Origin of the sequence: Pseudomonas sp. UBA6562, from assembly GCF_002434265.1 — a bacterium.
Classification (GTDB): Bacteria; Pseudomonadota; Gammaproteobacteria; order Pseudomonadales; family Pseudomonadaceae; genus Aquipseudomonas.
This window is the reverse complement of the sequence record NZ_DJJS01000006.1, coordinates 173,015-288,357: the sequence shown is the minus strand read 5'-3', so window position 1 is coordinate 288,357 and position 115,343 is coordinate 173,015. Positions and strand designations below refer to the sequence as shown.

The following is a 115,343-nucleotide window of genomic DNA, read 5'->3' as shown; positions in this document are numbered from 1 at the left end:
GGCCAGCGGGTCGGCCGTGTCGGGTAGGGCGAAGCACTGCCGTAGCCGATGCAGCCGCTGCCGGCTCTGGTCGTACACTTCGTCGTCGACCAGCGCGATGCCCAGGCGATGGTAATGGTCGTCCCAGCGGGCCAGGGTCTGGGCCAGGTCGGCGACTTCGCGGGTGGCCTGGGCGATGGGCCAGGTGGGGCAGTCCTGCGCGCGCACCGGCAGGCTACAAGCGCAGAGCAGCAGCGCGATCAGCATTCTCGACAGCATGGCCAGCGTCCTTGCGGCAATGGAGACGCGAACCAGCCTAGTCAGTTGCAAGCGCTGACATGGGAAGGGGATTGTCAGCGCGTATGTCACGAAAAAGCCCCTGCCGATCGCTCGGCAGGGGCTTTCTGGTCAGCCTGTAGGAAATTACAGGCCAGCGGCCGTGCGCAGTTGCTCGGCGCGGTCGGTGCGTTCCCAGGTGAAGGTGGTGAAGGTGTCGTCACCCACGGTCTTCTGCTGCGGCGTGCGGCCGAAGTGGCCGTAGGCGGCGGTCTCCTGGTACATCGGGTGGAGCAGGTCGAGCATGGTGGTGATGGCGTAGGGGCGCAGGTCGAAGCACTCGCGCACCAATTGCACGATGCGCGCGTCCGAGACCTTGCCGGTGCCGAAGGTGTTGATCGAGATCGACGTCGGCTGGGCGACGCCGATGGCGTAGGACACCTGGATCTCGCAACGCTCGGCCAGGCCTGCGGCGACGATGTTCTTGGCCACGTAGCGACCGGCGTAGGCGGCGGAACGGTCGACCTTGGACGGGTCCTTGCCGGAGAACGCGCCGCCGCCGTGGCGGGCCATGCCGCCGTAGGAGTCGACGATGATCTTGCGCCCGGTCAGGCCGCAGTCACCCACCGGGCCACCGATGATGAAGTTGCCGGTGGGGTTGATGTGGAACTGGGTGTCCTTGTGCAGCAGCTCGGCCGGCAAGGTGTGCTTGACGATCAGCTCCATGACGCCATCGCGCAGATCGTTGTAGGACACGTCCGGATTGTGCTGGGTCGACAGCACCACCGCGTCGATGCCGACCACTTTGCCGCCTTCGTAGCGGCAGGTGACCTGCGACTTGGCGTCCGGCCGCAGCCAAGGCAGCAGGCCCGACTTGCGCGCTTCGGCCTGGCGCTCGACCAGACGGTGCGAGAAGCAGATCGGCGCCGGCATCAGCACGTCGGTCTCGTTGCTGGCGTAGCCGAACATCAGGCCCTGGTCGCCCGCGCCCTGGTCTTCCGGCTTGGAGCGGTCGACGCCCTGGGCGATGTCCACCGACTGCTTGCCGATGATGTTCATCACCGCGCACGTGGCACCGTCGAAGCCGACGTCGGAGCTGTCGTAGCCGATGTCGATGATGACCTTGCGCACCAGGTCTTCCAGGTCGACCCAGGCCGAGGTGCTGACTTCACCGGCGATGATCGCCACACCGGTCTTGACCAGGGTTTCGCAGGCTACGCGAGCGTATTTGTCCTGGGTGATGATGGCATCGAGGATCGCGTCGGAAATCTGGTCGGCGATCTTGTCCGGATGCCCTTCGGACACGGACTCGGACGTGAAAAGGGAGTATTCGCTCATCTCGAAGGGTTCCTAGCGGTATCGATGAAGGGGTGGGTAGCGGCCCGCTGGAAATGGCGCACCTGGATCTGGAAGCCATTGCGCAGGCCGATATAGAGACTTTCGCCGGGGGTGAGCCCGGCGGCGCTGGCCCAAAGGGCCAGATCGTGTTGTTCGAAGCCCAGCCACAGGTCGCCGCAAGCGTCCTTGGCCCAGCGCTGGTCGTGGCTGCACAGTTCGGTGATCAGCAGGCTGCCGCCCGGGCTCACCCGCAAGGCCAACTGGCGCAGGGCCTGGGCGGGGTCGTCGAAGTGGTGCAGGACCATGTTCAGCACCACGCAGTCGGCCTCGGCCTGGGGCGCGTCGAGGGCGTCGGCCAGTTGCAGGGTGACGTTGTCCAGCCGTTCGCGCAGGCACACCTGGCGCGCCAGTTCGAGCATGGTCGGGCTGTTGTCCAAGGCAGTGACCTGGGCGAAGCGCCGTGCCAGGTCGGGCAGGAAGCCGCCGTCGCCGGGGCCGACTTCCAGGGCGGTGGCCTGCGGGCCGAAGCTGAGCTGGTCGAGCAGCGCCAAGAGGCTTTCGCGGTATTGCGGCAGGCCGGCGATAAGGTCTTGCTGGGCCCGAAACTTCTCTTCCACACGCAGGAAGAAGTCTTGGCTGGTCGCCGCGCGGCGTCGTTGCACCTGCACGATGCGCGCCTGCACCTCGGCGGCCAAGGGCAACTGATCGACTTCTTCGAGCAGCGCGGCATGAACGCGCCCGCCCAAGCGCAGCGCGTCGGGCAAGGCGCGGCGGTAGAAGATGGCGTTGCCTTCGCGGCGCGTGGCCACCAGCCCGGCCTGGGCCAGCACCTTGAGGTGGTGGCTCATGCCCGATTGGCCGATGTCGAAGATCTGCGCCAGTTCCAGCACGCCGAAGGAGTCGCTGGCCAATGCCCGCAGCACGTTCAGGCGCAGGCCGTCGCCACTGGCCTTGCACAGGGCGGCCAGGTCATCGCTGCGATACGTGGGGAAGGATTGCGCGGGTAGGTTCATGGAGCGGGAGTCTAGTCAGGGTGGACGAGGCTCGCAACTGCAATATCAAAAAGTTTTGATATTGCACCTGGCGAAGGCTTCGAGCAGCCAATGTCAGGCGTCTCGTGGGGCTCGCCTGGTGCGTGGAGGGGCCTATACGCCCGCAGGACAAGGAAATTTTCCCCTCCTGACCATCCGTCATTGCCGTGAGCACTGCCTGTGGGCGAAAATGCCCGACTCTTTTCCGTGTTACCTCTTTCGAAGCCCTTAGGAGACCATCGATGACCAGCCGTCGTTATCGTGCCAATGCCATCCGCGCCCTCAGCATGGATGCCGTGCAAAAGGCCAACAGCGGCCACCCCGGTGCCCCCATGGGGATGGCGGATATCGCCGAAGTGCTGTGGCGTGACTACCTCAAGCACAACCCGAGCAACCCCAAGTTCGCCGATCGTGACCGCTTCGTGCTGTCCAACGGCCACGGCTCGATGCTCATCTACTCCCTGCTGCACCTGACCGGTTACGACCTGTCCATCGACGACCTGAAGAACTTCCGCCAACTGCACAGCCGCACCCCGGGCCACCCCGAGTTCGGCTACACCCCAGGCGTGGAAACCACCACCGGCCCTCTGGGCCAAGGGTTCGCCAACGCCGTGGGCTTCGCTCTGGCCGAGAAGATCATGGCCGCGCAGTTCAACCAGGACGGCCACGCCATCGTCGACCACAACACCTACGTGTTCATGGGCGACGGCTGCATGATGGAAGGCATTTCCCACGAAGTCGCCTCGCTCGCCGGCACCCTGGGCCTGAACAAGCTGATCGCCTTCTACGACGACAACGGCATCTCCATCGACGGTGAGGTGCACGGCTGGTTCACCGACGACACCCCTGCGCGTTTCGAAGCCTACGGCTGGCAGGTGATCCGCAAGGTCGACGGCCACGACGCCGACGAAATCAAGATGGCGATCGAAACCGCGCGCAAGAGCGACAAGCCGACCCTGATCTGCTGCAAGACCATCATCGGCTTCGGTTCGCCAGGCAAGGCAGGCAAGGAATCGTCCCACGGCGCGCCGCTGGGCGACGACGAGATCATCCTGTCGCGCAAGGGCCTGAACTGGGACTACGGCGACTTCGAGGTCCCGCAGTACATCTACGACGAATGGAGCGCCAAGGAAGCCGGGGCCCAGGCCGAAGCCGAGTGGAACCAGCGTTTCGATGCCTATGCCCAGGCCTTCCCTGAGCTGGCGGCCGAATTCAAGCGCCGCACCAGTGGCGAGCTGCCGGCAGATTTCGCCGCCAAGGCCCAGGCCTATGTGGAAGAAGTCGCCGCCAAGGGCGAAACCATCGCCAGCCGCAAGGCCAGCCAGAACACCCTCAACGCCTTCGGCCCGCTGTTGCCGGAACTGCTGGGCGGCTCGGCCGACCTCGCCGGCTCCAACCTGACCCTGTGGAAAGGTTGCAAGGGCGTGGAAGCCGGCGATGCCAGCGGCAACTACGTGTACTACGGCGTGCGCGAGTTCGGCATGACCGCGATCATGAACGGTCTGGCCCTGCACGGCGGCCTGGTGCCGTACGGCGCGACCTTCCTGATGTTCATGGAATACGCACGCAACGCGGTGCGCATGTCGGCGCTGATGAAGCAGCGCGCCATCCACGTCTACACCCACGACTCCATCGGTTTGGGCGAAGACGGCCCGACCCACCAGCCGATCGAGCAGTTGGCCAGCCTGCGCACCACTCCCAACCTGAACACCTGGCGCCCGGCAGACGCCGTGGAATCGGCGGTGTGCTGGAAGGAAGCCCTGCTGCGCAACGACGGCCCGTCGGCGCTGATCTTCTCGCGGCAGAACCTGCAGCATCAGGATCGCAGCCCCGAGCAGATCGCCCAGATCAGCCGCGGCGGCTACATCCTGCGCGACTGCCAAGGCGAGCCCGAGCTGATCCTCATCGCCACAGGTTCCGAAGTGGGCCTGGCGACGGACGCCGCCGCCAAGCTGACCGAGCAAGGCCGCAAGGTCCGTGTGGTGTCGATGCCGAGCACCAGCGTGTTCGACGCCCAGGACGCTGCCTACCGTCAGTCGGTGTTGCCGGTGGAAGTCAGCGCACGGATCGCCATCGAAGCGGCGCATGCGGACTTCTGGTACAAGTACGTCGGCCTGGAAGGGCGCATCATCGGCATGACCACCTACGGTGAGTCGGCGCCGGCGGGCGAGCTGTTCAAGGAGTTTGGCTTCACCGTGGAGAACGTGGTCGAGACGGCGCAGGAGCTGTTGGAGGACTGAGGTCGGTGTTGGCGATCGGTTGCCTTGGCCATCAGCCGAGGCGGCCTTCTGGAAGATCGCTGGGGCTGACACAGGGCCGCTCCGCGGCCCATCGCCGCTAAAGCCGCTCCTACATGGAACGCGTGCATTTCCGGATGACACAACGCGCGCTGTAGGAGCGGCCGGTTCGGCGCTCCGATCAGCCGCGATGGCCGGCATAGCCGGCCCAAGCCAAGCGACGCGGAGCACCTGTGAGACGGCACTGGCGACAGTCTCCAGGCCGTGCCAGACGACCCCAACCACGTTCCATGCTTGCGATACCGCTTCACCCACACTCTGCCCCACGAGCCCCGAATGCCCCACTCGCGTCCCTACAAAGTTGCACTCAACGGTTACGGCCGCATCGGCCGCTGCGTCCTGCGCGCCTTGGTCGAGCGCGGTGCGCGGGCGGGCTTCGAGATCGTGGCGCTCAACGACCTGGCCGATCAGGCCAGCATCGAATACCTCACGCGCTTCGATTCCACCCACGGGCGATTTCCCGGTGAGGTCAGGGTCGAAGGCGACTGTCTGCACATCAATGGCGACTGCGTAAAAGTCCTGCGCAGCGCCACTCCCGAAGGCGTCGATTGGGCGGCCCTGGGCATCGATCTGGTGTTGGAGTGCTCCGGCGTCTACACCTCGCGCGCCGACGGCCAACGCTTTCTCGACGCCGGCGCGCCACGGGTGCTGTTCTCCCAGCCCATGGCCAGCGAGGCCGACGTCGACGCCACGGTGGTCTACGGCATCAACCAGCAGTGCCTGACGGGCGCCGAGCGGCTGGTGTCCAACGCGTCGTGCACCACCAACTGCGGCGTGCCGCTGCTGCGTGTGCTCGACCGGGCCTTCGGCATCGAGTACGTGCAGATCACCAACATCCACTCGGCGATGAACGACCAGCCGGTGATCGACGCCTACCACCACGAAGACCTGCGCCGCACCCGTTCGGCCTTCCAGTCGGTCATTCCGGTGTCCACGGGCTTGGCCCGCGGCATCGAACGGCTGCTTCCGGAACTTGCCGGACGAATCCAGGCCAAAGCGGTACGCGTGCCCACGGTCAACGTGTCGTGCCTGGACATCACCCTGCACACCGCGCGCGACACCAACGCCGCCGAGGTCAACCGGGTGTTGCGCGAGGCCGCGCTGAGCGGCCCGTTGCACGGCCTGCTGGCCTACACCGAGTTGCCGCACGCCAGTTGCGATTTCAACCATGACCCGCATTCGGCCATCGTCGATGCCAGCCAGACCCGCGTCTCAGGCACCCGCCTGGTGAACCTGCTGGCCTGGTTCGACAACGAATGGGGGTTCGCCAACCGTATGCTCGACGTCGCCGACCACTATCTGCGCGTCGTCCACCCATCTGCACCCCACAGCCCTGAAGGACCGCATTGATGACCGTGTTGAAGATGACCGACCTCGACCTGCAAGGTAAGCGCGTACTGATCCGCGAAGACCTCAACGTCCCGGTGAAGGATGGCGTGGTGGCCAGCGATGCGCGCATCCAGGCTGCGCTGCCGACCATCAAGCTGGCGCTGGAAAAAGGCGCGGCGGTAATGGTCTGCTCGCACCTGGGGCGCCCGAACGAAGGCGAGTTCTCGGCTGAGAACAGCCTGCAGCCGGTGGCCGACTACCTGAGCAAGGCCCTGGGCCGCGACGTACCGCTGGTCAAGGACTACCTCGACGGCGTCGAGGTCGCGCCCGGCGAGCTGGTGCTGTTCGAGAACGTGCGCTTCAACAAGGGCGAGAAGAAGAACGCCGACGAGCTGGCGCAGCGCTACGCCGCGCTGTGCGACGTGTTCGTCATGGACGCCTTCGGTACGGCCCACCGCGCCGAAGGCTCGACCCATGGGGTAGCGAAGTTCGCCAAGGTCGCCGCAGCGGGTCCGCTGCTGGCTGCCGAGCTGGACGCCCTGGGCAAGGCCCTCAAGGCCCCGGCCCAGCCGATGGCCGCCATCGTCGCCGGCTCCAAGGTATCGACCAAGCTCGACGTGCTCAATAGCCTGAGCGCCGTGTGCGAGCTGCTGATCGTCGGTGGCGGCATCGCCAACACCTTCCTCGCCGCCGCCGGCCATCCGGTGGGCAAGTCGCTGTACGAGCCCGACCTGGTCGACACCGCCAAGGCCATCGCAGCCAAGGTCAACGTGCCGCTGCCGGTCGATGTGGTGGTGGCCAAGGCGTTCGCCGAAAGCGCCGAAGCCACGGTCAAGGCCATCGCCGACGTCAGCGCCGACGACATGATTCTGGACATCGGACCAAAGACCGCCGCCCACTTCGCCGACCTGCTCAAGTCGTCCAAGACCATCCTGTGGAACGGTCCGGTCGGCGTGTTCGAGTTCGACCAGTTCGGCAACGGCACCCAGGTGCTGGCCAAGGCCATCGCGGCCAGCGACGCCTTCTCCATCGCCGGCGGCGGCGACACCCTGGCGGCGATCGACAAGTACGAGGTCGGCGGCGATATCTCCTACATTTCCACCGGTGGCGGTGCCTTCCTCGAATTCGTCGAGGGCAAGGTGTTGCCGGCGGTGGCCATTCTGGAAGAGCGGGCCAAGGCCTGATAGCGCCGGCGCCTGGCAAAGGGAGCGACCCGATGGTCAAGCAATTGCCTGTGATGCTCATGGCCGTTCTGCTCGGTGCGTGCGCCAGCGGTCCGGCACCCGAGGCCGATTCGCCGCAGGCGCCCAAAGGCGGCTGCTATCAGTCGCAATGGCAGGCCGAGACGGTACCGGTGATCAGCAAGCGCCTGGGGCAGGAAGGGCTGGAAAAATACGACGACGAGCACCAACGCCAGGCGCCGGGGTGCCCATGAGGCACTCGGGCGGCACGGGGCGAAGGGGCCGGGAGAGAACGATGAAAGCGCTGATGGCCGTGTTGGCCTTGTCGGCACTGGGCGGTTGCTCGATGCTCAAGACCTCGCCCCCTGCGGTGGCGGACGTTTGGACGCGCTGGGTCTGCGACAGCCAGACCGAAGTGCTCTGGCGCTACACCGACGCCTCGCGCGAGGCCGTCGATGTGCGCCTGGGCAGCCGCGGCTACCACCTGCTGGCCGAGCCGAGCGGTTCCGGCGCGCTGTACAGCGACGGTGTGCTGGCCTTCCATACCCAGGGCGAAGAAGGCTTGGTGTACTGGGTGGCGACCGACGATTTGATAGGGCGGGGCTGCAAGGCACCGTGAATGGCCGGGCTGGCTCACTGCGCGCGGCCCATACAACATGAACAGCAACCGCCCTAGGCACTAGCGGCAGGCTTGCACGACACAACGACGCTTTTCTGGAGAGAAATACAAAATGGCACTAATCAGCATGCGCCAGATGTTGGACCACGCCGCCGAATTCGGCTACGGCGTTCCAGCGTTCAACGTCAACAACCTCGAGCAGATGCGCGCGATCATGGAAGCGGCCGACAAGACCGATTCCCCGGTCATCGTCCAGGCCTCGGCCGGCGCCCGCAAGTACGCCGGCGCTCCGTTCCTGCGCCACCTGATCCTGGCCGCCATCGAAGAATTCCCGCACATCCCGGTGTGCATGCACCAGGACCACGGCACCAGCCCCGACGTCTGCCAGCGTTCGATCCAACTGGGCTTCAGCTCGGTGATGATGGACGGCTCGCTCAAGGAAGACGGCAAGACCCCGTCGGACTACGACTACAACGTGCGCGTCACCCAGCAGACCGTGGCGTTCGCCCACGCCTGCGGCGTCTCGGTGGAAGGCGAGCTGGGCTGCCTGGGCAGCCTGGAAACCGGCCAGGCCGGTGAAGAGGACGGCATCGGCGCCGAAGGCACCCTGGACCACAGCCAGATGCTGACCGACCCGGAAGAAGCCGCCGACTTCGTCAGCAAGACCCAGGTCGACGCCCTGGCTATCGCCATCGGCACCAGCCACGGCGCCTACAAGTTCACCAAGCCGCCAACCGGCGACATTCTGGCCATCGACCGCATCAAGGAAATCCACAAGCGCATTCCCAACACCCACCTGGTGATGCACGGCTCGTCCTCGGTGCCGCAAGAGTGGCTGAAGATCATCAACCAGTACGGCGGCGACATCAAAGAGACCTACGGCGTACCGGTCGAAGAAATCGTCGAAGGCATCAAGTACGGCGTGCGCAAGGTCAACATCGACACCGACCTGCGCCTGGCCTCCACCGGCGCCATCCGTCGCCACATGGCCGAGCACCCGAGCGAATTCGACCCACGCAAGTTCTTCGCCGAGACCGTCAAAGCCATGCGCGACGTGTGCATCGCCCGCTACGAAGCCTTCGGCACTGCCGGCCAGGCCTCGAAGATCAAGCCGATCACCTTGGAAGGCATGTTCCAGCGCTACGCCAAAGGCGAGTTGGCCGCTAAGGTCAACTGATCTGCCCAGGCGTCAGAAAAAACCCGCAGCGATGCGGGTTTTTTCATGCGTGGGAAAATCGATACCTTGCCTGGACTGGCCGTTAGTCGGCTACCCCCAGCCAACCATGGCTTAATGCTATTTCCTACATTGCGTACTGCCCCGCGCTGGCTAGAGTTGTAAGCGCAGACCCGTCGCACCGCAAGACAGGGCATAACAAGAGAAGCAGGATGGATGGCGCTCAAGCACAGTTGTCGGACGGCCGGCCCGTCCTCCTGGTGGTGGACGATTACCCGGAAAACCTCATCAGCATGCAGGCCTTGCTGGCGCGCGAGAACTGGCACGTCCTGACCGCCGATTCGGGCTTGCAAGCCTTGGAAACCTTGCTCGCCGAAGAGGTCGACCTGGTCATCCTCGACGTGCAGATGCCCGACATGGACGGTTACGAGGTGGCGCGCCTGATGCGCGGCAGCCAGCGCACACGGCAGACGCCGATCATTTTCCTCACGGCCAACGAACAGTCCGATGCCGCCGTGCTCAAGGGTTACCAGAGCGGGGCGCTCGACTACCTGTTCAAACCCTTCGACCCGCAGGTGCTCAAGCCCAAGGTCAAGGCGCTGCTCGAACAGCAGTGCAGCCGGCGCCTGCTTCAGCAGCTGAGTCGGGAACTGGAAGAAGCCAGGGCCTTCAACGCCTCGATCCTGCGCCATGCCGCCGAGGGCATTCTGGTGGTGGAGCACAGCGGCGCCATCAGCTTCGCCAATCCGGCCATCGCCGCCTTGTTGGAACAGCCCGTGGACAGGCTGCAAGGCACGCACCTGCTCGACCTGCTGCAACTGCCCTGCAACTGCGCCTGGCACGATTGCGACCTGTACGGTGCCTACGCCAACCGGCAAATATTGCGCGTCCCGGAGGCCTACCTGCGCACCGTCTCCGGGCAACTGCTGCCGGTGGCGCTGTCCTGCGCGCCGTTGCCGGTCGAGCAGGGCGCCATGGTGGTGACGGTGCTGGACATGTCGTTGGTGCGGCACTTGCACCAGCAGTTGGAGCACCAGGCGGTGACCGACCCGCTGACCGGGCTGCTCAACCGCCGCGGCTTCTATCAATGCGTCGAGACCGCCTTGCTGCGCCTGGAACGCCCGGACACCACGCAGGCGCTGCTGTACATGGACCTGGACGGTTTCAAGGGCATCAACGACGCCGTAGGCCATGAAGGCGGCGACAAGGTGCTGCACTGGGTGGCGCAGCAATTGCGCGACTGCCTGGGCAGCTCTGCCTTGCTGGCGCGCATGGGCGGCGACGAGTTCACCGCGCTGCTCGATGGCCTGCCGTATCCGGAAAAGGCGGCGCGCTTCGCCGAGCTGTTGATCGAACGGGTCTCGAGCTTCCAACAGATCGAGGGCGTAGAGGTCAAGCTGGGCATCAGCATCGGCATCGCCACCTACCCCGAGTGCGCGGCCCAGGTCGATGGCCTGGTGCAGGCCGCCGACCAGGCGATGTATGCCGCCAAGCGCGCGGGCCGGCAGCAGTACCGTTTCTACGACAGCGAACTCAATGGCCGTGCCCGCTCGCGCATGCTGCTCGAAGACAGCGTGCGCACCGCCATCGACCAGCAGGACTTCACCCTGGTCTACCAGCCTCAGGTGGCCTTCGCCGACGGTCGCCTGCGCGGCTTCGAAGCGCTGCTGCGCTGGCAGCATCCCAGCGTCGGCGACGTGCCGCCGGGGCTGTTCATTCCACTGCTCGAAGAGGTGCGGCTGATCAGCCGCCTGTCGAGCTGGATCTACCGCAAGGGCGCGGCGCAGCGTCGCGCGTGGCAGGGCCGTTTCGACCCTTCGCTGGTGCTGGGCATCAGCCTGAGCCGCACGCAGTTCTTCATGCCGGGGCTGGCCGACGAGCTGCAACGGGTGGTGGCGGACCATGGTCTGTCGGCCTCGCAGTTGGAAGTGGAGGTGGCCGAGAAGTCGCTGACGTACAACATCGACGAGGCCGCCAAGCAGGTGCAGCGCTTGCGCGAGCGCGGCGTGCGGGTGGCCCTGGACGACTTCGGCGCCGGCGACTGTTCGCTGCGCATGCTGCGCGAACTGCCGGTCGACACGCTCAAGCTCGACCGCCAGGTGGTGGCGCGCTTGCCCGAATCGGCGGTCGATGGCATCTGGGTGCGCGGTGTCATCGAACTGTGCGCACAGCTCGGCATCACCGTGATCGCCGAAGGCGTCGAGACCCTGGCGCAGGCCCGCTGGCTGCGCGACAACGGCTGTGCCTACGTGCAAGGCTTTCTGGTGGCGCGCCCCCTGACGGTGGACGACGCTGGCGGTTTTGCGCAGTTCGCGCCCTGCCCCTGGCAATGATTGGCTAGAATCGCCCATCCCTGTCGCCGAACCGCCGCCATGACCGTACTGCGCTACCTGCAAGCCTACCCACCACACCTGCAAGAGCAGGTGCGTCAGCTGATCGCCAGCGACCGCCTGGGTGCCTATCTCGAGCAGCGCTACGCCGAGCGCCATGCGGTGAACAGCGACAAGGCGCTGTACGCCTATGCGCAAGACCTCAAACAGCGCTACCTGCGCAACGCGCCGGCACCGGACAAGGTGCTGTTCGACAACCGCCTGGACCTCACCCACCGCGCCCTGGGTCTTAACACTGCGGTGTCGCGGGTGCAGGGCGGCAAACTCAAGGCCAAGAAGGAAATCCGCATCGCTTCGCTGTTCAAGGAGGCGGCGCCGCAATTCCTGCGCATGATCGTGGTCCACGAGCTGGCGCACTTGAAGGAGCGCGACCACAGCAAGGCCTTCTACCAGCTCTGCGAGCACATGGAGCCGGCCTACCATCAACTGGAATTCGACCTGCGCGTGTACCTGACCTATCGGGAACTGCCGGGGCCTCTGTAAAGGATCTAGCCGCATGCCGGTAAGCAAGACCAAGAGCAGTTTCTATCGACGGTTGTACGTGGCCTGGTTGATCGACAGCCAGACCGCCGCCAGCGTACCCGCGCTGGTCGAAGCCACGGGCATGCCGCGGCGCACCGCACAGGACACCATCGCCGCCTTGGCGGACCTGGACATCGTTTGCGAATTCGAGCAGGCCGAAGGCGAGCGCAACCATGCCGGGCAGTACCGCATCCGCGACTGGGGCGCGATCGACCGCAACTGGATCGCCGCGCACCTTCCCACCCTGCGCAGGGTGCTCGACTACCCCTGAGCGGCCTCGGCAGGTCCCACCTGCTTGATCAGGTGGCCGGCCAGGGTGCGCAACGGGCCCAGCTGGCGGCAGATCAGTGCCAGTTGGGTCTGCACCAAGCGCTGGTGTTCGTCGAGTTCTTCGGGCATCTGCTCCAGGGCGCTGGCCAGGGCGTCCTCGGCATCGCTGTGGATGGCCACCGGGGTGCGCGCCTCCAGGCCGCTGGCGATTTCTTCCAGGCTATTAGCCAGGGCCAGGCCGGCGCCGTCGATCAACTGTTCGTGCACTTCGGCGGGCAGCGCCGTTTCGCGGTGCGCACCCAGGCCCGAGAGGTAGCTGAGCAAGGTGTGCGACAGCACCAGGAAGCGGAAGCCGACATCGGCCTCCTTACGGAAATGCCCCGGCTCCATGAGCATGTTGGCCAGGGTGGTCGACAGCGCCGCGTCGGCATTGTGGGCATTGCGCCGGGCCAGGCGGTAAGCCAGGTCGTCGCGCTTGCCGTGGGCGTACTGCTGCATGATCTGGCGCAGGTAGGCGCTGGCGCAAGTCAAGGTGTTGGCCAGGACCTTGTTCAGGCGCCGGCCCTGCCAGTCGGGCAGGAACAGGAACACCGCGAGGATGGCGATCAGGCTGCCTACCAGGGTGTCGAACAGGCGCGGCAGGAACAGCCCGTAACCGTCGCCGATCTGGTTGAAGCAGAACAGCACCATCAGCGTGATGGCGGCCGTGGCCAGGGTGTAGCGGGTGGTGCGGTTGACGAAGAACACCACGCCTGCGACTACGGCGAACATCGACTGCACGAGGGGGCTGGGGAACAGATCGAACAGCGCCCAGCCCACGGTCAGGCCGATGGCCGTACCGAAGATGCGCTGCACCAGCTTGCGCCGCGTGGCGCCGTAGTTGGGTTGGCAGACGAACAGTGTGGTCAGCAGGATCCAGTAGCCCTGGCTGGGGTGGATCAGGTGCACCATGCCGTAGCCGATCGACAGTGCCAGGGGCAGGCGCAGGGCATGGCGGAACAGCAGGGAGGTCGGCGTGAGTTGGGTGCGCAAGCGCTTCCACACGTCCTTGAAGGTGCGTGGCGAACGGTCGAGCAGGCTGCTGTCGGTGGCATCGGCCAAAGCTTCGGGGTTGCTCGCTGCCGCCAGCAGGCGCTCCAGGGTGGCGAGGTTGGCGGCCAGGGCGCGCAGCGAACGCAGCAGGCCGCGCCAGGCCGGGTTGTTCTGTGCGCGCAGGAAGTCGAGCGAGGCGTGCAGGTCTTCCAGGGTTTCGGCGAAGTGGGTTTCGTATTCGAACGGCTGGCGCAGGCGGATCGAGTGGGCCAGGCGCTGGCAGGCCGAGCCTTGCTGGCGCAGCAGGCGCTGGCAGCGGAACATCACGTCGCTGTGGAAGAAGGTCTCGGCCAGGGCGTTGTAGGGGTAGTGCGAGGCGCTGACCCGCTCGTGGATGTCCTGGGCCAGGAAATACAGCTTCAGGTAGCGGCTGACCTTGGAGTTGGGCTGGGTGTTGCCGACCCGGTGCAGGATGATCTCCTTGGCTACGTTGAGCGCCGCCACCACCTTGCCGTTCTGCTGCGCCAGTTCCAGGCGCCGCGCCTCCAGGTCGAGGTGGCGCACCGGCTCGAACAGGTTGGCCTTGAGCTTCAGGTACTTGCCCAGTTCGAAGAACAGCCTGGCCAGGCTCTGCTGCACCGGCTGGTTGGAGAACAGCGCCTGCCACAGCACCGACAGCAGCCCATACCAGGTGGCGCCGGCCACCAGCAGCAGCGGCTCGTGCCAGAAGTCGGTGAGCTGGCCGCCGCGCTGGTCGACCGCGATCATGGTGTACACCGCCAGGATCAAAGTCGCCGAGGCGATGGCGCCGTAGCGCTCACCCAAGGCGCCGAGCATGGTCAGCGAGAAGGCCGACAGCGCCAGGGCCACAGCGAACAGCCAAGGGTACGGGAACAGCAGCTCCACTGAAAGCGCGGCGATGGCGAAACACACCAGGGTGACCAGCAGGGCCGTCAGGCGCCCGCGCCAGCCGTCGTCGGTCTCGGCCAAGGCGCTGGCGATGATGCCCAGGAACAGCGGGATCAGCAGGCTCATCTCGTTCTGGTACCAGCACCAGGCCATGCTGCCGGTCAGGGCGATGGTGACCCGCACGCTGTAGCTGAACTTGTCTTGGCCCCACAGGCGACGCAAGGATTGGCGCAATGAACTTGAAGGCATGATGGACCTGGGCCGGTGATCGGAAACGTGTCGTTCAGCAAGAACCGTTCCCGGCTGCCGAAGGCGGTTACTTTACCTCAAGTGAACCCCTCGCATGGCGCGCCCCGTATGGGCTGTGGCGTTGCCTGGGCCGGGCCGGCACGCCTGCGAATCGAAGCCATCGGACGATGGCTGCTGGCACATGGACAGCCCGCCGACACAATCGTGCGGCCCCTCGGCCCTGTGCGCGTTCGATCGAACAGGGGGCCTGGCCCCCAGGGCCGACGCCTAGACGAACTGCGCCGCCGCGTAGGCCGAAGCCCAAGCCCATTGGAAGTTGAAGCCGCCCAGGTGGCCGCTGACGTCCAGCACCTCGCCGATGAAATACAGCCCCGGGCTCTTGAGCGATTCCATGGTCTTGGACGACACCTCGCGGGTGTCCACGCCGCCCAGGGTGACCTCGGCCGTGCGGTAGCCCTCGGTGCCGGCCGGCACCAGCTGCCAGGCGCCCAACCGCTCGGCGATCTGCGCGAGCTCTGCCGGGGTGTACTGCTTGAGCGGACGCGATTCGAACCACTGCTCGGCCAGCAGCGTAGCCATCTTGCGGGTGAACACTTCGCCGAGCACGGTCTTCAGTTCGCTGTTGCCGCGCTCGCGCTGCACCTGTTGTAGCCAGTCCAGGGCATCGCGGTCGGGCAGCAGGTCGATCTCCAGCGTGTCGCCGGCCTGCCAGAACGACGACACCTGCAGCATCGCCGGGCCGCTCAGGCCGCGGTGGGTGAACAGCAGGTTCTCGCGGAACGACACGCCGTTGCAGCTGGCCGTGCAGTCCAGGGAGGTGCCCGACAATTCCGTGCACAGTGCCTTGAGTTGGGGCTCGGTGATGGTGAACGGCACCAGCCCGGCGCGGGTGGGCAGCAGTGCGTGGCCGAACTGCTTGGCCACCTGGTAGCCGAAGCCGGTGGCGCCCAGAGTGGGAATCGACAGCCCACCGGTGGCGATCACCAGCGACTGGCAGGCGAAGGGGCCGGCGCTGGTCTGCAGGCGGTAGCCGTTGTCGGTCTTGTCGATGCGTTCGATCTGCGTATGCATGCGCAGCTCGGCGCCGGCCTGGGCGCATTCGGCCAGCAGCAGGTCGAGGATGTCGCTGGCCTTGTGGTCGCAGAACAGTTGGCCGAGCTTCTTCTCGTGATAGGGCACGCCGTGCTTGCTCACCAGTTCGATGAAATCCCACTGGGTGTAGCGGGCCAGGGCCGACTTGCAGAAGTGCGCGTTGTGCGAGAGGAAGTTGCCCGGCTCGGTGTACAGGTTGGTGAAGTTGCAGCGCCCACCGCCGGACATGAGGATCTTCTTGCCCGGCTTGTTGGCGTGGTCGAGCACCAGCACCTGGCGCCCGCGGTGGGCGGCAAGCTGGGCGCACATGAGGCCGGCGGCGCCGGCACCGAGGACGATCACATCGGTGGTAGTCACGTTGGAAACCCTTTGGCCGCGCTTACAGAATGCGCACTTTCAGGGCACGGCCCTTGATCTTGCCGCTGTTGAGACGCTGCATCGCCGGCTTGGCCACGGCACGTTCCACGGCCACGTAGGCCTGGAAGTCGAAGATGGCGATCTTGCCGACCTGGGTGCCGGGAATGCCGGCATCGCCGGTCAGTGCGCCGAGGATGTCGCCTGGGCGCAGCTTGTCCTTGCGCCCGGCCGCGATGCACAGCGTGCTCATCACCGGCAGCAGCGGTTCGCCGCCCTTGTGCTTGAGGTTGTCGAGCTGTTCCCAGCGCAGCGGATGGCCTTGCAGCGCTTCGATGGCTTGCGCGCGATGGCCTTCGGCGGGCGCCACCAGGCTGATCGCCAGGCCTTTCTCACCGGCGCGCCCGGTACGGCCGACGCGGTGCACGTGGATCTCGGCGTCGCGCGCCAACTCCACGTTGACGACCATGTCCAGGCCGTCGATGTCCAGACCGCGGGCGGCCACGTCGGTCGCGACCAGCACCGAAATGCTGCGGTTGGCGAACATCGCCAGCACCTGGTCGCGGTCGCGCTGCTCCAGGTCGCCGTGCAGCGCCTGGGCGACGATGCCCTTGGCGGTGAGGTGGGCGACCACGTCTTCGCACTGCTGCTTGGTGAAGCAGAAGGCCACGCACGACTGCGGACGATAGTGGCCGAGCACGCGGGTCAGCGCCTCCAGGCGCTGCTCCGGGGCGATCTCGACGAAGCGCTGCTCGATCTGGCTGTCGCTGTGCTGGCTCTGCACCTTGACCTGCTGCGGCTGGCGCATGAAGTTGGCGGCCAGTTGCTCGATGCCGGCCGGGTAGGTGGCCGAGAACAGCAGGGTTTGGCGGCGCGATGGGGTCTTGCCGATGATCGCCGCGATGGCGTCGAAGAAGCCCATGTCGAGCATGCGGTCGGCTTCGTCGAGCACCAGGGTGTTGAGCCCGTTCAGTACCAGGGTGCCTTTGTCCAAGTGCTGCTGGATGCGCCCAGGCGTGCCGACGATGATATGCGCGCCGTGCTCCAGCGAGGCGATCTGCGGGCCGAGCGAGACGCCGCCGCACAGGGTCAGGATCTTGATGTTGTCTTCGGCGCGCGCCAGGCGGCGCAGCTCTTTGGCCACCTGGTCGGCCAGCTCGCGGGTCGGGCACAGCACCAGGGCCTGGCAGCCGAAGAAGCGCGGGTTGATCGGGTTGAGCAGGCCGATGCCGAAGGCGGCGGTCTTGCCGCTACCGGTCTTGGCCTGGGCGATCAGGTCGAGCCCGCGCAGGATCACCGGCAGGCTCTGCGCCTGGATCGGCGTCATGGCGGTGTAGCCCAGCGCCTCCAGGTTGGCCAGCATGGCGGTGGACAGCGGCAGTGTGGCGAAAGCGGTGGAGTCGGTGGTCACGGGGCGGGCCTGCGGTGCGAAGCGAAAAAAGTCGCACAGTCTACCAGCCCCGGTGCCTGGCGCCTAAGCCTCGATGTCCTGTTCCGGACGCCGTGCACGCCGTCCGTCCGTAGGCGACAACTGCAGGAAGATCGCCGCGGCCAGCATGGCCATCACGCCGATGGTCACGAAGGTCAGTTGGAAGGCCTCCAGCGTGGTTTCCACCGCATCGCCGCTGCCGGCTGCCGTGAAGCCGCCGAGCAGCGCGCCGGCACAGGCCACGCCCAGGCTCAGCGACAGTTGCGCCACCACCGACAACAGGCTGTTGCCGCTGCTGGCGCTGGCGTCGTCCAGGTCGATCAGCGTCACCGTGTTCATGGCCGTGAACTGCAACGAGTTGATCGCGCCCAGCACCCCCAGGTGCGCCAGCAGCAGCGGGTAGGGGGTTTCGGCATCGACCAGCGCCAGGCTGGCCAGGCCGATGCCGAGCAGCAGGGTGTTGCCGGTCAGGACCACGCGGTAGCCCAGGCGCTCGATCAGCGGACGTGCCACGCCCTTGGCGATCATGGCGGCTGCGGCCAGCGGAATCATGCTCATGCCGGCCTCCAACGGCGAGTAACCCAGCGCCACTTGCAGCAGCAAGGGCACCAGGAACGGCAGGGCGCCACTGCCCAGGCGCGCGAACAGGTTGCCGAGGATGCCGATGGCGAAGGTGCGCACACGGAACAGGCTGGGTGAGAACAGCGGTTCCGGGTCGCGCCCGGCGCGCAGCCAGTAGGCGGCCAGGCACGCCAGGCCGGCGAACAGCAGCAGCATCACCCGCAGGTGCGGCAGGTGCAGTTCGCCCAGGCCTTCCATGGCGATGGTGATCAGCACCATCGCCGCGCCGAACAGCAGAAAGCCTGGCCCGTCGAAGGTGGTGCGTTCGCTGCCGCGCAGGTCGGGGATCAGCTTCCACACCGCCCAGCACCCTAGCGCGCCGACCGGCAGGTTGAGCAGGAAGATCCAGTGCCAGCTGAGGATTTCCACCAGCCAGCCGCCCACCGTCGGCCCCAGCAGCGGGCCGAGCAGGGCAGGAATGGTGATGAAGCCCATGATCCGCACCAGTTCCGAGCGCGGATAGGCACGCAGCACCACCAGCCGCCCTACCGGCAGCATCAGCGCACCGCCCAAGCCCTGCACCACCCGTGCGCCGACCAGCATCGGCAAGGTGTTGGCGATGGCGCACAGCAAGGAGCCGACACTGAACAACAGGATGGCGCTGAAGAAGATGCGCTTGGTGCCGAAGCGGTCGGCGATCCAGCCCGAGGCCGGAATCAGCAGGGCCACGGTGAGCATGTAGGCGATGATCACGCCCTGCATGCGCAGCGGGTCTTCGTCCAGCGAGCGCGCCATGGACGGCAGCGCGGTGTTGAGGATGGTGCCGTCGAGCGACTGCATGAAGAAGGCGATGGCGATCACCCAGGGGCTCCAGCGGGCGGTGGTGGGGTCGAGCTGGATGCGGTCTGGCATGGCGTCCTCTATGGGTTGTGGGGGTTTCCATAAGTGAAGCGTGGCATCGTTCTGACGACGTCTGTTAGGCGATCTTGGCGGTTGAAGAGGTGAAAGCCGTCGCAGCCGTGGTTGCACCGCATTGCGTTGGACGACGCAGCTACTACCGTCTGCCCGCTAGGGGAAGGGTCGCCACCTCAAAGTCGATCAAGACGTGTCCCTATAGGAGCAGTGATGGCAGGCGCTGGTTCAGCCCCGATCCTACATCGGTAACCATCCATGCGTTTGTGAGGCAGATAGCAAAACGCCCGCTGCAGGGCAGCGGGCGTTCTTCATAGCGCAAGTGAGCGGGCGGTCGACGCTTTCGGTGTCGGCCGCCCTGTCATGACTCAACCAATCGTCATCAAGCTCGCATTGCCTCCAGCTGCGGCGGTATTGACGCTCACCGCGCGCTCGATCACCAAGCGCTCCAGCGCGATCTGCGTCTCACCCGACGACAACCCGTGCACGCCGACGATGGCGCCGCCGCGCTTGGCCACCTGTTCGCAGACTGCGCGCAGTTGGTCGCTGTCGCCGTGGTGCAGGACGGCGTCGAAGGCGACTTCGTCCTTGTGCCAGTCGGCTACCAGCTTGACCTTGGCTTGCACGTCCTTCGGTAGGCGGGCACGCAGGGCCTTGCCCGGCTCGCCGTCAAGCCATACGGCCGAGCTGCCGACCGCCAGGACTGCCGCCAGTTGGCTGAGCAGGTCCTGTTCGTTGTCGGCCAGGCACAGCACATGTTCGCGCGGCAGGATGGTGTAGCTGTTGCGCTCGCCGGTCGGGCCGGGGAGCAGGCGGGTCACGCCGCTCTGCGACTGCTGGGCGAACTGCTCGCAGACCTCCACCAATTCCGGCTGGTTGCCGCTGGCCCACGCCTTGAGGGCGTGCAGCGGCTTGAGCAGTTGCTGGCGCAGGGCGTCGTCGGCCTGGCCGGTGGCGTCGGTGCGCTCGAAGTGGCGGGCGACGGCGTCGGCCGGGCGGGTGGAGAGCAGGCGGTACAGGTACAGCGGGCCGCCGGCCTTGGGTCCGGTGCCCGACAGGCCTTCGCCGCCGAAGGGCTGCACACCGACCACGGCGCCGACGATGTTGCGGTTGACGTACAGGTTGCCGGCATTGACGTTGTCCACCACCTTGGCGATGGTTTCGTCGATACGGGTGTGCACGCCCAGGGTCAGGCCGTAGCCGGAGGCGTTGATCTGCTCGATCAGTGCATCGAGGTTGCGTCGGTTGTAGCGCACCACGTGCAGCACCGGGCCGAAGATTTCCCGTTGCAGTTCGTCGAGGCTGTCCAGCTCGATCAGCGTCGGCATCACGAAGGTGCCGCGCTTGCACTCGACGGCATCGGCGATGGCCACTTGGTACACCGAACGGCCTTTTTCGCGCATGCCTTGGATGTGCTTCTCGATGCCGGCCTTGGCTTCGGCGTCGATCACCGGGCCAATGTCCACCGACAGGCGCTCCGGGTTGCCTAGGCGGCTCTGCGCCATGGCGCCTTTGAGCATGTCGATCACACGGTCCGCGCAGTCCTCCTGCAGACACAGTACGCGCAGGGCCGAGCAGCGCTGGCCGGCGCTGTCAAAGGCCGAAGAGACCACATCGACCACCACCTGCTCGGTGAGCGCGGAGGAGTCGACGATCATCGCGTTCTGCCCGCCGGTTTCGGCGATCAGCGGAATCGGCCGGCCCTGGGCATCCAGGCGCCCGGCGATGTTGCGTTGCAGCAGGCGGGCGACTTCCGTGGAGCCGGTGAACATCACACCCTTGACCCGTTCATCGCCTACCAGGCGGGCGCCGACGGTTTCGCCACGGCCCGGCAGCAGTTGCAGCACGCCTTCGGGAATGCCGGCCTCAAGCAGCAAGCGCACGGCTTGCGCAGCAACCAGCGGGGTCTGTTCGGCAGGCTTGGCCAGCACCGGATTGCCGGCGGCGAGGGCTGCGGCGACCTGGCCGGAGAAGATCGCCAGCGGGAAGTTCCAGGGGCTGATGCAGACCACCGGGCCCAGCGGGCGGGTGTCGGCGTTGCTCAGGTCGGTACGCGCCTGCAGCGCGTAGTAGCGCAGGAAGTCCACGGCTTCGCGCACTTCGGCGATGGCGTTGGCGAAGGTCTTGCCGGCTTCGCGGGCGAGCAGGCCCATCAGCGGCTGGATGTCGGCTTCCATGGCGTCGGCGGCGCGTTCCAGGATCGCGGCGCGCTCGGCCGGTGGCGTGGCCTGCCAGATCGGTGCGGCGTTGATCGCGCACTGGATGGCATTGTCCACGTCGGCCACCGTGGCTTCCTGGACCTTGCCGACCACATCGCGGTGGTCGGACGGGTTGAGCACGTCGGCCGGTGCTTCCTGGCTGGCCTCGCAGCCCAGCATGGGCGCGGCTTGCCAGTCGTGGTGGGCGGTCGACAGCAGCGCACAGGAGAGCGACGCCAGACGGTGTTCGTTGGCCAAGTCGATGCCGGCCGAGTTGGCCCGTTCGCTGCCGTACAGGTCGCGCGGCTGCGGGATGCGCGGGTGCGGCAGGCCGATGCTGCCTTCCTGGGTGGCCATGCGCTCGATGCTGGCGACCGGATCGGCGACCAGTTCCTGGATCGAGATCGAGTGGTCGGCGATGCGGTTGACGAACGAGGTGTTGGCACCGTTTTCCAGCAGGCGGCGGACCAAGTAGGCCAGCAGCGTTTCGTGGGTGCCGACCGGGGCGTAGACGCGGCAAGGGCGGTTGAGCTTGCCGTCGGCGATCTTGCCCACCACTTGCTCGTACAACGGTTCGCCCATGCCGTGCAGGCATTGGAACTCGTACTGGCCAGGGTAGTAATTCTGACCGGCGATCTGATAGATGGCCGACAGGGTGTGGGCGTTGTGGGTGGCGAACTGCGGGTAGATCGCTTCCGGCACCGCCAGCAGTTTGCGGGCGCAGGCGACGAAGGACACGTCGGTGTAGACCTTGCGGGTATAGACCGGGTAGCCCTCCAGGCCCTCGACCTGGGCGCGCTTGACTTCGCTGTCCCAGTAGGCGCCCTTGACCAGGCGGATCATCAGGCGGTGGCGGCTGCGCTTGGCCAGGTCGATGACGTAGTCGATCACGTACGGGCAGCGCTTCTGATAGGCCTGGATGACGAAGCCGATGCCGTTCCAGCCTGCCAGTTGCGGTTCGAAGCACAGGCGCTCGAGCAGGTCGAGGGACAGCTCCAGACGGTCGGCTTCCTCGGCGTCGATGTTCAGGCCGATGTCGTATTGCTTGGCCAGCGCGGTCAGACCCAGCAGGCGCGGGTACAGCTCTTCCATGACGCGCTCGTACTGCGCGCGGCTGTAGCGCGGGTGCAGCGCCGAGAGCTTGATGGAGATGCCTGGGCCTTCATAGATGCCACGGCCATTGGACGCTTTGCCGATGGAGTGGATGGCCTGCTCGTAGGAGGCCAAGTATTTCTGCGCGTCGTGCTCGGTCAGTGCGGCTTCGCCGAGCATGTCGTAGGAATAGCGGAAGCCCTTGGACTCGAAGCGCGTGGCGTTGGCCAGGGCCTCGCCGATGGTTTCGCCGGTGACGAACTGCTCGCCCATCAGGCGCATGGCCATGTCGACGCCCTTGCGGATCATCGGCTCGCCGCTCTTGCCGATGATGCGGGTCAGCGAGGAGGTCAGGCCCGATTCGTTGTGGGTCGAGACCAGCTTGCCGGTCAACAGTAGGCCCCAGGTGGCGGCGTTGACGAACAGCGACGGGCTGTTGCCCAGGTGCGGCTGCCAGTTGCCGGTGCTGATCTTGTCGCGGATCAGGGCGTCGCGGGTGCCCTTGTCGGGGATGCGCAGCAGCGCTTCGGCCAGGCACATCAATGCCACGCCTTCCTGCGACGACAGCGAGAACTCCTGCAGCAGGCCCTGCACCACGCCGGCGCGACCGCTGGCGCTCTTCTGGTTGCGCAGCTTCTCGGCGATGCCGGCGGCCATTTTATTGGTCGCTTCGGCCTGGGTGCTGGTCAGGCGAGCCTGCTCCAGCAGCATGGGCACCATTTCCTGCTCGGGGCGGCGGTAGGCGGCGGTGATGGCCGAACGCAGCACCGATTGCGGCAGGATGCTTTCCGCGAACTCCAGGAAACACTGATGGCTATGCTCGGCCGGTGGCTCGCCGATGTCTTCGGCCAGTGCCGCGACATGGCCGTTGAGGTCTTGCAGGGTGGCGCCACCCTCGAGCTTTTCCAGGTAGTTGAAGATGGCCTGTTTGATCAACCAGTGCGGTGTGCGGTCGATGGACTGCGCAGCGCTCTTGAGTCGCTCACGGGTAGGGTCGTCGAGTTTGACCCCGAGGGTGGTGGTCGCCATTTCTTGTCCTCATTATTGCCACGGCGTGGCTTGTGCAGGCGGCAAGATTAGCGCCAAGGCCAAGCGAGGTGCAACCGGGTGCAACCCGAAATTTCAAGGGAAGAGGGTGCTATTCGTCCGACAGGTCGGCGGCATGCCTAAAAACGGCGGAAACATGTCGGTTTGCGGCCTATCTTCTGAAATTGTGCACGGATATGGGGCAGATCTCTTGAGTGATTTTCAGAAAAATCTGAAGGTGCAACTGTCAAGTGAAAAACGGTTGCGCCCGCTTCGAGTTGTCACCTAGGATTCGCGGCCTGGGTGCAACCGTGCCATTACGGTTCGCTGTTTCCATAACAACAAACACCAGGACACCACATGAGCAATCCACTCACTATCACGTTCGTGATCTACATCGCGGCGATGGTACTCATCGGCCTCGCGGCCTATCGCGCCACCAACAACCTTTCCGACTACATCCTCGGCGGTCGCAGCCTGGGCAGTGTGGTCACCGCCCTGTCGGCAGGCGCGTCGGACATGAGCGGCTGGCTGCTGATGGGCTTGCCGGGCGCGATCTACATGTCGGGCCTGTCGGAAATCTGGATCGCCATCGGCCTGACCGTCGGCGCCTACCTGAACTGGCTGTTCGTCGCCGGCCGTCTGCGCGTGCAGACCGAGTACAACGGCGATGCCCTGACCCTTCCGGACTATTTCTCCAGCCGTTTCGAAGACCGTAGCGGCGTGCTGCGGATCATTTCGGCGGTGGTGATCCTGGTGTTCTTCACCATCTATTGCGCCTCGGGCATCGTCGCCGGCGCGCGGCTGTTCGAAAGCACCTTCGGCATGCCGTACGAAACGGCGCTGTGGGCCGGCGCGGCAGCGACCATCGCCTACACCTTCCTGGGCGGCTTCCTGGCGGTCAGCTGGACCGACACCGTGCAGGCCTCGCTGATGATCTTCGCGCTGATCCTCACGCCGATCATCGTGCTGCTCTCCACCGGCGGCATCGACACCACCTTCCTGGCCATCGAAGCGCAGAACCCGGCCAACTTCGACCTGCTCAAGGGCGCTACCTTCGTCGGCATCGTCTCGCTGATGGGCTGGGGCCTGGGCTATTTCGGCCAGCCGCACATCCTGGCGCGCTTCATGGCGGCCGACTCGGTGAAATCCATCGCCAAGGCCCGCCGCATCTCCATGACCTGGATGATCCTGTGCCTGGCCGGCACCTGTGCCGTGGGCTTCTTCGGCATCGCCTACTTCTCGGCCCACCCCGAGGTGGCAGGCCCGGTCACGGAAAACCCGGAGCGGGTGTTCATCGAGCTGGCGAAGATCCTCTTCAACCCCTGGATCGCAGGCGTGTTGCTGTCGGCGATCCTGGCCGCGGTGATGAGCACCCTGAGCTGCCAGTTGCTGGTGTGCTCCAGTGCGCTGACTGAAGACTTCTACAAAGCCTTCCTGCGCAAGGGCGCTTCGCAACGTGAGCTGGTCTGGGTCGGTCGTGCGATGGTGCTGGCCGTGGCGCTGATTGCTATCGCCATGGCCGCGAATCCGGAAAACCGCGTGCTGGGTCTGGTGGCCTATGCCTGGGCAGGTTTCGGTGCCGCCTTCGGTCCGGTGGTGCTGATCTCGGTGCTGTGGAAGGGCATGACCCGCAACGGCGCTCTGGCCGGTATCGTACTCGGTGCGGTCACGGTCATCGTCTGGAAACAGATCGATCCGTGGGGTCTGTACGAAATTATCCCAGGCTTCCTGCTGGCCAGCATCGCCATCGTTCTGGTGAGCAAGATGGGTCGTCCGTCGAGCGGCATGCTGTCGCGCTTCGAAGCGGCCGATGCGGCGTACCACAACGGTAAGTGATGTGATGCAGGTGCCCGGCAGCACGCCGGGCATCGCTTGCGCGCAACGCCGGCTCGAGGGGAGCTGGCGTTGCGCGCAGTCGTTTTACAGGGTGAACGGCCGGCGGCTGGCTTCGAACTTGCCTTCTTCCCGGGATCGGATGACGGCAGAGTAAGAGCCGGGCGCGTAGCCGGTGGGGGTGACTGCCCATGCATCGCTGTCGGTGGATGGCACCACGATGGTTTCGGTGGTGCCGTCCGGACGTTCGAGCTCCAACTGGGCCGTGTATGGTGCGTTCGGGATGCCCAAGGCGCCGTGCAGGGTCGGTACGTTGGCGAGAACGTCGAAGTTGATCGTAGCTTTCATGGTCGTGCTCCGGGTAAGTGGAGCCATGACTATGCTCGACCTCGGCGTTCATTGAGATTCGGAACGTCTACCCTGGCACAAGGCCGTCGCCAACCCATCGATTCAATGGTCGCCAGGCCTGACGCCACCTGCGCGAAGCGGTAGACTTGCCGCCTTCGCAGGAGCCGCCATGAACTATCGTCACGCCTTCCACGCCGGCAACCACGCCGACGTCTTCAAACACATCGTGCTCACCCGCCTCATCGCCCTGATGTCGCGCAAGGAGCAGCCGTTCGCCTACCTCGACACCCATGCCGGCCTCGGCCTGTACGACCTGCATGGCGACCAGGCCAGCCGCACCGGCGAATACCTCGAAGGGGTCGCACGGCTGTGGGGTCGCGACGACCTGCCTGAAGTGGCGGCTGACTACCTGCGTGTGATCAAGCGTCTGAACCCCGAGGGCGAGCTGCGCTACTACCCAGGCTCCCCCGAGTTGGCCCGCCGGCTGATGCGTCAGCAGGACCGCGCCCTGCTCAACGAGAAGCACCCCGAAGACGGGCCGTTGCTCAAGGACAACATGAAGAAGGACCCGCGCGTGGTCGTGCACCTGGGCGAAGGCTGGCACGTACCGCGGGCCTTGCTGCCCGTGCAGGAAAAGCGCGCCATCATGCTCATCGACCCGCCCTTCGAACAGGCCGACGAGCTCAAGCGCTGCACCCTGGCCGTGAAAGAAGCCATCGCGCGCATGCGACAGACCGTGGCGGCCATCTGGTACCCGATCAAGGACCAGCGCGCGCTCACCCGTTTCTACCAGGACCTCACCAGCACCGGCGCGCCCAAGCTGCTGCGCGTCGAACTGTACGTGCACCATCAGGACAGCCCGCAGGGCCTGAACGGCTCGGGTTTGGCCATCGCCAACCCGCCTTGGGGTCTGGAGGAAGAGTTGCGCGAGCTGCTGCCCTGGCTGGCGCAAGAGCTCAAGCAGAGCGCCGGCAGCTGGCGCATGGACTGGCTGATCGCCGAATGATCCGCGGCCCGCGTGGCGCGTCTTCGTGCCTTTGCGACGAGGCGCTACATAGATACCGCCGCTAGGGCCAGCCTTCATTGTTTGCGTTATAATCCCGCGCTTTAGCCGCCGCCGGCCGTTGCCGCCCGTGGCGCACTTTTTACCGATTGAAGAGGCGAGTCCCTTGGCATTGACGATTCTTGGCCTGTCCGGCGCCCTTAGCCATGACCCTTCCGCGGCGTTGTACATCGACGGCAAGCTGGTCGCCGCCGCCGAAGAAGAGCGCTTCGTGCGTGACAAGCATGCGAAGAACCGCATGCCCTACGAGTCGGCGAAGTTCTGCCTGGAGCAAGCCGGCATCAAGCCGTCCGACGTCGATGTGGTGGCCATTCCCTTCGCCCCCATCAGCCTGTTCGGCAAAGCCCGCTGGCACTACGCCAAGCGCTATTGGTACGCCCCGGATCGCGCCCTGGATGCCATCCTCATGGGCAACCGGCGCTACAAGCGCTACCGCAAGAAGATCGTCTGGTGCCTGGAGCAACTGGGCTTCGATCCGAAGAAGATCAAGATCGAGCCAGTCGAGCACCACCTGGCGCACGCGTCCAGCGCCTACCACTGCTCGGGCTTCAAGGAAAAGACCGCGATCCTCGGCATCGACGGCAAGGGCGAATACGCCACCACCTTCTTCGGCTACGGCGAAAACGGCAAGATCCACAAGATCAAGGAGTTCTTCGACCCCGACTCGCTGGGCGGCCTGTATGGCGCGATCACCGAATTCCTGGGCTTCGAAATGCTCGACGGCGAGTTCAAGGTCATGGGCATGGCGCCCTATGGGGACGCCAGCAAATACGACTTCTCGCGCCTGGCCAGCTTCGAAAACGGCGAACTGGTGATCAATACCGAGTACGCCAACGTCATCGGCCTGCGCCGCCATAAAGAGAAGGGCAAGGGCTTCTACTTCTCGCCCAAGCTGATCGAATGGCTGGGCCCTAAGCGCGAAGGCGACATCGCCGACGAGCCGTACATCCACTATGCCGCCAGCATGCAGGCGTTGTTCGAGAAGCTGGCGTTGCAAATGATCGACCACTACCTGGGCGACACCCTGCGCGAAACCGGCAAGCTGGCCTTCGCCGGCGGCTGCGCGCTGAACGTCAAGCTGAACCAGAAGATCATCGCCCGGCCGGACGTCAAGGAGCTGTTCGTCCAGCCCGCGTCCGGCGATGCCGGCACCGCAGTGGGCGCCGCCGCCTACATATCACATGCCCGCGGCGTGCCGGTGGAGAAGATGGAGCACGTCTACCTCGGCCCTGCGTACTCCAACGAAGACGTCATCGCCGCCTGCGCGCGCCACCCGAGCGCGCCGAAGTGGCGCAAGATCGACGACATGCCTCAGCGCATCGCCAAGATCATGGTCGACGGCAACCCGGTGGCCTGGTTCCAGGGGCGCATGGAGTTCGGCCCACGGGCCTTGGGCGGCCGCTCCATCGTCGGTTGCCCGAGCGTGCCCGACGTGGCCAACCGCATCAACGAGCAGATCAAGTTCCGCGAACGCTGGAGACCCTTCTGCCCGTCGATGCTCGACACCGTCGCCCCACAAATGATCAAGATCGACCATCCGGCGCCGTTCATGACCTTCACCTTCGAAGTCGCCGAAGAATGGAAGACCCGCGTCCCGGAAGTGGTGCACGAAGACGGCACTTCGCGGGCCCAGGTGCTCAAGCGCGAATACAACCCGCGCTACTACGACATGATGAAGGCCCTCGAAGACCTGACCGGCAACGGCGTGTCGCTGAACACTTCGCTCAACCGCCGTGGCGAGCCGATGATCTGCTCGCCCACCGACGCGCTGAATATGTTCTATGGCTCTGATCTGCAGTACCTGATCATGGAGGACATCCTCGTGGTCAAAGAGGGCGCGAATGGATATGCAGAAGACTAACGTGCTGATCAGCGTCGTTATTCCTGCGTACAACTACGCCAAGGTCTTGCCCAGGGCGGTCACCTCCGTTCTGGCGCAACTGAACGTCGACTGTGACCTGATGGTCATCGACGACGGTTCTACGGACGACACGCCCGAGGTGCTGCACCAGCTGTCTGTGCAGCACCCCGGGCGTTTTCGCGTCGTGCGCAAGACCAATGGCGGCTTGTCCTCGGTGCGCAACCTGGGCATTGCCCAGACGCGCGGGCAGTACCTGATCTTTCTCGATGCCGACGACGAGCTGGCGCCCGGTGCGCTGGACGCATTGGGTCTGCACATCAAGGCCCACCCGTCCACGCGCATGGTCATCGGCGGGCACTGGTCGGTTTTTGAAAGTGGGGCGCGCACGCTACACACGGTCCGGCCCTTGCCGGTCTCGCCCTATGCTCGCGTTCGCGGCTACCTGATAGACAAGAGCATCTCGTTGTCCAACGGGGCCTGTGCCATGCACCGCGACGTCTTCGCGCCGGGCACCTATCCGGAACACCTGCGCAACGTCGAGGACATCCCGGTCTTCGCTCAGGTGTTGGCACGTTTCGAGTGCACGATCATCGATCATCCCCTGGCCTTGATCTACAAGCACCACGACAGCATGCGGCATGACCTCAAGCAAAGTCTGGCAGCTGGCATCGAGATGGTCGACGAGGTGTTCTCTCCCGCACGCCTGCCTGCATCGTTGCACAGCCTGCGCCGGGCATTCCTGACCCAGCGTTGCCTCTCGCTGTTTCGCGATTGCTACGGCGCCGGCGACTACGCGCGGGCCAGGCGCCTCTACTTGCAGGCCCTGCGTTACGACCTCTCGGCGCTCAGGCGCTGGTCATACACACGCAAAGCCCTCCGGTGCCTGTTCAAGTGACGATCGGCAAACGTGACGCGAGCGTGCAGGCTTTTTCAACGTTGCTGGGCACTTACCGTCGACTGTAGTGCCCAACCCCGCGGCATTCATATTCCAAGGCTCGACCATGCGCTCCGAACGCTCCTCCGTCCGTCCCGAATCTTCCGCGCTGCGCATGCTCGAGCGTTTCGACCCCGTATGGCTGGCTGGCTTGGGCAGCCTGGTGCTGTCGATCATCGCCATCCTCGGTGTGGTGACGGTCGGACGCGACGGAGCATTTTACTTGGACCTGGCGCGACAGGCCGGCGAGCATGACCTGGCTGGGGTGCAGTCGCGCTTCGACTGGCCCTGGTATCCACTGCTGCTGGCGGGGACCCATGCGCTGCTGCGCCTACCGCTGGAATACTGCGCCTACCTGTGGTCGATCCTGTTCGCAGCGGGCACGTGCGCGCTGATGGTCGATCTGGTTCGTCAACGTGCTCCTCAAGCCGCCTATTGGGCCTGCTGGATCGTGCTGGCGATGCCGGCGGTGAACCAGTTCCGCGGCGATATCATTCGTGAGTCCGGTTTCTGGTTCTTCTGCACCCTGGCGCTGTGGCTGGCCATGCGTTGGCAGGCGCGGGGCGGTTGGGGACTGGCGGCGTCCGTGTGGGTAGCGATCGGCCTGGGCAGCCTGTTTCGCCTGGAGGCGGTCCTGGTCGGCGGTTGCGTGCTGCTCTGGCAGTTGCCGGCACTATGGACGGCCGGGCAGCGACGCCGGTTCGCCCAGATCGCCTGGCTGCCGGCCCTGACAGTTATCGTGGGTGTCGCAGTATTGGCCGGGTGGGGCGCCCTCGACGCGCGTCGGTTGGACTACTACCTGGAGCTGGTCCGGCCTGCCGGCCTGTTCGGAGCCTTCACCCAGCTGAGCCATCAGTTCGCCGATTCGCTGACCAACAAGTATTCGGCCAACGAAGCGGGGCGGATCATCTTCATCGGCTTGAGCGGCGCGCTGCTGATCAAGTGCGTCAGCCTCATGGGGCCGGGCGCGTTGGCGTTTCTCGACCGACGCACTTGGGCCGCCTGCTCGCGCTACTGGCGCGAGTACCGGGTCCTGGCGCTCACGGCATCGCTGTATCTGGTGGTGCTCATGGTGTTCTTCATCCGTGCGCAGTTCATGAACAGCCGCTACTTGAGCCTGCTGGTGCTGTTGCTGGTGCCGTTGCTGGCGATGGCGCTGCATGCGTTCCACCGGGCGCACCCGCGTCTGGGCAAGCTGTTGGCGCTGGTCGGCGTGCTGGTCATGCTGGCGAACGTGATCTCGCTGGGCGCCCGCAAGACCCACTATGTCGAGGCAGGCCACTGGATCTCTGCGCATACGCCAGCGCAGGCGCCGATTTTCTACGAAGACGGCCGCATCGGCTATTACGCGGGGCGTGGTTACGAACTGAGCGACCTGACCCGTGAAGCCGCCATGGGGCCGGCGCTGGCAGGCAGCTACCGCTACTTCGTGATCGAGGCCGAGCGCGACGAGCCCTGGCTCGAAGCGTGGCTGCACGAGCACAGGCTGCAGGTGCTGGCCAGTTTCGCCAACCGCAAGGGCGACACCGTGCTGGTGCTAGGTCCTTAAGCGACGTGCGGCGTGTCGGCGAGCAGCGCCGCGATCCGCGTCAGCAAACGCTCGTAACCGGGGCTTTGCGGCAACGCCGCTGCGTAGCCGCGCAGAAACGCCTGTCCCTCATCGTGGCCGCGCAGCCAGGCACGGTCTTCGCGATAGCGCAGCATGTGCTGGAAGTTGCGCAGCCGCTTGCTTGGCCCGAGCGCCAGCCTGCGCTGGTTCAGGTCGGCGATGTCGATCAGGCCCAGCACATGGGCCGGGGTCAGGACCACGTTGCCCAAATGCAGCGAGCGAAAATACACGCCTTGGTCGTGCAACTGCGCAACGAAGGCGCCATAACGCTCACGCAAGGTGTCGTCGGCCACTCCCTGTTGGACCAACTGACGCAGGGTGGAACCTTGCAGCGGTGCGTAGTAGACGCCGTCGCGCTCGATGCTCTTGATCCGGTACACCGCCAGCACTTCGGGCGTCTCTATGCCCAGCGCGCTTAGCCGACGCGCATTGTCGGCGAAGCGCTGGGCATAGGGAAAAAGAGCGGCCGAGGTCAGCCAGCGCTTGCGCCGGAACAGCTTGAGAAAGCGTCCGTCCGGCATCTGCAGCACCTTGTCGCCGGAGCCATCGGCCTCGATCACGCGTGCGCCTTCACGCAGGGTCAGGTAGGCGGTGTGGTCCAGTGGCTGCATGACGTTTCCTCGACAAATTAGCCCGCCATGGTATCGCAGTTGCAAGGGCAGGGGAGGCCGACGACCTTCATTCGGACCCCGTTTTGGCTGTGATACCATTGCCGTTTTACGCCGTCATGTAATGGAAACCCATGAGTCGACCCGACCCTCAAGCGCAATCGACGCTCACGATCTACCTGCGCCTCCTGAGCTATGTCCGGCCCTATATTGGCCTGTTCCTCCTAAGCATCCTGGGCTTTCTGATCTTCGCTTCGACCCAGCCGATGCTGGCCTATATCCTCAAGTACTTCGTCGATGGCCTGGGCAACCCCGAAGCCCGGCTGTTCGCCGGTCATCCTTGGCTCCCCGAGCTACAGCTGCTGCAGGCCGTGCCGCTGATGATCGTGCTGATCGCCTTGATGCAGGGCGTCGGCTCCTACCTGGGCAACTTCTTCCTGGCGCGTGTTTCGCTCGGGCTGATCCACGACCTGCGCATGCTGCTGTTCAACAAGCTGCTCAAGCTGCCCACGTCCTACCTGGACAACAACAATTCGGGCCACCTGATCTCGCGCATCACCTTCAACGTCACCATGGTGACGGGGGCGGCCACCGATGCCATCAAGGTGGTGATCCGCGAAGGCATGACGGTCATTTTCCTGTTCGTTTCGCTGTTGTGGATGAACTGGAAACTGACGCTGGTGATGCTGGCCATCCTCCCGCTGATCGGGGTGATGGTGAACAGCACCAGCCGCAAGTTCCGCAAACAGAGCAAGAAGATCCAGGTGGCCATGGGCGACGTGACCCATGTGGCTTCCGAGACCATCCACGGTTTCCGCGTGGTGCGCAGCTTCGGCGGCGAGCAGTACGAAGAGCAGCGTTTCGCCAAGGCCAGCCAGAACAACACCGACAAGCAACTGAAGATGACCAAGACCGGCGCGGTCTACACGCCGACGCTGCAACTGGTCACCTACTCGGCCATGGCCGTGGTCATGTTCCTGGTGCTGTACCTGCGCGGCGACGCCTCGCCGGGCGATCTGGTCGCCTACATCACCATGGCCGGCCTGCTGCCCAAGCCCATCCGCCAGCTGTCGGAAGTCAGCTCGACCATTCAAAAAGGTGTGGCCGGCGCGGAAAGCATCTTCGAGCAGGTCGACGAACCGGCCGAGCGCGACGAAGGCCAGTTGGCGCCTGAGCAGGTGAGCGGCCGTCTGGAAGTGCGCGGCCTGAGCTTCACCTACCCCGGCACCGACAAGCAGGTGCTCGACGACATCAGCTTCGTGGCCGAGGCTGGCCAGATGGTCGCCCTGGTCGGTCGTTCGGGCAGCGGCAAGTCCACCCTGGCCAATCTGGTGCCGCGTTTCTACCAGCACAGCCAGGGGCAGATCCTGCTCGACGGCGAAGAGATCCAGCATTACCGGCTGCACAACCTGCGCCGGCACACGGCCCTGGTCACCCAGGCCGTGACGCTGTTCAACGACACGGTGGCCAACAACATCGCCTATGGCGACCTGGCCGGCACGCCGCTCGAACAGGTCAAGCGGGCCGCCGCCGCCGCTTACGCCGACGAGTTCATCGAGCGCATGCCCGAGGGCTACCAGACCCTGGTCGGCGAAAACGGGGTGTTGCTCTCCGGGGGCCAACGCCAGCGCCTGGCGATCGCCCGGGCACTGCTCAAGGATGCACCGCTGTTGATCCTCGACGAGGCGACCTCGGCCTTGGATACGGAGTCGGAGCGCCATATCCAGAGCGCCCTGGACGAGGTCATGAACAACCGTACCACCCTGGTGATCGCGCACCGCCTGAGCACCATCGAGAAGGCCGACCTGATCCTGGTCATGGACGAGGGACGTATCGTCGAACGCGGCACCCACACCGAACTGCTGGCGCGCAACGGCCATTACGCACGCCTGCACGCCAAACAGTTCGAGGATGGTCCGGACGCTGCACCTGCGCCGAGCGTCGAGCCGTGCTGAATCGGGTGCGCGCCTGGCGCGAGCGCGGTTGGTCGAACATCGATGCCCAGGCCTATGCCCAGGCATGGAGCCGCTGGGGCGGCAGCGTCGCGACCCACCCCCAGGTGGTGGAGCGTCTGGCCGACCTGGCCGGCATTCCGGTGCGCTACCTGGGCTGGGAAGTCGCCGGCGAGATCGTCGCCGCCGTGCCCTGCTGGGGGCGGCATCTGGCATTGTCAAAGGATGTCCTCAAGCGCCGTGGCCTGAAGGGGCTGTTCGACCTTGGCAACGCCGAGGTCATACTGCCCGCCAGCCCCGACGTACACGTGCCGTTGCGCCAACAGGCGCGCTACGTGTCGGCGCTCAACCAGGCGAGCTTTCCAACGCTCAGGCTGCAGCGCGAAGCGCTGGCCCTGGCCCGCGCTCCGGAGGACTACTCCAAGAAGTTTCGCTACAACCAACGTCGTGAACAACGCCTGCTGGAGGAGGCCGGCGGCATGCTGAAGCCGGTCCAGGCGTTCTCGCCGGCCGAACTGGCGGGCCACTATGCCGACCTGTTCCAGCGCCGCTGGAACTTCCCGGCGCCGGGGCTGGCGCACCTGGAAGAGGTGTTCACGCGGCTGCGCGAGTTCATGACCGGCGCGGTGGTTGAACTCGACGGCGCCCCGGTAGCCATCCAGGTGCTCTACAAGGTAGAGGCGCCCGCGTGGGTGTCGGTGGAGTACGTCAACGGCGGGGTAGACCCCCAGAGTCGGGATTTCAGCCCTGGCAGCGTGCTCAGCTATGTGAACACCCAGGCCGAATGGGACGCCGCTCGCGCGCTGGGCAAGTCGCTGCGCTATTCGTTCGGCCGTGCCGATCGTGAGTACAAGGAGCGGTGGTGCCATACCGCTCAGGTCTACCAGAGGACGTGACGGGTGAGTAACCGAAAGCAGGCCTTGCTCAAGGCGCACCGACGGGCCAAGCGGCTGACGCTGCTGGTCGCCGCCGCGCTGCTCGCCGTGGCCGGCGCCCTGCTGGGGCTCTGGGCCGTGCCCGTGCTCGCGGTGCTGGTCTGGGTCGCCCACGAAGCCTGGTTCGCCGACCACATGTTCTACCGCCCCAGCGATGACTACCACTATGCCTTCGACGCAGCGGACGGCGCGCGCCAGCCGGTGCGCACTACACCCCAAGTGCGGCTCGCTCAACCCTTGGCCGAGGGCGAGACGCTGGTGCTGGAGGTCACGCTAAAAGCCGGCTGGCTGGGCCGCCTGATCGACCCTAGCGTGCTGATCGGCGACGACCGCCAGACCTTCGAGCGGGGCGTGGCGGGCCGGCGCTACCTGAACCTGTCCGGCCAGCGTGCGGCGCTCGAAGCCGGGACCTTGACCCTACGCTCACGGTTCTGCCGCATCTCGGCCGACGGCGTGCTGCATGTGCAGCACAACCCCGACTATGCGCAACGCCGGGTGATGGTGCTCGCCCCCCATGCCGACGACGCCGAGCTGGCCAGCTTCGGGCTGTACAGCCGGGCGCGCGAAGCCTGCATCGTGACCCTCACCCAGGGCGAGATCGAAGCCCAGGCGTATCGCGCCCTGGGTCTTGACGCGGCAGGCGCCGCACGGCTCAAGGGCCGGCTGCGCACCTGGGACAGCCTGGCGATTCCGCTCTGGGGCGGCGTGCCGGCCGAGCGCTGTGTGCAACTGGGCTACTATTGCCTGCGCCTGTCGGCGATGGCCGAGGCGCCGAACAGCCCATTCGGTTCCCTGGAGTCCGGCGAATCCGACATTCGCTCGGCGCGTCTGGCCAACCCGCTGGCGCTACCAGGCGACGCCGATGGCCTGCCCACCTGGCACAACCTGGTCGCCGACCTGAAAGCGCTGCTGCAGCATTTTCAGCCTGAGGTCGTGGTGATGCCGCACCCCGAACTCGACCCGCACGCCGACCACCAGGCCACTACCCGTGCCCTCCGGCAGGCCATCGCCGAAGGCGACTGGAAACCCGAGGTCGCCTTGCTCTATGCCAACCACCTGCACGACAACGACCGCTGGCCCATGGGCGATGCCGGCACCGGGGTCGCGTTGCCGCCAGTGATCGAGGCGCCGGTGCGCGACGCGCCCTGGAGTCCCGTGCTGGATGCCCAGGCCCAGCTCGACAAGGCCATGGCCCTGCGCATGCAGCACGACCTGCAGGGGCGCCCGCCGTTGAAGAAGCGCCTGCGTCGTGCGATCCAGTGGCTGTTGGCCGGTCGCCGTTGGCCGGTGACCGGCGAGGACGAGTTCTTCCGCAAGGCCGTGCGCCGCCATGAACTGCTCTGGGTGCGGCGCCTGGACGAGTGAATCGGTCTGCTGCCCCGAGCGGCCTGCGTGGCCGTCCGGCAGCGCCTTCGTCGGTGCGCCATTGAGGCCGTAAAGCCAGCCTGTGCTACTATCGCCGCCCTGTTCCTTTCTGTCTGTGGGTTGTCCATGAAGTTAACCATGCCGCGTTTCGAATCGGCTCCCGTACTCGTGGTCGGCGATGTGATGCTCGACCGTTACTGGCATGGCGGTACTTCGCGCATCTCTCCAGAGGCACCCGTACCGGTGGTCAAGGTCGACCAGATCGAGGACCGTCCGGGCGGTGCGGCCAACGTCGCCCTGAACATCGCGGCACTCGGCGCACCGGCCCTGCTGGTCGGCGTCACCGGTCAGGACGAGGCGGCCGAGAGCCTGGCCAACAGCCTCGAAGCCGCCGGCGTCAAGGCCGCGCTGCAGCGCATCGAACACCAGCCGACCATCCTCAAGCTGCGGGTCATGAGTCGTCACCAGCAACTGCTGCGCATCGATTTCGAAGAAGCCTTCGACACCGACACCCAGGCCCTGCAACAGAGCGTCGAAGCGCTGCTCGACCAGGTCAAGGTGCTGGTGATCTCCGATTATGGCAAAGGCGCGCTGAAGAACCACCAGGCGCTGATCCAGGCTGCCGTGGCGCGGCGCATTCCGGTGCTGGCCGACCCAAAGGGCAAGGACTTTTCGATCTACCGCGGCGCCAGCCTGATCACCCCCAACCTGGCCGAGTTCGAAGCCATCGTCGGCCATTGCGTGGACGAAGCCGACTTGGTGGCCAAGGGCGCCAAGCTGATGAGCGAGCTTGAATTGGGTGCGCTGCTGGTCACCCGTGGCGAGCATGGCATGACCTTGTTGCGCCCCGAGCAAGCACCCCTGCACCTGCCGGCCCGCGCGCGCGAAGTGTTCGACGTGACCGGCGCGGGCGACACCGTGATCTCGACCCTGGCCGCCGCCATCGCCGCCGCCGAGGACCTGCCCTGCGCCGTCGGCCTGGCCAACCTGGCCGCCGGCATCGTGGTCGGCAAGCTCGGCACCGCCGCCATCAGTGCTCCGGAACTGCGCCGCGCCATTCAGCGCGAGGAGGGGTCGGAGCGTGGCGTGCTGAGCCTGGAACAACTGCTGCAGGCTATCGACGACGCACGCGCCCACAACGAACGCATCGTGTTCACCAATGGCTGCTTCGACATTCTGCACGCCGGGCACGTGACCTACCTCGAGCAGGCGCGGGCGCTGGGCGACCGCCTGATCGTCGCGGTCAACGACGACGCCTCGGTCAGCCGGCTCAAGGGCCCTGGTCGGCCGATCAACAGCGTCGATCGACGCATGGCGGTCCTGGCGGGACTGGGGGCGGTCGACTGGGTCATCAGCTTCTCCGAGTCGACACCCGAAAACCTGTTGGCCGAGGTACGTCCGGACGTGCTGGTCAAAGGCGGCGATTACGGCGTCGAGCAAGTGGTCGGTGCCGAAATCGTGCATGCCTACGGCGGGGCGGTGAAGGTGCTCGGCCTGGTGGAGAACAGCTCGACCACCTCCATCGTGGAAAAGATTCGCAGCCGGTGATTGCACCAACCGCAAGCCCACGGGCGTTTCACGAACAGCGATAGATGAACGTATGAAAGTCATGTTACTGGTCATGGATGAGCAGCGCGTCATCCTCGATCGCCTTTACGAGATCGTCCAACAGGCCTGCGAAGACTGCGTCATTCATCGGCTGAGCAAGCAGCAGCAGATGAACCTGGGGCCGTTTCTCGCATCGGTGCAATACCAGCGCTTCGACCGCATCGTGATCTTTTCGCGGGTCAAGCGCCTGGCCCCGCAGTGGGCGGTGTTGCGTTGCATTCCGGGGCTGGTGTTCCTGGAGCACGACGCCTACCAGAACTACATGCCCTCCAGTAAGTACCGCCACGTCTATTCGCGCTTGTATCGGCGCTTGCCATGGTCACGCGCGTTGGTCTCGGGCGCGGTGGTGGCCAGGCGTATGCAGGCCGAAGGTCTGGACGCCGTGTTCGTCTCCAAGGGTTACGACGATCGAATGCTCGATAACCTGGGCCTGCCGCGTGACATCCCGGCCGGTTTTCTAGGTAGCCTGAAAAGCCGCGAGTACGGTCAGCGCAAGGCCATGCTCGAAACCCTGGCCGAGCGAACCGGCCTGCTGGTGACGCGTACCGGTTCGGGCGAGGAATACCTGCAGATGCTCAACCGCATCCAGGTCTTCGTCAGTGCCGACATCGGCATGGGCGAGTTCATGATCAAGAACTTCGAAGCCATGGCCTGTGGTTGCGTGCTGTTGGCCTGGAGCCAGGGCGAAGAAGATCGGCTGCTGGGCTTCGAGGATGGCCAAAACGTGGTGTTCTACCGCTCGTTGGAAGAGGCGATCGAAAAGCTGCAGTGGCTCCAGCAGCATCCGGCGCAGGCTGCCCGTATCGCTGCCAACGGCCAAGCGTTCGTCCGTCAGCACTATGGTTTCAGCCGCGTCGGGCAGGACTTGGCCGAGCAGATCGAAAAACCCATGCGGCCTTGGTCGCGGCCTTCGCTGTTGATCCGGGCCTGGGTGAAATGGCGCTTCGGCATGGACGTGGCGGAGTGAACGGATGACGCTCGAACGGACGGACATGCAGTTGGATGCACGGCCCGGCGGCGACCAGGATGTGTTCGCCTGCCTGTCCGACGAGCTCAAGGCTTGTCTGTCCCAGGCCGAGCGGGTGCTGTTGCTGGCCAACAACCCCGCCATCACCGCTGCCGACCTGCAGGCGTTGCAGCTTGGTGCGCGCGATGTGGTGGTCAGCTTCAATACCTGCCTCAAGGGCGATCTGCTGGACGCGCGCACTCATCAGGTGCTGGTGCATGGCTACAATGCGCCGGATCGTTACTTCTTCGGCCTGCCGATGCGCGCCGACCTGCCGAACTGGCTACGTGCCGACCGTGCGTGCCACTTCACCATACTGGTCGGCTGCACGACGCCGCTGTGCCCTTTGCCCGGCGTCAGCCTGTTCTACGAACGCATTCCCCTGCCACCGCTGTGGAACTACCCAACGACGCGGCCCGATGGCAAGCGCTTCGTCGGGCCGTCCACCGGCTTCAACGCACTGGTCGTACTGGACACGCTGCGTCGGCAGCCAGGGTTCGACTACGCGATGCTCACGCTGGGGTTCTCCAACGAAGCCGGCAAGCTCTGGAGCGGACATGCCTGGGCTTACGAACGCGCTTGGCTGCTCCAGGCCGACATCGCCGTGGTGGAGTTGAAGGCGCGGCGCAAGTGGTGGCAGCTATGGCGTCGTCGCTGAACCTCGACCGCCGCGTGCGCCCCCTTCGCCTTTCACCTGTCATAGAGGTAACCGTGTGTTGAAAGTCGCCGTCGCGTTCTTTGGTATTCCTCGCAACTCGGCCATCTGCTTCCCGTCCATCGAACAGAACGTGCTGGCGCAGATCCCGGCAGGTTGCACCGTCAAGACGTTCTATCACCTGTACCAGCTCGACGCGGTGCACAACGCCCGTTCCGGCGAGAGCGGCGCGCTGCTGCAGGACAACTATGCGCCCTTCGCGAGCATGACCGGGCGGCTGGACTCGACCGAGGGCGTACTGGAACAGTGGGATTTCGAGCGCATCAAGGCCCAGGGCGACACCTGGGGCGACAACCATGCCTCGCTGCGCAATCTGGTGTTCCAACTGCACTCGCTGCGCTGCGTGACGCAGATGGCGGGCGAGTTCGAGCCGGACTTCGTGGTGTTCGTGCGTCCGGACAATTTCTATCATTCGCCTCTGCCCAGCTATATCTTCGACCGGCCCGAAGCCAGGCGGCTGAACGCCTACATTCCGGACTGGCAATGGTGGGGCGGTCTCAACGACCGCTTCGCGGTCTGTGGGCGGGACATCTACCCGGCCTATGGCAACCGGGTCGAGGCGATCTTTCGCTTCTGCCAAGCCACAGGGCGCAAGCTGCATTCGGAACGGCTACTGAAGTTCGCGTTGCAGGAGGCCGGCGCACGCGTCTGCACGCTGCCCACCACGGCCTCGCGCGTGCGCATCCATGGCGAATTCGTGGACGAGTCGTTTTCGCCCAAGCGTGGCATGGGCAAGCGTGAAAATCGCTACTTCCATCTCTATGCGCGCTGGCGCACCTGGTGGGACAAGCGCCGGCGCTGAGCCTCGTTCAAGGCCGCAAAACGCTGCGCACCCGCCCCACCAATCTACGTGCCTTGCGTGCGAGTGTGCCCAGGCGGGTCGAGTCGCGAGACGGCTCCAGGCCCTGCTGGCGCAACCAGTCCTTCCAGCGGATGCGCTCTTCCCTCACGACCCAGCCCTGCTGCGCGGCGAAGCTTTCTGCCAGGTGCAGGCCACGGGTGCTGGCGCGCACCAGCTCGCCGCGGCGCAAGGTGTACAGCTCGGCCAGCGGCTGGCCGTCTTCGAGCGGGATGAGGTACAGGTCGGGTCGCTTGCGGTTGAGCCTGGCCACCAGCTGATCGCCGACCAGCCGTTCGTCGACATGGAACAGGCTCAGCGGTTTGGCCTCCCGGGGCACGTCCAGGCGCAGGTCGTAGACCAACTGCAACGAGGCGGTAGGCAGGTGCACATAGGCGCGTGGGCGCTCTTGCAGGGTCAGGTGGGCGCATTGCACCGGCAGGGCGGCGCCTGAAGCCGGGGTGAGCAGGAAGGACGGCGATTCGCGATAGTGCAAGGCCGCGGCATAGGGCGTCGGCAGCCAGGTGTCGTTGAAACGCCCACCCAACCAGCCTTCGGGCGTTTCCAGCAGGCACTCTTCGGCCACTTCCTGGATGGCGGTGTGCAGCGGCAGGTTCAGTTCGTGGGCCGGCACGTAACCGGAGATCAGCTTGAGCACCACATCGCCGCGGTCCTGGCGGCGCTGGCGGACCAGCACCCAGTAGTCGCGGTTCTGCCAGTTGAGGGTCAGGCGCACCGACACGCCGAGGTTGGCCAGGTCCACGCTGAAGCGCTCGGGGTCGGCCACCTCGACGGCCTTGCGCCGTTGCAGGAGCTGGCTGAAGTTGATCGGCATGCCCACGGCTTTGTAGCTCAGCCCCTCGGGGCTTGCCTCGACATGCAGGGGCAAGGTCTTGAAGTTGCTGGGGTTCTTGCGGATCAACGTTCTTGCCACGGGCCTCTCCTTACCTTCGCCCGTCTGGGCACGTCAGCGTGGGCCCAGGATGCGAGCCACGGTGGCCACGTTGTGGGCCAGGTGCAGCGGGTCGATGGTGCCGACGATCGCGCTGCCGACGCCTGGGTGGGCGAACAACAGTTCGAAACTGGCACGTACCGGATCGACACCTGGCGACAGGCAAACGTGCCCGCTGGCCAAGGCTTTTTTCACCAGAATCGCCTTGCCGTGTGCGGCAGCGTAGTCCAGCACCGGGCGTTCGCCCTGCTCGGCCAGGTTGTAGGTGACCATTGCGCAGTCGCCTTGCTCCAAGGCTTTCAGGCCACCGGCCACAGTTTTGCCGGACAGTCCGTAGCCGAGAATCTTGCCTTCCTGCTTGAGCGCCGCGAGGGTGGCGTACACCGCTTCGTGCTCCAGAATCGCCAGGTCGTTGCCGTCCGAGTGCACCAGCACCAACTCCAGGCGATCGGTTTCCAGGCGCTTGAGGCTGCGCTCGACCGAGCGGCGGGTGTGCGCGGCGCTGAAGTCGAAGTGCGACTGGCCGGCGTCGAATTCCTCGCCGACCTTGCTGACGATGACCCAATCGTCGCGCTGGCCGCGCAGCAGCGGGCCGAGGCGTTCCTCGCTGCGGCCGTAGGCCGGGGCGGTGTCGATCAGGTTGATGCCCAGCTCGCGGGCCTGGGCCAGCAGCCGGCGCGCCGCGTCGTCGTCGGGGATGGTGAAGCCGGTGGGGTACTTGACGCCCTGGTCGCGGCCCAGTTTGACCGTGCCCAGGCCCAGGGGCGAGACGCGCAGGCCGGTGCTGCCCAAGGGGCGGTGGTGGTCGTGCAGGGTCGGCAGGCTCATGGCAGCAGTTGCTCCCAGGCCGGCACGCCCGCTGCGGGGCGTGGCAGATCGGCAGGCACCTCATGCGCGCTCGGCGCGATGCCGTCGCGGCGCAGGCTGGCCAGCACGCGGTCGCTGAAGTCCGGCGCCAGGGCCAGCTTGGTCGGCCAGCCCACCAGCAGGCGCTGCTGCTCGGCGAGGAAGGCGTTGTCGGGGCGCACCAGGCCCGACTGGGCGGGCTCGGCGCGGTCCACGCGCAGGGTGGCCCAGCGCAGCGGCGCCTGGTCGACCCACGGCAGCAGGTGGGCGATTTCCTTCTGCGCCGCGGCGATCTGCGCCGCCGGCTCGCGGGCCACGCCTTCGGCTTCGGCCAGGTCGCCGCCCAGGTACCAGACCCACTGGCCGTCGGCGGCCGGGTGGCTGGTGACGGTGATGCGCGGTTTCGGACCGCCGCCCAGGCAGTGGGCGTAGAGCGGTTTGAGGTTGGGGCCTTTGACCATGACCATGTGCAGGGGGCGACGCTGCATGCTCGGCTGCTGCAGGCCCAGCTCGCGCAGCAGTTGCTCGCTGCCGGCACCGGCGCTGAGCACGATGCGCTGCGCCTTGATCGCGCGGTCGTCGACCTGCAGGCCGACCAGTTCGTCGCCTTCACGCAGCGGGCTGATCCGCTCGCCCGCCAGCAGGCTGTCGCCGGCCAGGTGCGCCAGGTTGCTCAGCAGGCTGGGCACGTCCACCACCAGCTCGGCCAGGCGGTACACCTTGCCTTTGAAGGCGCGGTCTTGCAGGGCGGGAGGCAGTTGCTCGCCCTTGACCTGATCGACCCGGCCGCGCACGGCCTTGCTGGCGAAGAAGCTGGTGAGGTTGCCGGCCAGGGTGCCGGGTGACCACAGGTAATGGGCTTCGGAGAGCAGGCGGGTGGCGCTCAGGTCCAGCTCGCCGGTGCCGGCCAGCGCCTCGCGCCAGCGCCGCGGCATGTCCGAGATGGCCTCGGACGCGCCGCTCAGCGCGCCGTGCAGGGCGTACTTGGTCCCGCCATGGATGATGCCCTGGGACTTGATGGTCTGCTCGCCGCCCAGCGTGGCGCGTTCCACCAACAGGGTCGAGTAGCCCAGCTGCCGCAGGCGGGCGTTGAGCCACAGGCCTGCGACTCCGGCGCCGACGATGAGGATGTCGGTGGACAAGGCGGTTGGCATGGAAGGCCCTCACAGTTAAGACAAGGCGCGCAGTATACAGCCCCGCTTGCGCCCGCGACCTTTTCCCGCCGGCTCAGTGCCCGGTGGTCTTGGAGAACACCTGGATCACCACCACGCCACCGACGATCATCGCCATGCCGAGCATGGCCGGCAGGTCGAGCTTCTGCCCGTAGATCACCAGCGCCGCGATGCTGATCAGCACGATGCCCAGCCCCGACCACACGGCATAGGCGATGCCCACCGGCACGGTGCGCACCACCAGGGTCAGCATCCAGAAGGCGATGCCGTAGCCGACCACCATCAGCAGCAGCGGCAAGGGGGTGCTCAGGCCTTTGACGGCTTTCATCGAAGCGGTGGCGATGACTTCGGCGCAAATGGCGATGGCGAGGCAGGTGTAGGCGTTCATGGGCGTTTCTCCGTGGGAAGCCGCCCATTCTAGAGTCAGGCCAGGTGCGGTAAAGTCATTACCTATCCGTTGAGGAGATAGGTCGATGAGTGAGCGCTGGAGCCTGGAACAGATGCGCACGTTTCTGCGGGTCGCACAGTTGCGCTCGTTTTCCGCCGTGGCGCGGGAGCAGGGCAGGGCGCAGTCGGCAGTGAGCAACGCCATCGCGCTGCTCGAAGCGGACCTGGGGGTGACCTTGTTCGAGCGCAGCAGCGGTCGACAACCCACGCTCACGGAAAACGGCCGCGCCCTGGTCGAGGACGCCCGCGAACTGCTGCGCCAGTGCGAGCACCTGCAAGGCCATGCCCTGGCCCTGATGCGTGGCCAGGAAGCGCTGTTGCGCGTGGCCCAGGACGAGGCCATGCCGTACCAGCCGGTGATCGACAGCCTGGACGAGCTGGCCACCCGCTTTCCCACCCTGGAAGTGCAATTGGCCAGCGGTGCCCAGGGCGATGTGGCGCGCAAGTTGGCCGAGCGCCAGGCGGACCTCGGGCTGTTCTTCCACCACGAACACATTCCCGCCTCGCTCGAACGGCGTGCCCTGGGCAGTGTGGAAATGGTCACGGTGTGCGCCGTCGGACACCCCTTGGCCGGGCAGAAGCGCGTCACCCGCCAACAGTTGGCCCGCCATCGGCAGTTGCTGGTCACGCCGCAGCGAAGTGGCTACCCCGGCGGAGAAGCGATCAGCCCGCAGGTGTGGCGCGCCGACAGCTTCTACGCCATGGCCGAGCTGCTGATGCGTGGCCTGGGCTGGGCCTGGTTGCCGCGCCATGTGGTGCAGTACCCCACGTACCAGGCGCAGATGGTCGAACTCGACAGCGAATGGTGGCCCCCGGCGCTGGTGGTGGAACTGGCCTGGCGCCGCGACCAGCCGCTGGGCCCGGCGGCGCAGTGGCTGGCCGAACGCTTCGCCAGGCATTTGCGTGCCATCGGCTAGACGATGCCGAAGGTAGGGTCGGGCTTCGACCCTATGGCGCCGGACGCTGCTCGACGATGGGCGGCTGCCGGCGCTGGGGGTGGAACTGGCCTAACGCCACGGCCCGCCGCTTCGCCAGGCGTTCGTGTGCCAGCGGCCGGGCGACGCCGAAGACAAGGGCCGAGCTTGGAGCGCATGGCGCTTGACGCTGCTCGACTCGGCACCGTCCTGCCTGCGCACGCGATCGGGTAGACTTCCCCACCATGAACAGAACCCTCTACACCCTGCTGTTTCACCTGGGCCTGCCGCTGCTCGCGCTGCGCCTGTACCTGCGCGCGCGCAAGGCTCCGGCGTATGCCGAGCGCGTCGGCGAGCGCTTCGCCCGTAACCTGCCGGCCATGGCGTCCGGCGGCATATGGGTGCATGCGGTGTCGGTCGGCGAGAGCATCGCCGCCGCGCCCATGGTCCGCGCGCTGCTGGAGGCCTACCCGGCTCTGCCGGTCACCCTGACCTGCATGACCCCGACCGGCTCCGAGCGCATCCGCGCGATGTTCGCCGACGAACCCCGCGTGCAGCACTGCTACCTGCCCTACGACTTGCCGTGGGCCGTGCGCGGCTTCCTCGACCGGGTGCGGCCGCGCCTGGGCATCGTCATGGAAACCGAGCTGTGGCCCAACCTCATCCACCAATGCGCCAAGCGCGGCATTCCCGTGGCGCTGGCCAATGCGCGGTTGTCCGAGCGCTCGGCCCGTGGCTATGCGCGTTTCGCCAAGCTGACCCGGCCCATGCTCGGCGAAATGAGCCTGATCGCCGTGCAGACCGAAACCGAGGCGCAGCGTTTCCGCGATCTGGGCGCGCGGCCCGAATGCGTGCGGGTCACCGGTTCGATCAAGTTCGACCTGAAGATCGACGAACAGCTCTTGCCGCGCGCCCAGGCGCTGCGCGCGCAATGGGGCGCCAGCCAGCGCCCGGTGTGGATCGCCGCCAGCACCCACGAGGGCGAGGATGCGTCGATCCTGGAGGCCCACCGGCGCGTGTTGCAGGCCCATGGCGACGCGCTGCTGATCCTGGTGCCGCGCCATCCCGAGCGCTTCGATGCAGTAGCGGCGCAGTGCCGCGAAGGTTTCACCAGCGTGCGCCGCTCCAGCGGCGAACCGGTGCTTGCGCAGACGCAGGTGCTGGTCGGCGACAGCATGGGCGAGTTGCTGTTTCTCTATGCGCTGGCCGACATCGCCTTCGTTGGTGGCAGCCTGGTCGAGCGCGGCGGGCACAACCCATTGGAGCCGGCGGCATTGCGCCTGCCGGTGCTGATGGGGCCGCACGTGTTCAACTTCCTGGAGATCGGCGCGATGTTGCGCGAAGCCGGGGCGCTGCAACAGGTCGAGGACGCCCAGGAACTGGCACAGGCGGTGCTGCGCCTGATCGAGTCGCCCCAAGAGGCTCGGCACATGGGCGAGGCGGGCAGGGCGGTGATGCAGGCCAATCAGGGGGCGTTGCGGCGGTTGCTGGAGGGGATTGCGGGGCTGATGCGTTAGGTTCGCAGGCAGGGGGCAGCGCCGGTACTGACTGTAGAGGCGCGCCTTGTTCCGCGCCTTGTGCGCATCAGCCGAAGCCTTGGCTGTGGAACGACCGCTGCGCTTGGGAAAGCCGCCCCTGCAGGCGGCGACCGCTCAAGACTTGCGTTCGAAGTTCTTCGCCGCTTCCCGCGCCAGGTCCGGCGGCAGGAAATCCCTGTCGGGGTTGTAGTCGGGCTTGAGGAAGCGCCCCAGGTCTTGCAAGTCTTGCGGGCTCAAGGTGCCGGCCGCCTGCTTGAGGCGCAGGTTGTCGAGGATGTAGTCGTAGCGGCTGTTGTTGTAGTCGCGCACCGAGTTGTACAGCTGACGCTGGGCGTCGAGCACATCGACGATGTTGCGCGTGCCCACCTCGAAGCCGATCTCGGTGGCCTGCACCGCGCTCTGGCTGGAGATGATCGACTGCTTGCGCGCCTGCACCTGCTCAACGTCGGTATTGACCGCGCGGTGCAGGTTGCGGGTGTTTTCCACCACCTGGCGGCGCAGGCTTTCGCGCTGCTGTTCGCTTTGGGTGAGGCGCTGGTAGGCCTCGCGCACCTGCGAGCTGACCAGCCCGCCGCTGTAGATCGGAATGTTCAGTTGCAGGCCGACCGTGGTCTGCTCGACGTCGCCCGCGTAACGCACGCCCGGTAGCGGCGAAGGGTTGCTGAAGCCCAGGCTGTCGTTGTCGCCCTTCTGGTAGCGCGCCACGGCGTCGACCGTCGGCGCATGCCCGGCCTTGCGCTGGCGCAGGGTTTCTTCGGCGGCTTCCACGGCATGGTTGGTGGCCAGCAGGTTGAGGTTCTGCCGGCCGGCGGTTTCGACCCAGGCCTTGGCGTCGTTGGGCACCGGCACCTGCACCGGCAGGGTGTGCACCACGCCCTGCAGCGCGCCGTATTCGCGGTTGGTCAGGGTCACCAGGGCCTGGAACGCGTCTTCGACCTGGCGCTGGGCGACGATGCGGTTGGCGCGGGCGGTGTCGTGGCTGGCCTGGGCCTGGAGCACGTCGGTCTTGTCCGACAGGCCCACCTCGAAGCGGCCGTTGGCCTGGTCGAGCTGGCGCTTGAACGCGGCTTCCTCGGCCTTGGTGGCGGCCAAGTTGTCCTGGGCGCGCAGCACGCTGAAGTAATTCTCCGCACTTTGCAGGATCAGGTTCTGTTCGTTGGCCGACAGCTCCAGCGCGGCCTGTTCGCTCACCGCGTGCGCGGCCTGCAACTGGAACCAGCGATCCGCACGGAAGATCGGCTGCGAGAGCGTGGCCGACCAGAGGTTGCCGCTGCGGTTGGTGGTGAGCGCCGGTTCGTCCAGCTGGGTGCGGGTGTTCATGGTTTCCGCACCGGCCGACAGGTTCGGCAGCAGACCGGCGCGCGCCTGGGGCACGATCTCGCGGCGGGCGCCGTAATCGGCGCGGGCGGCGGCGAGGTCGGCGTTGTTGCCGGCGGCCTGCTGGTAGACGCTGATCAGATCGGTCTTCACCGTCATCGGCACGTCCACTGCCCCGGCCGCAGCGTGGGAGGCACAAGACACGGCAAGCGCCAGTGAAAGTTTGCGCAGCATGGGGCGTTCCTTGAGTTTCTGAACCGTTGAAAAGTGAAAAATGCGCAGTGTAGTGCCGTGCGCCGGTCGCAACAATCGCCAGCATGCCTTCGGTCAGCGCGGTGCCGGCCCGCTTGGCTTTGGCGGCCGCTTGAGTCTAGACTGCACGCGTTCTTGTCGGGGTGCCTTGAATCGAAGGCTGAGATCGGATAGTTCCGGATCCCGTTGAACCTGATCAGGTTAGCGCCTGCGTAGGGAACAAGATTGCTCGCTTTCCCGGCGAGATCTTGTGTCGGATCCGGGATCGTCGCAGCTCAGACTCATTGCGCCCCCCATCCGACACTGCACTTGCCCACAAGTGCGTCCGCTTCTTTCAGGTTCTTCCCCGACATTCCGCCCGCAGGAAACCGTCTGGAGAAGCCGTGATGAGCAAACAACAAAATACCCTCCACCTCAGCGAATCAGCCCAGGTCGACCGGCAATCGGTGCAACCCTTCACCCGTTCGCGCAAGGTCTATGTCGAGGGTTCGCGCCCGGACATCCGCGTGCCGATGCGCGAGATCAGCCTGGACGACACCCCCACCGACTTCGGCGGCGAGCCCAACGCGCCGGTACTGGTCTACGACACCTCCGGCCCCTACACCGACCCCAACGTCACCATCGACGTGCGCAAGGGCCTGGGCGACGTGCGCTCGGCCTGGATCGACGACCGCGGCGACACCGAGCGCCTCGGCGGGCTGAGCTCGCACTTCGGCCGGCAGCGCCTGAACGACCCCGAACTGACCCGCCTGCGCTTCAACCACGTGCGCAACCCGCGCCGGGCCAAGGCCGGCGCCAACGTGTCGCAGATGCACTATGCGCGCAAAGGCATCGTCACCGCCGAGATGGAATACATCGCCATCCGCGAGAACATGAAGCTGCAAGAGGCGCGCGCCGCCGGCCTGCTCGACCAGCAGCACGCCGGGCACAGCTTCGGCGCCAGCATCCCCAAGGAGATCACCGCCGAGTTCGTGCGTGAGGAAGTGGCCCGCGGCCGCGCGATCATTCCCGCCAACATCAACCACACCGAACTCGAACCGATGATCATCGGCCGCAACTTCCTGGTGAAGATCAACGGCAATATCGGCAACAGCGCGCTGGGTTCGTCCATCGAAGAGGAAGTGGCCAAGCTGACCTGGGGCATCCGCTGGGGCTCGGACACGGTCATGGACCTGTCCACCGGCAAGCACATCCATGAAACCCGTGAGTGGATCATCCGCAACTCGCCGGTACCGATCGGCACGGTGCCGATCTACCAGGCGCTGGAAAAGGTCGGCGGTGTGGCCGAAGACCTGACCTGGGAGCTGTTCCGCGACACGCTGATCGAGCAGGCCGAGCAGGGCGTGGACTACTTCACCATCCATGCCGGCGTGCTGCTGCGCTACGTGCCGCTGACCGCCAAGCGCGTCACCGGCATCGTCAGCCGTGGCGGTTCGATCATGGCCAAGTGGTGCCTGGCCCATCACAAGGAGAACTTCCTCTACACCCATTTCGAAGACATCTGCGAAATCATGAAGGCCTACGACGTCAGCTTCTCGCTCGGCGACGGCCTGCGCCCTGGCTCGATCGCCGACGCCAACGACGCCGCGCAGTTCGGCGAGCTGGAAACCCTCGGCGAGCTGACCAAGATCGCCTGGAAGCACGACGTGCAGTGCATGATCGAAGGCCCGGGCCATGTGCCCATGCAGCTGATCAAGGAGAACATGGACAAGCAGCTCGAGTGCTGCGACGAGGCGCCGTTCTACACCCTCGGCCCGCTGACCACCGACATCGCGCCGGGCTACGACCACATCACCTCCGGCATCGGTGCGGCGATGATCGGCTGGTTCGGCTGCGCCATGCTCTGCTACGTCACGCCCAAGGAGCACCTGGGCCTGCCGAACAAGGACGACGTCAAGACCGGCATCATCACCTACAAGATCGCCGCCCACGCCGCTGACCTGGCCAAGGGGCATCCGGGTGCGCAGATCCGCGACAACGCGCTGTCCAAGGCACGCTTCGAATTCCGCTGGGAAGACCAGTTCAACCTCGGCCTGGACCCGGACACCGCACGGGCGTTCCACGACGAGACCTTGCCCAAGGAGTCGGCCAAGGTGGCGCACTTCTGCTCGATGTGCGGGCCGAAGTTCTGTTCGATGAAGATCACCCAGGAGGTGCGCGAGTACGCGGCCAACCTGCGCATCGACGCGGTGGACGTGTCGGTGGAAGAGGGCATGCGCGAGCAGGCCGAACGCTTCCGCCAGGAGGGTAGCCAGTTGTACCAGAAGGTCTGATCCAGTCCTCGGCATGCGCGGGGGGGCGAATCCCCCGCTTCGTGCGAAGGCGGCTGCCTCCTTCCTTACTTCACTCCTGCGCGAGCGCATCCATGACTCAGATCAGCGCGTTTTCCCCCGATCACCCCGTTCCCCTCAGCCAGCGCGTCCTCGGCGGCCGGGACCTGTTTTCGCTGTGGTTTTCCTTGGGCGTAGGCCTGATGGTGTTGCAGGTGGGCGCGCTGTTGGCGCCGGGCCTGGGGCTGGCTGGCGCCCTATTGGCGATCCTGGCCGGCAGCGCCGTGGGCGTGCTGTTGCTGGCGGCGGTGGCGGTGATCGGCTGCGACACCGGCCTGTCGGCCATGGCCACCTTGCGCCTGACCCTGGGACGCCACGGCGCACGCCTGCCGGCTGCGCTCAACCTGCTGCAACTGGTGGGCTGGGGCGCTTTCGAGATCATCGTCATGCGCGATGCCGCGAGCCTCTTGGCCACCCGCGCCTTCGGCGGCGCCAGCGGCTGGAGCAACCCCTTGCTGTGGACCCTGTGCTTCGGCGCCCTGGCCACCCTGCTCGCAGTCGGCGGGCCGCTGACTTTCGTGCGCAAGGTGCTGCGCCGCTGGGGCATCTGGCTGCTGCTTGGCGCCTGCCTGTGGCTGACCTGGAACCTGCTGGCCAAGGCGGATCTCGCGGCCTTGTGGGCGCGCCCTGGCGACGGCTCGCTGTCGCTGGCGGTGGGCCTGGACATCGTCGTTGCCATGCCGTTGTCGTGGTTGCCGCTGATCGCCGACTATTCGCGGTTCGGCCAGCATGCCGGCCGTGTGTTCGGCGGGACGGCGCTGGGCTTTTTCCTCGGCAATGCCTGGCTGATGAGCCTGGGCGTGGCCTACACCCTGGCGTTCGCGCCCAGTGGCGAGGTCGACGCGCTATTGCTGGCGCTCGCCGGCGCCGGGCTGGGCCTGCCGCTGCTGCTGATTCTGCTCGACGAGTCGGAGAACGCCTTCGCCGACATCCACTCGGCGGCCGTGTCCAGCGGCACGCTGGTGCGGGTGAAGGTCGAGCACCTGGCCTTGGCCATCGGCGTACTGTGCACGCTGATCGCCCTGCTGGCGCCCCTGGCGCAGTACCAGAACTTCCTACTGCTGATCGGTTCGGTGTTCGCGCCGCTGTTCGGCGTGGTGCTGGTGGACCATTTCGTCGTGCGCCGGCGCCTGGCGGCGCAGGTCGAGGCGATGAGCGTGAGGGCCCTGGTGGCCTGGGCGGCGGGTGTGGCGACCTACCACGGCATCGCCCACTGGGCACCGGAGGTGGGCGCCACGCTGCCAGCCTTGCTGCTGGCAGGTGGGCTGTATGCGCTGCTGGGCCTCAGCCGCGGCCGGGGAACAGCTCGGGTTTGAGCACGCCGTTCAGGCGCGGGTAGGGGATCTTCAGCTCGACGTGGCCCATGGAGTACGGGGCGATGGCATAGACCTCGTACTTCACGATCAAGGCGCCGTAGGTCAAGGCGATGTGCGGCGACTTGCGGAACGGCCAGGTCTTGATGAACTCCGGGTCCTTGTCCATCTCGACGCTCATCAGCCAGGCCTTGTGCGACTCGGCCACGGTTTTCCAGAACGTCTCTTCCTGGCCGGGCAGGAGCATGTCCTGCAAGGTCAGCACCTTGTCCTGCTGGCGCGAGTAGTTGATGAACGCGCGGCCCGGCATGCCGTGGGCACCGCCGCTGTCGAGGTAGCTGGACAGCTCGACGATCACCAACCCGTCATGCTGCTCGCGTACCTTGGCTTGCAGGTAGCTGCTGTTGCGCTGCTTGGCGGTGGCCAGGTACTGCTGCTCGTAGGCTTTGAGCGACGGCGCGGCCGTGCTGCGTTCGTTGTCTTCGGTCAGTTGCAGCAGGCGGCTTTCGACGATGCCATCGAGCTTGGGCAGTGCCGGGAACGACACGGTGTCGATGTTCACCAGCGGGCAGTCGCGCTCGCTGCAGCCGGGTTTGACGTGTTCCCAGGCCTCGCGCTTGACTTCGAGCGGCGCACGGTAGTTCGGCGCGAACACACTCTGGCAGGCGCCCAGCGCCAGGGCCAGCGCGGCCACGGCAGTCAGTTTGGCAAGCGTCATTTAGGTTCCTTGCAAGACGAGATGATCGGTCTTCGACCGTCGGCACGGCCTTCGGTTCGCCGCTACGCTAACAGAGTGGCGGGGGGCTTTGGCAACTGCGTCGAGCGCACGATAAGTGAGTGAAACACAGCGATGCGCAGAGTAGGATGGCGCGATGACGCCGTACGTTGTAAGAGGAAACACCATGTCCAACCCTTTGCATTCCGAACCCAAAGCCGTCGAGATCGTCCAGCGCGAACAGTGCTTCAAGGGCTTCTACCGCCTCGACAAGCTGCGCCTGCGCCATGAGCTGTTCGATGGCGGCATGAGCCGGGAGATCACCCGCGAGCTGTTCGTGCGCCACGATGCGGTGTGCGTACTGCCCTACGACCCGCAACGCGACGAAGTGGTGCTGATCGAGCAGTTCCGCGTCGGCGCCCTCGGCAAGTCGAGCAACCCCTGGCTGATCGAACTGGTCGCCGGCCTGATCGACAAGGACGAAGAGCCCGAGCAGGTCGCCCATCGCGAAGCCGAGGAAGAGGCCGGCCTGACCTTTTCCGCCCTGTGGCCGATGACCCGCTATTTCCCGTCCCCCGGTGGCAGCGACGAGTTCGTGCACCTGTTCCTCGGCCGCTGCAGCACCGAGCAGGCGGGTGGGGTGCATGGCTTGGAGGAAGAGGGCGAAGACATCCGCGTGCAGGTGTGGTCGTTCGAAGACGCGTTGCAAGCGGTGCGCGACGGTCGCATCGGCAATGCCGCGAGCATCATCGCCCTGCAATGGCTGGCGTTGAATCGCGCGGAAGTCCGGGGGATGTGGTCGTGAGCCCATCGCGTGAGCGCTACCGCGTCGACCTCGCCGGCTTGCAAGCCGCCTGCGAGGCCAACTACGCACGGCTCATGCGCCTGCTTCCGGAAATGCGCAGCACCCAGAGCGAGCGCCGCATCGGCATGACCCAGGGCGACCAGATGCTCGGCGTGCTGGCGTTGGAGGTGGTGCTGGCCTGCCCGTACACCACCACTCTGCGCGTGCGCCAGGAGCACAGCCTGCCCTGGCTGCCGGTGCCGCAGATGGACGTGCAGGTCTACCACGACGCGCGCATGGCCGAAGTGGTCAGCGCCGAGCATGCCCGGCGCCTGCGCAGCATCTATCCCTACCCCAACGACGCCATGCACCAGCCCGACGAGAAGGCCCAGCTCAACCTGTTCCTGGGTGAATGGCTCACCCACTGCCTGGCCTGGGGGCACGAGCTGGCAGTGGTTCGCTGAAATGTGAAGCCGGTCGGCTTTTGAGCGTTGCATACCCTGGCAGGGCGACGATAATTACGCTTCATCCGCACAAGGAGACGGTCGTTGCCCCCGTCCAGCCCCGCCGCCCCGTCACCCCTTCATGTGGTGCAACTGACCGACCCGCACCTGTTCGCCGATCCGGCCCGTGGCCTGCTGGGCGTCAACACCCGCGACAGCTTGCGCCATGTGGTGGCGCAGGTGCGCCGCGAACAACCGCGCATCGACCTGCTGCTGTGCACCGGCGACCTCACTCAAGACGCCAGCCCCACCGCCTACGAAGCCTTTGGCGCGCTGACCGATGGCCTGGCCGACAGCGTCCGCTGGCTGCCCGGCAACCATGACGCGCCACAGGTCATGGCACAGGTGGCGCCGCCCGGAGCGACCCAAGCGGTGACCGACCTCGGCGCCTGGCGCGTGATCATCCTCGATTCGGTGGTGGCCGGGTCGAACCATGGCTGGCTCGAAGACGAGCAGTTCGACGTGTTGCAACGGGCGCTGGACGGGGCAGATTCCCAGCATTGTCTGGTGTGCCTGCACCACCAGCCGGTGGACGTCGGCTGCGCCTGGATCGCCCCCATCGGCCTGCGCAACGGCGAGCGCCTGCTGGCGCTGCTGCAAGGCCATGCGCAGGTGCGCGGGCTGCTCTGGGGGCACATCCATCAACCTTGGGACGAACAGCGCGGCAGTCTGCGCCTGTTGGCCACGCCGTCCACCTGTATCCAGTTCGCCGCCGGCAGCGCGGATTTCGAGGTCAGCCGGGAAGCGCCGGGTTACCGCTGGCTGCGTCTGCACGCCGATGGGCGGATTGAAACCGGTGTGCAGCGTGCCGAGGATTTCATCGTCACCCTGGATTTCGATAGCCCCGGCTACTGACGCGCCAGCAGGCCTGCGGCGTAGGCCCGCACGCGTCGGCATCTGCGCCAAACGCCCGCAAACACGGTACAATGGGCGTTTCCCAGCGCCTGCCGAGCGGGCGCTGCATTGCAGATGCCGAGGGCACGATGTCGGGTTCGATCCTTTACATACACGGTCTCAACAGCTCGCCCCTGTCGCGCAAGGCCAGCCAGCTGACGGCGGCCATGGGCCACCTCGGGCTGCTCGACCGCTTGCGCGTCCCGGCCCTGCACCACCACCCGCGCCAGGCCCTGGTGCAACTCGAAGCCGACCTGGCCGAACTGGGCGGTGCGCCGCTGCTGGTCGGCAGCTCGCTCGGCGGCTACTACGCCACGTACCTGGCCGAGCGCCATGGCCTCAAGGCCCTGTTGATCAACCCGGCCGTCGCGCCGCACCGGCTGTTCGACGGCTATCTGGGCACCCAGCGCAACCTGTACAGCGACGAAACCTGGGAGCTGACCCTCGACCACGTGCAGGCGCTGGCCGAACTGGAAGTGCCGCCGCCGCAAGCGGCCGAGCGCATCCAGGTGTGGCTGCAGACCGGCGACGAAACCCTCGACTACCGCCATGCCGAGCGCTACTACCAGCATTGCGACCTGCGCATCGAAACCGGTGGCGACCACAGCTTCCAAGGCTTCGCCGCGCACCTGCCGGCGCTGCTGCGCCTGGCCGGCCTCGACGCCGAGCGCCTCGACGCGTTCGACGCCGCCGCCTTTTGATCTTTCCCGCATTCACCAGACTGACGACGAGAACCCATGGCCAATCCCAGCGCTAGCGCCTATAACGCAGACGCCATCGAAGTCCTCTCCGGCCTCGACCCGGTCCGCAAGCGGCCGGGCATGTACACCGACACCAGCCGGCCCAACCACCTGGCACAGGAAGTCATCGACAACAGCGTCGACGAAGCCCTGGCCGGCCATGCGCGCTCCATTCAAGTGGTGCTGCATGCCGACCATTCCCTGGAAGTCAGCGACGACGGCCGCGGCATGCCGGTGGACATCCACCCCGAAGAAGGCGTGTCCGGCGTCGAGCTGATCCTCACCAAGCTGCACGCCGGCGGCAAGTTCTCCAACAAGAACTACCAGTTCTCCGGGGGCCTGCACGGGGTCGGCATTTCGGTGGTCAACGCCCTGTCGAACCAGGTGCGCGTGCGCGTCAAACGCGACGGCAACGAATACCAGATGACCTTCGCCGACGGCTTCAAGGCCACGGAGCTTGCCGTCATCGGCACGGTCGGCAAGCGCAACACCGGCACCAGCGTGTACTTCAGCCCCGATCCGAAGTACTTCGATTCGGCGAAGTTCTCCATCAGCCGCCTCAAGCACGTGCTCAAGGCCAAGGCCGTGCTCTGCCCAGGGCTGTCGATCAGCTTCGAAGACAAAGGCACCGGCGAGAAGGTCGAGTGGCATTACCAGGACGGCCTGCGTTCCTACCTGGTCGATGCGGTCAGCGAATTCCAGCGCCTGCCCGACGAGCCGTTCTGCGGCGCGCTGGCCGGCAACAAGGAAGCGGTCGACTGGGCGCTGCTGTGGCTGCCCGAGGGCGGCGACAGCTTGCAGGAAAGCTACGTCAACCTGATCCCCACAGCGCAGGGCGGCACCCACGTCAACGGCCTGCGCCAGGGCCTGCTCGACGCCATGCGCGAGTTCTGCGAGTTCCGCAACCTGCTGCCGCGCGGCGTCAAGCTGGCTCCGGAAGACGTCTGGGAACGCATCGCCTTCGTCCTGTCGATGAAAATGCAGGACGCGCAGTTCTCCGGGCAGACCAAAGAGCGGCTGTCTTCCCGCGAGGCCGCGGCTTTCGTCTCCGGCGTGGTCAAGGATGCCTTCAGCCTGTGGCTCAACGCCCATCCCGAGTTGGGCCTGCAATTGGCGGAGCTGGCCATCAGCAACGCCGGCCGGCGCCTGAAGGCGAGCAAGAAGGTCGAGCGCAAGCGCGTGACCCAAGGCCCGGCCTTGCCCGGAAAGCTGGCCGACTGCGCCGGCCAGGACCCGATGCGCGCCGAGCTGTTCCTGGTCGAGGGCGACTCGGCCGGCGGTTCGGCCAAGCAGGCGCGGGACAAGGAATTCCAGGCCATCCTGCCGCTGCGCGGCAAGATTCTGAACACCTGGGAAGTCGACGGCGGCGAAGTCCTGGCCAGCCAGGAAGTGCACAACATCGCCGTGGCCATCGGTGTCGATCCCGGCGCCAGTGACCTGGCGCAACTGCGTTACGGCAAGATCTGCATCCTCGCCGACGCCGACTCCGACGGCCTGCACATCGCCACCTTGCTCTGCGCGCTGTTCGTCCAGCACTTCCGCCCGCTGGTGGATGCCGGGCACGTGTACGTGGCCATGCCGCCGCTGTACCGCATCGACCTGGGCAAGGAAATCTACTACGCCCTGGACGACGCCGAGCGCGACGGCATCCTCGACCGCCTGGTGGCCGAGAAGAAACGCGGCAAGCCGCAGGTCACCCGCTTCAAGGGCCTGGGCGAAATGAACCCGCCGCAGTTGCGCGAAACCACCATGGACCCCAACACCCGGCGCCTGGTGCAACTGACCCTGGACGACGTGGCGGCCACCTGCGAACTGATGGACAAGCTGCTGGCCAAGAAGCGTGCAGGCGACCGCAAGAGCTGGCTGGAAACCAAGGGCAACCTGGTCGAGGTCATGGTGTGATCCGTGGCTGGCTCGCCGTACTGCTGACGCTGTCGACGCCCGCCGTGCTGGCCGGCGACTGGCCCGAACTGAAGCTGGTCAGCGAACACCCCATCGAAGGCATGCGCGGCGGCAACCTGTCGGGGTTGGCGGCGTGCCGCGGAGCCTTGTGGGGAGTGTCCGACCGCGACGACGACCGCCTCTACCGTTTCGACACCATGCCTGCGGTGTGGGCTGCCGAAACGGTCGAGTTCGTCCCGCCACCCGTGCCGGAAAGCGGCCTGCCCTGGGGCCTGCAAGCGCGTAACCAGGCGGCGGCGCTGGTGCGTGGCGGTGCGCTGGACTACGAAGGCGTCACTTGCGACCAGGCCGGCAATCTGTACCTGGTCAGCGAGGCCCACGCCGCCGTGCTGCAATTGCCGCTGGAGGGCGAGCCGAACTGGCTGAAGATCGACCCGGCCATGGTGCGCCAGGCCCGCGCCAGTGGCATGCTGCTGCACTTCAATGCGCTGTTCGAAGGCGTGGCGATCAACCCCGCCGGCGATCGCCTGTGGCTGGCCGCCGAGCGCGAGCGCCGCGGCCTGGTGGCCATCGAACGTCGGCAATCGGTGTGGAATTGCGGCCACAGTTGCGTGCTGCTCAGCGAGGCCGGGATCGAACGGCAACCGGCGCAGATGCCGCACCCGCGCAAGCGTCCGCGCGATTTCTCGGACCTGGTCCACTATCAGGGCAAGCTGTTCACCCTGGAGCGCAACGCCTACCGCATCTGCCGCCGCGACACGGACAGCGGTGCGGTCGAGCGTTGCTGGTCGTTCGCCGCCGAGGCGTTGACCGACGCACGGCGCTACGACCAGCCCTTCGGCCTGGCCGAAGCCCTGGTGATCGACGACAAGGGTGCCTGGATCGGTCTGGACAACAACAACGCCCACCGCGCCGACGGCGAGCTCAGGCCCATCGTCTGGCGCTTCGAAGCGCCCGACGGTGGCTGGAGCGCCAAGCCATGAGCCAGCCGGCCGGCAAACGCGCGGGCAAGATCCTGATGCTGCTGGCCTGGGCGGCGGGGCTGTTCCTGGCCACGCGGTTCTTCGGGCAGTGGGAAGAGCGCCAGTACAACCCCAACACACAAGTGCAGTCCGAGCACGGCGCCGACTTCATCGAAGTACGGCTGCTGGGCAACGGCCAGGGCCATTTCGTCGCCGACGGCGCGATCAACGGCCAGGCCGTGCACTTCATGCTCGACACCGGCGCCACCGACGTCGCCATCCCCGAGGGGCTGGCGCGTCAGCTGGGCCTGGAGCGTGGCGCGCCGGTGACCCTGAGCACCGCCAACGGCCGCACCGAAGGCTACCGCACCCGGCTCGCCGAACTGGCGTTGGGCGACATCCGCCTGCGCGACCTGCGCGCCCTGGTGGTGCCGGGCCTGGACGGCGACCAGGTGCTGCTGGGCATGAGCGCTTTGCAACGACTTGAATTCACCCAGCGCGGCGGCACCATGCTGCTGCGCCAGAACTTGAAATGACGAGGCTCGCATGAGCGACTTACAAGACAGTCTCGACGGCGTCGAGCGCCGCTCGCTGGCCGACTTCACCGAACAGGCCTACCTCAACTACTCCATGTACGTGATCATGGACCGGGCCTTGCCGCACATCGGCGACGGCCTCAAGCCCGTGCAACGGCGCATCGTCTATGCCATGAGCGAGCTGGGCCTGGATGCCGACGCCAAGCACAAGAAATCGGCGCGTACCGTGGGCGACGTGCTCGGCAAGTTCCACCCCCATGGCGACTCGGCCTGCTACGAAGCCATGGTGCTGATGGCCCAGCCGTTCAGCTACCGCTACACCCTGGTCGACGGCCAGGGCAACTGGGGGGCGCCGGACGATCCGAAATCCTTCGCCGCCATGCGCTACACCGAAGCGCGCCTGTCGCGCTATTCCGAAGTGCTGCTCGACGAAGTCGGCCAGGGCACCGTGGACTGGGTGCCGAACTTCGACGGCACCTTGCAGGAACCGGCGGTGCTGCCGGCACGCCTGCCGAACATCCTGCTCAACGGCACCACCGGCATCGCCGTGGGCATGGCCACCGACGTGCCGCCGCACAACCTGCGTGAAGTCGCCACGGCCTGCGTGCGCCTGCTCGACGAGCCCAAGGCCACGGTCGAGCAGCTGTGCGAGCACATCCAGGGGCCGGACTACCCGACCGAAGCCGAAATCATCACGCCGCGCGCCGACCTGCTCAAACTCTACGAGAGCGGGCGCGGCTCGATCCGCATGCGCGCGGTGTACCGCGTCGAGGACGGCGACATCGTGGTCACCGCATTGCCGCACCAGGTCTCCGGGGCCAAGGTGATGGAGCAGATCGCGGCGCAGATGCAGGCCAAGAAGCTGCCGATGGTGGCCGACCTGCGCGACGAGTCGGACCACGAAAACCCCTGCCGACTGGTGATCATCCCGCGCTCGAACCGCGTGGACGCCGCCGAGCTGATGCAGCACCTGTTCGCCACCACCGACCTGGAAAGCAGCTACCGGGTCAACGTCAACATCATCGGCCTGGACGGGCGCCCGCAACTGAAGAACCTGCGCACGCTGTTGCAGGAGTGGCTGCAGTACCGCATCGGCACCGTGCGCCGGCGCTTGCAGTTCCGTCTGGACAAGGTCGAGCGGCGCCTGCACCTGCTCGACGGCTTGCTCACCGCCTTCCTCAACCTCGACGAAGTGATCCACATCATTCGTACCGAGGACCAGCCCAAGCAGGCGCTGATCGCCCGTTTCGGGCTGAGCGAAACCCAGGCCGACTACATCCTCGAGACGCGCCTGCGGCAGTTGGCGCGCCTGGAGGAAATGAAGATCCGTGGCGAGCAGGACGAACTGCTCAAGGAACAGGCCAAACTCAGCGGCCTGCTGGGCAGCGAGGCCAAGCTGCGCAAGCTGGTGCGCAGCGAACTGCTCAAGGATGCCGAGACCTACGGCGACGCGCGCCGCTCGCCCATCGTCGAGCGTGCCGAGGCCAAGGCCCTGTCGGAAAACGAGCTGATGCCGGCCGAGCCGGTCACCGTGGTGCTGTCTGAAAAAGGCTGGATCCGCTGCGCCAAGGGCCACGACATCGACGCCACGGGCTTGGCCTACAAGGCCGGCGACGGCTTCAAAGCCTCAGCGGCCGGGCGTTCCAATCAATTCGCCGTGCTCATCGATTCCACTGGGCGCAGTTATTCGCTGGCCGCCCATAGCCTGCCGTCGGCACGGGGCCAGGGCGAACCCCTGACCGGCCGCCTGACGCCGCCGCCGGGCGCGACCTTCGATTGCGTGCTGGTTCCCGACGACAGTGCGCTGTACGTGGTGGCCTCCGATGCCGGCTATGGCTTCGTGGTCAAAGGCGAAGACCTGCAAGCCAAGAACAAGGCGGGCAAAGGGCTGTTGAGCCTGCCCAACGGGTCCAAGGTCATGGCACCGCGCCCGGTGCTCGACCGTGCCAACGACTGGCTGGCCGCCGTGACCACCGAAGGCCGCCTGCTGGTGTTCAAGATCAGCGACCTGCCGCAATTGGGCAAGGGCAAGGGCAACAAGATCATCGGCGTGCCGGGCGAACGGGTGGCCAGCCGCGAAGAGTACGTCAGCGACCTGGCGGTGTTGGGCGAGGGTTCGACCCTGGTCCTGCAGGCCGGCAAACGCACCTTGTCGCTCAAGCCCGACGACCTCGAACACTACAAGGGCGAACGCGGCCGGCGCGGCAGCAAACTGCCGCGTGGCTTCCAGCGCGTCGATGGCCTGACGGTGGAACGGCCCGCCTGAGTGTGCGAGGCGCCGCGACTTTTAAGTGCTGGAGTCGCGGCGCCATTTCACGGATGATAGCGCCCCGCGGCGCCAGGGCCCCTGATGCGCCCAGAGGTTTACTCAAGTATCACTGCGGCCAGCTCAGTGCGGCCGCCTGGATGGGACGAATGAGATTTCCACGCCTTCCATTGACCTTGTTGATGACTGGCCTGCTGACCCTGGCCGGATGCAGCGTGCATCAGCCTATGGCGTTGTACCAGCTGGACAGCGGCCAGCCCGGGCAGCCGACCCAGGCTTCCGGCATGGCCGTGGTGGTGGGCCCGGTGTCGGTGGCCGACTACCTGCAACGTGAAACCTTCCTGCAACGCCAGGCCGATGGCAGCCTGAGCGCTGCGGTCGATGGGCGTTGGGCGGGCAGCCTGTCGTCGGACATCGACCAATTGCTGGTGCGCCAGCTGGCCTGGCGCCTGGACAGTCAGCGCGTGGTGCTGGCGCCCGCCGGCACCGGCTTTACGCCCGATGCGCAGGTGCTGCTGTCGATCACGCGGTTGGATTCGGGCAGCAAACAACCGGCCGTGCTCGACGCGCAGTGGCGCGTGCTGGATCGCCGTGGCCAGGTGCGCGACAACCGCATCGTGCATTTGGAACAGCCGCATGCAGGTAGCGAAAGCGCCCAAGTGCAGGCTCAGGGGCAGTTGCTGCAAAAACTGGCCGAGCAGCTGAGCACCGCCCTCAAGCCTCTGGCCAACCAGCCGGCGCTGGTCGAGGCGCCAGTGAAGAAGCCTGCCGCGCAAGTCAAGCGCGGGCCGGAAAAGTCGCGCATTCCCATGGTGTCGCCGGTGCGTACCCACATGGAAGTCTATCGCTTCTAAGCCGCGCTACCGCTTGATCGCATCCATAAAAAAGCCCGCATCGCTGCGGGCTTTTTCATGGATGGCCGACCGAGATCAGCTGCGGTGCTCATGCATGCGCGCCAGTTGACGTTCGAGCATCGACGGGTAGGGCTCGAGCAAGCGCTCCACGCAGCAGGCGCCTTCGGGGCTGGCGATGGGGCGGATGCGCGCACGTTGGCGGATCAGCGAATCGTCGCCGATCTGACGCTCGACCAGCAGCAGGTTGCGGCTGTGTTGCGACAGCGCCAGGGCATCCTGGGCCTTCTCGGCCATGAGCAGGTCGACCTGGTCTAGCCCGTAGAGATCGTCGTCCACCGTCAGACCCAGTTGCAGTTGCAGGGTGATGCCGCTGTCGGCCACCTCGATCTGCAAGGCGTGGCCCAGGGCACGTAGCAACTCGCCACAGCAGATGGCGTTGGTCAGGTAGTCGTCGCCGCACTGGCGGCTGTGGAACAGCAGCAGGGCGCTGCCGTCGTTGAGCGAGTGCAGCTCGCCTTCGTACAGCGAAACGGCCTGGTTCAGACACTCGCGGTAGCGCTCAAGCAGTTCGCCGAGACGGGTGCGCGGCAAGCGGCGCAGCTGCTCCTGCGAGCCCAGTTGCACGGCCAGCACGGCAGTGAACTGCGGCTCGCCGGGAGCCTCATGGAACGGCTGGACCACGGGCACGGGTTGTTCGTCGTCAAGCAGGCCGGCGAAGGCTTCGTCGTCGTCATCGTCGGCATGCACTTGGGTGCGCGCGCTCGGTTTGGGGATGGCGGCACGTTCGCGCAGGCTCAGCGGAGCGTCTTCGGCGGTCAGCGCGTCATCGTCTTCGTCGTCGTATTCGAACTCGGGTTCCAGCTCGGGCTCGGGCTCGGGCGGTGCCGGTGGCGCCAGGCGGGCATGCAACTGGCGGGCGAGGTCGCCGATTTCGTCGTGGCGCTCGGTGCCGGGGGTGAGGTGGTGCGGGTCGCGCAGCCAGACCCGCAACTGCAGCAGCGGGGTGCTGATGTAGCGGCCCAGGCGCAGGCTCAAGGTCAGCGCCAGGCACAGCAGGATGGCGGCCATGATGCCCATGCTCTGCAAGCTGATGAGCATCGGCTGCTGGAACTCGTTCATGTCCAGGCTGATGCGCAGCTGCCCGGCGGTGACGTCCTGGAAGGTGATCTTGCTCTGGTACAACCCTTCGGCTTCGCCCAGCAGGCCGTTGCGCGGACGCTCGCCGGCTTCGGCGAGGATGCGGTTGTCCACGCTGTAGATCGCGGCGTGGGCCACCAGCGGGTTCTTCACCAGGTTGCCCAGTAGCACGTTGAGGCTGAGGATGTCGTTGGCCACCAGCAGCTCGGTGGCCGAGGAGGCGGTCTGCAACGTCAGGCTCTGGCCGAGGGCGTCGGCCTGGTCGTGCATGGCCTGCTTGAATTGCAGGCCCATGACGCAGGCATAGATCACCAGCGCCAGCGCCACCATGAAAATGGTGTGGCTGGCGATGCGCAGAACCAAGGGAATGCGACGTTGGCGCAGGGCGCGAAAGAGCATCACGAAGAAGTTGTCGGGTTTGACGGGCGTGGGCCGGATCACAGCGCGGCTCTTTATGGCAAAAAGTGTGGGGCGGAGTATAGCGACACGTCATATGGCGGCAAAGTAGGCGATGTGCCCAGCGGTCACGGAAAATCGGTAGAATGCGCATTTTTCATCCTTTCGGAGCCAGGTCTTGCGCGAAATCGTCCTGATCAACATCACCGGTGAAGACCGACCCGGTCTCACTGCCGCCCTCACCGGCGTCCTGCTCCAGGGCGGTGTGAACATCCTCGACATCGGTCTTGCCGTCATGCACGGCACTTTGTCGTTCGGCATTCTGGTCGACCTGCCCGACAACGAAGTGGCCACCCACCTGTTGCAGAGCGTGCAGGCCAAGGCCCACGAACTGAACCTGCAGGCCCGCTACACGCCCATCTCCGAAGCCGATTACCAGCACTGGGCCGAAGGCCATGGCGATGCGCGGCACGTGGTCACGCTGCTCAGCCGGCAGATCACCCCCGCGCAGTTGCAGCGCGCCAGTGCGGTGATCTCCAAATATGGCATGACCATCGAGCGCATCGAGCGCCTGTCCGCGCGCATCGCCCTGGATGCGCCGGTCGACGGGAGCCGCTCGGCAGTGGAGATTTCCGTGCGCGGCGAGCCTTCCGACGTGCAGGCCCTGCGCGCCGAGTTCTTTGCCTTGTCGAGCGAGCTGGACGTCGACATCGCCTTCCAGAAGGACGACCTCTACCGGCGCAACCGTCGCCTGGCCGTGTTCGACATGGACTCGACGCTGATCGAGGCCGAAGTCATCGACGAATTGGCCAAGGCCGCCGGGGTCGGCGAGCAGGTCGCCGCCATCACCGAGCGGGCCATGCGTGGCGAGCTGGATTTCCGCGCCAGCTTCAAGGAGCGCATGGCGCTGCTCAAGGGCCTGGACGTGAGCGTGCTGGACCAGATCGGCGCCTCGCTGCGCCTGACCGAGGGTGCCGAAAACCTGTTCGCCGAACTCAAGCGCCTGGGCTACAAGACCGCCATCCTTTCCGGCGGCTTCAGCTACTTCGCCAAGCAGGTGCAGGCGCGCCTGGGCATCGACTATGTGTTCGCCAACGAACTGGACGTGGTCGATGGCAAACTGACCGGCGAAACCATCGAACCGATCGTCGATGCCCAGCGCAAGGCCGATCTGTTGCAGGAGCTGACCATCAAGGAGGGGCTGCAACTGGAGCAGACCATCGCCGTGGGCGACGGCGCCAACGACCTGCCGATGCTGGCGCTGGCCGGTTTGGGCGTGGCCTTCCGCGCCAAGCCGCTGGTGCGCCAGTCGGCCAAGCAGGCCATCTCCACCCTGGGGCTCGATGGCGTGTTGTATCTGCTCGGCTTGCGCGATCGCCAGACCCGCGTCTGACCCGCGCCACCCTCGAACGAAAACGCCCGGTACTGGATACCGGGCGTTTTCGTTGCTACGCAAAAAAGGAAGCGCAGCCCCGTAGGGCCACGCAGCGCATCAAGCCTGTTTCGGCATGGCCAGCAACTGGCCCATGCGTACGGCCGAACCCGCGCCGACATCGCCCCATTGCATCTGCTCGGGACCGAACAGCACCACCACCGTCGAACCCAGCTTGAAGCGACCCATTTCGGCGCCTTTCTCCAGGTGGATCGGCGCGCGGCTGGCTTCGTCGTAGCGCACGGTCTTCAGTTCGCGCTTGGGCGGCGTCACCAAACCGGCCCAGACCGTTTCCACAGACGCCACGATCATCGCGCCGACCAGCACCATGGCCATCGGCCCGCGCTCGGTGTCGAACAGGCACACCACGCGCTCGTTGCGGGCGAACAGCTCGGGGACGTTTTCCGCGGTGGTCTGGTTGACCGAGAACAGTTGGCCCGGCACGTAGACCATTTCGCGCAGGGTGCCGGCCAGCGGCATGTGCACGCGGTGGTAGTCCTTGGGCGAGAGGTACACCGTAGCGAACTCGCCGCCCATGAACGGCGCGGCCAGGGCCGGGTCGCCGCCGAGCAGTTCCTGGGCGCTGAAGCTGTGGCCCTTGGCCTGGAAGATGCGGCCGTGCTCGATCTGGCCCACCTGGCTGACGGCACCGTCGGCCGGGCAGAGGATGGCGCCGGGCGTGGGGTCGAGCGGGCGTGCTTCAGGCTTCAGGGCGCGGGTGAAGAAGGCGTTGAAGTGCTCGTAGGCGGTCAGGTCTTCGACCAGCGCCTGGGACATGTCGACCTGGTAGCGCTTGGCGAACCAGGCGGTGAAGGCGTTCTTGAACCAGCGCACGCGGCATTCGGCGACGCAGCCGGCCAGACGCGACAGCAGGTGGTGGGGCAGCAGGTACTGGCTGAGGATGAACAAGCGGGATTTCATTGGGTTTTCCTTAAACGTCTACAGGCGTGTCCGGGTGGTTGCCCCATTCGCTCCAGGAGCCGGCGTAGGCCTTGACCCTTGGATAGCCGAGGGCCTTGGCCACCAGATAAGTGAAGCCGGAACGGCGATGGCTCTGGCAGTGGGTGACCACTTCCTTGTCCGGGGTGATGCCGTGGGCGCGCAGCAGCTCGGCGACGTCGCGGCGGATGCGCAGGTGGTCGGCAGGGTCCATGGCTACGGTCCATTCCAGGTTGGTCGCCCCGGGAATGTGGCCGCCGCGGGCGGCGAGCACTTTGCGGCCGTCGAATTCCTCGGGCGCGCGCGCGTCCCAGATGGCGAGGTCCGCTGCGCCCAGGCGGCTTTGCAGGTATTCGCGGGTGGCGGTGGGTTCGGCGCGCAGCTGCAACGCCACGTCGCTGACGGCGTTGGCCGGCACTTCGGTCGACAGGGCGTCGGTGGGCCAGGCATGGATGCCGCCGTTGAGATAGTGGTAGCGGGTGTGGCCGATGACGTCGAGCAACCAGATGAAGCGGCCGGCCCAACTGCCGCCTTCTTCGTCGTACACCACGTACACCGCGTCTTCGCGGTGCCCGAGGTCGGCGAACAGCTTTTCCAGGGTGGCCTGACTCGGCAGCAAGCCCGGCGCCGGCGGTTGGCCAAGCTGCGTGCGCTTGCTGTCGACCCAGTGCGCACCAGGCACGTGCCCGGCGGCATAGCGGCTGGCGCTGGTCAGGTCGACCAGGATCAGCTCGGGTGCGTCCAGGCGCGGCAGCAGGTCGGCAACCTCGATCACCAGGGGCAAGCCGGAAAAGTCAGTCATCCAGGGTCTCCGAAAAATCAGGGGGCGATTGTAGCCCAGGTACAGGCGCGATACTCGATCGCGCGATGTGGGGCAGGGCCGGGAAGGTGTGCAGGCGCTGCGCGTGACGCCTCAGGCGCCGCGGTTGCCGAAGCTCGCCAGCGCGCGCTCGATGCAGGGCATGGTCTTGGCGAAGGCCTGCACGCCGACCTCGGACAAGGGGCGGGCGCCCTGGTCGGCCAGCACCAGCGCCACTACGTTGCCGTCGACCGCCAGCGAGCGCAACAGCAGGTGTTCGCTACGCAGCAACGGACGCAGCGGGGCAGGGAACAAGGGGGCGTACTGGCGATGGTTTTCCGGGGTCAGGCGCAGTTGCGCAGCCTGGCGCACCAGCCGTTCCAGCAGTTTGTTGCCGGTGGTGGGCAGGTTCACCGCCAGCATCTCCTTGGGCAGGCCGGCGATCTGCTGCACGCGCAGGCAATCGTTGGCGCGGTCGAACGCCAGCAGCATGACGCGGTTGAAGCCGCAGGCGACCAACGCATCGCGGGCCTGGGTGGCCAGGTGCACGGCATTGGTGAAGCGCGTGTTCTGCGCCAGCAGTTCGTTGCACAGGCTGCGCCAGTGCGCCAGTTCTTCGGCCGTAGGCGGCGGTGGCGTCAGCATGTCGGGGTGCGGGCGGCGTTGCTGCCAGGGCCAGAGCAGCGCCTCGGCCGGGTGGAACAGGCCCGGGCGCGCGTGCCGGCGGGCGCTGACCGCGGCCTGTTGGTGCACCTGGTTCTGCACGTCGTCCAGGCTGGTTTGCAGGTACAGCGCGGTGAGCAGTTGCCAGCGCAGCAGGTGCGGGTTGTCCCAGCCCACTTGCGCGGCCAGGGCCAGGTTGTTGGCCAGCAGCACTGTGTTGGCCGGCTGGTTGAACCAGCGGCGCAGACCGGGCTCTTCGTCCAGCCGGTGTTGCTGGACGAGGCTGTCCTGCTCGCGGGAGATGTTGATCGCCTGGGCCAGTTGCTCGCGTTCTTCGAGCAACAGGCGGTAGCCCTGGGTCACCCATTCGGGCAGCCGCCAATGCTCGGCCACCGCACGGCACAGGGCCATGATGCGTACGCCGAACAGTTCCTGCTCCACCTCGGCAGCGTCCTCGCCCTTGTGGATCACCCGTAGTTCCCAGTCGTCGAGCAGGGCGGGGAAGGTCAGGGCCAAGGGCCACAGGGGCGAGAGGAACAGCAGGCTGCCCCAGTGGATCTCCTGCCACAGTCGCGCCAGCCGGCTGGCGAACAGGCCGCTGGCCTGTTGGCTGGCATGCTGGCTGATCTGCACGAACTGGTTGAGCACCGGCGGCAGGTCGTCGCTTGGCACGGCGGGCAGCCGCGCCAGCAACTGCGCGCAGCGCGCCAGACCCAGGCGGTTGAGCGCCACTTCCAGGCTTTCGGCCGGTTCGGCCTGGCTGGCGTTGGCCGAATGGTTGGCCTCGCGCATCACCGACAGCACCAGTGCGGGGCTGCCCTGCAACAGTTCGGCGATGTCGCGCAGCGAGCGGCGGCTGTCGTTGATCGCCGACAGCACGCGGTCGTGGCTGTCTTTGGCCACCGGCAGGCGGACGCCGTCGAGCAGCTTGACCCACGCCTCTAACGTCGCTGGAACCTGACTCGGTACCCTGGTTTCACTTGGCATTTTGACATCAGTCCAAACTGGCTTTTCGCTAGGAGTGGCTATAGTCTGGCGCAGTTCTGCCGATAAGTAGAAGAAGAGTTTCAGAGCACCCCTCGCGGTCCTAGATCACCCACGTCAATACGTTGAATTTTATGGCAAAAATTATCGGCATCATCATCGTATTCGCCAGCGTGCTGGGCGGTTACGTGCTTTCCCACGGCAAGATCGCGGCGCTGATCCAGCCCTTCGAAGTGCTGATCATCGGCGGTGCCGCGTTGGGTGCGTTCATCCAGGCCAACCCCGGCCACATGACCATGCACGTCTTCAAGAAGTCGTTGAAGATGTTCAAGTCGCGCTTCAACCACGCTTTCTACCTGGAAATCCTCGGGCTGATCTACGAGATCCTCAACAAGAGCCGCCGCGAAGGCATGATGGCCATCGAGGCCGACATCGAAGACCCGGCCGCCAGCCCCATCTTCAGCAAATACCCGTCCATCGTCGGCGACGCGTCGATGATCGCCTTCATCTGCGACTACCTGCGCATCATGTCCACCGGCAACATGGCGCCGCACGAGCTCGAAGGCTTGTTCGACATGGAACTGTTGAACATGAAGGAAGAACTCGAACACCCCTCGCACGCAGTCACCGGCATCGCCGACGGCATGCCCGGTTTCGGCATCGTGGCCGCGGTACTGGGCATCGTGGTGACCATGGCCTCGCTGGGCGAAGGCGACCAGGCGGCCATCGGCATGCACGTGGGCGCGGCGCTGGTGGGGACCTTCTTCGGTATCCTCGCCGCCTACGGCTTCTTCGGTCCGCTGGCCAACTGCCTCAAGCACGACGCCAAGGAAGAGATCAACGTCTACGAGGCGATCAAGGCCTCGCTGGTGGCCTCGGCCTCGGGCATGCCGCCGACCCTGGCCGTGGAGTTCGGCCGCAAGGTGCTTTACCCGGGCCATCGCCCGAGCTTCTCGGAGCTGGAACAGTCGGTACGCGGTCGCTGAGTCATGGAGAACAACCAGCCCATCATCGTCAAGCGCGTCAAGCGCTTCGGCGACGGCCACCACGGCGGTGCCTGGAAGATCGCCTTCGCCGACTTCGCCACCGCCATGATGGCGTTCTTCCTGGTGCTGTGGCTGATGTCCACGGCCACCCCGGAGCAGAAGATCGCCATCGCCGGCTACTTCCAGGACCCGATCGGTTTCGCCGAAAGCGGCACGCCCTACGTCATCGACCTGGGCGGTTCGCCGGAAATGGCGCCGGACAAGACCATCAACCCCGAGCCGAAGATGGAGTCCACGCCGCCGCTCAACCCGCAGGTGAACAAGGACCAGATCGAGAGCATGGCCGAGCAGGTCGAGCGCGAGCGCCTCGAACTGCTGTTGCAGGAGTTGCAGAACAAGGTCAACGAGAACCCGGAGCTGCAGAAGTTCAAGGACCAGATCCTGTTCGAGATCACCCAGGACGGCCTGCGCATCCAGATCATGGACGCCGAGAACCGACCCATGTTCGACCTGGGCAGCGCGCGCTTGCAGCCGTATTTCGAAGACATCCTGCTGGCCATGGCCGACACCATCAAGGCGGTGCCGAACAAGATCAGCGTCAGCGGCCATACCGACGCCAAACCGTTCGTGGGCGGCGGCGGCTTCGGCAACTGGGAGCTGTCGGCCAACCGCGCCAACGCCGCGCGCCGCGCGCTGGTCGCCGGTGGTTACTCGGAGGATCAGGTGGCGCGGGTGGTGGGCTACGGTTCGTCGTCGTTGTTCGACCGCAAGGACCCGCTCAACCCGGTCAACCGGCGGATCGACATCGTGGTGCTGACCAAGAAGGCCCAGCGCGACATCGAGGGCGAGCAGGGCAGCCAGGCACCCGGCGACACCCCGCAAGGCACGCCGGCGCCCGGTGCCGCGGCCCCTGGCGCAGCACCGGCCGGCACCACGCCGGCGGGCGCTACGGCACCGCCCAGCGCCAGCCTCGATGGTGCGCAGCAGGCGCCCTTGCAACCGCGCGAGCTGCGCCAGAAGCTGAACATCTTCGAAGACGGCACGCTGCGCATGGAAGACAGCCAGGAGTAACCTGGCCGCCATCGACAGAGCGCTTGTCGTTTGTCGCGCCCAAAAGCACAACGCCCATGAACCGTGCCACGGTCATGGGCGTTGCGCGTTCAGCGGGCAGCGGTTGCCGAACTCAGTAGGTTTCCTGCGGCAAACTGGCGATGATCGAGCGGTAGCTGTTCATCCGTTGCTGCGAGATGCGCCCTTCCTCCAGCGCCTTGAGCAGTGCGCAGCCGGGCTCGCGGTCGTGCTTGCAGTCGCGGAAGCGGCAGGTGCCGAACAGGTCGCGGAACTCGATGAAGCCTTCCTCCACATCGACGTGGCTGACATGGCCCAGGCCGAATTCGCGGATGCCGGGGGAGTCGATCAGGTCGCCGCCATTGGGGAAGTGGTACAGGCGCGCGGTGGTAGTGGTGTGCGTGCCCTGGCCCGACCACTCCGACAAGTCGCCGACCCGGGTCTGCGCCAAGGGCAGCAGGCTGTTGACCAACGACGATTTGCCTACACCCGATTGGCCGACGAACACGCTGATATGCCCGTCGAGCAGGGCTTGCAGGCGCTGCATGCCGTCGCCCTGGTGCGCCGAGACTTCCAGCAGCGGGTAACCGAGGTCGCGGTACACCTGCAGCAAGGCGTTGAGCGCCGGGGCGTTGTGCTCGTCGATGAGGTCGGCCTTGTTCAACAGCAGCAGCGGGCGGATGCCGGCATGCTCAGCGGCCACCAGGTAGCGGTCGATGAGGTTGGGGTGCGGCTCGGGGGCCGGGGCGAAGACGATGACGATCAGATCGACGTTGGCCGCCACCGGCTTGAGCTGGCCGTGGTTGTTCGGCCGGCGCAGCTCGGTGGTGCGCGGCATCTGCGCGACGATCACGCCGATGCCCTGGTTGCCCGAGCGCCACACCACCCGGTCGCCGGTCACCAGCGCCGGCAGGTTGGCGCGCAGGTGGCAGCGGAACACTTCGCCGGCGTTGTCGCCCTCTTGCGCTTCGACCTCCACCTGCACACCGAAATGCGCGATGACCAGGCCCAACTGCTCGGGGCCCAGGTCGCCGCCTTCGAGTTCCTGCAATGCATGTTGCTCGCGTTTGGCGGCGCGCGCGGCGCGCTCGCCCTGGATCTTTTCGATGCGCCAGCTTTGCCGGCGATTGAGTTGGCGTTTGGCCATGAGGGTTCCGTTGTGGCGGCTTGGAGAAAACAGCGCGCAGTCTAGCACGGCGTGCCCTGCGCCGATTCGCTCGCTTCAGGCCGCACGCCGGCTAGGCTACTATGACTGGCTACCCGAGGAGCCTCTATGCCAAACCCACAGAACCTGATCTGGATCGACCTGGAAATGACCGGCCTGGATCCAGACAACGACGTCATCATCGAGATGGCCACCATCGTCACCGACAGCGATCTGAACACCCTGGCCGAAGGCCCGGTGATCGCCATCCACCACAGCGACGACGTGCTGGCGCGCATGGACGAATGGAACACCCGTACCCACGGCAATTCCGGTCTGACCCAGCGCGTGCGCGACAGCCGCATCAGCATGGCCGAGGCCGAAGCGCAGACCATCGCGTTCCTCGAACAGTGGGTGCCCAAGGGCAAGTCACCGATCTGCGGCAACAGCATCGGCCAGGACCGCCGCTTCCTCTATCGCCACATGCCGACGCTGGAAAGCTACTTCCATTACCGCAACCTCGACGTCTCCACCCTCAAGGAACTGGCGGCGCGCTGGGCGCCCCACGTGCGCGACAGCTTCCAGAAGGGCGGCACCCACCTGGCGCTGGACGACATCCGCGAATCGATCGCCGAGCTGCAGCACTACCGCGAGCATTTCATCAAGGTCTGAGCGGCGCGGGCAGCGATTGTCCCGCTGCCCCCTTCTGGTGCGCGGGCAGACTGGTTAGACTGCGCGCCTTTTGCCCACGGACCTGCGCCATGCTGCTGATGCTCTACCTCATCGCCATCACCGCCGAGGCCATGACCGGCGCGCTGTCGGCCGGTCGGCGCGGCATGGACTGGTTCGGCGTGGTGCTGATCGCCTGCGTCACCGCGCTCGGCGGCGGCTCGGTGCGCGACGTGCTGCTCGGGCACTACCCACTGACCTGGGTCAAGCACCCCGAATACCTGGTGCTGACCAGCCTGGCGGCGATCCTCACCATGTTCATCGCCCCGCTGATGCGCCGCCTGCGCACCCTGTTCCTGGTGCTCGATGCCTTGGGCCTGGTGGCCTTCACCCTGATCGGCTGCATGACCGCCCTGGAAATGGGCCAGGGCATGCTGGTGGCTTCGATCAGCGGGGTGATCACGGGCGTGTTCGGCGGCATCCTGCGCGACATCTTCTGCAACGACATCCCCCTGGTGTTTCGTCGGGAGCTGTACGCCAGCGTGTCGTTCGCCGCAGCCTGGTTCTACCTGGCGTGCGTGCACTTCCAGGTGCCGGCCGAGCAGTCCATGCTGCTGACCTTGTTCGGCGGCTTCCTGCTACGCCTGCTGGCGATCCGTTTCCATTGGGAAATGCCCAAATTCCACTACGACGATCAGCAGTAGACGCGGCGTTCACGCCTCGCTGCGCCGCCGGTGTTCGGCCAGCGCCCACTCGACGTGCTCCCTGACCAATGCCGAGGGGTACTCGCGGCGCGCGTTCAGCGCTTCGAGCACGGGGATGGTCGAAGGCGCGTTGCCCAGGCCCACCGCCAGGTTGCGCAACCAGCGCTCGTAGCCGGCGCGGCGTAGGGGCGAGCCTTCGGTGAGGCTGAGAAAGCGCGTTTCGTCCCACAGGAACAGCTCGGCCAGGTCGGCGTTGTCCAAGCCGTGGCGGGGCATGAAGTCGTTTTCCTGAGTGGTTTTGGCGAAGCGGTTCCACGGGCAGACGATCTGGCAGTCGTCGCAACCGAACACGCGATTGCCGATCAAGGGGCGCAGTTCCGCTGGAATGGCGCCTTTGAGTTCGATGGTCAGGTAGGAGATGCAGCGCCGCGCGTCGAGCACGTACGGGCCGACGAAGGCCTGGGTGGGGCACACTTCCAAACACGCGCTGCACCGTCCGCAGTGCTCGCTGGCCTGGGCGGCATCGACCGGCAACGGCAGGTCGACGAACAGCTCGGCGAGAAAGAAGTAGCTGCCGGCCTTGCGGTTGAGCAGCAGGGTGTTCTTGCCGATCCAGCCGAGCCCGGCTTCTTGGGCGAGGGCCTTTTCCAGCACCGGCGCGCTGTCGACGAAGGCGCGGTAGCCGAACGGGCCGATGGCCTGCTGGATGCGCTCGGCCAGGTGCTGCACGCGCTTGCGCACCAGCTTGTGGTAGTCGCGACCCAAGGCGTAGCGCGAGACGTAGGCTTTGTCGGGTTGGGCCAGCAATTGGGCCATGCGCGTGTCGCCGGGCAGGTAGTCCATGCGCAGCGAAACCACACGCAAGGTGCCGGGAATCAGTTCGGCAGGGTGCGAGCGCTTGCTGCCGTGGGCGGCCATGTAGTCCATTTCGCCGTGGTAGCCGGCGTCGAGCCAGCGCTCCAGGTGCTGTTCGTGCTCGCCAAGGTCTATGCCGGCGATGCCGACGTGGGCAAAACCGAGTTCGCGGCCCCAGTCTTTGATCGACTGGGTCAGTGTGGTGAGGTCGGGCAGGGAAGCGGACATGGATGGGTAAGGCAATACGGGCTCAGGTGCGTATAATTCTGCCAGACATCGGAGCCCTTGACCCTATGCCCCAGACCAAACACAGCCCCAACGCACCCCGCGTGCTGATCGGCGACGACCTTGCAGGCCCGGCGCCACGCCCGGCCGATGCCCACAAAGGCGATTTCGGCCACGTGCTGGTGGTCGGTGGCGACCTCGGCACCGGCGGCTCTGTGCTGCTCAGCGCCGAGGCCGCGCTGCGCTGTGGCGCCGGCCTGGTCAGCGTGGCCACGCGCCCGGAACATGTGCCGGCGAGCCTGGCGCGGCTGCCGGAAGCCATGTGCCTGGGCGTGCACTCGGCCAATCAACTGGTGGACGTGCTCGAGCGCGCCACAGTACTGGTGGTCGGTCCGGGCTTGGGCCAGGCCGCCTGGGGCCGCAGCCTGCTCTCGGTGGTGGCGCGCAGCGAGCAGATGCAGGTGTGGGATGCCGATGCGCTGAACCTGTTGGCGAGCCACCCGCTGGCCCTGCGGGCTGGCAGCATCCTCACGCCACACCCGGGCGAAGCCGCGCGGCTGTTAGGCATTTCCACTGAGGCCGTGCAGGCCGACCGGCCCTGGGCCGCCCGCACCTTGGCGCGCCGCCATTCCAGCATTTGCGTGCTCAAGGGCGCCGGCACCCTGATCGCCGCGCCAGGCGGGGAACTGGGGGTATGCGAACGTGGTCACTCTGCGATGGCCGGCGCCGGCTTCGGCGACGTGCTGACCGGCGTGCTGGCCGCGTTGCTGGCCCAGGGCCTGGACGCCTGGCAGGCGGCGTCGCTGGGTGTCTGGCTGCATGCCTGCGCGGGCGAACGGCTCGGCGGGCAGGGCAGGGGGCTGGCGGCCAGCGATGTGATACCGGTCATTCGAGAGTTGCTAGAGGAACATTCAACGTGTCAGGCATAACCCTTTTTCTTGCCGACGAGCCGGCCACTGTCGCCTTTGGCGCGCGCCTGGCCGCGGTCACGGGCGGCCACGGCAGCGTCTTTCTGGAGGGCGACCTGGGCGCCGGCAAAACCACCCTGTCCCGTGGGCTGATCCGCGGCCTGGGGCATACGGGGGCGGTGAAAAGCCCGACCTTCACCGTGGTCGAGCCGTACGAGATCGGCGCGCAGCGCGTCTACCATTTCGACCTGTACCGCCTGGCCGATCCCGAAGAGCTGGAGTTCATGGGCATCCGCGACTATTTCGCGGAAGAAGCCCTATGTCTGTTCGAATGGCCCGAAAAGGGTGCAGGCGTTTTGCCAAAGCCCGACCTGACCATTACCATGAGCGCCCAGGCGGGCGGACGCTCGCTGGTTCTGGCGCCACACAGCCCTCGTGGCCAAGCATGGTGTGCCGCTCTGGCCGCCGATAATCACAAGTGAGTGGGGTAGGTATGCGCATACGCGCACTGGCCGCCGTGGTTGGGCTGTTGCTCAGCACAGTGGCTTTGCAAGCGTTGGCCGTCACGCAGGTCAAGAGCATGCGCCTGTGGCGCGCGCCGGATAACACGCGGCTGGTCTTCGACCTGTCGGGCCCGGTGCAGCACAGCGTGTTCACCCTGAGCGCCCCGAACCGGCTGGTCATCGACATCAATGGCGCGACCCTCGGTGGCTCGCTGAACGCCGCCACCTCCAACACCCCGATCACCAGCGTGCGCTCGGCGCAGCGCACCCCGACCGACCTGCGCGTGGTCATCGACCTGAAAAAGGCCGTCACGCCCAAGAGCTTCACCTTGGCGCCCAACGCGCAGTACGGCAACCGTTTGGTGGTCGACCTGTACGACCAGGAAGCCGACGCCATCGCCGCCAGCACGCCGGCGCCTGCGCCGGTGACGAGCGTGATCCCGCCGGACAACACCCCAGCCGTGCCGGTCACCCCGGCGCGGCCGCAAATCAAGCTGCAGCCGGTGCCCAACGGCAAGCGCGACATCGTCGTGGCCATCGACGCCGGCCACGGCGGCGAAGACCCGGGCGCTTCCGGCTCGCGTGGCCAGCACGAGAAAGACATCGTGTTGCAGATCGCCAAGGAGTTGCAGCGCCAGATCAACAGCGAAAAAGGCTTCCGCGCCGAGCTGACCCGTACCGGCGACTACTTCATCCCGCTGCGCAAGCGCACCGAGATCGCCCGCAAGAAAGGCGCCGACCTGTTCGTCTCCATCCACGCCGACGCCGCGCCGTCCAAGGCCGCGTTCGGCGCCTCGGTGTTCGCCCTGTCCGACCGTGGCGCCACGTCCGAAACCGCACGCTGGCTGGCCGACACGGAAAACCGTTCCGACCTGATCGGCGGCGCGGGCAACGTCAGCCTGGACGACAAGGACCGCATGCTCGCAGGCGTGCTGCTCGACCTGTCGATGACCGCCACCCTCAGCTCCAGCCTCAACGTCGGGCAGAAGGTGCTGGGCAACATGGGCCGCATCACCTCGCTGCACAAGCAGCGCGTCGAGCAGGCCGGCTTCATGGTGCTCAAATCGCCAGACATCCCTTCGATCCTGGTGGAAACCGGCTTCATCTCCAATGCCAACGAAGCCAACAAGCTGGCCACGCCCAGCCATCAGCAGGCCCTGGCCCGCTCGATCCATACGGGGCTTCGGCAGTTCTTCCAGCAGAATCCGCCGCCAGGCACCTACATCGCCTGGCTGCGCGACAGCGGCAAGATCGCCCAGGGCCCGCGTGACCACACGGTGCGCCCTGGCGAGACCATGGCCATGATCGCCGTGCGCTATCAGGTCAGCGTGGCCAGCCTGCGCTCGACCAACGGCTTGCAGAGCGATGAGCTGAAAGTCGGCCAGCACCTGAACATTCCCGCCACTACGCTGGCGTCGCAATGATGGGCGGTGGAGCGCGCATCGAACTGCTCAGCCCGCGGCTGGCCAACCAGATCGCTGCGGGCGAGGTGGTCGAACGGCCCGCCTCGGTGGCCAAGGAGCTGTTGGAGAACAGCCTGGACTCCGGCGCGCGGCGCATCGACATCGAAGTGGAGCAGGGTGGCGTCAAACTGCTGCGCGTGCGCGACGATGGCGTCGGCATTTCCGCCGACGACTTGCCGCTAGCGCTGGCGCGCCATGCCACCAGCAAGATCCGCGAACTCGAAGACCTCGAAGGCGTGCTCAGCTTAGGCTTTCGCGGCGAAGCGCTGGCCTCGATCAGTTCCGTGTCGCGCCTGACCCTGACCTCGCGCACCGTCGACGCCAGCGAAGCCTGGCAGGTGGAAACCGAAGGCCGCGACATGGCGCCTCGGGTGCAACCGGCGGCGCATCCGGTCGGCACGTCGGTGGAAGTGCGCGACCTGTTCTTCAACACCCCGGCGCGGCGCAAGTTTCTCAAGACCGAGAAAACCGAGTTCGATCACTTGCAGGAAGTCATCCGGCGCCTGGCCCTGGCCCGTTTCGACGTGGGTTTCCATGTGCGCCACAACGGCAAGAGCGTGCTCAGCCTGCACGAGGCGTCGGACGAAGTCAGCCGCGCGCGGCGCGTGGGCGCCATTTGCGGGCCGGGTTTTCTGGAGCAGGCCCTGCCGGTGGACGTCGAGCGCAATGGCGTGCGCCTCTGGGGTTGGGTAGGGCTGCCGACCTTTTCCCGCAGCCAGGCCGACTTGCAGTACTTCTTCGTCAACGGCCGTGCCGTGCGCGACAAGCTGGTCGCCCATGCGGTACGCCAGGCCTATCGCGACGTGCTGTTCAACGGCCGGCATCCGACTTTCGTGCTGTTCCTCGAGCTCGAGCCGAGCGGCGTCGACGTCAACGTGCACCCGACCAAGCACGAAGTGCGTTTCCGCGAGGGGCGCATGGTGCACGATTTTCTCTACAGCACCCTCTATCGGGCGATTGCCGAGGTGCGTCCGGAAGACCAGCTGGCGGCGCCTGCTGCTGCCAGCGAAGGGGTACAGCCTACCGGGGTGCGCCCGACCGGATTGCAAGCCGGCGAGTTCGGCGGCCAGGGCGAGATGCGCCTGTCCGCCGCAACCCTGGAACAGCCCCAGGGGCAACCTTACGCCGCGCCCGCAGCGAACGGCGGTAGCGCAGGTGCGGGTTATGGCTACCAGTACACCCCGCGTGCGCCGCAGTCGATGCCGCTGGCCGAAGCCAAGGCGGTCTACCGCGAGTACTTCGCGCCCTTGACCAACGGCGCGCCCGCTACGGCGGCGCTGCCCGAACAGCAAGGCGACATTCCCCCGCTGGGCTTTGCCCTGGCGCAGCTCAAGGGCATCTACATCCTCGCCGAGAACGCCGTTGGCCTGGTGCTGGTGGACATGCACGCCGCCCATGAGCGGATCATGTACGAGCGCTTGAAGGTGGCCATGGCCAGCGAAGGGCTCAGCGGCCAGCCGCTGCTGGTGCCCGAATCCCTGGCCATGAGCCAGCGCGAGGCCGATTGCGCCGAAGAGCATGCGCAGTGGTTCCAGCGCCTGGGCTTCGAGCTGCAGCGCCTGGGCCCGGAAACCCTGGCCATCCGCCAGATTCCCGCGCTGCTCAAGCAGGCCGAGGCCAACCGGCTGGTGCAGGACGTGCTCGCCGACCTGATGGAATACGGCACCAGCGACCGCATCCAGGCGCACCTCAACGAGTTGCTCGGCACCATGGCCTGCCACGGCGCCATCCGCGCCAACCGCCGCCTGGCCCTGCCCGAAATGAACGCCCTGCTGCGCGACATGGAGACCACCGAGCGCAGCGGCCAATGCAACCACGGCCGGCCGACCTGGACCCAGATGGGTGTGGACGATCTGGATAAACTGTTCCTTCGCGGTCGATGACATGAGCGGCAACCCCCCTGCAATCTTCCTGATGGGCCCGACGGCGGCCGGCAAGACCGACCTGGCCATCGAACTCACCCGCCATCTGCCCTGCGAGCTGATCAGCGTCGATTCGGCGCTGGTCTATCGCGGCATGGACATCGGCACCGCCAAGCCCGACAAGGCGACTTTGGCCGCACATCCGCACCGGCTGATCGACATCCTCGACCCGGCGCAGAGCTATTCGGCGGCCGAGTTCCGGCGCGACGCCTTGCAGGCCATGGCCGAGATCAGCGCACGCGGCAACATCCCGCTGCTGGTCGGCGGCACCATGCTGTATTACAAGGCATTGCTCGACGGACTGGCGGACATGCCGGCCGCCGATGCCCAGGTGCGCGCCGAGCTCGAACACCTGGCACAGACCCAGGGCCTGGAGGCGCTGCACCGGCAGTTGGCCGAGGTCGATCCGGTGTCGGCCGCGCGCATCCACCCCAACGACCCGCAGCGCTTGATCCGGGCGCTGGAGGTGTACCGCGTCAGTGGCCTGAGCATGACCGCCCACCGCGCCCGTCAATTGGCTGAAAGTCGCGACGCAGACGCAGGCGCAGCCGGGCATTTACCCTATACTGTCGCCAGCTTGGCCATCGCGCCTACAGATCGTCACATTCTGCATCAGCGAATTGCGCTACGATTTTCTCAAATGCTGGAACAGGGCCTCGTCGGCGAGGTCCGAAAGCTGCGAGATCGAGCGGATCTGCACGCTGGTCTGCCGTCCATTCGGGCGGTGGGCTACCGTCAGGTCTGGGACCATCTCGATGGCAAACTGGATGAGAATGAGATGCAGGAACGCGGTATCATCGCCACGCGTCAATTGGCCAAGCGGCAGTTCACCTGGTTGCGCGGCTGGTCCGACGTACATTGGCTGGACAGTCTGGCCTGCGACAATCTGTCCCGCACCTTGAAATACCTGGGAAGCGTCTCCATATTGAGCTGAGTCCCCGCCTATTGCCGGCTATCCTTGCGAAGGTCGGCAGAATTCGTAGTTTTTCCAGAATTTCTATTATTGATCCTTACAGGAGTGCGGCATATGTCAAAAGGGCATTCGCTACAAGACCCTTACTTGAACACCTTGAGAAAAGAAAAGGTCCCGGTATCCATCTACCTCGTCAACGGGATCAAGCTGCAAGGCTCCATCGAATCCTTCGACCAGTTCGTGGTACTGCTGAAGAACACCGTCAGCCAGATGGTCTACAAGCACGCCATTTCCACTGTCGTCCCGGCCCGTCCGGTACGTCTGCCCAGCCCGTCCGATTCCGAGTCAGGTGACAGCGAACCAGGCAACGCCTGATAGGAGCCCGCATTGTTCTTTGAGCGCCACGGTGGTGGTGAACGGGCGTTGCTCGTTCACTTGGAAGGTCAGAACCCTGAGGCGCGCGAAGACCCGCAGGAGTTCCAGGAATTGGCGCTGTCGGCAGGCGCCGACATCGTCCAGCTGTCGACGGTGACGCGCCATCAGCCCACAGCCAAGTTCCTCATCGGCAGCGGCAAGGTCGAAGAGCTGCGCGACCTGGTCAAGGCCGAGCATGTCGACCTGGTCATCTTCAACCACACCCTCACCCCCAGTCAGGAGCGCAACCTCGAACGTGTGTTCGAGTGCCGCGTGCTCGACCGGACGGGGCTGATCCTCGACATCTTCGCCCAACGCGCCCGTACCCATGAAGGCAAGCTGCAGGTCGAACTGGCCCAGCTCGAGCACATGAGCACGCGCCTGGTGCGCGGCTGGACCCACCTCGAGCGGCAGAAGGGCGGCATCGGCATGCGCGGCCCGGGCGAGACCCAGCTGGAAACCGACCGTCGTCTGCTGCGCGTGCGTCTGCGCCAGATCAAATCGCGGTTGGAGAAGGTGCGCAGCCAGCGTGAGCAGGCCCGCCGCGGTCGGCGCCGCGCCGACATCCCTTCGGTGTCCCTGGTGGGCTACACCAACGCCGGCAAGTCGACGCTGTTCAACGCCCTGACTTCCTCGGACGTGTACGCCGCCGACCAGCTGTTCGCCACCCTCGACCCGACCCTGCGGCGCCTGGAGCTCAAGGACCTCGGTCCGATCGTGCTGGCCGACACCGTAGGCTTCATTCGGCACCTGCCGCACAAGCTGGTCGAAGCGTTCCGCGCAACGCTCGAGGAATCGAGCAACTCCGACCTGCTGCTGCACGTGATCGACGCCCATGAGCCCGAGCGCATGGAACAGATCGAACAGGTGCTGGAAGTGCTGGGCGAGATCGGGGCCGAAGGCTTGCCGATCCTCGAGGTGTATAACAAACTCGACCTGCTCGAAGAGGTCGAGCCGCAGATCCAGCGCAATGCCGACGGCAAGCCGGAGCGGGTCTGGGTATCGGCGCGCGATGGACGTGGCCTGGAACTGGTGGGCCAGGCGATCGCCGAGTTGCTGGGCGACGACCTGTTCGTCGGTACCTTGCGCCTTGGGCAGCAATTCGCCCGTTTGCGTGCGCAGTTCTTCTCAATGGGCGCCGTGCAGAGCGAGGCTCACGACGAAGACGGCAGCAGCCTCTTGAGCGTGCGTCTGCCCTGGGTGGAGCTCAATCGTTTGGTCACCCGAGACGGGCACGAGCCACAAGCGTTCGTTGCGCAACACACTTTGCAATAAATGCCCGAGGCAGTGTTCGGGCAGTGATATCAGGCATTCTGTAGCATTGGCCGGCGCGCCGTGGGCGCGTCTTTGCTTTATCAGATGGAGAGCGCTATGGCTTGGAATGAGCCGGGTGGCAACTCGAACAATCAAGATCCCTGGGGCGGTCGACGCGGTGGCGGCGGCGGCGGTGGCGACAAAAAGGGACCACCGGATCTCGACGAGGCCTTCCGCAAGCTGCAAGACAGCCTCAATGGCATGTTTGGCGGCAAGAAACGCAGTGGCGGTGGCGGTGGCGACCGCAACGCCGGCAAGGGTGGCGGCCTGGGCCTGTTGGGCATCGGCCTGGCCGTGCTGGCGGCCATCTGGCTGTACAGCGCGGTGTACGTGGTCGACGAGCAGGAGCAGGCCGTCGTGCTGCGCTTCGGCAAGTACCACGAAACCGTGGGGCCTGGCCTGAACATCTACTTCCCGCCGATCGATCGCAAGTACATGGAGAACGTCACGCGCGAGCGGGCCTACACCAAGCAGGGGCAGATGCTCACCGAAGACGAGAACATCGTCGAGGTGCCGCTGACCGTGCAGTACAAGATCTCCAACCTGCAGGACTTCGTGCTCAACGTCGACCAACCCGAGATCAGCCTTCAACATGCCACCGACAGCGCCTTGCGCCACGTGGTGGGCTCGACCTCCATGGACCAGGTGCTGACCGAAGGCCGTGAACAGATGGCCGTGGACATCCGCGAACGTTTGCAGCGTTTCCTCGACACCTACCGCACCGGCATCACCGTCACCCAGGTCAACGTACAGAGCGCGGCAGCCCCGCGCGAAGTGCAGGAAGCCTTCGACGACGTGATCCGCGCCCGCGAAGACGAGCAACGCGCCCGCAACCAGGCCGAATCCTACGCCAACGGCGTGGTGCCGGAGGCCCGTGGTCAGGCGCAGCGCATCATCGAGGACGCCAACGGCTACCGCGACGAAGTCATCGCCCGCGCCAAGGGTGAGGCTGACCGCTTCACCAAGCTGGTCGCCGAGTACAACAAGGCCCCCGACGTCACCCGTCAGCGCCTGTACCTGGAAACCATGCAAGAGGTCTACAGCAACACCAGCAAGGTCTTGATCTCGACCAAGGACGGGCAGAACAACCTGCTCTACCTGCCGCTGGACAAGATGGTCGAAGGCAGCCGCAACGCGCCTAGCACCTCGGCCAGTGCGTCGTCGTCGAACGACGCCGCTGCGGCCCGTGCCGCGCAGGACTCGCAATCGCAACAACAGGCGCCACGCACCAGGGAGAGCCGCTGATGAGCAATAAATCGCTGTTCGCCCTGATCGCCCTCGTGGTGGTCGTCATCGTCGGTTGGAACTGCTTCTACATCGTCGCGCAAACCGAGCGTGCGGTGATGCTGCAGTTCGGTCGCGTAGTCCAGGCCGATGTCCAGCCTGGCCTGCATGTGAAGGTGCCGTACGTCAACCAGGTGCGCAAGTTCGACGCCCGCCTGATGACTCTCGACGCCCCCACCCAGCGCTTCCTGACCCTCGAGAAGAAGGCCGTGATGGTCGACGCCTACGCCAAATGGCGGGTCAAGGATGCCGAGCGTTACTACACCGCCACCTCCGGTATGAAGCAGATCGCCGACGAGCGTCTTTCGCGTCGTCTGGAAAGTGGCCTGCGTGACCAGTTCGGTAAACGTACGCTGCATGAAGTGGTGTCCGGTGAACGTGACGCGCTGATGGCCGACATCACCGCCTCGCTGAACCGGATGGCCAACAAGGAGCTGGGTATCGAAGTCATCGACGTGCGCGTCAAGGCCATCGACCTGCCCAAGGAAGTCAACCGCAGCGTGTTCGACCGCATGAGCACCGAGCGTGAGCGTGAAGCCCGCGAGCACCGCGCCAAGGGTAACGAGCTGGCCGAAGGCATCCGTGCCGACGCCGATCGCCAACGCCGCGTGCTGCTGGCCGAAGCCTACCGCGAAGCGGAAGAAACCCGTGGTGATGGCGACGCCCAGTCGGCCGCCATCTACGCCAAGGCCTATGGCCAGAACGCCGATTTCTATGCGTTCTACCGTAGCCTGCAGGCTTACCGCGAAAGCTTCTCCAGCAAGAGCGACGTGCTGGTCCTGGACCCGAAGAACGAGTTCTTCCGCTACCTGGACAAGAGCAAGCCGTAAGCGATCCACCTCCGCCGGGCAGCTAAAACGCCCGGCGGGGTGCATCCCGAATGAAAAGGGGTGTATGATCGGGCAGCCGGGAAATTCCCGGCTTTTTTGCGTCTGCAAGGTCCATTCGCGTTACGCGCCGGGCCTGTTTCGTCAAGGCGCAACGTATTCACAGGGTCGTTGGTACGGTGGCAGCGCTGGGCTCAGTGCTGCCCGCTGTTGTGCGCCAACGCCTGCTTCAATCAAGGCTGCCCACGGGCAGACCGCCCGGACCAGAGGGGAAATGGCGTCATGGCAACGGTAGACCGCTGGCTTCTGCCAGATGGCATCGAGGAAGTCCTGCCACCTGAAGCGGCGCGCATCGAAATCGCGCGCCGCCAGGTGTTGGACCTGTTCCAGAGCTGGGGTTACGAACTGGTCGTCACCCCCCATATCGAGTACCTGGAATCGCTGCTGACCGGCGCCGGCCAGGACCTGGATCAGCGCACCTTCAAGGTGGTCGATCCTCAGTCCGGTCGCCTGATGGGCTTCCGCGCCGACTTCACCCCGCAGGTGGCGCGCATCGATGCCCACACACTGCGCCGCGAAGGCCCCAGCCGCCTGTGCTATGCCGGCAGCGTGCTGCACGCCCAGCCACGCGCACTGTCCACCTCGCGCAGCCCGATCCAGTTGGGCGCCGAGCTGTACGGCGATGCCAGCCCGACCAGCGACGTCGAAGTCATCAGCCTGATGCTCGCCACGTTGCAACTGACCGACGTCGCCGATGTGCACATGGACCTCGGCCACGTCGGTATCTACCGCGGCCTGGCGCGTGCCGCCGGGTTGTCCGGCGCGGTCGAGCAGCAATTGTTCGATGCCCTGCAACGCAAGGCGGTCGATGAAGTGCACGTGCTGACCACCGGCCTGCCGCACGACCTGAGCGCCATGCTGCGCGCCCTCACCGAGCTGTGCGGCAGCCGCGAAGTGCTCAACGAAGCGCGCGTGCGCCTGGGCCGTGCCCCGGCCAGCGTACTGGCGGCGCTCGACGACCTGCTCGCCATCGCCGATCGTCTGGCCGCGCGCTACCCGGACCTGCCGCTGTACTTCGACCTCGGCGAATTGCGCGGCTACAACTACCACACCGGTGTGGTGTTCGCGCTGTTCGTGCCGGGCGTGGGCCAGTCCATCGCCCAAGGCGGTCGCTACGACGACATCGGCGCCGACTTCGGTCGCGCCCGTCCGGCCACGGGCTTTTCCACCGACCTCAAGACCCTGGTGACCTTGGGTCGCGCCGAGGTGCAGTTGCCCAGCGGTGGCATCTGGATGCCCGACAGCAACGACGCCGGGCTCTGGCAGCAGGTCTGCCAACTGCGTGGTCAGGGCCAGCGCGTGGTCCAGGCCCTGCCGGGCCAGCCGCTGAGCGCGGCGGTGGAGGCCGACTGCGATCGGCAATTGATTCAGCAAGACGGGCACTGGCAGGTACTGCCGCTCGCCCTTTAGTTTCTGCGTCGGCCGTAGCCGGCACCAAGTTTGCGAATGAGGACAAGTATCATGGGTAAGAATGTCGTCGTCCTGGGCACCCAGTGGGGTGATGAGGGCAAAGGCAAGATCGTCGATCTGCTGACCGAACACGCCGCTGCCGTAGTGCGCTACCAAGGCGGCCACAACGCAGGCCACACCCTGGTGATCGACGGTGAGAAGACCGTCCTGCACCTGATCCCTTCGGGCATCCTGCGCGAAGGCGTGCAGTGCCTGATCGGCAACGGTGTGGTGGTCGCACCCGACGCGCTGATGCGCGAAATCACCAAGCTCGAAGAAAAGGGCGTGCCGGTGCGCGAGCGTCTGCGCATCAGCCCGGCCGCGCCGCTGATCCTGGCCTACCACGTTGCCCTTGACCAGGCTCGCGAAAAAGCCCGTGGCGAAGCCAAGATCGGCACCACCGGCCGTGGCATCGGCCCAGCCTACGAAGACAAGGTCGCGCGCCGCGGCCTGCGCGTGGGCGACCTGTTCCACCGCGAGCGTTTCGCCGCCAAGCTCGGGGAACTGCTGGACTACCACAACTTCCAGCTGGTCAATTACTACAAAGAGCCGGCCATCGACTTCCAGCAGACCCTGGACGAGTGCATGGAATACGCCGAGCAGCTCAAGCCGATGATGCTCGACGTCACCGCCGAACTGCACAACCTGCGCCGTGCCGGCAAGGACATCATGTTCGAAGGCGCGCAGGGCTCGCTGCTCGACATCGACCACGGCACCTACCCCTACGTCACCAGCTCCAACACCACTGCCGGCGGCATCTCCACCGGCTCCGGCGTGGGCCCGATGTACATCGACTACATCCTCGGCATCACCAAGGCCTACACCACCCGCGTCGGCTCCGGTCCGTTCCCTACCGAGCTGTTCGACGACACCGGCGCCACCCTGGCCAAGCGCGGCCACGAGTTCGGCTCCACCACCGGCCGTGCCCGTCGTTGCGGCTGGTTCGATGCGGTCATCCTGCGTCGCGCCATCGACGTCAACAGCATCTCGGGCATCTGCCTGACCAAGCTGGACGTGCTGGACGGCCTGGAAACCATCAACATCTGCGTGGGCTACAAGAACGCCGAAGGCGCTGTGATCGAAGCGCCGACCGACGCCGACAGCTACATCGGCTTGCAGCCGGTGTACGAGACGCTGCCGGGCTGGAGCGAGTCGACCCTGGGCGTGAAGAGCCTCGACGGCCTGCCAGCCAATGCGCGTGCCTACATCACCCGCATCAAGGAACTGATCGGCGCGCCGATCGACATCATCTCCACCGGCCCGGACCGCAACGAAACCATCGTGCTGCGCCATCCGTTCGCCTGATCCGCCTCGGCTGATCGACCAGACGCCGCGCTCCCGAAAGGGGCGCGGCGTTTTCGTATCTGCCGGTAAATCCCGGGCCGACGAAGACCGAGGCGGCTTTTCAGACAAGCCTTAGACCTTCGCGTAAACGACGCCGTTAACGGCATAACCCTTGCTGTAAGAAATTTCTGTCGATGCCATCAAAATAGTGGCGCCAGAAACACGAGGGTTACGCCGTGTCTGCCATCCTTTCATTGTTACGAAGCCGCCTGTTGCGGCCTGTGTTTGTTGCTCTGGGTATCGCTTTGCTGGTTCAGGTGCTGGTCGCGGTGGTGCTGACCCGCAGCACCGTCACCTCGCTGGAGTCGGACCTGGAGAAGCGTTTCGGCGACGACAGCCGCGAGCTGGCCAACGAGCTGCAACAGGCCGGGCAGGAAGTGCGCTCGGGCCTGGACGGGTTGTCCGACAGCACCCGGCAGCGGCTGAGCGCCGGCTTGTCTGCCCGTTTGCAGAGCGAACAGCAGCAGTTGCGCACCACCTTGGAGAACAACCTCAAGGAGTCGGCCAACGACATGGCGCAATTGCTCGCCTCGGTGGCGCCGCGGGCGATCTGGGACAACGACGTACCGGTGCTGTCGGACTTCGCCCGGCGCGCGCAGCGCAACCCCAACGTGCTGTTCGTGATCTACGACGACGCCCAGGGCCAGCATCTGACCCGCTACCTCAACCGGCAGAACCCGATCAATCAGGCGTTGCTGGAAAAGGGCCAGGGCGAGCGCGCGCTGGACAAGGTGCTGGAGGCGGCGCGTCGCGACCCTGCGGTGTATTTCGTCGAGGCTTCGATCAACCCCAACGGCGTCGAGATCGGCAAGGTGCTGATGGGGGTGTCCACGGCCGCCATCGACAACGAACTCAAGGCCCTCGACCAGCGTTTCGCCGCCTTGATCGGCAGCGGCGGCCAACTGGTCGAAGAAAGCCTGGCCGGCGCGGCCTCGGACAGCGGCAACGTACTGCGCCAGCGTCTGGAAAAAGCCCAGGCCAGTGCCGCCGCCATGCAGGCCAGCACCGCCGAGTCGGTGCGCCAGGCCGCCAGCGAGTTGCGCTGGCGCATCGGCCTGACGCTCGCGGTGATTGGCTTGGGCGTGTTGTTGCTGGTGGCTGTGGTGCTGGGCCGTCGGGTGTTGAGCAAGGTGCGGTTGCTGATCGCCGCGCTCGACGACCTGGCCGCCGGCGAGGGCGACTTGACCCGTCGCGTGCCGCTCGACAGCCGCGACGAGCTGGGCGACATGGCCTCGGCGGTCAACCGTTTCATCGACAAACTGCAACCGATCGTGCGCGAGGCGGGCGCCGTCGCACAACGTACCGGTGTCGAGATCGATGCCATGGCCCAGCGCAATGCGGGTGCCGACACGGCCGCCGCGTTGCAGCGCGACGAGGTGGCCGCCAGCCTGCGCGACCTGTCGAGCATGGCCGACGAGGCCCAGGCGGAAAGCCAGGCCATGCAAGCGGCCTTGCAGCAGGTGGTGGACATTCGCCAGGCCACCGACGAGAACAGCCGCAGCTCCACGCAACTGGCCGGCCTGATCGAGAATCTGGCGGGGCAGGTGGACACCGGCTCCCAGGTGATCGAGCGCCTGGCCCAGCAGAGCCAGCAGATCGAAGTGGTGCTGACGGTGATCCATGGCATCGCCGAGCAAACCAACCTCCTGGCGCTGAACGCGGCCATCGAAGCCGCCCGTGCCGGCGAGACCGGGCGTGGCTTCGCCGTGGTGGCCGACGAGGTGCGTGCCCTGGCGAGCAAGACGCAGAGCTCCACAGGCGATATCCAGGCGCACATCGTTGCATTGCAGAAGGGTGCCAAGGAAGCCGTGGCCACCATTGGGCAGGCCGGCATCAAGGCCAGCGAAGGCCTGTTGGTGCTGCGTGAGAACGAGCGCCGCCAGCAATCGGTGCAGACAGCGGTGGAGCAGGTGCACGCCGCCATCGGCCTGGCCACCCGCGCGGCCGAACAACAGGCCAATGGTGCGCAAGCGGTGCGCGGACGGGTGGAGACCATCCATGCGCAGGCCGAGCGTTCGGCAGCGGTGGTGATGCAGACCACCGCCAGCAGCAAGGTGCTGGACGACCTGGCAGGCCAGTTGCGGGCCAGCCTCGGTCAGTTCAAGGCTTGAGGTGCGCAGGCGTTCGAGGCGGTCTGGCCGTCTCGAACGTTGCGAGGGAGGAGATTTGAACGCGTGGCGCTTAGCGTCGGACCATCAGGCCCTGTTCAGGTACATCCGTGTGGTCAGCAGGTACACCGGCAACCCCGACACCACGATCAACAACGCCGCATAAGGCGCCGCAGCGGCGAACTCGACGTTGGCGGTGTGCGCCCATACCTCGGTGGCCAGGGTGGTCATGCCCGTGGGGCTCAGGAGCAGGGTGGCGGTCAGCTCTTTCATGGCGTCGAGGAAGACCAGGGCGAAGGCGGCGGCCAGGGCCGGGAAGATGATCGGTAGGGTCACCCGGCAGAATGCGCTCAAGCTACTGGCACCCAAGGTGCGCGCGGCTTCCTCCAGGGTCGGCGAAGCCTTGTTCAACGCCGTGCGCACCGGCGCCTGGGCCAATGGTAGGAAGAGCAGGGCATAGGCCAGGATCAGCAGCGCCGTGGTCTGGTACAGCGCCGGCACGTAGTGCAGGGCAAAGAACACCAGGGTCAGCGCGATCACCAAGCCCGGCAGGGCATGCAGCAGGTACGGCAGGCGCTCGGCCCAGATCGCCAAGCGGCCTTTATAGCGCACCACCAGAAAACTGATCGGCAGTGCCAGCAGCACGCAGAACGCCGCGCCACCGAGCGACACCGACAGCGAGGTCAGCAGTGCCTTGCCGATCTCCGCCACTGGGAAGGCCGCGGAGGAGCCGATGCTCAGCCAATAGCCCAGCATCGCCAGCGGAATGCCGCTGCCAAGTACTGCCAGGCCGAGGCAAAACGACTGTGCCAGTGGCGTCCAACCCTTGAGCCGCACCGGCGCGGCGCGGCGCGCGACACCTTGGCCGATGCGCACGTGGCGCGCCTTGCCGCGTACCCGCAGTTCCAGCCAGAGCATGATCAGGCACAGCGCCAGCAACACGGCCGAGAGCATGGCGGCATTGGCGTTGCTGAATTCCAGTTCGAACTGCTGGTAGATCGCCGTGGTGAAGGTCTGCAGGCCAAGAATCGACAGCGCACCGAACTCCACCAGCATGTGCAGTGCGATCAACAGCGCACCACCCAGCATCGACGGCCACAATAGCGGCAGAGTGACCTTGAAGAACACGCCCCAGCGGCTGCAACCCAAGGTGCGCGCCGACTCCTCCAGCGAGGTGTCGACGTTGCGCAATGTGGCCGCCACGGGCAGGAAGATCAGCGGGTACTTGGACAGCGCCATCACGAAGATCGCCCCGCCCAGGCCTTCGAAATCGGCGCTCAGCGACACCCAGGTGAAACTGCTGACGAACGACGGCACCGCGAACGGCAGGCACAGCACCACGCCCCACAGGCGCCGGCCCGGCAGATCGCTACGTTCGAGCAGCCAGGCCAGGGCCATGCCGACCACGATGCATACTGCGGTGACGCCTGCCAGCAGCAGCAGGGTATTGCGCAGCAGCCCCCAGACGAAAGGCCGCCACAGCAGGTGCAGCGCCTCCTGCCAACCCGCTTCCCACGCCTTGATGGCTACGTACAGCAACGGCAACAGGCTCATCGCCACCAAGAACAGTACAGGCAGCACCACCCAGATCGAAGGGCGCTTGCGCCGCGGTACGTATCGCAGGGTGGCGCGGGTAGGCAGGGCGGCAGTCATCAGAGCAGACCGACCTCACGCTCGAGTTCCAGCGCTTCTTCGGCATTGCCCAGGTCCGCAGGGGTGATCTTCGGCGGGCGCAGGTCTTCGAACGGTTTCAGGCCACGGTCGGAGACCATGCCCTTGTGCAGCGGGTATTCGGCGGTGGTCTGGGTGATGACCCGCTGGCCTTCTTCGCTGGCCATCCAGTTCAACAATGCCTGGGCTTCCTTGGGATGCTTGCTGGCCTTGACCGCTGCCGCGCCGGAAATGGTCACCAGGCCGCCGGCGTCGCCGTCTTCGAGGTAATACAGCTTGGAATCGAGCTTGCCGCGCTCGCGCTCCAGGGCATACCAGTAGTAGTTGTTGACCAGCACGGCGGCGACTTCGCCTTTTTCCACGGCCTTTAGCGCGACCATGTTGTTGGTGTAGGTCTTGCCGAAGGCTTTGAGCCCGGTCAGCCACTCTTCGGCCGCTTCCCGGCCGTGCATCTTGAGGATGGCGACTGCCTGCTCCTGGAACGCACCGCTGGTGGGTACGAAGCCGACGCGGCCGTCCCACTCGGGGTTGGCGAAGTCCATCACCGACTTGGGCAGGTCTTTCTCGTCGATCTTCTTGGGGTTGAACACCACCACACGGGTACGCGCGGTCACACCCATCCAGGTGCCGTTGGCGGCGACGTATTCCTTGGGCAGCATGTCCAGCGTGGCGGGGTCGATCTTGGCCAACAGGCCCAACTCGCCCAGGTTGTTCAGGGGTGGGGATTCTTCGGTATAGATGATGTCGGCTGGCGAGCGGTCGCCTTCCTCGATGATCTGGCTGGCCAGCTGGTTGCTGCTGCCCTTGCGGATATCGATATGGATGCCGGTCTTGGCCTCGTAGGCCTTGGCGATGGCCTCGCCGATCTCCTTGTGCTGACCGTTGTACAGGGTCAAGGTCACCGGGTCGGCGGCCATGGCGGCTGGCGCGCCGATGGCCAGGCCCAGTACGGCAGCGGCCAGGGTACGCATCAGCGAATTCGAACGGATCGTCATGCGGGTCTTTCCTCGCTTACGGCAACATATTTGGAAACAATGGTAAACGAAATCGTTTCTCAAGTGGCCGCATGGAAGAAAATTCATTCGCGTCTGAAGAGGGTAGGCGATCGGGGGGTAGGCCTAGGCGCAGGCCAGTCTTCACTGGCTGGACGCCGCACGCGGGAGGGCAGGAATGACAAATCGCAGACAAGAAAAAACCCACTAGCAAGCTAGTGGGTTTTTATATGGTGCCCAGGAGAAGACTCGAACTTCCACGACCGTTAAGTCACTGATACCTGAAACCAGCGCGTCTACCAATTCCGCCACCTGGGCAAAGCTTTTCATCTACAGCGTACCGCGTGAATCTGTTGCTGACCGACAGACAAACCTGCTATCTATCGATTCGAATATTTGGTGCCCAGGAGAAGACTCGAACTTCCACGACCGTTAAGTCACTGATACCTGAAACCAGCGCGTCTACCAATTCCGCCACCTGGGCACACATGTCAAAATTATCTAGTGCTTTACAACACCGTACATCTCGACTACAACGTCGGCTGTCCGTCGTTGTGGTGCGCACTATACGGACGCTCCCGAACCCTGTAAACCCCCGCAGCGAAAAATATTTGAAATTTTCCAAGCCGTTGATTCCGCTGGCCTTCCTGGGCCCATACGTCAATCGGCAGGGGGTTGTCCAAGGCTGAGATTTCCAGTTTCAATACGCCTATGCCAAACTTCTTCTCTATATATACCAAGGTGAACCCCTTCTGATGGCCGATTGGCAATCCCTCGATCCCGAGGCCGCTCGCGAAGCGGACAAATACGATAACCCCATCCCCAGCCGCGAGCTGATCCTGCAGCGCCTGGCCGACCGCGGCGAGCCCGCGGCCCGCGAGCAGTTGGCTGAGGAGTTCGGCCTCGACGGGGAAGAGCAGATCGAAGCCCTGCGCCGCCGCCTGCGTGCCATGGAGCGTGACGGTCAGCTCATCTACACCCGCCGCGGCACCTATGCCCCGGTCGACAAGCTCGACCTGATCTGCGGCCGCGTGTCCGGCCACCGCGACGGCTTCGGCTTCCTGATCCCCGACGACGGCAGCGAAGACCTGTTCCTGAGCCCCTCGCAAATGCGTCTGGCCTTCGACGGCGACCGCGGCCTGGCTCGCGTCTCCGGCGTGGATCGCCGTGGCCGCCGTGAAGGCGTGCTGGTCGAGATCATCTCCCGCGCCCATGAAAGCGTGGTCGGCCGCTACTTCGAAGAAGGCGGCATCGGCTACGTGACCCCGGACAACCCGAAGATCCAGCAGGAAGTGCTGGTCACCGCCGGGCGCAACGGCGGGGCCAAGATCGGCCAGTTCGTCGAGATCAAGATCACCCACTGGCCCACCCCGCGCTTCCAGCCGCAGGGCGACGTGGTCGAGGTGATCGGCAACTACATGGCCCCCGGCATGGAAATCGACGTTGCCCTGCGCAGCTACGACATCCCCCATGTATGGCCGCAGGAAGTGACCAAGGAAGCGCGCAAGTTCCGCTCCGAGGTCGAAGAGAAGGACAAGGAGCGGCGCATCGATCTGCGCCACTTGCCGTTCGTCACCATCGACGGCGAAGACGCCCGCGACTTCGACGATGCCGTGTACTGCGAGCCTCTGGGCAAGCTGCGGCTGTTCTCCGGCGGCTGGCGCCTGTTCGTGGCCATCGCCGACGTGTCCAGCTATGTGCGCTTGGGCTCGGCGCTCGACACCGAAGCGCAGCAGCGCGGCAACTCCGTGTACTTCCCCGAGCGCGTGATCCCCATGCTGCCCGAGGAGCTGTCCAACGGCCTGTGCTCGCTGAACCCGCATGTCGACCGCTTGGCCATGGTCTGTGAAATGACCATGAACAAATCCGGGCAGATGGTCGATTACCAGTTCTACGAAGCGGTGATCCACTCCCACGCGCGCCTGACCTACAACAAGGTCAGCAGCATGCTCGAACATGCCCGCACCCGCGAGGGCAAGGCGCTGCGCAGCGAATACAGCGAAGTGCTGCCGGACCTCAAGCACCTGTACGCGCTGTACAAGGTACTGCTGGCGGCGCGCCATACCCGCGGCGCCATCGATTTCGAAACCCAAGAAACCCGCATCATCTTTGGCGATGATCGCAAGATCGACGAAATTCGTCCGACCGTGCGCAACGACGCCCACAAGATGATCGAGGAGTGCATGCTTGCGGCCAACGTCGCCACCGCCTCCTTCATGCAAAAGCACAACGTGCCGTCGCTGTACCGCGTGCACGACGGTCCGCCACCGGAGCGCCTGGAAAAGCTGCGCGCCTTCCTCGGCGAACTGGGCTTGTCGCTGCACAAGGGCAAAGACCCTTCGCCGAAGGACTACCAAGCGCTGCTGGCGAGCATTTCCGGTCGCCCGGACTTCCACCTGATCCAGACCGTGATGCTGCGCTCGCTGAGCCAGGCGGTGTACAGCGTCGAGAACAACGGCCACTTCGGCCTGAACTACGAAGCCTATACCCACTTCACCTCGCCGATCCGGCGCTACCCCGATTTGCTGGTGCACCGCGCCATCCGCAGCGTGATCCGCTCGCGGGTCGAGACGCCGCACGTCAAGCGCGCAGGCGCCGCCAGCATTCCCAAGGCGCGTATCTACCCGTACGACGAGCCTGCGCTGGAGCAGATGGGCGAGCAGTGCTCGATGACCGAGCGGCGCGCCGACGAAGCCACGCGCGACGTGGTCAACTGGCTCAAGTGCGAATACATGCGCGACCGCGTCGGCGAAACCTTCCCTGGCGTAATTACGGCAGTCACTGGTTTCGGCCTGTTCATCGAGCTGACCGACATCTACGTCGAAGGCCTGGTGCACATCAGTGCGCTGCCGGGCGACTACTACCACTTCGATCCGGTGCACCATCGTCTGTCGGGCGAACGTACCGGTCGCAGCTTCCGCCTGGGCGACACCATTGAAGTCAAGGTCATGCGCGTCGACCTCGAACAGCGCAAGATCGACTTCGAAATGTCCGAGGCCGCGGTCAATGCGCCGGTCGGGCGCAAGGGCAGCGGTTCGGCGAGCAAAGGCAGCAGCTCCGGCGCCAAGGCCAGCGAGCCTGCGGCGCCAACGGAAACCGCGCGCGCCAATCCCAAGCCGCGTAGCCGCAAGAGCGAAGCGTCCGACGCCTATTTCCCCAAAGATGCGGTCGAGCGCAACGCCGAAGTGCGTAAAAGTCGGGAAATGAAAAAAGCCTTGATGACCGATGCGCGTAGCGGCGGTGGCAAGTCCGATAAGTCATCGGGCAAGTCGGACAAGTTCGCCGGCAAGTCGTCGAGCAAGAGCGGCAGCGCTTCCAGCAGTAAGACCAAGCATCGCAAAGGCAATGGCGCCAAATCGAGTAGCGCACGCAAGGGCAAGAGCACCTCATGAGTCAGCTGGAAAAGATCTACGGCGTGCACGCGGTCCAGGCGCTGTTGCAACACCATCCCAAGCGGGTGAAGCAAATCTGGTTGTCCGAGGGGCGCAGTGAGCCGCGCCTGCAAAGCCTGCTGGCCCTGGCCGCGGAAAACCGCGTGGCGGTCGGCCAGGCCGAGCGCCGCGAGCTCGACGCTTGGGTCGAAGGGGTGCACCAGGGTGTGGTGGCCGATGTCAGCCCCAGCCAAGTCTGGGGCGAAGCCATGCTCGACGAACTGCTCGAGCGCACGGAAACCCCGCCGCTGATCCTGGTGCTCGACGGCGTCACCGATCCGCATAACCTCGGTGCCTGCCTGCGCACCGCCGACGCTGCCGGTGCCACGGCCGTGATCATCCCCAAAGACAAGTCGGCCACCCTCACCGGGGTGGTGCGCAAGGTGGCGTGCGGTGCCGCGGAAGTGATTCCGCTGGTGGCCGTGACCAACCTGGCGCGTACGCTGGAAAAGCTCCAGCAGCGCGGCTTGTGGGTAGTGGGTACGGCCGGCGAGGCCGAGCAGGAAATCTATCAGCAGGACCTCACCGGCCCGCTGGTGATGATCATGGGCGCCGAAGGCCGCGGCATGCGGCGGCTGACCCGCGAGCACTGCGATTTTCTGGTGAAGCTGCCGATGGGCGGCAGCGTCAGCAGCCTCAACGTGTCGGTGGCGACCGGGGTGTGCCTGTTCGAAGCCGTACGCCAGCGCCAGGGCAAGCGCTGACCAAGAGGGTCTTCGGGGTCTGTCGTGGCTAAGCCGGTGGTTCGGTTTGCCCACGACGTTCGGCGAAACCGGCCTGCCCTTGCTCATTGTTCAAATAATCGCCAATCACCTTGCTTGTGCCACCCGGCTTCTCTACAATTGCGCGCCTTGCCTTGCAGGCCGGTACACAAGTGCCTGCTCTTGTGGCAAGCCTCACTGTTTCATTCACTCCTTGTCTGACCAGCGCGCCTGGCAGGCTACTAACCCGTAAGGAGCATTCATGCGTCATTACGAAATCATCTTTCTGGTCCACCCGGATCAGAGCGAGCAAGTCGGCGGCATGGTCGAGCGCTACACCAAGCTGATCGAAGAAGACGGCGGCAAAATCCACCGTCTGGAAGATTGGGGCCGTCGTCAACTGGCCTACGCCATCAACAACGTTCACAAGGCTCACTACGTGATGCTGAACGTTGAGTGCACCGGCAAGGCCCTGGCCGAGCTGGAAGACAACTTCCGCTACAACGATGCCGTGATCCGTAACCTGGTCATCCGTCGCGACGAAGCCGTCACCGGCCCGTCCGAGATGCTCAAGGCCGAAGAGAACCGCAGCGAGCGCCGTGAGCGTCGCGACCGTCCTGAGTCTGCTGATGGCGCCGAAGGCGACGACAGCAACGACAGCGACAACAGCGATAACGCTGACGAGTAATCCACGGACTTTTTGAGGAGCCTATTACATGGCACGTTTCTTCCGTCGTCGTAAATTCTGCCGCTTCACCGCTGAAGACGTGAAAGAGATCGACTTCAAAGATCTCAACACCCTGAAAGCTTACGTATCCGAAACCGGCAAGATCGTTCCAAGCCGTATCACCGGTACCAAAGCTCGTTATCAGCGTCAGCTGGCCACCGCTATCAAGCGCGCCCGCTTCCTGGCCCTGCTGGCCTACACCGACAGCCACGGCCGCTGAGACCGGGTCATCGACAGGTAGCAAGGGATACGCATGCGGGCGTTAGCTGATTTCATCATGCGCGGTCGTGTGCAGGCCACGGTTGTCGTGGTCGGTTGTGCGGCATTGCCGCTGCTGTTCTGGTTGAGTGCCGCCGCTGCGAGCCTGGTGTTCCTGCGGCGCGGTTTCAAGGACGCTTCCTCGGTCATCGCCTGGGCATTGTTGCCCGCGCTGGCCTGGTGGGTCTTCGGCGATCCACGCATCTTGATGGTGCTGTTGGGAACGCTGGGGCTGGCGGCGCTGTTGCGCGCCGAGCGGCCTTGGAGTCGGGTGCTGTTGTTCAGTATCGCTCTAGGCCTGGTGTATGGCGTGATCCTGGGTTCGGTGTTCCGCGAACCGATCGAAGCTCTGGCGCAGGCGCTTGCGAAAGCCTTGCCCGAGATGCTCGACGGCCTCTACCAGAAGTTGTCGGTAGGGGAGCGCGCACAGCTCGAAGGCTACGTCGCACCGGTGCTGACCGGATTGATGGCGGCAGGGTTGCAAGTGATCAGTGTGTTGGCCCTGATGTTGGGTCGCTACTGGCAGGCTGCGTTGTACAACCCCGGTGGGTTCGGCCGCGAGTTTCAAGCGGTGCGCATCGACCGGGTGCCAGCACTGTTGCTGCTGGGGGGCATGCTGTTCGGGCCGAGTTTCGGTTCCGGTATAGCGCTGTTGACCCCGTTGTGCAGCGTGCCGCTCATGTTCGCGGGCATTGCCCTGCTGCATGGGCTGGTAGCGCAGAAGCGACTGTCCAAATTCTGGCTGGTCGGCTTGTACGTCACCCTGGTGCTGTTCATGCAACTGACGTATCCGTTGCTCGTGGTCCTGGCCATTGTCGATAGCCTGATTGATTTTCGTGGTATCAAGCCCCCTCCGCGGGACGACGCTGCGAACGGTGAAGGTTAAAAGTTAAGAGGTTTTACCAAATGGAACTCATCCTGCTGGAAAAAGTCGCTAACCTGGGCAACCTGGGCGACAAAGTTAAAGTCAAATCCGGTTACGGCCGTAACTTCCTGCTGCCGTTCGGCAAGGCTGTTAGCGCCACTGCCACCAACCTGGCCGCGTTCGAAGAACGCCGCGCCGAGCTGGAAAAAGCCGCTGCAGACCGTAAGAGCTCGGCTGAAAGCCGCGCTGCCCAACTGGCCGAGCTGGAAGTGACCATCACTGCCACCGCTGGCGACGAAGGCAAGCTGTTCGGTTCGATCGGTACCCACGACATCGCTGACGCCCTGACCGCCTCCGGCGTCGAAGTGGCCAAAGCCGAAGTGCGTCTGCCGAACGGCACCATCCGTCACGTCGGTGAATACGACGTTGCCGTGCACCTGCACAGCGACGTCGAAGCCACCGTTCGTGTGGTTGTGGTCGCTGCCTAAGCTGCGACGATCGGCTGGCTCCTTGTGAGCCTGGCCGGTTAACATCGGGCACGTTCCTGTTCTACAGGTCGTGCCCTTTGTCGTTTTCATCCCCCCAGATTCTTCGCGTGGCCATGAACGAGATCAGCACCCCCGAGCAACTCGACCTGCAAACCGCCGCCCTCAAGGTGCCGCCCCATTCCATTGAGGCCGAACAGGCCGTGCTCGGTGGTCTGTTGCTGGACAACAACGCCTGGGAGCGGGTACTGGACCAAGTCTCGGACGGCGATTTCTATCGGCATGACCACCGCCTGATCTTCCGTGCCGTGCACAAGCTGGTCGATCAGAACCAGCCGTTCGACGTGGTCACCTTGCACGAGCAGTTGGAAAAGGAAGGCGTGTCGTCGCAGATCGGCGGTCTGGCCTACCTGGCCGAGCTGGCCAAGAACACGCCGTCGGTGGCCAACATCAAGGCCTATGCCGCGATCATTCGCGAGCGCGCCACGCTGCGCCAACTGATCAGCATCAGCACCGACATCGCCGACAACGCCTTCAGCCCGCAAGGGCGCAACGCCGCGGAGATCCTCGACGACGCCGAACGGCAGATCTTCCAGATCGCCGAGGCGCGGCCCAAGACCGGCGGCCCGGTCGGCGTCAACGACCTGCTGACCAAGGCCATCGACCGTATCGACACGCTGTTCAACTCCGACAGCGACATCACCGGCATCTCCACCGGCTACACCGACCTGGACGGCAAGACCAGCGGCCTGCAGCCGTCCGACCTGATCATCGTCGCCGGCCGTCCGTCGATGGGTAAGACCACCTTCGCCATGAACCTGGTGGAAAACGCCGTGTTGCGCAGTGACAAGGCCGTGCTGGTGTTCTCCCTGGAAATGCCCGGCGAATCGCTGATCATGCGGATGCTCTCGTCGCTCGGCCGCATCGACCAGACCAAGGTGCGTTCCGGCCAGCTCGACGACGACGATTGGCCGCGGCTGACGTCCGCCGTGAACCTGCTCAACGACCGCAAGCTGTTCATCGACGACACCGCCGGCATCAGCCCCTCGGAAATGCGCGCGCGCACCCGGCGCCTGGCCCGCGAACACGGCGAGATCGGCCTGATCATGGTCGACTACCTGCAATTGATGCAGATCCCGGGGTCCTCGGGCGACAACCGCACTAACGAGATTTCCGAAATCTCTCGCTCGCTCAAGGCCCTGGCCAAGGAATTCAACTGCCCGGTGGTGGCCCTGTCGCAGCTCAACCGTTCCCTGGAGCAACGCCCGAACAAACGCCCCGTGAACTCCGACTTGCGCGAATCGGGCGCCATCGAGCAGGACGCCGATGTGATCATGTTCGTCTACCGCGACGAGGTGTACCACCCCGACACCGAGCACAAGGGCATTGCCGAGATCATCATCGGCAAGCAGCGTAACGGCCCCATCGGTTTCGTGCGGCTGGCGTTCATCGGCAAGTACACGCGCTTCGAGAACCTGGCGCCGGGTAGCTACAACTTCGACGACGACGAATGACCGCGTGCCAGCCACGTGCGGCGGCCTGGCGGGGCGAGGCGTAGCGCCCGAGGCTGTGTTTCGCCCCTTGAACATACCCATGGACTCTGCCGGCTGCCCTCTGGCCGGCACCTGCGATCATCCAGTAACAACCCCCTAAAATCCGACGACCCTGGTCGGATTTGCTCAAAATTTGTGCTATATTCCGCGCCCGCGATTTTCCCTGCTCCCCCAACCGGTGACTGACATGCACGCAGCCAAGCCACTCTACGACTATCCCAAGTACTGGGCCGAATGCTTCGGGCCAGCGCCATTCCTGCCCATGAGCAGGGAGGAGATGGATCAGCTCGGCTGGGATTCCTGCGACATCATCATCGTCACCGGCGATGCCTACGTGGACCACGCCTCGTTCGGCATGGCCATCATCGGCCGCCTGCTCGAAGCCCAAGGTTTCCGTGTGGGCATCATCGCCCAGCCCAACTGGCAGTCCAAAGACGACTTCATGAAGCTCGGCGAGCCGAACCTGTTCTTCGGCGTCGCGGCCGGCAACATGGACTCGATGATCAACCGCTACACGGCGGACAAGAAGATCCGTTCCGACGACGCCTACACCCCTGGCGGCCTGGCCGGCAAACGTCCGGACCGCGCCAGCCTGGTGTACAGCCAGCGCTGCAAGGAAGCCTACAAGCACGTGCCGATCGTACTCGGCGGCATCGAGGCGTCGCTGCGCCGCATCGCCCACTACGACTATTGGCAGGACAAGGTCCGCCACTCGATCCTGGTCGATGCCAGCGCCGACATCCTGCTGTACGGCAACGCCGAACGGGCCATCGTCGAAGTGGCCCAGCGCCTGTCCCAGGGCGAATCCATCGAGCGCATCACCGATGTGCGCGGCACCGCGTTCATCCGCCGCGACACGCCCCAGGGCTGGTACGAGATCGACTCCACGCGCATCGACCGCCCCGGCAAAGTCGACAAGATCATCAACCCCTACGTCAACACCCAAGACACTCAGGCCTGCGCCATCGAGCAGGCCAAGGGCGAGGTGGACGACCCGAACGAAGCCAAGGTGGTGCAGATCCTCGACAGCCCGGGCATGACCCGCGACAAGTCGGTGATCCGCCTGCCGTCGTTCGAGAAGGTGCGCAACGACCCGGTGCTGTACGCCCACGCCAACCGCGTGCTGCACCTGGAAACCAACCCCGGCAACGCCCGGGCATTGGTGCAGAAGCATGGCGAAGTGGATGTCTGGTTCAACCCGCCGCCCATTCCCATGACCACCGAAGAAATGGACTACGTGTTCGGCATGCCCTATGCGCGCATCCCGCACCCGGCGTACGGCAAGGAGCGCATTCCGGCCTACGAGATGATCCGCTTCTCGGTCAACATCATGCGTGGCTGCTTCGGCGGCTGCACCTTCTGCTCGATCACCGAGCACGAAGGCCGCATCATCCAGAACCGCTCGCACGAATCGATCCTGCACGAGATCGAGGAGATGCGCGACAAGGTGCCGGGCTTCACCGGCGTGGTCTCCGACCTCGGCGGGCCGACCGCGAACATGTACCGCATCGCCTGCAAGAGCCACGACATCGAGCGCCATTGCCGCAAGCCGTCGTGCGTGTTCCCCGGCATCTGCGAGAACCTCAACACCGACCACAGCTCGCTGATCGAGCTGTACCGCAAGGCCCGCGCCTTGCCGGGGGTGAAGAAGATCCTCATCGCCTCGGGCCTGCGCTACGACCTGGCGGTGGAATCGCCCGAATACGTGCGCGAGCTGGTCACCCACCACGTCGGCGGCTACCTGAAGATCGCGCCCGAGCACACCGAGCGCGGCCCGCTGGACAAGATGATGAAGCCGGGCATCGGCACCTACGACCGCTTCAAGCGCATGTTCGAGAAGTTCTCGAAAGAGGCGGGCAAGGAGCAGTACCTGATTCCGTACTTCATCGCCGCCCACCCGGGCACCACCGATGAAGACATGATGAACCTGGCGCTGTGGCTCAAGGGCAACGGTTTCCGTGCCGACCAGGTGCAGGCGTTCTACCCCTCGCCCATGGCCTCGGCCACGGCCATGTACCACTCGGGCAAGAACCCGCTGCGCAAGGTCACCTACAAGAGCGAAGGCGTGGAGATCGTCAAGAGCGACGAGCAGCGCCGGTTGCACAAGGCCTTCCTGCGCTACCACGACCCGAAAGGCTGGCCGATGCTGCGCGAGGCGCTCGAGCGCATGGGCCGTGCCGACCTGATCGGGCCGGGCAAGCACCAGTTGATTCCCCTGCATCAGCCGCAAAGCGACAGCTACCAGAGCGCGCGGCGCAAGAACTCCACGCCTGCCGGCAGCCATAAGGTGGGCAAGGAGCAGAAGATCTTGACCCAGCACACCGGCCTGCCGCCACGCGCCAGCGACGGCAGCCAGCCATGGGACAAGCGCGAGAAAGCCAAGGCCGAAGCCTTCGCCCGCAACCAGCAGGCGGCCAAGGAGCGCAAGGAAGCGGCCAAGGGCGGCAAGCCCGGCAAGGGCAAGAAGCCGCGCCAGCCGGTGATTCCACGCTGAGCAAACGACTCGGGGGCCGCTAAGGCCCCCGAGTCGTTTCTGCAGTTCAGATGGTCGGCGCGCAGGTCCGACCCTGTGTGGCAAAGGGCCGATCACTCCGGCCGGGCGAATTCGCAAAGTGCCGCGCCACTGGCGCCACAGGCATAAGCGGCGAGCATGCCGCGCATCAAGCTTCCAAGGGACATTGCAATTACTCCTAAATGAGCGGTTGTCCCATCGTCTATCAAGGGTGCATGATGCGCACTTAGATAAGTTGTATACAATCGATTGAACAATTCTACTGGCTGCCCCCTTGACGCTGCGCTTGATTCATATCAGCGCGGGCCACGGTGTAACCGGGCAGTCTCGCAACGAACACCCTGCCTAGGAGATTCAAGATGTTTGCCAAAGCCGTAGCGGTATCCCTGCTGACCCTCGCCAGCACCGGCGTATTCGCCGCCCAATGCTCGGTCACCGTCGACTCCACCGACCAGATGTCCTACGACACCAAGGAAATCACGGTCGACAAGAGCTGCAAGGAATTTACCGTCAAGCTGACCCACTCGGGCAACCTGCCGAAAAACGTGATGGGCCACAACCTGGTGATCAGCAAGACCGCCGACATGCAGGCCATCGCCACCGAAGGCATGAGCCAGGGCGAGGCCAACGACTACATCAAGGCCGACAACGCCGCGATCATCGCCCACACCAAGCTGATCGGCGCGCCGGAGAAGGAAACCGAGGTCAAGTTCGACGCCTCCAAACTCGAGGCCGGTGGCGACTACAGCTTCTTCTGCACCTTCCCCGGCCACATCGCCATGATGAAAGGCAAGGTGGTGGTCAAGTAAGTCTTGCTTCAGGAGCGGGCGATCGCCCGCTCCCCGCAACGCCTCACGGCGCGAACGGCAGTTCGCGCTTGTGCTGGGTCTTGCGGTACGTGGCGATGATGGTGTCCGAAACATCCTCGTCCACGTCTTCCCCGTGCAAAAACGCATCGATCTGCGCATAGGTGATGCCATGCGAGACTTCATCCGGCTTGCCGGGTGCCAGGTCTTCGAGGTCGGCGGTCGGCACTTTTTCCACCAGGTTCTCGGGCGCGCCCATGTGCCGCGCGAGGGTGCGTACCTGGTTCTTCACCAGCCCGCTCAAAGGTGCAAGGTCGCAGGCGCCGTCACCGAACTTGGTGAAGAAGCCCATCACCGCTTCGGCCGCATGGTCGGTGCCGATCACCAGCCCTGCGCGCGCGCCAGCGATGGTGTACTGGGCCAGCATGCGCATGCGCGCCTTGGCGTTGCCCATGACGAAGTCGACGTGTTCCTGGGTGCCGTCCTGCAGGGTGTGCACTTCGGCTTTCAAGGCCTTGACCGCAGGGGCGATGTCGACGGTATGCACTTCGTCCGGCTTGATAAAGGCCAGGCAGGCCTGGGCATCGTCTTCGTCGCGCTGCACGCCATAGGGCAGGCGCACGGCGATGAAGCGATAGGCGTCGTCCCGGCTGTCGGCACGCAATTCGTTGATGGCGCGTTGAGCGAGCAGGGCGGCGGTGAGCGAATCCACACCGCCACTGATGCCCAGCACCAGCGTCTTGAGGTGCGCGCTGAGCAGGCATTGCTTGATGAAGGCGACGCGATGAACGATCTCGCGATCAATGTGCTGCGCATCGGTGAAAGGCGGTTGGACGTTGAGTTTTTGAGCGATTTCTTGCTGGGTGGCGCGCATGGGTCACTCCTTGAGCGGAACGTTGAAGACATGACGCAGGTAAGAAACGAAATTGGCGTCGCGGCATTGGGTTTTGGCCGCTTCGTCGGAAATCTTGGCGACCGGTGAGCCGTTGCAGTCGGTCATTTTCAGCACGATGCTCATCGGCGCTACGCCGGGCAGGTCGCAGGTGAGGTTGGTGCCGATACCGAAACTGACATTGATGCGCCCGCGCAGTGCCCGAAAGATCTGCAACGCGCGCGGCAGGTCCAGGCCGTCGGAGAACACCAGGGTCTTGGTCATCGGGTCGATGCCCAGTTTCTGATAGTGCGCCACGGCTTTCTCGGCCCAGGCGATGGGGTCGCCGGAGTCGTGGCGCAGGCCGTCGAACAGCTTGGCGAAATACAGATCGAAGTCGCCGAGGAAGGCGTCGGTGGTGATGCAGTCGGTCAGCGCGATGCCGAGCAGGCCGCGGTACTCGCGCACCCAGCAGTCCAGGGCGGCGGCCTGGCTGTCGATCAGCCGCGGGCCGAGCTGCTGGTGCGCCATGATCCACTCGTGGGCCATGGTGCCCAAGGGCTTGAGGCCCAGCTTCCAGGCCAGGTCGACGTTGCTGGTGCCGACGAAGCGGGCCGGGAAGTCGTCGCGCAGCACCTTCACCACTTCGGCCTGCACCTGGCTGGAAAAGCGCCGGCGGGTGCCGAAGTCGGCCACCTGCAAGGCAGCCAGCTCTTCGGCGCTGGCGTTTCGTTGCAACCAGTCGAACTTGCGGTGCAGTTGCTCGCGCGCGGCGGACAAGGGCATGTCGGGGTGCAGGTGGCGGTTGCGCACTTCGCTGATGATCGCCAGCAGCGGCACCTCGAAGAGGATCACGTGCAGCCACGGACCGCGGATGCGCAGGCTCAGCTGGTCGTCGTCGATGCCGATGTGCAGGTAGCGCAGGTTGAAGCGGAACAGCCCGAGAAAGCGCAGGAAGTCGGGCTTGAGAAAGCTGATGCGTTCCAGAAAGCCCAACTGGCCCGGATCGAGGGTCAGGTCGGCGAGGGCTTCGACCTGGTGGCGGATCTCGCCGAGGTAGGGCCGCAGGTCTTCGCCGTTGCGGCAACGAAACTCCCACTCCACGTCGGCATCGGGGTAGTTGTGCAGGACAGCCTGCATCATCGTCAGTTTGTAGAAGTCGGTGTCGAGCAGGTTATGCACGATGCGCTTGGAAAATGCGCTCTCGTTCATCGAGGGGCTCCAGGTCGGCGGCGCTGGCTGAACGGCGCAAGCGCGGGGAAGCGGCCATTGTGCCAGTGTTTGCCGCCCAAGCGGCATTTCCTGGTGACACCGGTCTGGGCACACGCACCGCATTTCGCGTGGAAACAGTGCCCTGCGTAGCAATCGCGCACCGATGATGTGCAGTTCGGTGACGTCGTTTGTTACAGCGAAGTCGTTTGCAGGCAACGAGCGGGGTTGCACCGCGCAGGGGGCGTGGTGGCGCCCGATGCGCTGACGGGTGGCGCTTTGCCTTGTCTAGACGGTGGCGCTGCCAAGCCTCTCGTGACCGGCAGACCGCCGTAGAGCGTTGAAGGAGGGCACCTACGGCAAAGTCAGAGTGATGGCACGGCCCTTGCTCTGCGCAAAGGGTAGCGAAGTCCAAGTGCTGACCAATAAAAAAACCCTAGGAGCACCACCTCATGTCGCAGACGTTTTACAAGAAAGGTTTCCTGGCTATGGCCATCGCCATGGCCCTGGGTGTTTCTTCGTATGTACAAGCCGACGTCAAGATCGGTGTCGCAGGGCCGATGACCGGTGCCAACGCAGCGTTCGGCGAGCAATACATGAAAGGTGCGCAAGCGGCCGCCGACAAGATCAACGCCGCGGGCGGCGTCAACGGCGAGAAGATCGTGCTGGTCAAGGGCGACGACGCCTGCGAACCCAAGCAGGCCGTCTCGGTGGCCAACCGCCTGGTGGACCAGGACAAGGTGATCGGCGTGGTCGGGCACTTCTGTTCGTCCAATACCATTCCGGCCTCTGAGGTGTACGACGAAGCCGGCGTGATCGCCATCACGCCCGGTTCGACCAACCCGCAAGTCACCGAGCGCGGCCTGAGCGGCATGTTCCGCATGTGCGGACGTGACGACCAACAGGGCGTGGTCGCCGGCAACTACATCGTCGATGTGCTCAAGGGCAAGAAGGTGGTGGTGCTGCACGACAAGGACACCTACGGCCAGGGCCTGGCGGACGCGACCAAGGCGCAGCTGCAGAAGCGCGGCGTCGAGCCGGTCCTGTACGAGGGCCTGACCCGTGGCGAAAAAGACTTCAGCGCCGTGGTCACCAAGATCCGCTCCACCGGTGCCGACGTCGTCTACTTCGGCGGCCTGCACCCCGAAGCCGGGCCCCTGGTACGGCAGATGCGCGAGCAGGGCCTCAAGGACGTGAAGTTCATGTCCGACGACGGCATCGTCACCGACGAACTGGTCGCCACGGCAGGCGGCGCCCAGTACGTCGATGGCGTGTACATGACCTTCGGCGCCGATCCGCGCCTGCTGCCCGACAGCAAGGCGGTGGTCGACGAGTTCCGCAAGGGCGGCACCGAGCCTGAAGGCTACACCCTGTATGCCTACGCCTCGCTGCAAGCGCTGGCGGCCGCCTTCAACGGTGCCAAGTCGAACGAGGGCGAAGCCGCCGCCAAGTGGCTCAAGGCCAACCCGGTGCAGACCGTCATGGGCGAGAAGAAATGGGACCAGAAGGGCGACCTGACCGTCTCCGACTACGTGGTCTACCAGTGGGACAAAGACGGCAAGTACCACCAGCTGGACAAACAACAATAACCATGGCCGAGGCCTGGGCGCTCGCCCGGGCCATCGCCCCAGCGTCACCTGTCTCTACTCGGAGATACGTGCGCGGCCGGGGCGCGAGGGCCGTGTCGTCGCTGCCCCCGCGTGCCTGGCGCGCGTGCGATCTCACCTACGCGAGATTGCGTTTATGGATGGTATTTTCCTGCAGCAACTGGTCAATGGCCTGACCCTCGGGTCGGTCTATGGCTTGATCGCCATCGGCTACACAATGGTCTATGGCATCATCGGCATGATCAACTTCGCGCACGGCGAGGTGTACATGATTTCCGCGTACCTCGCGGCGATCAGCCTGGCATTGCTGGCTTATTTCGGTATCGAATCGTTCCCGCTGCTGATGTTGGGCACCTTGTTGTTCACCATCGTGGTCACCGGCGTGTACGGTTTCACCATCGAACGCATCGCCTATCGCCCACTGCGCAACTCTACCCGTCTGGCCCCATTGATCAGCGCCATCGGCATTTCGCTGATCCTGCAGAACTACGCGCAGATCAGCCAGGGCGCCCGCCAGCAAGGCGTGCCGACCCTGCTCGAAGGCGCGATGCGCGTTGAGGTGGGGACGGGCTTCGTGCAACTGACCTACACCAAGATCTTCATTCTCGTCGCCGCGTTCGCCGGCATGGCCCTGCTCACCTACGTGATCAAGTACACAAAACTGGGGCGCATGTGCCGCGCCACCCAGCAGGATCGCAAGATGGCGTCGATCCTGGGCATCAACACCGACCGGGTGATTTCCTACGTGTTCGTCATCGGCGCGGTGATGGCCGCCCTGGCCGGAGTGTTGATCACCCTCAACTACGGCACCTTCGACTTCTACGCAGGCTTCATCATCGGCATCAAGGCCTTCACCGCCGCGGTGCTCGGCGGCATCGGCTCGCTGCCCGGCGCGATGCTGGGCGGGATCATCCTCGGGGTTTCGGAGTCGCTGTTCGCCGGCTTGATCAACTCCGACTACAAGGATGTGTTCAGCTTCTCGCTGCTGGTCCTGATCCTCATCTTCCGACCCCAGGGCCTGCTGGGTCGTCCGCTCGTGGCCAAGGTGTGAACATGTCTTCTGCCCATACTGCTTCTCCCGCGCTGGACATCAAGAAAAGCCTGATCGAAACCCTGGTCGCCGGCCTGCTAGCCCTGATCGTGTTCGGCCCCGTAGTGGGCGTGGTGCTCGACGGCTACAGCTTCAACGCCGAACCCACCCGTGTCGCCTGGTTGGTGGGCGCGGTGATGGTCGGTCGCTTCCTGCTCAGCCTGTACCTGCAGACCGCCCCCGGCCAACGCCTGCTGCAAAGCTTCGAAAGCAATGGCTCCGGGGTGCACGTGCGGCCGGTGGACTACAAGTCGCGGCTGCGCTACATCATCCCGGCGCTGGTGGTGATCGCCATCGTGTTCCCGATCTTCGCCAACAAGTACCTGTTGACCGTGGTCATCCTCGGCTTGATCTACGTGCTGCTGGGCCTTGGCCTGAACATCGTGGTGGGCCTGGCCGGGCTGCTCGACCTGGGCTATGTGGCCTTCTACGCCATCGGCGCCTATGGCCTGGCGCTGGGCTACCAGTACCTGGGCCTGGGCTTCTGGAGCGTGCTGCCGCTGGCGGCCATCGCTGCGGCGCTGGCCGGGTGCATCCTCGGCTTTCCGGTGTTGCGCATGCACGGCGACTACCTGGCCATCGTCACCCTGGGTTTCGGCGAGATCATTCGCCTGGTGCTGAACAACTGGCTGTCCTTCACCGGCGGCCCGAACGGCATGCCGGCGCCGTCGCCGACCTTCCTCGGCCTCGAGTTCGGCCGCCGGGCCAAGGACGGCGGGGTGCCGTTCCATGAGTTCTTCGGCATCGACTACAACCCCAACCTGAAATTCCTGTTCATCTACATCGTGCTGTTCCTGGTGGTGCTGGCCGTGTTGTACATCAAGCACCGCCTGACCCGCATGCCGGTGGGCCGCGCCTGGGAAGCGCTGCGCGAAGACGAGATCGCCTGCCGCTCGATGGGCCTGAATCACGTGCTGGTCAAGCTCTCGGCCTTCACCCTGGGCGCCTCCACGGCGGGCCTGGCGGGGGTGTTCTTCGCTACCTACCAAGGCTTCGTCAACCCGTCGTCGTTCACCTTCTTCGAGTCGGCGCTGATCCTCGCCATCGTGGTGCTGGGCGGCATGGGCTCGACGGTGGGCGTAGTGATCGCGGCCTTCGTGCTGACCGTGGCGCCGGAACTGCTGCGCAGCTTCTCCGAGTACCGGGTGCTGCTGTTCGGCGTGTTGATGGTGTTGATGATGATCTGGCGCCCGCGCGGGCTGATTCGGATCAGCCGCGCCGGCGTGCCGGTACGCAAGGGGGTAGCGCCATGAGCGATGAAGTCATTCTGTCGGTCGAACACCTGATGATGCAGTTCGGTGGCATCAAGGCGCTCAGCGACGTCAACCTGAAGGTCAAACGCAACCAGATCTTCGCCCTCATCGGCCCCAACGGTGCCGGCAAGACCACCGTGTTCAACTGCCTGACCGGTTTCTACAAGGCCACCGGCGGACGCATCGAGCTGAACGTGCGCGGTGCGCGCACCGATGTGATCCAGCTGCTCGGCGAGCGTTTCCGCGCCGCCGACTTCGTTTCCCCGGCGCGCTTCGGCAGCCGGCTGTACTACAAGATGTTCGGCGGCACCCACCTGGTCAACCGGGCGGGGTTGGCGCGCACCTTCCAGAACATTCGCCTGTTCCGGGAGATGTCGGTGGTGGAAAACCTGCTGGTGGCCCAGCACATGTGGGTCAACCGCAACCTGCTGGCCGGCGTGCTCAACACCCCCGGCTACCGCAAGGCCGAGAGCGACGCGCTGGACCATGCGTTCTACTGGCTGGAGGTGGTCGACCTGGTGGATTGCGCCAACCGCCTCGCCGGCGAGCTGTCGTACGGGCAGCAGCGCCGTCTGGAGATCGCCCGGGCGATGTGCACGCGGCCCAAGATCATCTGCCTGGACGAGCCGGCCGCCGGCCTCAACCCGCAGGAAACCGAAGCCTTGAGCCGCATGATCCGTGTGCTGCGCGACCAGCACGACATCACCGTGGTGCTCATCGAGCACGACATGGGCATGGTCATGAGCATTTCCGACCACATCGTGGTGCTCGACCACGGCAACGTGATCGCCGAGGGCACGCCACAGGCCATCCGCGACAACCCGACGGTGATCGCCGCCTACCTGGGTGCCGACGAAGAGGAACTGGTATGACCGCACCCATTCTCGAACTGCGCGACCTGAACGTGTTCTACGGCCCGATCCAGGCGCTCAAGGGCGTATCCATGCACATTGCCCCGGGCGAAACGGTGAGCCTGATCGGCGCCAACGGGGCCGGCAAGTCGACCTTGCTGATGTCGATCTTCGGCCAACCGCGGGCGGCCTCCGGGCAGATCCTCTACGAAGGCACCGACATCACCCGCAAGAGCTCGCACTACATCGCCTCCAACGGCATCGCCCAATCCCCGGAAGGGCGCCGGGTGTTCCCCGACATGACCGTCGAGGAGAACCTGATGATGGGCACCATCCCCATCGGCGACAAGCACGCCGACGAGGACATGCAGCGCATGTACGAGCTGTTCCCGCGCCTCAAGGAACGCCGCTCGCAGCGCGCCATGACCATGTCCGGGGGCGAGCAACAGATGCTCGCCATCGCTCGGGCGCTGATGAGCCGGCCGCGCCTGCTGCTGCTCGACGAGCCTTCGTTGGGGCTGGCGCCGATCGTGGTCAAGCAGATCTTCTCGACCTTGCGCGAGCTGGCGCAGACCGGCATGACGATCTTTCTGGTGGAGCAGAACGCCAACCATGCGCTGAAGCTGTCGGACCGCGCCTATGTGATGGTCAACGGACAAATTCGCATGACCGGCACCGGCGCCGAATTGCTGGCCAACGATGAAGTGCGCAACGCCTACCTGGGAGGGCACTGATCGGCCTGTGCGGCCGAATGTGGACAACTTGTCGCACCCTGGCCCCACAACGCCCGTCCCAAGCGTTGTGGGGCTTTTTGCTCACAGGGTGGGAAGTGTCCACCGATTGTGTGGAACCGCCTGTGGAAAACATGGTGGCATGTCGCTGAAAGCCTTGGTGAATAAGGGTTGTGGGGATTTGTGCGTTTTTTGATCAGTATTGCTTTAGTCTGCTTGTGCGAGTGTTTTGATTCTCATATGGCTAGGCGCTGGATGCTGCTGGAGGTTGTGGATAAAGCTGTGCAAAAGCTTTGCGCAGAATGCCACAGACGGCATTTCTACAAGGCTGGAGCGGTGGACGGGATTGTCGTTGCACAAGCCCGTGCTAAGCCCGTGCGCACAATTGCCCCCAATCCGTGGGGAAAGCCTTGTGGATAACGTGCGTATAGCTGGCCCGGCGCCAGGCGGCACGTGGCTTTGCGCAGTTTGGTCAATTTATGTACAGGGCAGGCCTGGCTTGCCGTGCCACGGCCTGGCGGGGCATGCTGCGCGACCGTTGAATGCCCTGATAGGCCAAGGAGAACTCCCATGACAGCCACCGTATTCATCACTGGCGCCACCTCCGGTTTCGGCGAAGCGACCGCCCGGCGCTTCGCGGCGGCCGGTTGGAAACTGGTCCTCACCGGCCGGCGCAAGGACCGCCTCGACGCCCTGTGCGCCGAGTTGTCCACAAGCACTGAGGTGGTCGGCCTGGTGGTCGATGTGCGCGATCGCGACGCCATGCGGGCGGCCATCGACAGCCTGCCGCCGAGCTTCGACACCTTGCAGGGCCTGGTCAACAACGCCGGTCTCGCACTGGGCGCGGACGCCGCACAGAACTGCGACCTCGACGACTGGGAAACCATGGTCGACACCAACATCAAGGGCCTGATGTTCACCACGCGCCTGCTGCTACCGCGGTTGATCGCCCATGGGCGTGGCGCTTCGATCCTCAACGTCGGCTCGGTGGCCGGCAACTATCCCTATCCGGGCAGCCACGTCTACGGCGGCACCAAGGCCTTCGTCGGGCAGTTCTCGCTGAGCCTGCGCTGCGACCTGCGCGGCACCGGCGTGCGGGTCAGCAACCTGGAGCCCGGCCTGTGCGAAAGCGAGTTCTCGCTGGTGCGCTTCGGCGGCGACCAGTCGCGCTACGACGCCACCTATGCCGGCGCCGAAGCGATCCAACCGACCGACATCGCCGACACCATCTTCTGGGTGCTCAACCAGCCGGCGCACATCAACGTCAACAGCCTGGAAGTGATGCCGGTCAGTCAGGACTGGGCGGGCTTCGCCATCGATCGTGGAGCCAAGGGCTGATCCCAGTCGGTCGAAAGCATGCAGGAGCGCTACCTGCCGCTCCTGTCGCCTGACTGGCCACGCCTGGAACTGACGGCATGTGGAGCAGGGGCCATGGGTCGAACATTGCTCGCATGAGCCTCTGTTTGGTCGCCTAGGTCGTTTTATGCCCCTGCAGTTTTTTCGCCTGGCAAAGACAGTCGCTCCATGTCGCGGAAGTTATCGCGACTGGCCAAAGCCCCTCGGTTCTGCATGAGATCGTTGACCACGTCGGCGAGGATCGCGTCTTCACGAGTGGGCTTACCCTGCACATAGCGCAACAGGCTCTCTAGGTAGCCAAGCTTCGTCGCGTGAACTGCCTTGTTCTTTTCAATTTTGGCCTTGTCTCGCTGAGCAGTGCTACTAGCAATCTCGTCCTGCAGGTGTTGTTCCAGCGATTCGATCGTCATGGTGCTTGACTCCTGTGATGAGCCCCGACCATAACAATCGATTCAAGGCAAAGAAACTGGCAAAAATGTCAGGTCCCCCGGCCCTGCAACAGGCTGCGTTTCAACCGATCCGCCGCAAGCCTTCCAGCGCCGTCGCCAAGTGATAGGGGGTGGTGGAGGGCATGTCGTGGCGGCTCACTGCGCCGTCGGCATTGCGGCATTCGTGCCAACCGCCGGCATGCAGGAATTCGGCTTCCAGAGCAGTCAACTGGCGCAACAGACGATCGTTCGCTTCGGGTCGCAAGGTCAGCGCACGCAGGTATTCGGCCTTGGCCCAGATGCGTTGGGTGGCGTCGAGCACACGGCCCTCGGGCGTCAGCGTCGCGACGACTGCCGTGCCTTGCACGCCATGGCGCTCGGCATAGGCGAAGGCGCGGTCGATGGCCTGGTGCAAGCCACCGCCGCGTAACAAGGGCGAAGTGTCGAGCAGGAAGAACCATTCGAACTGGTGGCCGGGTTCGAACCAGTTGTCCACAGCGCCCAGCGGTTTCTCCAGCATCACGCCGCAGGCAGGGTCGATGAACTGGCGCTGCAGGGCGTCGCACAGTGTCAGCAGGGCGCGCTGCACGGCTGCATCGTCGCGCACGGCCAGCACTTGCAGGAAGGCCTCGGCCAGGTGCATCAGGGGGTTCTGCAAAGGGCCGCTGCCCAGGCCGCTCCAATCCTCGCCCAGGTTAGCTTCGTACAGGCCATCGTCACGGCGGAAACGCGTTTCGATCTGCCTGAGCACTTCCTCCACCACTGCCAGCACACGCGGTTCGCGCACCTGGCCCCAGTAATGCGCGCAGGCGAACAGGATGAAGGCGTGGGTGTAGAGGTCCTTGCACCGGTCCAGGGGCTGGCCTTGCGCGTCGATGCTGTAGAACCAGCCGCTGTGCCCGGTATCGACGAAGTGGCGTTGCAGCGAGTCGAACAACGCCGCCGCGCGCTGCGCCGCATCGGGCCGTTGCAGGCGGCTGCTGAACAGGTACAGCTGGCGTGCGCAGGCCATGGCCCGGTAGCGCTTGACCGGCTCGGGCCGATGGTCGGCGGCCAGCGCCTCGAAGGGCAACGCCAGTTCGGCGTTCCAGCCCGGACCTTGCCAGAGCGGCACGATGCGATCGTCGAAATGCTGGCGCACGCGCGCCAGGCGCTGGGCCAACGCGGGCGGTGGAGGCGGGGTATGGGGCATGGCGGTGCTCGTCACGATCAGGCAGGGCGCCATGGTAGCAGATGTGCTCGCCGGGCTCGGCGGGCGGCCGCAGGAGGGTCAGTCGAAGGCGTTGACGCTGTGCCAGTGCCGGGCGCCGATGAAGATCAGGCGCAGTTGCTGGGCGATCTTTTCCTGGGCGGTGAAGGGTTCGGGGCTGTCGGGGTCGGGGCTGTCGATCAGCTCGGGCAGGGTGGCGAACACGGTCTTGACCACCAGGTCGGCCATCATCGCCAAGCCCGCGCTGTCCAGGTGCTGCCAGCGCGGCATGCGCGCCAGGTCCGTTGCCAGGTCCGAACTGATGCCCTGGCGCAGGCGGGCGATGGCCTGGCGCACGGCCTGGGAACCGCCGTACTGCTCGCGGGCGAGGAACAGGAACTGGGTGCGGTGGGCATTGACCACATCGAGAAAGATACGCACTGACGCGTCGGTGATACCGCCCAGCTCGAATTCGTTGTGCCGTACACGGCGGATGGTGTCGCGAAAGGTGGCCTCGACCTCGGCGACCAGAGCCAGGCCCAGGGCGTCCATATCGGGGAAGTGGCGATAGAAGCCAGTCGGCACGATGCCGGCGCTGCGTGCCACCTCGCGCAAGCTGATGCCACCGAAACCGCGCCCGCTCTGCATCAGCGCGCAGGCGGCATCGAGCAGGGCCTGACGGGTCTGGAGCTTCTGTTCGGCGCGCGGCAGCATGGGCGACATTCTTGGGAAGTACGGCAGCGCACTCTAGTGAAAAGCGGGAAGGGTGGTCAATCCGCGTGGGGCGTCGAGGCTGCGGTCAGAGGAGGACTGGGGAGGGGAGGCCAGGGCCTGCGAGGTTCGTTCGATGCAGGACCTGGGGTGGGAACAGGAACGAGTGGAAGCGGGGCGCGCGAGCACCGGCCGACTCAACTCACATGGCCCCGTTCGATCAAGCGATCGGAGCCACCTTCGGCGATGCGGTCGTCGCGTTCGATCAGGCGATCGGAGCCGCCTTCGGCGATGCGGTTGTCGCGTTCGATCAGGCGATCGGAGCCACCTTCGGCGATGCGGTTGTCGCGTTTGATCAGGCGATCGGAGCCGCCTTCGGCGATGCGGTTGTCGCGTTCGATCAGGCGATCGGAGCCACCCTCGGCGACCGGTTGCAGCGGCTTGAGAATCACTGCGTCGCTGGGATGGGCCTGGGCAGTCGGGCCTTGCTCATGAGCGGGCAACGCATAGGCCTGGGCAGCGAGGGCAGAGAGTAACAGGGTCAGCAACAGTGGATGTTTCATGGCGATGCGCTCCTTGGGGGCGCTGGACAGTGGGGATGTAGGCCATGCTACGCGCGCTGCCGGGAGAGACCATTTCATCAGGCTGATGGTGAATATCATTCGTTTTCATGGTTCGGAAAACGCCTTTCCTATCAAACGGTTGGCCAGGAAAACCGCCCCTGCGCAGCGCATCGTGGAGGCTTGGGCCGAGCGCGTTAATCGCGCCATAACCCCCAAGTGCCCGGAAAATTCTTCGCTATGCTGCGGGAAGGGATTAAACCCAGGCGGTTTTCATCAGTCCCACTAAACATCAGCTCATCCCGCCTGTTGCATGGCCCGACGTCAGGAGAAACCCCCGCAATGACGCGCCCGCTTCGAGTCCTCGTCTGGACGCTCGCCACTCTCTTGACCCTGCTGGCGATTCTCGTCGTGGTCATCGCCACCTTCGATTGGAACCGCGCCAAGCCGCTGCTCAACGAAAAAGTGTCCGAGGCCCTGCATCGACCTTTCGCCATCAATGGCAACCTGGCCGTGCACTGGCGCCGTTCGCCCGAGGAAGGCGGCTGGCGCGCCTGGGTGCCGTGGCCGCACTTCACCGCCGAAGACATCACCCTGGGCAACCCCGACTGGCTCAAGGAGCCGCAGATGGTCGGCCTGGAGCGCGTCGACTTCCGCCTCGCGCCCTTGCCGTTGATCGCCCAGACCATCAGCATCCCGCGCATCGACCTGGTCAAACCTACTGCCAGCCTGACGCGCTTGGCCGATGGCCGCGCCAACTGGAATTTCGATTTCGGGCCCAAGGACGAGAACGCCGAGCCGTCGAAGTGGGTGATGGACATCGGTGCCATCGGCTTCGACGAAGGCAACGTCAGTTTCGATGACGAAACCCTGAAGGCCAGCGTCAAGGTGCGCATCGACCCATTGGGCAAACCCATTCCCTACAGCGATATCGTCGGCAAGGCCCGTGCCGAGAAAACCGGTGCCGCCCAGGACTACGCCTTCGGCTTCAAGGCCGAGGGCCGTTACAAAGGCCAGGCGGTCGCCGCCACCGGCAAGATCGGCGGCCTGCTGGCCTTGCAGGATGCCAAACAGCCGTTTCCGGTCCAGGTCGACGCACGTGCCGCCGACACCCGCGTACGGGTAGCCGGCACCCTGACCGACCCGCGCAACCTTGGCGCACTGGACCTGCGTCTGCGCCTGTCGGGCCAAAGCCTGGGCAACCTCTATCCGCTGACCGGCGTCACCCTGCCCGACACGCCGCCGTACTCCACCGACGGTCGCCTGCAAGCCAACCTGCACGATGCCAAGGGTGCCTCGTTCAAGTACCAGGATTTCAACGGCAAGATCGGCGACAGCGACATCCACGGCGACCTGGCCTACGTCGCCAGCCAGCCGCGCCCCAAACTGTCGGGCAAGCTGGTGTCCAACCAATTGCTGTTCAAGGACCTGGCACCTCTGATCGGTGCCGACTCCAACACCGAGCAGAAAAAGCGCGGCGGCGCCAGCAAGCAGCCAAGCGACAAGGTGCTGCCGGTCGAGGAGTTCCGCACCGAGCGCTGGCGTGCGATGGATGCCGACGTCGAGTTCAGCGGCAAGCGCATCGTGCAGGCCGAAGAACTGCCGTTCACCGACCTGGGCGCCCATGTGGTGCTCGACGACGGCCTGCTGCAACTCAAGCCCCTGCGCTTCGGGGTGGCCGGCGGCAACCTCAGGGCCAACATCCGCCTGAACGGGCGCGACACGCCCATGCAGGGCCATGTGCAGATGACCGCGCGCGGTTTCAAGCTCAAGCAGCTGTTCCCCACTTTCGCGCCTATGC

At 65.4% G+C, this 115,343-nt stretch carries 97 protein-coding genes, 2 tRNA genes and 1 riboswitch (2 of these 100 running past the window's edge); of the genes, 67 read left to right on the top strand and 32 right to left on the bottom strand.

The genetic code is table 11. From position 1 onward, the window contains the following. The 3 genes from ligB to B4M43_RS08815 all read right to left on the bottom strand — a co-directional run. A protein-coding gene (gene ligB, locus B4M43_RS08825; protein ID WP_414707825.1) for an NAD-dependent DNA ligase LigB crosses the window boundary here: on the bottom strand, positions 1-258 show its beginning. Its footprint begins 1,443 nt before the window's first position; only the first 258 of its 1,701 coding nucleotides appear in the window; its start codon is at positions 256-258; the stop codon falls past the left edge of the window. A gap of 144 nt (positions 259-402) precedes the next feature. Then, complete coding sequence (gene metK, locus B4M43_RS08820; protein ID WP_296266157.1) at positions 403-1,593, bottom strand: methionine adenosyltransferase; 1,191 nt, start codon at positions 1,591-1,593, stop codon at positions 403-405. Then, positions 1,590-2,606 carry an ArsR/SmtB family transcription factor gene (locus B4M43_RS08815; protein WP_296266156.1) on the bottom strand — a complete coding sequence of 339 codons (1,017 nt, stop codon included), beginning with the start codon at positions 2,604-2,606 and terminating at the stop codon, positions 1,590-1,592. Before B4M43_RS08815 ends, metK begins: the two co-directional genes overlap by 4 nt. Positions 2,607-2,866: 260 nt before the next feature. On the opposite strand from B4M43_RS08815, the gene tkt reads away from it, so the two are divergent. The 9 genes from tkt (at position 2,867) to B4M43_RS08770 (ending at position 12,407) form a co-directional block, all read left to right on the top strand. After that, positions 2,867-4,864, top strand: a complete 1,998-nt coding sequence (gene tkt / locus B4M43_RS08810; RefSeq protein ID WP_296266154.1) for a transketolase — start codon at positions 2,867-2,869, stop codon at positions 4,862-4,864. Positions 4,865-5,197: 333 nt separating this feature from the next. Continuing rightward, complete coding sequence (gene epd, locus B4M43_RS08805; protein WP_296266153.1) at positions 5,198-6,271, top strand: erythrose-4-phosphate dehydrogenase; 1,074 nt, start codon at positions 5,198-5,200, stop codon at positions 6,269-6,271. After that, complete coding sequence (locus tag B4M43_RS08800; protein WP_296266151.1) at positions 6,271-7,434, top strand: phosphoglycerate kinase; 1,164 nt, start codon at positions 6,271-6,273, stop codon at positions 7,432-7,434. Before epd ends, B4M43_RS08800 begins: the two co-directional genes overlap by 1 nt. Then, positions 7,434-7,685, top strand: a complete 252-nt coding sequence (locus B4M43_RS08795) for a hypothetical protein (protein ID WP_296267289.1) — start codon at positions 7,434-7,436, stop codon at positions 7,683-7,685. Before B4M43_RS08800 ends, B4M43_RS08795 begins: the two co-directional genes overlap by 1 nt. Before the next feature lie 41 nt (positions 7,686-7,726). Continuing rightward, complete coding sequence (locus B4M43_RS08790; RefSeq protein ID WP_296266149.1) at positions 7,727-8,050, top strand: MliC family protein; 324 nt, start codon at positions 7,727-7,729, stop codon at positions 8,048-8,050. Between the two features lie 112 nt (positions 8,051-8,162). Beyond that, entirely contained in the window at positions 8,163-9,227 is a 1,065-nt protein-coding gene (gene fba, locus B4M43_RS08785) for a class II fructose-bisphosphate aldolase (protein ID WP_296266146.1), read from the top strand. 209 nt (positions 9,228-9,436) lie between these two features. Beyond that, on the top strand, positions 9,437-11,557 hold the full coding sequence (locus B4M43_RS08780; protein ID WP_296266144.1) for a putative bifunctional diguanylate cyclase/phosphodiesterase: 2,121 nt from the start codon (positions 9,437-9,439) through the stop codon (positions 11,555-11,557). 39 nt (positions 11,558-11,596) lie between these two features. Beyond that, positions 11,597-12,097, top strand: coding sequence for a M48 family metallopeptidase (locus tag B4M43_RS08775; protein ID WP_296266142.1), 501 nt, complete (start codon positions 11,597-11,599; stop codon positions 12,095-12,097). 13 nt (positions 12,098-12,110) lie between these two features. Further along, a complete protein-coding gene (locus tag B4M43_RS08770) occupies positions 12,111-12,407 on the top strand; it encodes a winged helix-turn-helix domain-containing protein (RefSeq protein ID WP_296266140.1) in 297 nt (98 codons plus the stop codon). Here B4M43_RS08770 and yccS read toward each other — a convergent pair. The 5 genes from yccS to putA all read right to left on the bottom strand — a co-directional run bounded on the left by yccS (position 12,398) and on the right by putA (position 23,263). Beyond that, a complete protein-coding gene (yccS, locus tag B4M43_RS08765) occupies positions 12,398-14,596 on the bottom strand; it encodes a YccS family putative transporter (protein ID WP_296266138.1) in 2,199 nt (732 codons plus the stop codon). The genes B4M43_RS08770 and yccS overlap by 10 nt on opposite strands. Positions 14,597-14,863: 267 nt before the next feature. Next, a complete protein-coding gene (locus B4M43_RS08760; protein WP_296266136.1) occupies positions 14,864-16,045 on the bottom strand; it encodes an NAD(P)/FAD-dependent oxidoreductase in 1,182 nt (393 codons plus the stop codon). Between the two features lie 22 nt (positions 16,046-16,067). Then, positions 16,068-17,453 (bottom strand): ATP-dependent RNA helicase DbpA, encoded by a 1,386-nt coding sequence (gene dbpA, locus B4M43_RS08755; RefSeq protein WP_296266135.1) that lies wholly within the window; start codon positions 17,451-17,453, stop codon positions 16,068-16,070. A gap of 63 nt (positions 17,454-17,516) precedes the next feature. After that, positions 17,517-18,944: a multidrug transporter subunit MdtD gene (mdtD, locus tag B4M43_RS08750; RefSeq protein WP_296266133.1), complete on the bottom strand. Its 1,428-nt coding sequence runs from the start codon at positions 18,942-18,944 to the stop codon at positions 17,517-17,519. Between the two features lie 368 nt (positions 18,945-19,312). Beyond that, complete coding sequence (gene putA / locus B4M43_RS08745) at positions 19,313-23,263, bottom strand: trifunctional transcriptional regulator/proline dehydrogenase/L-glutamate gamma-semialdehyde dehydrogenase (RefSeq protein WP_296266131.1); 3,951 nt, start codon at positions 23,261-23,263, stop codon at positions 19,313-19,315. A gap of 357 nt (positions 23,264-23,620) precedes the next feature. Here putA and putP point away from each other — a divergent pair, with 357 nt between their 5' ends. Further along, complete coding sequence (gene putP / locus B4M43_RS08740) at positions 23,621-25,099, top strand: sodium/proline symporter PutP (RefSeq protein WP_296266130.1); 1,479 nt, start codon at positions 23,621-23,623, stop codon at positions 25,097-25,099. An 84-nt stretch (positions 25,100-25,183) separates the two neighbouring features. Here the strand turns inward: putP and B4M43_RS08735 are convergent, their stop codons facing one another. Further along, complete coding sequence (locus B4M43_RS08735; RefSeq protein ID WP_296266128.1) at positions 25,184-25,444, bottom strand: hypothetical protein; 261 nt, start codon at positions 25,442-25,444, stop codon at positions 25,184-25,186. A 169-nt stretch (positions 25,445-25,613) separates the two neighbouring features. On the opposite strand from B4M43_RS08735, the gene B4M43_RS08730 reads away from it, so the two are divergent. The 4 genes from B4M43_RS08730 to B4M43_RS08715 all read left to right on the top strand — a co-directional run bounded on the left by B4M43_RS08730 (position 25,614) and on the right by B4M43_RS08715 (position 30,851). Further along, positions 25,614-26,450 carry a 23S rRNA (adenine(2030)-N(6))-methyltransferase RlmJ gene (locus B4M43_RS08730; protein WP_296266126.1) on the top strand — a complete coding sequence of 279 codons (837 nt, stop codon included), beginning with the start codon at positions 25,614-25,616 and terminating at the stop codon, positions 26,448-26,450. 163 nt (positions 26,451-26,613) lie between these two features. Further along, a complete protein-coding gene (locus B4M43_RS08725; RefSeq protein WP_296266123.1) occupies positions 26,614-28,368 on the top strand; it encodes a carbamoyltransferase family protein in 1,755 nt (584 codons plus the stop codon). Continuing rightward, the gene (locus B4M43_RS08720; protein ID WP_296266122.1) at positions 28,355-29,263 is read left to right on the top strand and encodes a glycosyltransferase family 2 protein; all 909 of its coding nucleotides are present in this window, start codon (positions 28,355-28,357) and stop codon (positions 29,261-29,263) included. The genes B4M43_RS08725 and B4M43_RS08720 overlap by 14 nt, the downstream gene beginning before the upstream one ends. 106 nt (positions 29,264-29,369) lie before the next feature. After that, complete coding sequence (locus tag B4M43_RS08715; protein WP_296266120.1) at positions 29,370-30,851, top strand: ArnT family glycosyltransferase; 1,482 nt, start codon at positions 29,370-29,372, stop codon at positions 30,849-30,851. On the opposite strand, the gene B4M43_RS08710 is transcribed toward B4M43_RS08715, so the two are convergent. Then, on the bottom strand, positions 30,848-31,522 hold the full coding sequence (locus B4M43_RS08710) for a toluene tolerance protein (RefSeq protein WP_296266118.1): 675 nt from the start codon (positions 31,520-31,522) through the stop codon (positions 30,848-30,850). The genes B4M43_RS08715 and B4M43_RS08710 overlap by 4 nt on opposite strands. 131 nt (positions 31,523-31,653) lie before the next feature. Between B4M43_RS08710 and msbA the strand changes: the two genes are divergently transcribed. The 7 genes from msbA (at position 31,654) to B4M43_RS08675 (ending at position 39,902) form a co-directional block, all read left to right on the top strand. Then, on the top strand, positions 31,654-33,474 hold the full coding sequence (gene msbA / locus B4M43_RS08705; protein WP_296266116.1) for a lipid A export permease/ATP-binding protein MsbA: 1,821 nt from the start codon (positions 31,654-31,656) through the stop codon (positions 33,472-33,474). Continuing rightward, positions 33,468-34,367 (top strand): GNAT family N-acetyltransferase, encoded by a 900-nt coding sequence (locus B4M43_RS08700; protein WP_296266114.1) that lies wholly within the window; start codon positions 33,468-33,470, stop codon positions 34,365-34,367. Before msbA ends, B4M43_RS08700 begins: the two co-directional genes overlap by 7 nt. 3 nt (positions 34,368-34,370) lie before the next feature. Then, complete coding sequence (locus B4M43_RS08695; protein ID WP_296266112.1) at positions 34,371-35,771, top strand: PIG-L deacetylase family protein; 1,401 nt, start codon at positions 34,371-34,373, stop codon at positions 35,769-35,771. A 126-nt stretch (positions 35,772-35,897) separates the two neighbouring features. Then, entirely contained in the window at positions 35,898-37,319 is a 1,422-nt protein-coding gene (gene hldE / locus B4M43_RS08690; protein ID WP_296266110.1) for a bifunctional D-glycero-beta-D-manno-heptose-7-phosphate kinase/D-glycero-beta-D-manno-heptose 1-phosphate adenylyltransferase HldE, read from the top strand. A 52-nt stretch (positions 37,320-37,371) separates the two neighbouring features. After that, positions 37,372-38,346: a glycosyltransferase gene (locus B4M43_RS08685; RefSeq protein WP_296266108.1), complete on the top strand. Its 975-nt coding sequence runs from the start codon at positions 37,372-37,374 to the stop codon at positions 38,344-38,346. Positions 38,347-38,350: 4 nt separating this feature from the next. After that, the gene (locus tag B4M43_RS08680; protein WP_296266106.1) at positions 38,351-39,043 is read left to right on the top strand and encodes a hypothetical protein; all 693 of its coding nucleotides are present in this window, start codon (positions 38,351-38,353) and stop codon (positions 39,041-39,043) included. A gap of 55 nt (positions 39,044-39,098) precedes the next feature. Beyond that, positions 39,099-39,902: a hypothetical protein gene (locus B4M43_RS08675; protein WP_296266104.1), complete on the top strand. Its 804-nt coding sequence runs from the start codon at positions 39,099-39,101 to the stop codon at positions 39,900-39,902. A 7-nt stretch (positions 39,903-39,909) separates the two neighbouring features. Here the strand turns inward: B4M43_RS08675 and B4M43_RS08670 are convergent, their stop codons facing one another. The 4 genes from B4M43_RS08670 to B4M43_RS08655 all read right to left on the bottom strand — a co-directional run bounded on the left by B4M43_RS08670 (position 39,910) and on the right by B4M43_RS08655 (position 43,296). Beyond that, positions 39,910-40,872, bottom strand: a complete 963-nt coding sequence (locus B4M43_RS08670) for a metal ABC transporter ATPase (protein ID WP_296266103.1) — start codon at positions 40,870-40,872, stop codon at positions 39,910-39,912. Between the two features lie 33 nt (positions 40,873-40,905). Next, positions 40,906-41,718 (bottom strand): aldo/keto reductase, encoded by an 813-nt coding sequence (locus tag B4M43_RS08665; protein WP_296266101.1) that lies wholly within the window; start codon positions 41,716-41,718, stop codon positions 40,906-40,908. Further along, positions 41,715-42,890 carry an NAD(P)/FAD-dependent oxidoreductase gene (locus tag B4M43_RS08660; protein WP_296266099.1) on the bottom strand — a complete coding sequence of 392 codons (1,176 nt, stop codon included), beginning with the start codon at positions 42,888-42,890 and terminating at the stop codon, positions 41,715-41,717. The genes B4M43_RS08665 and B4M43_RS08660 overlap by 4 nt, the downstream gene beginning before the upstream one ends. A gap of 73 nt (positions 42,891-42,963) precedes the next feature. Further along, positions 42,964-43,296 carry a DMT family transporter gene (locus B4M43_RS08655; RefSeq protein WP_296266098.1) on the bottom strand — a complete coding sequence of 111 codons (333 nt, stop codon included), beginning with the start codon at positions 43,294-43,296 and terminating at the stop codon, positions 42,964-42,966. A gap of 85 nt (positions 43,297-43,381) precedes the next feature. On the opposite strand from B4M43_RS08655, the gene B4M43_RS08650 reads away from it, so the two are divergent. Further along, positions 43,382-44,272: a LysR family transcriptional regulator gene (locus B4M43_RS08650; RefSeq protein WP_296266096.1), complete on the top strand. Its 891-nt coding sequence runs from the start codon at positions 43,382-43,384 to the stop codon at positions 44,270-44,272. A gap of 242 nt (positions 44,273-44,514) precedes the next feature. Continuing rightward, a complete protein-coding gene (gene waaA, locus B4M43_RS08645; protein WP_296266094.1) occupies positions 44,515-45,786 on the top strand; it encodes a lipid IV(A) 3-deoxy-D-manno-octulosonic acid transferase in 1,272 nt (423 codons plus the stop codon). 135 nt (positions 45,787-45,921) lie between these two features. On the opposite strand, the gene B4M43_RS08640 is transcribed toward waaA, so the two are convergent. Beyond that, the gene (locus B4M43_RS08640) at positions 45,922-47,358 is read right to left on the bottom strand and encodes a TolC family outer membrane protein (RefSeq protein WP_296266093.1); all 1,437 of its coding nucleotides are present in this window, start codon (positions 47,356-47,358) and stop codon (positions 45,922-45,924) included. A gap of 147 nt (positions 47,359-47,505) precedes the next feature. Further along, positions 47,506-47,612: riboswitch (TPP riboswitch) on the top strand. Between the two features lie 150 nt (positions 47,613-47,762). Between B4M43_RS08640 and thiC the strand changes: the two genes are divergently transcribed. Together thiC and cytX are read left to right on the top strand one after the other, a co-directional pair. Then, the gene (gene thiC, locus B4M43_RS08635) at positions 47,763-49,649 is read left to right on the top strand and encodes a phosphomethylpyrimidine synthase ThiC (RefSeq protein ID WP_296266092.1); all 1,887 of its coding nucleotides are present in this window, start codon (positions 47,763-47,765) and stop codon (positions 49,647-49,649) included. Between the two features lie 92 nt (positions 49,650-49,741). Then, a complete protein-coding gene (gene cytX / locus B4M43_RS08630; RefSeq protein ID WP_296266090.1) occupies positions 49,742-51,022 on the top strand; it encodes a putative hydroxymethylpyrimidine transporter CytX in 1,281 nt (426 codons plus the stop codon). On the opposite strand, the gene B4M43_RS08625 is transcribed toward cytX, so the two are convergent. Next, entirely contained in the window at positions 50,991-51,737 is a 747-nt protein-coding gene (locus B4M43_RS08625) for an RsiV family protein (RefSeq protein ID WP_296266088.1), read from the bottom strand. The two genes, cytX and B4M43_RS08625, sit on opposite strands and share 32 nt — an antisense overlap. 184 nt (positions 51,738-51,921) lie before the next feature. Here B4M43_RS08625 and B4M43_RS08620 point away from each other — a divergent pair, with 184 nt between their 5' ends. The 9 genes from B4M43_RS08620 to B4M43_RS08580 all read left to right on the top strand — a co-directional run bounded on the left by B4M43_RS08620 (position 51,922) and on the right by B4M43_RS08580 (position 61,175). After that, on the top strand, positions 51,922-52,539 hold the full coding sequence (locus B4M43_RS08620) for an NUDIX domain-containing protein (RefSeq protein ID WP_296266086.1): 618 nt from the start codon (positions 51,922-51,924) through the stop codon (positions 52,537-52,539). Beyond that, entirely contained in the window at positions 52,494-52,982 is a 489-nt protein-coding gene (locus B4M43_RS08615; RefSeq protein WP_414707824.1) for a DUF1249 domain-containing protein, read from the top strand. The genes B4M43_RS08620 and B4M43_RS08615 overlap by 46 nt, the downstream gene beginning before the upstream one ends. A gap of 84 nt (positions 52,983-53,066) precedes the next feature. Then, the gene (gene cpdA, locus B4M43_RS08610) at positions 53,067-53,876 is read left to right on the top strand and encodes a 3',5'-cyclic-AMP phosphodiesterase (protein WP_296266082.1); all 810 of its coding nucleotides are present in this window, start codon (positions 53,067-53,069) and stop codon (positions 53,874-53,876) included. 128 nt (positions 53,877-54,004) lie between these two features. Next, on the top strand, positions 54,005-54,616 hold the full coding sequence (locus tag B4M43_RS08605; RefSeq protein WP_296266080.1) for a YqiA/YcfP family alpha/beta fold hydrolase: 612 nt from the start codon (positions 54,005-54,007) through the stop codon (positions 54,614-54,616). 36 nt (positions 54,617-54,652) lie between these two features. Continuing rightward, positions 54,653-56,557 (top strand): DNA topoisomerase IV subunit B, encoded by a 1,905-nt coding sequence (parE, locus tag B4M43_RS08600; RefSeq protein WP_296266078.1) that lies wholly within the window; start codon positions 54,653-54,655, stop codon positions 56,555-56,557. Next, entirely contained in the window at positions 56,554-57,540 is a 987-nt protein-coding gene (locus B4M43_RS08595; protein WP_296266076.1) for an esterase-like activity of phytase family protein, read from the top strand. The genes parE and B4M43_RS08595 overlap by 4 nt, the downstream gene beginning before the upstream one ends. After that, complete coding sequence (locus B4M43_RS08590) at positions 57,537-58,055, top strand: retropepsin-like aspartic protease family protein (RefSeq protein WP_296266075.1); 519 nt, start codon at positions 57,537-57,539, stop codon at positions 58,053-58,055. The genes B4M43_RS08595 and B4M43_RS08590 overlap by 4 nt, the downstream gene beginning before the upstream one ends. 10 nt (positions 58,056-58,065) lie before the next feature. Further along, positions 58,066-60,321: a DNA topoisomerase IV subunit A gene (parC, locus tag B4M43_RS08585; protein WP_296266072.1), complete on the top strand. Its 2,256-nt coding sequence runs from the start codon at positions 58,066-58,068 to the stop codon at positions 60,319-60,321. Between the two features lie 149 nt (positions 60,322-60,470). Further along, the gene (locus B4M43_RS08580) at positions 60,471-61,175 is read left to right on the top strand and encodes a PqiC family protein (protein WP_296266071.1); all 705 of its coding nucleotides are present in this window, start codon (positions 60,471-60,473) and stop codon (positions 61,173-61,175) included. 75 nt (positions 61,176-61,250) lie between these two features. Here the strand turns inward: B4M43_RS08580 and B4M43_RS08575 are convergent, their stop codons facing one another. Beyond that, on the bottom strand, positions 61,251-62,753 hold the full coding sequence (locus B4M43_RS08575; RefSeq protein ID WP_296266070.1) for a histidine kinase: 1,503 nt from the start codon (positions 62,751-62,753) through the stop codon (positions 61,251-61,253). 133 nt (positions 62,754-62,886) lie between these two features. On the opposite strand from B4M43_RS08575, the gene serB reads away from it, so the two are divergent. After that, the gene (gene serB / locus B4M43_RS08570) at positions 62,887-64,101 is read left to right on the top strand and encodes a phosphoserine phosphatase SerB (protein WP_296266068.1); all 1,215 of its coding nucleotides are present in this window, start codon (positions 62,887-62,889) and stop codon (positions 64,099-64,101) included. Positions 64,102-64,200: 99 nt separating this feature from the next. Here serB and asd read toward each other — a convergent pair whose 3' ends face one another. The 3 genes from asd to B4M43_RS08555 all read right to left on the bottom strand — a co-directional run bounded on the left by asd (position 64,201) and on the right by B4M43_RS08555 (position 67,528). Beyond that, complete coding sequence (gene asd, locus B4M43_RS08565) at positions 64,201-65,061, bottom strand: archaetidylserine decarboxylase (RefSeq protein WP_296266066.1); 861 nt, start codon at positions 65,059-65,061, stop codon at positions 64,201-64,203. Between the two features lie 10 nt (positions 65,062-65,071). After that, the gene (locus tag B4M43_RS08560; RefSeq protein WP_296266064.1) at positions 65,072-65,881 is read right to left on the bottom strand and encodes a rhodanese-like domain-containing protein; all 810 of its coding nucleotides are present in this window, start codon (positions 65,879-65,881) and stop codon (positions 65,072-65,074) included. Between the two features lie 111 nt (positions 65,882-65,992). After that, positions 65,993-67,528, bottom strand: a complete 1,536-nt coding sequence (locus tag B4M43_RS08555) for an HDOD domain-containing protein (RefSeq protein WP_296266063.1) — start codon at positions 67,526-67,528, stop codon at positions 65,993-65,995. Positions 67,529-67,659: 131 nt separating this feature from the next. Here B4M43_RS08555 and motA point away from each other — a divergent pair, with 131 nt between their 5' ends. After that, positions 67,660-68,511 carry a flagellar motor stator protein MotA gene (gene motA, locus B4M43_RS08550; RefSeq protein ID WP_296266061.1) on the top strand — a complete coding sequence of 284 codons (852 nt, stop codon included), beginning with the start codon at positions 67,660-67,662 and terminating at the stop codon, positions 68,509-68,511. Between the two features lie 3 nt (positions 68,512-68,514). Next, positions 68,515-69,582 (top strand): flagellar motor protein MotB, encoded by a 1,068-nt coding sequence (gene motB, locus B4M43_RS08545; RefSeq protein ID WP_296266059.1) that lies wholly within the window; start codon positions 68,515-68,517, stop codon positions 69,580-69,582. 112 nt (positions 69,583-69,694) lie between these two features. Here the strand turns inward: motB and rsgA are convergent, their stop codons facing one another. Further along, positions 69,695-70,726, bottom strand: coding sequence for a small ribosomal subunit biogenesis GTPase RsgA (rsgA, locus tag B4M43_RS08540; RefSeq protein WP_296266057.1), 1,032 nt, complete (start codon positions 70,724-70,726; stop codon positions 69,695-69,697). A 126-nt stretch (positions 70,727-70,852) separates the two neighbouring features. Here rsgA and orn point away from each other — a divergent pair, with 126 nt between their 5' ends. Further along, entirely contained in the window at positions 70,853-71,395 is a 543-nt protein-coding gene (gene orn, locus B4M43_RS08535) for an oligoribonuclease (RefSeq protein ID WP_296266054.1), read from the top strand. An 89-nt stretch (positions 71,396-71,484) separates the two neighbouring features. Further along, positions 71,485-72,096 (top strand): trimeric intracellular cation channel family protein, encoded by a 612-nt coding sequence (locus B4M43_RS08530; protein WP_296266052.1) that lies wholly within the window; start codon positions 71,485-71,487, stop codon positions 72,094-72,096. A 9-nt stretch (positions 72,097-72,105) separates the two neighbouring features. Here the strand turns inward: B4M43_RS08530 and queG are convergent, their stop codons facing one another. After that, on the bottom strand, positions 72,106-73,179 hold the full coding sequence (gene queG, locus B4M43_RS08525) for a tRNA epoxyqueuosine(34) reductase QueG (protein ID WP_296266051.1): 1,074 nt from the start codon (positions 73,177-73,179) through the stop codon (positions 72,106-72,108). Between the two features lie 65 nt (positions 73,180-73,244). On the opposite strand from queG, the gene B4M43_RS08520 reads away from it, so the two are divergent. From B4M43_RS08520 to B4M43_RS08465, 12 genes are all read left to right on the top strand, one after another. Next, positions 73,245-74,105: an NAD(P)H-hydrate dehydratase gene (locus tag B4M43_RS08520; RefSeq protein WP_296266049.1), complete on the top strand. Its 861-nt coding sequence runs from the start codon at positions 73,245-73,247 to the stop codon at positions 74,103-74,105. Further along, entirely contained in the window at positions 74,093-74,566 is a 474-nt protein-coding gene (gene tsaE / locus B4M43_RS08515) for a tRNA (adenosine(37)-N6)-threonylcarbamoyltransferase complex ATPase subunit type 1 TsaE (RefSeq protein ID WP_296266047.1), read from the top strand. Before B4M43_RS08520 ends, tsaE begins: the two co-directional genes overlap by 13 nt. A gap of 11 nt (positions 74,567-74,577) precedes the next feature. Continuing rightward, positions 74,578-76,011, top strand: coding sequence for an N-acetylmuramoyl-L-alanine amidase (locus B4M43_RS08510; protein WP_296266045.1), 1,434 nt, complete (start codon positions 74,578-74,580; stop codon positions 76,009-76,011). Beyond that, entirely contained in the window at positions 76,011-77,933 is a 1,923-nt protein-coding gene (gene mutL, locus B4M43_RS08505; RefSeq protein ID WP_296267287.1) for a DNA mismatch repair endonuclease MutL, read from the top strand. The genes B4M43_RS08510 and mutL overlap by 1 nt, the downstream gene beginning before the upstream one ends. A 1-nt stretch (position 77,934) precedes the next feature. Then, the gene (miaA, locus tag B4M43_RS08500) at positions 77,935-78,906 is read left to right on the top strand and encodes a tRNA (adenosine(37)-N6)-dimethylallyltransferase MiaA (RefSeq protein ID WP_296266043.1); all 972 of its coding nucleotides are present in this window, start codon (positions 77,935-77,937) and stop codon (positions 78,904-78,906) included. Between the two features lie 93 nt (positions 78,907-78,999). After that, positions 79,000-79,260 carry an RNA chaperone Hfq gene (gene hfq, locus B4M43_RS08495; protein WP_028631835.1) on the top strand — a complete coding sequence of 87 codons (261 nt, stop codon included), beginning with the start codon at positions 79,000-79,002 and terminating at the stop codon, positions 79,258-79,260. A 12-nt stretch (positions 79,261-79,272) separates the two neighbouring features. Continuing rightward, positions 79,273-80,574: a ribosome rescue GTPase HflX gene (gene hflX / locus B4M43_RS08490; protein WP_296266038.1), complete on the top strand. Its 1,302-nt coding sequence runs from the start codon at positions 79,273-79,275 to the stop codon at positions 80,572-80,574. 96 nt (positions 80,575-80,670) lie between these two features. Continuing rightward, positions 80,671-81,858: an FtsH protease activity modulator HflK gene (gene hflK / locus B4M43_RS08485; protein ID WP_296266036.1), complete on the top strand. Its 1,188-nt coding sequence runs from the start codon at positions 80,671-80,673 to the stop codon at positions 81,856-81,858. Next, the gene (hflC, locus tag B4M43_RS08480) at positions 81,858-82,727 is read left to right on the top strand and encodes a protease modulator HflC (protein ID WP_296266034.1); all 870 of its coding nucleotides are present in this window, start codon (positions 81,858-81,860) and stop codon (positions 82,725-82,727) included. The genes hflK and hflC overlap by 1 nt, the downstream gene beginning before the upstream one ends. A 279-nt stretch (positions 82,728-83,006) precedes the next feature. Next, positions 83,007-84,194, top strand: coding sequence for an ATP phosphoribosyltransferase regulatory subunit (locus B4M43_RS08475; protein ID WP_296266032.1), 1,188 nt, complete (start codon positions 83,007-83,009; stop codon positions 84,192-84,194). Positions 84,195-84,245: 51 nt separating this feature from the next. Continuing rightward, on the top strand, positions 84,246-85,538 hold the full coding sequence (locus tag B4M43_RS08470) for an adenylosuccinate synthase (protein WP_296266029.1): 1,293 nt from the start codon (positions 84,246-84,248) through the stop codon (positions 85,536-85,538). A gap of 215 nt (positions 85,539-85,753) precedes the next feature. Then, positions 85,754-87,688, top strand: a complete 1,935-nt coding sequence (locus tag B4M43_RS08465) for a methyl-accepting chemotaxis protein (RefSeq protein WP_296266027.1) — start codon at positions 85,754-85,756, stop codon at positions 87,686-87,688. 84 nt (positions 87,689-87,772) lie between these two features. Here B4M43_RS08465 and B4M43_RS08460 read toward each other — a convergent pair whose 3' ends face one another. From B4M43_RS08460 to B4M43_RS08445, 4 genes are all read right to left on the bottom strand, one after another. Then, positions 87,773-89,338 carry an ABC transporter permease gene (locus B4M43_RS08460; RefSeq protein WP_296266024.1) on the bottom strand — a complete coding sequence of 522 codons (1,566 nt, stop codon included), beginning with the start codon at positions 89,336-89,338 and terminating at the stop codon, positions 87,773-87,775. After that, on the bottom strand, positions 89,338-90,351 hold the full coding sequence (locus tag B4M43_RS08455) for an extracellular solute-binding protein (protein ID WP_296266023.1): 1,014 nt from the start codon (positions 90,349-90,351) through the stop codon (positions 89,338-89,340). Before B4M43_RS08455 ends, B4M43_RS08460 begins: the two co-directional genes overlap by 1 nt. A 228-nt stretch (positions 90,352-90,579) precedes the next feature. Beyond that, a tRNA-Leu gene (locus B4M43_RS08450) sits at positions 90,580-90,666 on the bottom strand. Between the two features lie 79 nt (positions 90,667-90,745). Then, positions 90,746-90,832 (bottom strand) — tRNA-Leu (locus B4M43_RS08445). Between the two features lie 271 nt (positions 90,833-91,103). On the opposite strand from B4M43_RS08445, the gene rnr reads away from it, so the two are divergent. From rnr to azu, 9 genes are all read left to right on the top strand, one after another. Next, entirely contained in the window at positions 91,104-93,740 is a 2,637-nt protein-coding gene (rnr, locus tag B4M43_RS08440; protein WP_296266021.1) for a ribonuclease R, read from the top strand. Next, positions 93,737-94,483 carry a 23S rRNA (guanosine(2251)-2'-O)-methyltransferase RlmB gene (rlmB, locus tag B4M43_RS08435; RefSeq protein WP_296266018.1) on the top strand — a complete coding sequence of 249 codons (747 nt, stop codon included), beginning with the start codon at positions 93,737-93,739 and terminating at the stop codon, positions 94,481-94,483. Before rnr ends, rlmB begins: the two co-directional genes overlap by 4 nt. 259 nt (positions 94,484-94,742) lie before the next feature. Next, positions 94,743-95,168: a 30S ribosomal protein S6 gene (rpsF, locus tag B4M43_RS08430; protein WP_209864913.1), complete on the top strand. Its 426-nt coding sequence runs from the start codon at positions 94,743-94,745 to the stop codon at positions 95,166-95,168. A gap of 28 nt (positions 95,169-95,196) precedes the next feature. Beyond that, positions 95,197-95,427, top strand: a complete 231-nt coding sequence (gene rpsR, locus B4M43_RS08425; RefSeq protein WP_101315965.1) for a 30S ribosomal protein S18 — start codon at positions 95,197-95,199, stop codon at positions 95,425-95,427. A gap of 33 nt (positions 95,428-95,460) precedes the next feature. Further along, positions 95,461-96,351, top strand: a complete 891-nt coding sequence (locus tag B4M43_RS08420; protein WP_296266008.1) for a hypothetical protein — start codon at positions 95,461-95,463, stop codon at positions 96,349-96,351. A gap of 20 nt (positions 96,352-96,371) precedes the next feature. Further along, entirely contained in the window at positions 96,372-96,818 is a 447-nt protein-coding gene (rplI, locus tag B4M43_RS08415) for a 50S ribosomal protein L9 (RefSeq protein ID WP_296266005.1), read from the top strand. Between the two features lie 113 nt (positions 96,819-96,931). Then, positions 96,932-98,329: a replicative DNA helicase gene (gene dnaB, locus B4M43_RS08410; RefSeq protein WP_296266003.1), complete on the top strand. Its 1,398-nt coding sequence runs from the start codon at positions 96,932-96,934 to the stop codon at positions 98,327-98,329. Positions 98,330-98,555: 226 nt separating this feature from the next. Then, positions 98,556-100,862, top strand: coding sequence for a YgiQ family radical SAM protein (locus tag B4M43_RS08405; protein ID WP_296266001.1), 2,307 nt, complete (start codon positions 98,556-98,558; stop codon positions 100,860-100,862). 377 nt (positions 100,863-101,239) lie between these two features. Continuing rightward, entirely contained in the window at positions 101,240-101,689 is a 450-nt protein-coding gene (gene azu / locus B4M43_RS08400) for an azurin (protein ID WP_296265999.1), read from the top strand. A gap of 43 nt (positions 101,690-101,732) precedes the next feature. On the opposite strand, the gene nadE is transcribed toward azu, so the two are convergent. Then, positions 101,733-102,560: an ammonia-dependent NAD(+) synthetase gene (gene nadE / locus B4M43_RS08395; protein ID WP_296265997.1), complete on the bottom strand. Its 828-nt coding sequence runs from the start codon at positions 102,558-102,560 to the stop codon at positions 101,733-101,735. 3 nt (positions 102,561-102,563) lie between these two features. Further along, positions 102,564-103,769 (bottom strand): nicotinate phosphoribosyltransferase, encoded by a 1,206-nt coding sequence (pncB, locus tag B4M43_RS08390; protein WP_296265995.1) that lies wholly within the window; start codon positions 103,767-103,769, stop codon positions 102,564-102,566. 449 nt (positions 103,770-104,218) lie between these two features. Here pncB and B4M43_RS08385 point away from each other — a divergent pair, with 449 nt between their 5' ends. The 6 genes from B4M43_RS08385 (at position 104,219) to B4M43_RS08360 (ending at position 110,636) form a co-directional block, all read left to right on the top strand. Beyond that, positions 104,219-105,355 (top strand): branched-chain amino acid ABC transporter substrate-binding protein, encoded by a 1,137-nt coding sequence (locus B4M43_RS08385; RefSeq protein WP_296265993.1) that lies wholly within the window; start codon positions 104,219-104,221, stop codon positions 105,353-105,355. Positions 105,356-105,509: 154 nt separating this feature from the next. Next, positions 105,510-106,424, top strand: coding sequence for an ABC transporter permease subunit (locus B4M43_RS08380; RefSeq protein ID WP_296265990.1), 915 nt, complete (start codon positions 105,510-105,512; stop codon positions 106,422-106,424). Between the two features lie 2 nt (positions 106,425-106,426). Further along, a complete protein-coding gene (livM, locus tag B4M43_RS08375) occupies positions 106,427-107,716 on the top strand; it encodes a high-affinity branched-chain amino acid ABC transporter permease LivM (RefSeq protein WP_296265989.1) in 1,290 nt (429 codons plus the stop codon). Then, positions 107,713-108,588: an ATP-binding cassette domain-containing protein gene (locus tag B4M43_RS08370; RefSeq protein WP_296265987.1), complete on the top strand. Its 876-nt coding sequence runs from the start codon at positions 107,713-107,715 to the stop codon at positions 108,586-108,588. Before livM ends, B4M43_RS08370 begins: the two co-directional genes overlap by 4 nt. After that, entirely contained in the window at positions 108,585-109,301 is a 717-nt protein-coding gene (locus B4M43_RS08365) for an ABC transporter ATP-binding protein (RefSeq protein ID WP_296265986.1), read from the top strand. Before B4M43_RS08370 ends, B4M43_RS08365 begins: the two co-directional genes overlap by 4 nt. 567 nt (positions 109,302-109,868) lie before the next feature. Further along, a complete protein-coding gene (locus B4M43_RS08360; RefSeq protein ID WP_296265985.1) occupies positions 109,869-110,636 on the top strand; it encodes an SDR family NAD(P)-dependent oxidoreductase in 768 nt (255 codons plus the stop codon). Between the two features lie 143 nt (positions 110,637-110,779). On the opposite strand, the gene B4M43_RS08355 is transcribed toward B4M43_RS08360, so the two are convergent. From B4M43_RS08355 to B4M43_RS08340, 4 genes are all read right to left on the bottom strand, one after another. Continuing rightward, the gene (locus tag B4M43_RS08355) at positions 110,780-111,064 is read right to left on the bottom strand and encodes a hypothetical protein (RefSeq protein WP_296265983.1); all 285 of its coding nucleotides are present in this window, start codon (positions 111,062-111,064) and stop codon (positions 110,780-110,782) included. Between the two features lie 100 nt (positions 111,065-111,164). Beyond that, the gene (locus B4M43_RS08350) at positions 111,165-112,274 is read right to left on the bottom strand and encodes an AGE family epimerase/isomerase (RefSeq protein ID WP_296265981.1); all 1,110 of its coding nucleotides are present in this window, start codon (positions 112,272-112,274) and stop codon (positions 111,165-111,167) included. Positions 112,275-112,352: 78 nt separating this feature from the next. Then, entirely contained in the window at positions 112,353-112,985 is a 633-nt protein-coding gene (locus B4M43_RS08345; protein WP_296265980.1) for a TetR family transcriptional regulator, read from the bottom strand. Between the two features lie 194 nt (positions 112,986-113,179). Continuing rightward, entirely contained in the window at positions 113,180-113,545 is a 366-nt protein-coding gene (locus B4M43_RS08340) for a hypothetical protein (RefSeq protein WP_296265978.1), read from the bottom strand. A 339-nt stretch (positions 113,546-113,884) separates the two neighbouring features. Here B4M43_RS08340 and B4M43_RS08335 point away from each other — a divergent pair, with 339 nt between their 5' ends. After that, positions 113,885-115,343, top strand: partial view of an AsmA family protein gene (locus B4M43_RS08335; RefSeq protein ID WP_296265976.1) — the 5' portion only. The gene runs 605 nt beyond the window's last position; only the first 1,459 of its 2,064 coding nucleotides appear in the window; the start codon lies at positions 113,885-113,887; its stop codon lies off the right edge, out of view.

What these genes read in the sequence shown, in the direction of transcription:
- motA (WP_296266061.1), top strand. Translation starts at nt 67,660, where the DNA reads ATGGCAAAAATTATCGGCATCATCATCGTATTCGCCAGCGTGCTGGGC.
- B4M43_RS08680 (WP_296266106.1), top strand. Translation starts at nt 38,351, where the DNA reads ATGACGCTCGAACGGACGGACATGCAGTTGGATGCACGGCCCGGCGGC.
- B4M43_RS08800 (WP_296266151.1), top strand. Translation starts at nt 6,271, where the DNA reads ATGACCGTGTTGAAGATGACCGACCTCGACCTGCAAGGTAAGCGCGTA.
- B4M43_RS08470 (WP_296266029.1), top strand. Translation starts at nt 84,246, where the DNA reads ATGGGTAAGAATGTCGTCGTCCTGGGCACCCAGTGGGGTGATGAGGGC.
- rnr (WP_296266021.1), top strand. Translation starts at nt 91,104, where the DNA reads ATGGCCGATTGGCAATCCCTCGATCCCGAGGCCGCTCGCGAAGCGGAC.
- parE (WP_296266078.1), top strand. Translation starts at nt 54,653, where the DNA reads ATGGCCAATCCCAGCGCTAGCGCCTATAACGCAGACGCCATCGAAGTC.
- cytX (WP_296266090.1), top strand. Translation starts at nt 49,742, where the DNA reads ATGACTCAGATCAGCGCGTTTTCCCCCGATCACCCCGTTCCCCTCAGC.
- B4M43_RS08385 (WP_296265993.1), top strand. Translation starts at nt 104,219, where the DNA reads ATGTCGCAGACGTTTTACAAGAAAGGTTTCCTGGCTATGGCCATCGCC.
- azu (WP_296265999.1), top strand. Translation starts at nt 101,240, where the DNA reads ATGTTTGCCAAAGCCGTAGCGGTATCCCTGCTGACCCTCGCCAGCACC.
- fba (WP_296266146.1), top strand. Translation starts at nt 8,163, where the DNA reads ATGGCACTAATCAGCATGCGCCAGATGTTGGACCACGCCGCCGAATTC.
- B4M43_RS08355 (WP_296265983.1), bottom strand. Translation starts at nt 111,064, where the DNA reads ATGACGATCGAATCGCTGGAACAACACCTGCAGGACGAGATTGCTAGT.
- B4M43_RS08655 (WP_296266098.1), bottom strand. Translation starts at nt 43,296, where the DNA reads ATGAACGCCTACACCTGCCTCGCCATCGCCATTTGCGCCGAAGTCATC.
- B4M43_RS08455 (WP_296266023.1), bottom strand. Translation starts at nt 90,351, where the DNA reads ATGACGATCCGTTCGAATTCGCTGATGCGTACCCTGGCCGCTGCCGTA.
- msbA (WP_296266116.1), top strand. Translation starts at nt 31,654, where the DNA reads ATGAGTCGACCCGACCCTCAAGCGCAATCGACGCTCACGATCTACCTG.
- motB (WP_296266059.1), top strand. Translation starts at nt 68,515, where the DNA reads ATGGAGAACAACCAGCCCATCATCGTCAAGCGCGTCAAGCGCTTCGGC.
- B4M43_RS08715 (WP_296266120.1), top strand. Translation starts at nt 29,370, where the DNA reads ATGCGCTCCGAACGCTCCTCCGTCCGTCCCGAATCTTCCGCGCTGCGC.
- rpsF (WP_209864913.1), top strand. Translation starts at nt 94,743, where the DNA reads ATGCGTCATTACGAAATCATCTTTCTGGTCCACCCGGATCAGAGCGAG.
- B4M43_RS08475 (WP_296266032.1), top strand. Translation starts at nt 83,007, where the DNA reads ATGGCAACGGTAGACCGCTGGCTTCTGCCAGATGGCATCGAGGAAGTC.
- B4M43_RS08520 (WP_296266049.1), top strand. Translation starts at nt 73,245, where the DNA reads ATGCCCCAGACCAAACACAGCCCCAACGCACCCCGCGTGCTGATCGGC.
- B4M43_RS08620 (WP_296266086.1), top strand. Translation starts at nt 51,922, where the DNA reads ATGTCCAACCCTTTGCATTCCGAACCCAAAGCCGTCGAGATCGTCCAG.
- B4M43_RS08650 (WP_296266096.1), top strand. Translation starts at nt 43,382, where the DNA reads ATGAGTGAGCGCTGGAGCCTGGAACAGATGCGCACGTTTCTGCGGGTC.
- queG (WP_296266051.1), bottom strand. Translation starts at nt 73,179, where the DNA reads ATGTCCGCTTCCCTGCCCGACCTCACCACACTGACCCAGTCGATCAAA.
- B4M43_RS08560 (WP_296266064.1), bottom strand. Translation starts at nt 65,881, where the DNA reads ATGACTGACTTTTCCGGCTTGCCCCTGGTGATCGAGGTTGCCGACCTG.
- hflK (WP_296266036.1), top strand. Translation starts at nt 80,671, where the DNA reads ATGGCTTGGAATGAGCCGGGTGGCAACTCGAACAATCAAGATCCCTGG.
- nadE (WP_296265997.1), bottom strand. Translation starts at nt 102,560, where the DNA reads ATGCGCGCCACCCAGCAAGAAATCGCTCAAAAACTCAACGTCCAACCG.
- waaA (WP_296266094.1), top strand. Translation starts at nt 44,515, where the DNA reads ATGAACAGAACCCTCTACACCCTGCTGTTTCACCTGGGCCTGCCGCTG.
- B4M43_RS08580 (WP_296266071.1), top strand. Translation starts at nt 60,471, where the DNA reads ATGAGATTTCCACGCCTTCCATTGACCTTGTTGATGACTGGCCTGCTG.
- B4M43_RS08460 (WP_296266024.1), bottom strand. Translation starts at nt 89,338, where the DNA reads ATGACTGCCGCCCTGCCTACCCGCGCCACCCTGCGATACGTACCGCGG.
- orn (WP_296266054.1), top strand. Translation starts at nt 70,853, where the DNA reads ATGCCAAACCCACAGAACCTGATCTGGATCGACCTGGAAATGACCGGC.
- livM (WP_296265989.1), top strand. Translation starts at nt 106,427, where the DNA reads ATGTCTTCTGCCCATACTGCTTCTCCCGCGCTGGACATCAAGAAAAGC.
- miaA (WP_296266043.1), top strand. Translation starts at nt 77,935, where the DNA reads ATGAGCGGCAACCCCCCTGCAATCTTCCTGATGGGCCCGACGGCGGCC.
- B4M43_RS08350 (WP_296265981.1), bottom strand. Translation starts at nt 112,274, where the DNA reads ATGCCCCATACCCCGCCTCCACCGCCCGCGTTGGCCCAGCGCCTGGCG.
- tkt (WP_296266154.1), top strand. Translation starts at nt 2,867, where the DNA reads ATGACCAGCCGTCGTTATCGTGCCAATGCCATCCGCGCCCTCAGCATG.
- hflC (WP_296266034.1), top strand. Translation starts at nt 81,858, where the DNA reads ATGAGCAATAAATCGCTGTTCGCCCTGATCGCCCTCGTGGTGGTCGTC.
- B4M43_RS08510 (WP_296266045.1), top strand. Translation starts at nt 74,578, where the DNA reads ATGCGCATACGCGCACTGGCCGCCGTGGTTGGGCTGTTGCTCAGCACA.
- rlmB (WP_296266018.1), top strand. Translation starts at nt 93,737, where the DNA reads ATGAGTCAGCTGGAAAAGATCTACGGCGTGCACGCGGTCCAGGCGCTG.
- B4M43_RS08780 (WP_296266144.1), top strand. Translation starts at nt 9,437, where the DNA reads ATGGATGGCGCTCAAGCACAGTTGTCGGACGGCCGGCCCGTCCTCCTG.
- B4M43_RS08340 (WP_296265978.1), bottom strand. Translation starts at nt 113,545, where the DNA reads ATGAAACATCCACTGTTGCTGACCCTGTTACTCTCTGCCCTCGCTGCC.
- B4M43_RS08710 (WP_296266118.1), bottom strand. Translation starts at nt 31,522, where the DNA reads ATGCAGCCACTGGACCACACCGCCTACCTGACCCTGCGTGAAGGCGCA.
- B4M43_RS08590 (WP_296266075.1), top strand. Translation starts at nt 57,537, where the DNA reads ATGAGCCAGCCGGCCGGCAAACGCGCGGGCAAGATCCTGATGCTGCTG.
- putA (WP_296266131.1), bottom strand. Translation starts at nt 23,263, where the DNA reads ATGGCGACCACCACCCTCGGGGTCAAACTCGACGACCCTACCCGTGAG.
- B4M43_RS08365 (WP_296265986.1), top strand. Translation starts at nt 108,585, where the DNA reads ATGACCGCACCCATTCTCGAACTGCGCGACCTGAACGTGTTCTACGGC.
- rpsR (WP_101315965.1), top strand. Translation starts at nt 95,197, where the DNA reads ATGGCACGTTTCTTCCGTCGTCGTAAATTCTGCCGCTTCACCGCTGAA.
- rsgA (WP_296266057.1), bottom strand. Translation starts at nt 70,726, where the DNA reads ATGGCCAAACGCCAACTCAATCGCCGGCAAAGCTGGCGCATCGAAAAG.
- B4M43_RS08615 (WP_414707824.1), top strand. Translation starts at nt 52,494, where the DNA reads ATGGCTGGCGTTGAATCGCGCGGAAGTCCGGGGGATGTGGTCGTGAGC.
- B4M43_RS08720 (WP_296266122.1), top strand. Translation starts at nt 28,355, where the DNA reads ATGCAGAAGACTAACGTGCTGATCAGCGTCGTTATTCCTGCGTACAAC.
- B4M43_RS08370 (WP_296265987.1), top strand. Translation starts at nt 107,713, where the DNA reads ATGAGCGATGAAGTCATTCTGTCGGTCGAACACCTGATGATGCAGTTC.
- rplI (WP_296266005.1), top strand. Translation starts at nt 96,372, where the DNA reads ATGGAACTCATCCTGCTGGAAAAAGTCGCTAACCTGGGCAACCTGGGC.
- B4M43_RS08605 (WP_296266080.1), top strand. Translation starts at nt 54,005, where the DNA reads ATGTCGGGTTCGATCCTTTACATACACGGTCTCAACAGCTCGCCCCTG.
- pncB (WP_296265995.1), bottom strand. Translation starts at nt 103,769, where the DNA reads ATGAACGAGAGCGCATTTTCCAAGCGCATCGTGCATAACCTGCTCGAC.
- epd (WP_296266153.1), top strand. Translation starts at nt 5,198, where the DNA reads ATGCCCCACTCGCGTCCCTACAAAGTTGCACTCAACGGTTACGGCCGC.
- B4M43_RS08660 (WP_296266099.1), bottom strand. Translation starts at nt 42,890, where the DNA reads ATGCCAACCGCCTTGTCCACCGACATCCTCATCGTCGGCGCCGGAGTC.
- hldE (WP_296266110.1), top strand. Translation starts at nt 35,898, where the DNA reads ATGAAGTTAACCATGCCGCGTTTCGAATCGGCTCCCGTACTCGTGGTC.
- B4M43_RS08380 (WP_296265990.1), top strand. Translation starts at nt 105,510, where the DNA reads ATGGATGGTATTTTCCTGCAGCAACTGGTCAATGGCCTGACCCTCGGG.
- B4M43_RS08790 (WP_296266149.1), top strand. Translation starts at nt 7,727, where the DNA reads ATGAAAGCGCTGATGGCCGTGTTGGCCTTGTCGGCACTGGGCGGTTGC.
- B4M43_RS08555 (WP_296266063.1), bottom strand. Translation starts at nt 67,528, where the DNA reads ATGCCAAGTGAAACCAGGGTACCGAGTCAGGTTCCAGCGACGTTAGAG.
- B4M43_RS08530 (WP_296266052.1), top strand. Translation starts at nt 71,485, where the DNA reads ATGCTGCTGATGCTCTACCTCATCGCCATCACCGCCGAGGCCATGACC.
- B4M43_RS08640 (WP_296266093.1), bottom strand. Translation starts at nt 47,358, where the DNA reads ATGCTGCGCAAACTTTCACTGGCGCTTGCCGTGTCTTGTGCCTCCCAC.
- dnaB (WP_296266003.1), top strand. Translation starts at nt 96,932, where the DNA reads ATGAACGAGATCAGCACCCCCGAGCAACTCGACCTGCAAACCGCCGCC.
- B4M43_RS08775 (WP_296266142.1), top strand. Translation starts at nt 11,597, where the DNA reads ATGACCGTACTGCGCTACCTGCAAGCCTACCCACCACACCTGCAAGAG.
- mutL (WP_296267287.1), top strand. Translation starts at nt 76,011, where the DNA reads ATGGGCGGTGGAGCGCGCATCGAACTGCTCAGCCCGCGGCTGGCCAAC.
- parC (WP_296266072.1), top strand. Translation starts at nt 58,066, where the DNA reads ATGAGCGACTTACAAGACAGTCTCGACGGCGTCGAGCGCCGCTCGCTG.
- thiC (WP_296266092.1), top strand. Translation starts at nt 47,763, where the DNA reads ATGAGCAAACAACAAAATACCCTCCACCTCAGCGAATCAGCCCAGGTC.
- mdtD (WP_296266133.1), bottom strand. Translation starts at nt 18,944, where the DNA reads ATGCCAGACCGCATCCAGCTCGACCCCACCACCGCCCGCTGGAGCCCC.
- putP (WP_296266130.1), top strand. Translation starts at nt 23,621, where the DNA reads ATGAGCAATCCACTCACTATCACGTTCGTGATCTACATCGCGGCGATG.
- B4M43_RS08685 (WP_296266108.1), top strand. Translation starts at nt 37,372, where the DNA reads ATGAAAGTCATGTTACTGGTCATGGATGAGCAGCGCGTCATCCTCGAT.
- B4M43_RS08625 (WP_296266088.1), bottom strand. Translation starts at nt 51,737, where the DNA reads ATGACGCTTGCCAAACTGACTGCCGTGGCCGCGCTGGCCCTGGCGCTG.
- B4M43_RS08815 (WP_296266156.1), bottom strand. Translation starts at nt 2,606, where the DNA reads ATGAACCTACCCGCGCAATCCTTCCCCACGTATCGCAGCGATGACCTG.
- B4M43_RS08405 (WP_296266001.1), top strand. Translation starts at nt 98,556, where the DNA reads ATGCACGCAGCCAAGCCACTCTACGACTATCCCAAGTACTGGGCCGAA.
- yccS (WP_296266138.1), bottom strand. Translation starts at nt 14,596, where the DNA reads ATGCCTTCAAGTTCATTGCGCCAATCCTTGCGTCGCCTGTGGGGCCAA.
- B4M43_RS08730 (WP_296266126.1), top strand. Translation starts at nt 25,614, where the DNA reads ATGAACTATCGTCACGCCTTCCACGCCGGCAACCACGCCGACGTCTTC.
- B4M43_RS08360 (WP_296265985.1), top strand. Translation starts at nt 109,869, where the DNA reads ATGACAGCCACCGTATTCATCACTGGCGCCACCTCCGGTTTCGGCGAA.
- hfq (WP_028631835.1), top strand. Translation starts at nt 79,000, where the DNA reads ATGTCAAAAGGGCATTCGCTACAAGACCCTTACTTGAACACCTTGAGA.
- B4M43_RS08345 (WP_296265980.1), bottom strand. Translation starts at nt 112,985, where the DNA reads ATGCTGCCGCGCGCCGAACAGAAGCTCCAGACCCGTCAGGCCCTGCTC.
- asd (WP_296266066.1), bottom strand. Translation starts at nt 65,061, where the DNA reads ATGAAATCCCGCTTGTTCATCCTCAGCCAGTACCTGCTGCCCCACCAC.
- B4M43_RS08665 (WP_296266101.1), bottom strand. Translation starts at nt 41,718, where the DNA reads ATGAGCCTGCCGACCCTGCACGACCACCACCGCCCCTTGGGCAGCACC.
- metK (WP_296266157.1), bottom strand. Translation starts at nt 1,593, where the DNA reads ATGAGCGAATACTCCCTTTTCACGTCCGAGTCCGTGTCCGAAGGGCAT.
- B4M43_RS08735 (WP_296266128.1), bottom strand. Translation starts at nt 25,444, where the DNA reads ATGAAAGCTACGATCAACTTCGACGTTCTCGCCAACGTACCGACCCTG.
- B4M43_RS08420 (WP_296266008.1), top strand. Translation starts at nt 95,461, where the DNA reads ATGCGGGCGTTAGCTGATTTCATCATGCGCGGTCGTGTGCAGGCCACG.
- B4M43_RS08770 (WP_296266140.1), top strand. Translation starts at nt 12,111, where the DNA reads ATGCCGGTAAGCAAGACCAAGAGCAGTTTCTATCGACGGTTGTACGTG.